Source organism: Pseudoalteromonas sp. S3431 (assembly GCF_000690035.1).
Lineage (GTDB): Bacteria > Pseudomonadota > Gammaproteobacteria > Enterobacterales > Alteromonadaceae > Pseudoalteromonas > Pseudoalteromonas fuliginea.
In genome coordinates this window covers 57672-158443 of record NZ_JJNY01000040.1, presented here as the reverse complement: position 1 = coordinate 158443, position 100772 = coordinate 57672, and the positions used below count along the sequence as shown (strand labels likewise).

81 protein-coding genes and 2 pseudogenes are annotated in these 100772 nt (G+C 39.2%); 53 read left to right on the top strand and 30 right to left on the bottom strand.

Annotation, left to right across the window (positions count from 1 at the left end):
* Positions 1-133: 133 nt before the first annotated feature.
* Genes lpoB through DO88_RS09470 form a run of 3 tightly spaced genes read right to left on the bottom strand, consistent with a single transcriptional unit; the run spans position 134 to position 2564 of the window.
* Positions 134-754 (bottom strand): penicillin-binding protein activator LpoB, encoded by a 621-nt coding sequence (lpoB, locus tag DO88_RS09460; RefSeq protein ID WP_033039366.1) that lies wholly within the window; start codon positions 752-754, stop codon positions 134-136.
* Between the two features lie 11 nt (positions 755-765).
* On the bottom strand, positions 766-1191 hold the full coding sequence (locus tag DO88_RS09465; RefSeq protein WP_007375406.1) for a YcfL family protein: 426 nt from the start codon (positions 1189-1191) through the stop codon (positions 766-768).
* A gap of 8 nt (positions 1192-1199) precedes the next feature.
* Complete coding sequence (locus DO88_RS09470) at positions 1200-2564, bottom strand: COG3014 family protein (protein WP_033039363.1); 1365 nt, start codon at positions 2562-2564, stop codon at positions 1200-1202.
* 225 nt (positions 2565-2789) lie between these two features.
* Here DO88_RS09470 and bufA2 point away from each other — a divergent pair, with 225 nt between their 5' ends.
* The 4 genes from bufA2 to DO88_RS09490 all read left to right on the top strand — a co-directional run bounded on the left by bufA2 (position 2790) and on the right by DO88_RS09490 (position 5933).
* Positions 2790-3248, top strand: a complete 459-nt coding sequence (gene bufA2, locus DO88_RS09475; RefSeq protein WP_007375404.1) for a BufA2 family periplasmic bufferin-type metallophore — start codon at positions 2790-2792, stop codon at positions 3246-3248.
* 175 nt (positions 3249-3423) lie between these two features.
* Complete coding sequence (bufB, locus tag DO88_RS09480) at positions 3424-4254, top strand: MNIO family bufferin maturase (protein ID WP_033039361.1); 831 nt, start codon at positions 3424-3426, stop codon at positions 4252-4254.
* The gene (locus DO88_RS09485; RefSeq protein ID WP_033039359.1) at positions 4251-5024 is read left to right on the top strand and encodes an HvfC/BufC N-terminal domain-containing protein; all 774 of its coding nucleotides are present in this window, start codon (positions 4251-4253) and stop codon (positions 5022-5024) included. Before bufB ends, DO88_RS09485 begins: the two co-directional genes overlap by 4 nt.
* Positions 5025-5063: 39 nt before the next feature.
* Positions 5064-5933: a DMT family transporter gene (locus DO88_RS09490; RefSeq protein WP_033039358.1), complete on the top strand. Its 870-nt coding sequence runs from the start codon at positions 5064-5066 to the stop codon at positions 5931-5933.
* Positions 5934-5939: 6 nt separating this feature from the next.
* On the opposite strand, the gene DO88_RS09495 is transcribed toward DO88_RS09490, so the two are convergent.
* The 7 genes from DO88_RS09495 to DO88_RS09525 form a co-directional block, all read right to left on the bottom strand.
* Positions 5940-6638: a M15 family metallopeptidase gene (locus DO88_RS09495; RefSeq protein ID WP_033039356.1), complete on the bottom strand. Its 699-nt coding sequence runs from the start codon at positions 6636-6638 to the stop codon at positions 5940-5942.
* Entirely contained in the window at positions 6638-7768 is a 1131-nt protein-coding gene (gene dapE / locus DO88_RS09500) for a succinyl-diaminopimelate desuccinylase (RefSeq protein WP_033039353.1), read from the bottom strand. The genes DO88_RS09495 and dapE overlap by 1 nt, the downstream gene beginning before the upstream one ends.
* Positions 7768-8112 carry an ArsC family reductase gene (locus DO88_RS09505; RefSeq protein WP_008134091.1) on the bottom strand — a complete coding sequence of 115 codons (345 nt, stop codon included), beginning with the start codon at positions 8110-8112 and terminating at the stop codon, positions 7768-7770. Before DO88_RS09505 ends, dapE begins: the two co-directional genes overlap by 1 nt.
* A gap of 4 nt (positions 8113-8116) precedes the next feature.
* A complete protein-coding gene (locus DO88_RS09510; RefSeq protein ID WP_033039351.1) occupies positions 8117-8614 on the bottom strand; it encodes a PTS glucose transporter subunit IIA in 498 nt (165 codons plus the stop codon).
* A gap of 3 nt (positions 8615-8617) precedes the next feature.
* Complete coding sequence (locus DO88_RS09515; protein ID WP_007375396.1) at positions 8618-9004, bottom strand: ACT domain-containing protein; 387 nt, start codon at positions 9002-9004, stop codon at positions 8618-8620.
* Between the two features lie 233 nt (positions 9005-9237).
* Positions 9238-11391 (bottom strand): phosphate acetyltransferase, encoded by a 2154-nt coding sequence (gene pta, locus DO88_RS09520; protein WP_007375395.1) that lies wholly within the window; start codon positions 11389-11391, stop codon positions 9238-9240.
* A 1-nt stretch (position 11392) separates the two neighbouring features.
* Positions 11393-12607, bottom strand: coding sequence for an acetate kinase (locus DO88_RS09525; RefSeq protein WP_033039348.1), 1215 nt, complete (start codon positions 12605-12607; stop codon positions 11393-11395).
* 285 nt (positions 12608-12892) lie between these two features.
* Between DO88_RS09525 and yfbV the strand changes: the two genes are divergently transcribed.
* Positions 12893-13339 (top strand): terminus macrodomain insulation protein YfbV, encoded by a 447-nt coding sequence (gene yfbV, locus DO88_RS09530; protein ID WP_033039346.1) that lies wholly within the window; start codon positions 12893-12895, stop codon positions 13337-13339.
* A 38-nt stretch (positions 13340-13377) separates the two neighbouring features.
* Here the strand turns inward: yfbV and DO88_RS09535 are convergent, their stop codons facing one another.
* The 3 genes from DO88_RS09535 to xthA are packed head-to-tail and all read right to left on the bottom strand — an operon-like array spanning position 13378 to position 15634.
* A complete protein-coding gene (locus tag DO88_RS09535; RefSeq protein ID WP_007375392.1) occupies positions 13378-14178 on the bottom strand; it encodes a putative RNA methyltransferase in 801 nt (266 codons plus the stop codon).
* Complete coding sequence (locus tag DO88_RS09540; protein WP_033039345.1) at positions 14175-14822, bottom strand: energy-coupling factor ABC transporter permease; 648 nt, start codon at positions 14820-14822, stop codon at positions 14175-14177. Before DO88_RS09540 ends, DO88_RS09535 begins: the two co-directional genes overlap by 4 nt.
* A gap of 5 nt (positions 14823-14827) precedes the next feature.
* Complete coding sequence (gene xthA, locus DO88_RS09545; RefSeq protein ID WP_033039343.1) at positions 14828-15634, bottom strand: exodeoxyribonuclease III; 807 nt, start codon at positions 15632-15634, stop codon at positions 14828-14830.
* A gap of 240 nt (positions 15635-15874) precedes the next feature.
* Between xthA and DO88_RS09550 the strand changes: the two genes are divergently transcribed.
* The 4 genes from DO88_RS09550 (at position 15875) to rluB (ending at position 18659) form a co-directional block, all read left to right on the top strand.
* Positions 15875-16306, top strand: a complete 432-nt coding sequence (locus DO88_RS09550) for a hypothetical protein (protein ID WP_007375389.1) — start codon at positions 15875-15877, stop codon at positions 16304-16306.
* Positions 16307-16529: 223 nt separating this feature from the next.
* Positions 16530-17051 carry an EF-hand domain-containing protein gene (locus DO88_RS09555; protein ID WP_007375388.1) on the top strand — a complete coding sequence of 174 codons (522 nt, stop codon included), beginning with the start codon at positions 16530-16532 and terminating at the stop codon, positions 17049-17051.
* A gap of 151 nt (positions 17052-17202) precedes the next feature.
* Entirely contained in the window at positions 17203-17793 is a 591-nt protein-coding gene (scpB, locus tag DO88_RS09560; protein ID WP_007375387.1) for an SMC-Scp complex subunit ScpB, read from the top strand.
* On the top strand, positions 17790-18659 hold the full coding sequence (gene rluB, locus DO88_RS09565; RefSeq protein ID WP_002959716.1) for a 23S rRNA pseudouridine(2605) synthase RluB: 870 nt from the start codon (positions 17790-17792) through the stop codon (positions 18657-18659). Before scpB ends, rluB begins: the two co-directional genes overlap by 4 nt.
* Positions 18660-18745: 86 nt before the next feature.
* Here rluB and DO88_RS09570 read toward each other — a convergent pair whose 3' ends face one another.
* Positions 18746-19492 carry a YciK family oxidoreductase gene (locus DO88_RS09570; protein ID WP_007375386.1) on the bottom strand — a complete coding sequence of 249 codons (747 nt, stop codon included), beginning with the start codon at positions 19490-19492 and terminating at the stop codon, positions 18746-18748.
* A gap of 206 nt (positions 19493-19698) precedes the next feature.
* Here DO88_RS09570 and DO88_RS09575 point away from each other — a divergent pair, with 206 nt between their 5' ends.
* Entirely contained in the window at positions 19699-22128 is a 2430-nt protein-coding gene (locus tag DO88_RS09575) for a VolA/Pla-1 family phospholipase (protein ID WP_033039339.1), read from the top strand.
* 100 nt (positions 22129-22228) lie between these two features.
* Positions 22229-23245 (top strand): protease SohB, encoded by a 1017-nt coding sequence (gene sohB, locus DO88_RS09580; RefSeq protein WP_033039337.1) that lies wholly within the window; start codon positions 22229-22231, stop codon positions 23243-23245.
* Positions 23246-23341: 96 nt separating this feature from the next.
* On the opposite strand, the gene DO88_RS09585 is transcribed toward sohB, so the two are convergent.
* Positions 23342-24676: a dicarboxylate/amino acid:cation symporter gene (locus DO88_RS09585; protein WP_033029520.1), complete on the bottom strand. Its 1335-nt coding sequence runs from the start codon at positions 24674-24676 to the stop codon at positions 23342-23344.
* A gap of 192 nt (positions 24677-24868) precedes the next feature.
* On the opposite strand from DO88_RS09585, the gene DO88_RS09590 reads away from it, so the two are divergent.
* Both DO88_RS09590 and topA read left to right on the top strand, forming a co-directional pair.
* A complete protein-coding gene (locus DO88_RS09590; protein WP_033039333.1) occupies positions 24869-28150 on the top strand; it encodes an Ig domain-containing protein in 3282 nt (1093 codons plus the stop codon).
* Between the two features lie 252 nt (positions 28151-28402).
* Positions 28403-31111 (top strand): type I DNA topoisomerase, encoded by a 2709-nt coding sequence (gene topA / locus DO88_RS09595; RefSeq protein WP_033039332.1) that lies wholly within the window; start codon positions 28403-28405, stop codon positions 31109-31111.
* 297 nt (positions 31112-31408) lie between these two features.
* On the opposite strand, the gene DO88_RS09600 is transcribed toward topA, so the two are convergent.
* Positions 31409-31651: a hypothetical protein gene (locus tag DO88_RS09600; RefSeq protein WP_007375379.1), complete on the bottom strand. Its 243-nt coding sequence runs from the start codon at positions 31649-31651 to the stop codon at positions 31409-31411.
* Between the two features lie 241 nt (positions 31652-31892).
* Here DO88_RS09600 and DO88_RS09605 point away from each other — a divergent pair, with 241 nt between their 5' ends.
* On the top strand, positions 31893-32438 hold the full coding sequence (locus DO88_RS09605) for a TIGR00645 family protein (protein WP_007375378.1): 546 nt from the start codon (positions 31893-31895) through the stop codon (positions 32436-32438).
* A 92-nt stretch (positions 32439-32530) separates the two neighbouring features.
* Here the strand turns inward: DO88_RS09605 and DO88_RS09610 are convergent, their stop codons facing one another.
* On the bottom strand, positions 32531-34153 hold the full coding sequence (locus DO88_RS09610; protein ID WP_033039330.1) for an alpha-glucosidase family protein: 1623 nt from the start codon (positions 34151-34153) through the stop codon (positions 32531-32533).
* 660 nt (positions 34154-34813) lie between these two features.
* Here DO88_RS09610 and DO88_RS09615 point away from each other — a divergent pair.
* The 12 genes from DO88_RS09615 (at position 34814) to DO88_RS09670 (ending at position 56518) form a co-directional block, all read left to right on the top strand.
* Positions 34814-37630: a TonB-dependent receptor gene (locus tag DO88_RS09615; RefSeq protein ID WP_033039328.1), complete on the top strand. Its 2817-nt coding sequence runs from the start codon at positions 34814-34816 to the stop codon at positions 37628-37630.
* A gap of 109 nt (positions 37631-37739) precedes the next feature.
* A complete protein-coding gene (locus tag DO88_RS09620; protein ID WP_033039326.1) occupies positions 37740-39233 on the top strand; it encodes a tryptophan halogenase family protein in 1494 nt (497 codons plus the stop codon).
* On the top strand, positions 39233-41089 hold the full coding sequence (locus DO88_RS09625) for a glycoside hydrolase family 13 protein (RefSeq protein ID WP_033039323.1): 1857 nt from the start codon (positions 39233-39235) through the stop codon (positions 41087-41089). The genes DO88_RS09620 and DO88_RS09625 overlap by 1 nt, the downstream gene beginning before the upstream one ends.
* Before the next feature lie 88 nt (positions 41090-41177).
* Positions 41178-43037: an alpha-amylase family glycosyl hydrolase gene (locus tag DO88_RS09630; protein WP_033039320.1), complete on the top strand. Its 1860-nt coding sequence runs from the start codon at positions 41178-41180 to the stop codon at positions 43035-43037.
* Positions 43030-44529 carry an MFS transporter gene (locus DO88_RS09635; protein ID WP_033039319.1) on the top strand — a complete coding sequence of 500 codons (1500 nt, stop codon included), beginning with the start codon at positions 43030-43032 and terminating at the stop codon, positions 44527-44529. Before DO88_RS09630 ends, DO88_RS09635 begins: the two co-directional genes overlap by 8 nt.
* A 10-nt stretch (positions 44530-44539) precedes the next feature.
* The gene (locus tag DO88_RS09640; RefSeq protein WP_033039316.1) at positions 44540-46948 is read left to right on the top strand and encodes a glycoside hydrolase family 15 protein; all 2409 of its coding nucleotides are present in this window, start codon (positions 44540-44542) and stop codon (positions 46946-46948) included.
* 674 nt (positions 46949-47622) lie between these two features.
* Positions 47623-50307 carry a TonB-dependent receptor gene (locus DO88_RS09645; RefSeq protein ID WP_033039313.1) on the top strand — a complete coding sequence of 895 codons (2685 nt, stop codon included), beginning with the start codon at positions 47623-47625 and terminating at the stop codon, positions 50305-50307.
* A gap of 104 nt (positions 50308-50411) precedes the next feature.
* A complete protein-coding gene (locus DO88_RS09650; protein WP_033039310.1) occupies positions 50412-51185 on the top strand; it encodes a family 16 glycosylhydrolase in 774 nt (257 codons plus the stop codon).
* 381 nt (positions 51186-51566) lie between these two features.
* Positions 51567-54119: a glycoside hydrolase family 3 protein gene (locus DO88_RS09655; protein ID WP_033039309.1), complete on the top strand. Its 2553-nt coding sequence runs from the start codon at positions 51567-51569 to the stop codon at positions 54117-54119.
* Positions 54120-54164: 45 nt separating this feature from the next.
* Positions 54165-55247 (top strand): sensor histidine kinase, encoded by a 1083-nt coding sequence (locus DO88_RS09660; protein ID WP_033039307.1) that lies wholly within the window; start codon positions 54165-54167, stop codon positions 55245-55247.
* A complete protein-coding gene (locus DO88_RS09665) occupies positions 55222-56049 on the top strand; it encodes a LytR/AlgR family response regulator transcription factor (RefSeq protein ID WP_033039304.1) in 828 nt (275 codons plus the stop codon). Before DO88_RS09660 ends, DO88_RS09665 begins: the two co-directional genes overlap by 26 nt.
* A gap of 235 nt (positions 56050-56284) precedes the next feature.
* Positions 56285-56518 carry a DUF6429 family protein gene (locus DO88_RS09670; protein ID WP_008134061.1) on the top strand — a complete coding sequence of 78 codons (234 nt, stop codon included), beginning with the start codon at positions 56285-56287 and terminating at the stop codon, positions 56516-56518.
* A gap of 14 nt (positions 56519-56532) precedes the next feature.
* Here DO88_RS09670 and DO88_RS09675 read toward each other — a convergent pair whose 3' ends face one another.
* Positions 56533-57549, bottom strand: a complete 1017-nt coding sequence (locus tag DO88_RS09675) for a LacI family DNA-binding transcriptional regulator (protein WP_007375364.1) — start codon at positions 57547-57549, stop codon at positions 56533-56535.
* 292 nt (positions 57550-57841) lie between these two features.
* On the opposite strand from DO88_RS09675, the gene glk reads away from it, so the two are divergent.
* From glk to DO88_RS09705, 6 genes are all read left to right on the top strand, one after another.
* The gene (gene glk / locus DO88_RS09680; protein ID WP_007375363.1) at positions 57842-58834 is read left to right on the top strand and encodes a glucokinase; all 993 of its coding nucleotides are present in this window, start codon (positions 57842-57844) and stop codon (positions 58832-58834) included.
* A 35-nt stretch (positions 58835-58869) separates the two neighbouring features.
* Positions 58870-59886, top strand: a complete 1017-nt coding sequence (locus DO88_RS09685) for a LacI family DNA-binding transcriptional regulator (protein ID WP_007375362.1) — start codon at positions 58870-58872, stop codon at positions 59884-59886.
* A 332-nt stretch (positions 59887-60218) separates the two neighbouring features.
* On the top strand, positions 60219-62069 hold the full coding sequence (edd, locus tag DO88_RS09690) for a phosphogluconate dehydratase (protein WP_033039301.1): 1851 nt from the start codon (positions 60219-60221) through the stop codon (positions 62067-62069).
* 33 nt (positions 62070-62102) lie between these two features.
* Positions 62103-62723, top strand: a complete 621-nt coding sequence (gene eda, locus DO88_RS09695; RefSeq protein WP_007375360.1) for a bifunctional 4-hydroxy-2-oxoglutarate aldolase/2-dehydro-3-deoxy-phosphogluconate aldolase — start codon at positions 62103-62105, stop codon at positions 62721-62723.
* 9 nt (positions 62724-62732) lie between these two features.
* Positions 62733-63737: a type I glyceraldehyde-3-phosphate dehydrogenase gene (gene gap / locus DO88_RS09700; RefSeq protein ID WP_033039300.1), complete on the top strand. Its 1005-nt coding sequence runs from the start codon at positions 62733-62735 to the stop codon at positions 63735-63737.
* Positions 63738-63942: 205 nt separating this feature from the next.
* Positions 63943-65067 carry a sterol desaturase family protein gene (locus tag DO88_RS09705; RefSeq protein WP_033039298.1) on the top strand — a complete coding sequence of 375 codons (1125 nt, stop codon included), beginning with the start codon at positions 63943-63945 and terminating at the stop codon, positions 65065-65067.
* Positions 65068-65146: 79 nt separating this feature from the next.
* Here the strand turns inward: DO88_RS09705 and DO88_RS09710 are convergent, their stop codons facing one another.
* The 4 genes and pseudogenes from DO88_RS09710 to DO88_RS09720 form a co-directional block, all read right to left on the bottom strand.
* Positions 65147-66469, bottom strand: coding sequence for a protein kinase (locus tag DO88_RS09710; protein ID WP_084166025.1), 1323 nt, complete (start codon positions 66467-66469; stop codon positions 65147-65149).
* 41 nt (positions 66470-66510) lie between these two features.
* Complete coding sequence (locus DO88_RS09715; protein WP_002959761.1) at positions 66511-67224, bottom strand: YebC/PmpR family DNA-binding transcriptional regulator; 714 nt, start codon at positions 67222-67224, stop codon at positions 66511-66513.
* 258 nt (positions 67225-67482) lie between these two features.
* Positions 67483-69561, bottom strand: a pseudogene (locus tag DO88_RS0118315) (M13 family metallopeptidase).
* A gap of 240 nt (positions 69562-69801) precedes the next feature.
* Entirely contained in the window at positions 69802-71580 is a 1779-nt protein-coding gene (locus DO88_RS09720; protein WP_050482442.1) for an ABCB family ABC transporter ATP-binding protein/permease, read from the bottom strand.
* Between the two features lie 101 nt (positions 71581-71681).
* Here DO88_RS09720 and DO88_RS09725 point away from each other — a divergent pair, with 101 nt between their 5' ends.
* The 6 genes from DO88_RS09725 (at position 71682) to DO88_RS09750 (ending at position 76471) form a co-directional block, all read left to right on the top strand.
* Positions 71682-72143: a hypothetical protein gene (locus tag DO88_RS09725; RefSeq protein WP_033039295.1), complete on the top strand. Its 462-nt coding sequence runs from the start codon at positions 71682-71684 to the stop codon at positions 72141-72143.
* Positions 72144-72250: 107 nt separating this feature from the next.
* The gene (secD, locus tag DO88_RS09730) at positions 72251-74089 is read left to right on the top strand and encodes a protein translocase subunit SecD (RefSeq protein WP_033039293.1); all 1839 of its coding nucleotides are present in this window, start codon (positions 72251-72253) and stop codon (positions 74087-74089) included.
* On the top strand, positions 74082-75026 hold the full coding sequence (secF, locus tag DO88_RS09735; RefSeq protein WP_033039290.1) for a protein translocase subunit SecF: 945 nt from the start codon (positions 74082-74084) through the stop codon (positions 75024-75026). Before secD ends, secF begins: the two co-directional genes overlap by 8 nt.
* Before the next feature lie 185 nt (positions 75027-75211).
* Positions 75212-75688 (top strand): GreA/GreB family elongation factor, encoded by a 477-nt coding sequence (locus DO88_RS09740; protein ID WP_033029439.1) that lies wholly within the window; start codon positions 75212-75214, stop codon positions 75686-75688.
* Positions 75689-75926: 238 nt separating this feature from the next.
* Entirely contained in the window at positions 75927-76184 is a 258-nt protein-coding gene (locus DO88_RS09745; protein ID WP_033015021.1) for a type II toxin-antitoxin system Phd/YefM family antitoxin, read from the top strand.
* Positions 76172-76471 carry a type II toxin-antitoxin system RelE/ParE family toxin gene (locus tag DO88_RS09750; protein WP_007375349.1) on the top strand — a complete coding sequence of 100 codons (300 nt, stop codon included), beginning with the start codon at positions 76172-76174 and terminating at the stop codon, positions 76469-76471. The genes DO88_RS09745 and DO88_RS09750 overlap by 13 nt, the downstream gene beginning before the upstream one ends.
* A 39-nt stretch (positions 76472-76510) precedes the next feature.
* Here the strand turns inward: DO88_RS09750 and DO88_RS19105 are convergent.
* Positions 76511-76654: pseudogene (locus DO88_RS19105) on the bottom strand (IS110 family transposase); the annotation flags it as partial.
* Positions 76655-76980: 326 nt separating this feature from the next.
* Here DO88_RS19105 and DO88_RS09755 point away from each other — a divergent pair.
* The 3 genes from DO88_RS09755 to DO88_RS09765 all read left to right on the top strand — a co-directional run bounded on the left by DO88_RS09755 (position 76981) and on the right by DO88_RS09765 (position 79998).
* Positions 76981-77448: a hypothetical protein gene (locus tag DO88_RS09755; RefSeq protein WP_007375347.1), complete on the top strand. Its 468-nt coding sequence runs from the start codon at positions 76981-76983 to the stop codon at positions 77446-77448.
* 505 nt (positions 77449-77953) lie between these two features.
* Positions 77954-78844, top strand: a complete 891-nt coding sequence (locus DO88_RS09760; protein ID WP_033039287.1) for a GyrI-like domain-containing protein — start codon at positions 77954-77956, stop codon at positions 78842-78844.
* 116 nt (positions 78845-78960) lie between these two features.
* Positions 78961-79998, top strand: coding sequence for an alpha/beta hydrolase family protein (locus DO88_RS09765; protein WP_232224802.1), 1038 nt, complete (start codon positions 78961-78963; stop codon positions 79996-79998).
* A gap of 618 nt (positions 79999-80616) precedes the next feature.
* On the opposite strand, the gene DO88_RS09770 is transcribed toward DO88_RS09765, so the two are convergent.
* Entirely contained in the window at positions 80617-80955 is a 339-nt protein-coding gene (locus DO88_RS09770; protein WP_033039284.1) for a zinc ribbon domain-containing protein YjdM, read from the bottom strand.
* Positions 80956-81249: 294 nt separating this feature from the next.
* Between DO88_RS09770 and DO88_RS09775 the strand changes: the two genes are divergently transcribed.
* From DO88_RS09775 to DO88_RS09785, 3 genes are read left to right on the top strand one after another with little or no spacing between them, the layout of a single operon-like run.
* The gene (locus DO88_RS09775; RefSeq protein ID WP_033039283.1) at positions 81250-82644 is read left to right on the top strand and encodes a RimK family protein; all 1395 of its coding nucleotides are present in this window, start codon (positions 81250-81252) and stop codon (positions 82642-82644) included.
* Positions 82645-82648: 4 nt separating this feature from the next.
* Positions 82649-83761: a GNAT family N-acetyltransferase/peptidase C39 family protein gene (locus DO88_RS09780; RefSeq protein ID WP_033039377.1), complete on the top strand. Its 1113-nt coding sequence runs from the start codon at positions 82649-82651 to the stop codon at positions 83759-83761.
* Positions 83762-83769: 8 nt separating this feature from the next.
* Complete coding sequence (locus DO88_RS09785) at positions 83770-84282, top strand: MgtC/SapB family protein (RefSeq protein ID WP_002960746.1); 513 nt, start codon at positions 83770-83772, stop codon at positions 84280-84282.
* Positions 84283-84315: 33 nt separating this feature from the next.
* On the opposite strand, the gene DO88_RS09790 is transcribed toward DO88_RS09785, so the two are convergent.
* The gene (locus DO88_RS09790; protein WP_033039282.1) at positions 84316-85326 is read right to left on the bottom strand and encodes a GlxA family transcriptional regulator; all 1011 of its coding nucleotides are present in this window, start codon (positions 85324-85326) and stop codon (positions 84316-84318) included.
* 126 nt (positions 85327-85452) lie between these two features.
* Between DO88_RS09790 and DO88_RS09795 the strand changes: the two genes are divergently transcribed.
* Positions 85453-87360: a beta-ketoacyl synthase gene (locus DO88_RS09795; protein ID WP_033039280.1), complete on the top strand. Its 1908-nt coding sequence runs from the start codon at positions 85453-85455 to the stop codon at positions 87358-87360.
* Positions 87361-87699: 339 nt separating this feature from the next.
* Positions 87700-87993 carry a thermonuclease family protein gene (locus tag DO88_RS09800; protein WP_232224801.1) on the top strand — a complete coding sequence of 98 codons (294 nt, stop codon included), beginning with the start codon at positions 87700-87702 and terminating at the stop codon, positions 87991-87993.
* 61 nt (positions 87994-88054) lie between these two features.
* Here DO88_RS09800 and DO88_RS09805 read toward each other — a convergent pair whose 3' ends face one another.
* Positions 88055-89299 carry a YecA family protein gene (locus DO88_RS09805; protein ID WP_008134026.1) on the bottom strand — a complete coding sequence of 415 codons (1245 nt, stop codon included), beginning with the start codon at positions 89297-89299 and terminating at the stop codon, positions 88055-88057.
* Positions 89300-89617: 318 nt separating this feature from the next.
* On the opposite strand from DO88_RS09805, the gene DO88_RS09810 reads away from it, so the two are divergent.
* Positions 89618-90541 (top strand): hypothetical protein, encoded by a 924-nt coding sequence (locus tag DO88_RS09810; protein ID WP_008134025.1) that lies wholly within the window; start codon positions 89618-89620, stop codon positions 90539-90541.
* A 600-nt stretch (positions 90542-91141) separates the two neighbouring features.
* Here DO88_RS09810 and DO88_RS09815 read toward each other — a convergent pair.
* On the bottom strand, positions 91142-92179 hold the full coding sequence (locus DO88_RS09815) for an IS110 family transposase (RefSeq protein ID WP_007379114.1): 1038 nt from the start codon (positions 92177-92179) through the stop codon (positions 91142-91144).
* Between the two features lie 256 nt (positions 92180-92435).
* Positions 92436-92852 carry an MgtC/SapB family protein gene (locus DO88_RS09820; RefSeq protein ID WP_024590122.1) on the bottom strand — a complete coding sequence of 139 codons (417 nt, stop codon included), beginning with the start codon at positions 92850-92852 and terminating at the stop codon, positions 92436-92438.
* 512 nt (positions 92853-93364) lie between these two features.
* Between DO88_RS09820 and DO88_RS09830 the strand changes: the two genes are divergently transcribed.
* Positions 93365-93739, top strand: coding sequence for a hypothetical protein (locus DO88_RS09830; RefSeq protein ID WP_008134020.1), 375 nt, complete (start codon positions 93365-93367; stop codon positions 93737-93739).
* On the opposite strand, the gene fghA is transcribed toward DO88_RS09830, so the two are convergent.
* Both fghA and DO88_RS09840 read right to left on the bottom strand, forming a co-directional pair.
* The gene (fghA, locus tag DO88_RS09835) at positions 93693-94535 is read right to left on the bottom strand and encodes an S-formylglutathione hydrolase (protein ID WP_008134017.1); all 843 of its coding nucleotides are present in this window, start codon (positions 94533-94535) and stop codon (positions 93693-93695) included. The two genes, DO88_RS09830 and fghA, sit on opposite strands and share 47 nt — an antisense overlap.
* Positions 94536-94607: 72 nt before the next feature.
* Positions 94608-95729 (bottom strand): S-(hydroxymethyl)glutathione dehydrogenase/class III alcohol dehydrogenase, encoded by a 1122-nt coding sequence (locus DO88_RS09840; protein WP_008134015.1) that lies wholly within the window; start codon positions 95727-95729, stop codon positions 94608-94610.
* A gap of 134 nt (positions 95730-95863) precedes the next feature.
* On the opposite strand from DO88_RS09840, the gene DO88_RS09845 reads away from it, so the two are divergent.
* From DO88_RS09845 to DO88_RS09865, 5 genes are all read left to right on the top strand, one after another.
* On the top strand, positions 95864-96736 hold the full coding sequence (locus DO88_RS09845; protein ID WP_198022407.1) for a LysR family transcriptional regulator: 873 nt from the start codon (positions 95864-95866) through the stop codon (positions 96734-96736).
* 147 nt (positions 96737-96883) lie between these two features.
* Complete coding sequence (locus DO88_RS09850) at positions 96884-98101, top strand: lipoprotein-releasing ABC transporter permease subunit (protein ID WP_033039374.1); 1218 nt, start codon at positions 96884-96886, stop codon at positions 98099-98101.
* Positions 98094-98792, top strand: a complete 699-nt coding sequence (lolD, locus tag DO88_RS09855; RefSeq protein WP_033039277.1) for a lipoprotein-releasing ABC transporter ATP-binding protein LolD — start codon at positions 98094-98096, stop codon at positions 98790-98792. Before DO88_RS09850 ends, lolD begins: the two co-directional genes overlap by 8 nt.
* Positions 98782-100026 carry a lipoprotein-releasing ABC transporter permease subunit gene (locus tag DO88_RS09860; protein ID WP_033039275.1) on the top strand — a complete coding sequence of 415 codons (1245 nt, stop codon included), beginning with the start codon at positions 98782-98784 and terminating at the stop codon, positions 100024-100026. Before lolD ends, DO88_RS09860 begins: the two co-directional genes overlap by 11 nt.
* Positions 100027-100143: 117 nt before the next feature.
* The gene (locus DO88_RS09865; protein WP_033039274.1) at positions 100144-100617 is read left to right on the top strand and encodes a DUF1456 family protein; all 474 of its coding nucleotides are present in this window, start codon (positions 100144-100146) and stop codon (positions 100615-100617) included.
* Positions 100618-100772: the final 155 nt, after the last annotated feature.

The window sequence follows — 100772 nt, the reverse complement described above, 5'->3', positions numbered from 1 at the left end:
CTGCATGGATGCAGGAGGTAGAGCAATGCAGGGAGCAATTGCCGAGAACAACTAGATACAAAAATTTTTGCCTAGTACTAGCGTAATTTTCTTAACGTTAAATAGACCCCATATATAAGCCGATTGGTATTAGCTACCAGCCAAAGGTTGATTTTTCTTTCGTTTTACGAATTTCAGTTTCGTCTGCCCATTCAACTAGGCCGCTTTCCATATCCAATAAACGCATCGTAAATTTATAGTATACGTCTGATTTATCGGCATTTGATTTAACTATGCTCGATAAATTTCCGTATAACATATATTGCGCGCCAATTTGTTTACCAAATGCAACGGCTGTTGCAGGGTTAACAAGGGCATCTTCGTTCTGAAACGTTAATTGCTCACGTACTGACTCAACACGAGTCATATCTACAAAACGGAACTTACCGCTGCGTAGCATTTGTGTTGAGATTGAATCGGTGATTGATTCAGTATCAATGTGTTCACTGGTTTTGTTTTTAATACGCTCAACAAATACTACAGGGCGTTTATTAGCGGTCATTGTGCCAACAACGGGTGAGCTGAGTAATGAATCGGTCATTTGGCTCGCTACTTTTTGTAAGTCAGTAGAGCCAAAATTAATATCGGTTGTTTCTACGGCTTGTGCGTCGCCATAACTTACTACGGCTTTATTAGCACAGCCACTCAATACTAAAGCGCTCAAGCCAATTAAAGCGTAAGTTGATGCTGTTTTAAATTTGTTACTGATGATCATGGTTGTTTCCTTTAATCTTTAAATTCTTGTGATTCGGTAGACACTTCTCTAACTGCTAAAGAAAAGGTAACCGCATCAGAGCTCGGTGCTAAGCCCGGTAATTGTGTTTTTGCAAAACCAAATAAGGTGAGTGCTTGCCAAGGTGAATGGTTGCCTTTAATTACAAAGCCGTCTTTATCAAACCAATTAAACTGATACTGTAAATATTGTGATTTTTTATACTGGCTCGAAAGTGTCACTACTACATCGGTTAACTGGTTTGTTTGACGGGTCTTTATGTCAGTTATAGTCAGCTTTTTACTTAAAGCTGGGTTATCAACACGTAATTGCTCATTAAACTGGCTTTTATTTTGTTCAACAGAAATACCGGATGTAATCGGTTTACTTGAACATGCACTTAGCATTAGTACTGCTAATAATGGCGCTATGTATTTCATGATGGCTCCTAAAGTTGAACTACGTGGTAATTAAAGTAGTTATTGATAGAGGTTAAGTAAATTAACGTTAACCCTTGCTTACTAATGGTGAAATTTATAGGCGCTTGTGTGCCTATATGCAGAGAATGCTCACCTGTATTTAGGTTTTGCCTTGCAACACTTATTTGATTTGGAAGCGTAAGCCAACTGCGTGTATCAGCTTGCTCAGATGCCAAATTATAAATATTGGCAATTATGTTACCTACATCACCGGCGCTGCGAGCAAACTCTGCACGCACTTTTTCTTTTGCCACTAACCTAAGTACTTGACGGGCTACTTTTGCAGGTATTTGATCTTCTAATGTTTTGGCTGCAAGTGCTTCAATGTGTACCAGTGGACTAAGCGTTAAGCTTTGTGCATCAATGTTTATGGCGTTAAGACGGCGCACATAGGCGTTATCTTTATATACCGGCATTGCTAGACTATAAAAGCGTGCATCGCCACGTGATGAATAAATTGGTAAGCGCAGTTTAAATTCATCTTGTTTTGGCACTAAGCCTTGTTCAAATAAAACAATCACTTCGCCTTGTGATGAAGAAATAGTTGGCGCATCACTAAAACGTTTTTTGAATTCACTTAAGTCTTGCGCAAACCCTTGTTTTTTAGCAAGGCGTATTACGTCCTGTTGTAAATAAATATTGTTAGGTTGTATAGCGAGTGCTTTTTTATAATCAATATAAGCATCGTCGTATTGTTTAGCACTTTGGTAAAGCAAAGCAGATAAGTAAAACGTGTAGGCATTTTGAAAGCCATTTTTTACATCCCTGGTTACATTGTTCATACTCGGGTAGTGCTGTTGCGCTTCTTTTATTGTTGAGTCTACTTCAGTTTGATTTTCTGCAAGTGCATCAACTTGTACTTTATTAGCTCTACGAATTTCTACTAAAGCGCCTTCAATATCATTTTTGTATACATAGTTAAGTGCTTTATAGCTATGAAGCATGCTCATTTCGTAAGCAGGTGGAACATAGGTAATGGCTGAGTCGTTAGTAAATAACGCATTACTTTGTTCAAGCCCTGCACTTACCTGTATTTTGGCGGCTTCACGTTTTTTTTGCATTTGCGTATACACATTCTCGAATTTGCTTTGTGCATCATTTGCTGTATTCGCTAAGTCGTTTAAACGAGCTTGCTCGAGTTGGTTGAGTAAGTAGCTGCTGTGCAGGGTGCTATTATTAGCAATAAGGGATTGCGCTTCTTCGATATTATTTTTCTCGATCGCATTTCTTATTGGTGTCATTTGCGTGGCATAGTCATTAAATAGGTCACTAAAACCTATTGTGCTACACCCACTTAAAATAAAACAAAAGCTTAAAGTTATACTTAGGCGCACTGCGCACTCCTCTTAATTTACCTACATACATTAACATATTATTTTTAGCTAAATGTGTGAAATATTGTAAAAAATCGTAGAGTAAAATTGCCTGCTAATCCAGAAATATAAGATCACACTGGTGAACAAAACGTGAACTCTATTAATTTTTTATCAACTACACTGAAATAGTAATTTAGCTTTTACGGTCTAGCTATTTGTTATATCACTCAGAGGAAATAAAAAATGAAAAAGTTCACAGGTGCAGCAATGGCTGTAATGGTTGCAGGTTTAGTTGGTTGTAATGCAACAGAGGCAGAAACATCACCATCAAGTTCTGTTGCAAATAATGGCGCAACAACTGATTTAGTTCATTGTTACGATGCAAATGTGTGTGGCGGTCATAACGATTGTAAAACAGCTGAAAATGCATGTGCTGGTCAAGCATCATGTAAAGGGACTGGTTTTGTAGCTATGCCTGCAAAAGCGTGTGCTGACGTTGGCGGTAAAGTAAAAGATAAATGGGTTGGCAGTGTAGCTAAAGCTGATTTAGTACATTGTAATGATGTAAATGTGTGTGGCGGTCATAACGATTGTAAAACAGCTAATAACGCGTGTGCTGGACATGCATCGTGTAAAGGGACTGGTTTTGTATCAATGCCAGCAAAAGCATGTGGTGACATTGGTGGTTCTGTAGGTAGCTAATACCAATTTTATTAAAAATATGATCTTTTTATCGCATTAAATAGCACACTTATTGCGTTATTTTCTTAGCGCTATAATAGATCACTAATTTAATGCAATTGGTATAAAAATTTATCGAACGCATAAAATAAGCCTGAACGATGTATTTTATTATTCAGGCTTATTAAGGAAGTTTATGACAAATCGTTTTTTAGGTTTTGGTTTAGGACTAAGAGCCCCTCATTTTGAGCAAATTATTGCAGAGAAACCAGCTGTAGATTGGTTTGAAATTATTTCAGAAAACTATTTTGTAGCCGGTGGAAAACCTTGGCATTATTTAAATAAAATCAGATCTGATTACCCCATTGTGATGCATGGTGTATCAATGTCGATTGGTAGTACAGACGCAATCAACAAAGACTACTTAAATCAGTTAAAAAACACCATTGCAAGAGTAGAGCCGCAGTGGGTGTCTGATCATTTATGCTTCACTCAAGTTGGCGGCATAAATAGCCACGATTTACTGCCAATGCCTTACACCAATGTGGCGCTTGAACATTTAGCTAATAAAATATCGCAAGTTCAGGATTACCTAGGCCGAGAGATGATTTTTGAAAATGTGTCGAGTTATTTAACATACAACGCTTCACAAATGAGTGAGTGGGAATTTTTAGCGCAATTACATAAGCAAACTGGCTGTAAGTTTTTAATGGATGTAAACAATGTTTATGTAAGTGCACGTAATCACGACTTTAACGCAATGGATTATTTATCGGCTATTCCGAGTACTGCTATTGCGCAAATTCACTTAGCAGGACATCAAGACTTTGGTACGCATATTATAGATACTCATGATGAAGATGTCCCAGATGCGGTATGGGACTTATATGCTCAGTATGCAAAAACATTAGGTCCTGTAAGTACTATGATTGAACGCGATGATAATATTGGCTCCCTTGATGATTTAATAACTGAGCTTGAGCATGCTAAAACGCTAGTGAAACCGTTTTGGGATATTAGAGCATGAGCGATTTAGCGAAGCTGCAACAACAGTTTATGGATTTACTGCAAGGTGAAAGTTCGGATATTAGCGAGCAAATTGCGCAGCAAGGGCAGTTAAATACACAACAGCGACTCTCTATTTATCAAAACGCTTATAAAATTCGTTTAAGAGCTGTTGTAGAACAAGATCACGAACAGTTGGGCATTTACTTAGGTGATGATTTATTTGAGATGATGGTTGATGGTTATTTAGCTTTATATCCTTCAACTCATACGTCACTACGAATTTTTGCAGAGAAATTACCTGATTACTTAGCCACCAATACTCCTTTTAACGATTACCCCATACTTGCAGATATAGCCAAATTTGAACGACTATTGCTAAGCGCGTTTGATGCAAGCGATAAAACATTACTCAATGTATCAGAGCTTGAAAGTATTGAACCACAGCAATGGCCAAATTTACTATTAAAATTACATCCAAGTGTACAGTTAGTCGCGTTTCATACGTTGGCGGTTGAAAGTTGGCAGGCAATAAAAGAAAAGCAAACACCGCCAGAACCAATAGCCTCAGAACCTCGCTTTTGGGTTATTGCACGTGATATTGACAGGCGTACACAATATTTAAGCGTTGATGCACAAGAGCATCGCTTACTGAATCTATTAAAACAAAACACACCCTTTGCACAGTTATGCCAATCCTGTTTAAATGAGCTCCCTGGTGAACAAATCGCTGGGTTTTTAATTACTAAAATTAATCAGTGGCTTGAACGTGGTTGGTTAATTAACGAGTAAGTTTAAACAACAATGTTTTTTTGTTGCAAAGGAATTTTTTTGAAAGCCACCATATACACAATCATTGCTTTAATTGCGTTTGCCGCAAATTCTCTTTTTTGCAGAATGGCTTTAGCCGAAGGCTATATAGATGCTTGGAACTTTACAGTTATTCGCTTACTAAGCGGGGCTGCATGTTTGGGCATTATAATGGCTATTTATACCCATAATTTAAAACGTAAAGGTACATTTAACCCCGCTATTATAAGTGACAGAGGAAGCTGGCGAAGCAGTATTAGCCTGCTAGTTTATGCACTTTGTTTTTCGATTGCTTACGTAGAGCTTGATACAGGCACTGGCGCACTTATTTTGTTTTCCGCTGTGCAACTTACTATGATTGGCTGGGGTATATATCAAAAAGAGCAGTTGAGTGTGCTTCAGTGGTGCTCGTTTATAGTGGCGCTAGGTGGCTTTGTATATTTAATGCTGCCATCTGCTGCAGTGCCTTCACTGTTTGGCGCATCACTTATGGCACTCAGCGGTATAGGATGGGGTATTTACAGTATTCGCGGTAAAGTGTGTGTATCGCCACTGCGTACTACTGGGTTTAACTTTATAAGAAGCTTAGTTGCTATCCCTGTTTTATTACTCGTAGGTATGAGTTATTTAAAAAATATCAGTATTGAAGGGGTGTTACTTGCGTGTGCCTCGGGTGCGATAGCATCTGGGATTGGTTACAGTGTTTGGTATGTGGCTATGCCACTGCTTAAAAGTACCCAAGCTGCTGTTGTGCAGTTGTGTGTGCCGGTACTTGCAGCCATTGCCGGGGTTTTGTTTTTATCTGAGCAGGTAACAATGGAGTTTGTAGTCGCAAGCTCCTTAATATTAGGGGCCGTGCTGGTGTTTATTTTAAATAAAAAGAAGGCTTAATATAACCTAACCTTCTTTTAGGTGTGGGCTTACGTTTGTTACAAAGCGTGTATAAATAGCAGGTAAGTTATCAAGTATTGCCTGCTTGCCCTGTAGTTCACTGTTTTTTATACATTCAAAAAGTACTTGCTCGCTAAGTTTATTCACTAATAATTGTGATTGCTTAATATGGCTTATATGCCAAAGCTCAGGTGCGACGCCACCTAAATCATGCTGGTAAGGGCGATAAAAGCCAAATTTAACTAAGTTAGTATCAAGCCAATTACTTAAAGGCGCAAAAGGCCCACCTTGCAAGTATTCATCAGGTGTTAGCTGTAGCTTATAATCATCACTCACCGCAGCTTTATCAAACACATCTAAGTCAGTCCCTAAATGGTGCCTGCTTGCGCCAGGTAGTGCAGAGTAGAGCATTATTGCTATGCATTTATCTACATCATTTAATTTAGTTAAATCTACAACCTTTTGCTGTTTATTATAAACAGGTCGAATACCTAAAAACTTATTATTCCAAATAATTGACTGGCGTTCAAAGTCGCGAAAACTTGAGGCAATAGTAAGATCAAATCCCGCTTTTTGAGCTGCACTTTGCAGCGCTAAAAAGTCGCTAATAATAGCGCTGTGCAAGCGATGATTTTGTATGTCAGTTAAATGTGTATCACTTTGCCCTGTGATACACATTATCGATGTTGGTTTAGTTACATCCATTATGCTAAAAGTTGCTCTAATATTTGCTCGTAAATGTTGGTAAGGGCTATTAAATCATCGGTACTTACGCATTCATCTACTTTATGAATAGTAGCGTTACGTGGCCCTAGTTCAATTACTTTAGCACCTGTTTGCGCAATAAAACGCCCGTCAGATGTGCCACCTGTGGTTTCTAGGTTTGTGGTTAAACCGGTTACCGATTTAATAGCATTGACTGTGGCATTAACAAGGGGGCCGTGCTCGGTAATAAAAGGCAAACCATTTACTATCCAACTTAATTCATAATTTAAGTTATGCTTTTGTAGAATGTCATTTACACGTTGTTGTAATTGCTCATGCGTTACTTGCGTACTAAATCTAAAGTTAAACTGTATTTCTAGTTCACCCGGGATCACATTACCAGCACCTGTGCCGCCATTAATATTTGAAATTTGAAAGCTGGTAGCAGGGAAGTATTCATTTCCGTTATCCCACACCGTTTGGCTAAGCTCAGTAAGTGCAGGGGTTGCTAGATGAATTGGGTTTTGTGCTAAATGTGGGTAGGCTACATGCCCTTGTACGCCCTTAACGGTTAAAAAAGCGGTGAGTGAGCCTCTTCGACCATTTTTAACAACATCACCTAGTACATCTCGTGATGAAGGTTCGCCAACTAGGCACATATCGATTTTTTCACCGCGTGCTTCTAGCGTATCAATTACACGAGTCGTCCCGTTTACAAATGGACCTTCTTCGTCAGAAGTAATTAAAAATGAAATTGAACCTTTATGATCTGGGTGCTTAGTAACAAAACGCTCGGTTGCTACAAGCATCGCAGCTAATGAGCCTTTCATATCGGCAGCGCCACGGCCATGTAAGAGACCGTCTTTTATTAATCCTGAAAACGGCGGATGTTGCCAATTTTTTTCAGGGCCTGTTGGCACCACATCGGTGTGACCTGCAAAACAAAAGTGCGGTGATTGTGTGCCTTTTCGAGCCCAAGTGTTAAGTGTGTCGGTAAAAAATAATGACTCTATATTAAAACCAACCGCAGCAAGGCGATCGTTCATCATTTGTTGGCAGCCAGCATCTTCGGGGGTTACTGACTCTCGTTGGATTAGCGCTTGAGCGAGTGCAATTACGTCAACAGTCATTATTTAAAAATCTCATCGTATTGAACTGCTTTAAAACCTAAATGGTAGCTGCCATTGTTTACGAGTACCGGACGTTTGATCATTGCAGGTTGTTCAACTAACAGTGAAATAGCACTCTCTTTAGTTAAGCTTTGTTTTTGCTCATCAGTTAATGCACGATAAGTAGTACCACGTTTATTAACAAGCTGTTCCCAATCAAGCTTATCAGCAAAGTCACTCACCATTTGCTCATTCACGCCATCTTTACGGTAGTCGTGAAAAGTAAATTCGACATTGTTATCGGTTAAATATTTTTTAGCTTTTTTAATCGTGTCACAATTGCTAATGCCGTATAAGGTAATCATAGATTTAATTCTTCTTAATAATAGTTAATAGAGTGTCTTCACCCGCTTGTACCAGTGAGTGAGAGTAATGAAATGTACCAAGGTTGTGGCCATTTAGTAAAATTAGGCTAGCAAGCATAGGAGTATCAAGCTCTCGTAAATCAAAATAAGCAAGGCGTTGGCCTTTGATTATTTTGCTACCATTGAGCTGTGCTATATGAGTGTGTGTAATTGGTTGCGATGTTGAAATGGTTAAGTTGATTAACACTTTCAACCCATTTTTTGCTTGTAATATAAACTCCGTGCCTGCATTTTTTACCTGTAATAAAGTGCCATCAAACGGCGCTAAAATTTTATGGTTAGTTAGTTGCACTATAATACCTGGCCCAAGTGTGCCAAAGCTAAACAAAGGTTCTGGATGTTCATTTAGCTCCAGTACTTTGCCTGAAAAAGGGCTGGTAATATTAATGGCGTTACGAGGTATTTTTTTTTGCGCAATATATTCTACTTTTTGTGCTTTCATAATTTATTCAGCCACCACATTGTAGCCATCTTTTTTTAGTGCCGTAATAGCTTGAAGTGCAGTTTGCTTTTTTACAAGTATGTAATCGGTGTCGTAGGTTGAAATTGAAAATATAGATATTTTAGCACGTGCTAATACGCCCGAAATATTGGCCATTATCCCGGTTAGCGAAAAACCAAGTGGGCCAACAACTTCAAGTGCTTGCCAATTTGGCTCTGTGTCTAGGCTGTTTATTTCAAAGCTACTAGGGCATACAATTGAAAGTTCGTCGTGGGTTTTAGAAATAAAAAACAACGGGAGTTTTAACAGCGCCGCAGGTATGTCGGCATCTATATCTAAGCTATGTATAGATAAAACGGTGCTGTGTAATTGTAATGTTTGTTTTGACATTAAAAACCTGCGAAACAGCAATATCGGTAGGTTTATAGTATAGATTATTAGCTTTAAATTAAAGGTGTAACAGTAACTAACCTGATAGTAAGTGAGTTAATTCCCGAAGGTAGAAAAACTTACCCACAATTTCTGTGGATAAGTATGGGGGTTGCAGGGTATAAATAGCCTAACTAGTTAATTATTAAATAAATAATAGCTAGGCTATAAAAAGCACATGTGAGTGTTGATGTTTAATTAAGTGCTTCAGCTTGTGCTGCTTGAATGGCCGTTAGTGCAATGGTATACACAATATCATCAACTAATGCACCACGACTTAAGTCGTTAACAGGTTTGCGCATACCTTGTAGCATTGGACCAATACTTATTAAATCAGCGCTACGTTGTACTGCTTTATAGGTAGTATTGCCTGTATTTAAATCAGGGAATATAAATACAGTCGCTTTACCTGCAACAGGGCTATTAGGTGCTTTTTTAAGTGCCACGTTTTCCATAATGGCTGCGTCGTATTGAAGTGGCCCATCAATGATTAAATCAGGACGCTTTTGCTGCGCTATTTTTGTGGCTTCGCGTACTTTTTCTACATCAGCGCCCGTGCCAGACGTACCCGTACTGTAACTGATCATAGCTACACGCGGCTCTATACCAAATGCAGCAGCAGAGTCGGCAGATTGAATAGCTATATCTGCAAGTTGTTCAGCATTAGGGTCTGGGTTAATCGCACAGTCACCATAAACTAACACTTGGTCAGGCAGCAGCATAAAAAACACGGATGATACTAACGATGATCCTGGCGCTGTTTTAATTAACTGCAGTGGTGGGCGAATTGTATTGGCAGTGGTGTTTACTGCACCCGACACTAAGCCATCTACCTTACCTTGCTCAAGCATCATTGTGCCAAGTACCACGTTATCTTGCAGTTGCTCTTGCGCGACTACGGCAGTTAGGCCTTTGCTTTTACGAATTTCGACCATAGGCGCAATATAATCATTAATGATGCTTTTAGGCTCAATAATACTTACGTGTTCGTTAAGCTCAATCCCTTGTTGCTCTGCAATGCGCATTATTTCTTCGCGATCGCCAAGCAATATAGTTTTAGCAATGCCGCGTTGGCCACAAATAGCAGCCGCTTTAATAGTACGAGGTTCATTGCCTTCTGGTAGCACAACTGTTTTTCCGGCTTTACGGGCTTTGTCTGTTAACAAGTAACGAAATGCTGGAGGCGATAATTTACGTGTTTTACCTACGCTTTTGGCTAACGTGTCTAACCAGTCAGAATCAATATGTTCAGCGTTATGATCTTTTACTTTTTCAATTCGTTGGTCGTCGTCGTTTGGTACTTCCATATTAAAGTTATGCAGTAATAACGAGGTGCGCCATGTATCGCCATCAGTAGCGAGTATAGGCAAGCCAGTTTGCATAGCTTGCTCACACAAGGCCATGATACGTGGCTCTGGCTCAAAGCCACCGGTGAGTAATATAGCGCCAAGTTTAGTGCCGTTCATAGCTGATAAACACGCAGCCACAAGTATGTCTGAGCGATCGCCTGGTGTTACCAATAAGGCTCCTGGGGTAAAGTAATTTAAAATATTTGACACTGTACGCGCACAAAAAGTAATACGACGCAGGCGACGATGCAGCATATCGCCTTCGTTAATTATCGTTGCTTTTAAATACGCGCTTAAATCTTTTACGCGAGGTGCGACGAGGTCAAAATCCCAAGGGATTGCACCAAGTAGCATAAACGGGTTTTTTCTAAAAATAGGTAACGACGCTAAACGATTTAATTCGTTTTCAAGTTCTTCTGGTTTGTAGGTGTCAACTAAATCGGCGCGAGCGCGGCCCTCTTCATCAAGTGGCGCATTTACTTTATTAAAAATACAGCCAAGTACGCGAGGGTGATCAATTCCACCATAGTTACCCGCTGCGATTTCAAGGCGGTCTTCTATTTGTGTAATGCTGTAATTACCGGGGGTGAGTACAAATACAATGTCGGCGCCAAGTGTTTGTGCAATTTCACGATTTACACGTCCAGCGTAAGGTTGACGACGAGTAGGGACCATACCTTCTATAATGGCTACTTCATCGTCGTTTATTTTGCTCTCAAAACGCTCAACAATTTCCTCTAGTAGGTCGTCACCTTTGCCATCGCCAATCATTTGCTCTGCGTAATCGAGTGCAAAAGGTGTAGGTGGGTTAATCGGTGAGCCTTGGGTAACTATTTGCGTTGATTTTTCAGGGCCCGTTTCACCCGAGCGGGGCTGCGCAATTGGTTTAAAAAAGTTAACCTTAACTGTTTTTTGTTCAAGAGCACGCACTAAACCAACAGAGACAGAGGTTAGACCAACACCTGTAGAGACAGGAATTAACATAATACGACGCGCCATATTAAAGCTCCTTTGCTATGTTTGCAGCATCAAGTGCAATAACCCACTCTTCATTTGTGGGCATGACAACGGCTTTACTACGTGCCAGTGAAGAGCTAATAATGCCTTCTTGGCCAAAACGAGCATTAAGATTAGCTTGTTTATCGCAATCAAGTCCTAAAAAGGCAAGCTGTGAGATTACTTTTTCACGAATAATATCAGAGTTTTCGCCAATACCGCCGGTAAAAATAATCGCATCAAGGCGTTGTAGTGGTACCATATAAGCGGCAATTTGTTTTGAAAGACGGTAGCAAAACATATCAAGCGCGAGTATTGCTTTTTTATTACCGGCAACAGCCGCTTCTTCGATTGTGCGGCAATCATTAGAAAGCTCGCTGATACCTAATAAACCACTTTTTTGATTGAGCAAGTTATCTATTTGCTGTGCAGTGTAATCGAGCTGCGTGGTTAAAAAGTTAAACAGGCCTGGATCTATATCGCCACTACGGGTGCCCATCATTAGGCCCTCTAGTGGTGTTAGGCCCATACTGGTATCTACACTATTACCATTTTTAATAGCACACACTGAACAACCATTACCTAAGTGGGCACTGATAAAGTTACTTTGCTCAATAGGTTGATTAAGTAGTTTTGCTGTTTGGCCTGCAACATAAAAGTGGCTTGTGCCATGAAACCCATAACGTCTAACGCCAAATTCTGTATATAGCTTATATGGCAGTGCATAAAGGTAAGCTACTTCATTCATCGTTTGGTGGAACGCAGTATCAAATACGGCTATTTGTGGTAAGCCTTCGAACGATGCCTGTGCAGATGCAATGCCTAACAAATTAGCATGTCCGTGAAGTGGCGCAAGTGTTGCTGCCTGTGTAATACCCGCAATGACCTTCTCGTCAATCAAAACCGATTGCGTAAAATGCTCGCCGCCGTGCACAACACGATGACCCACAGCAATAAGTTGCTCATCTAAGCTATGATCTTTTATTAGGCTTACTAACGTATCTATTGCCTCTGCATGGGCTTGACCTGCTACTAAGTTAATGACAGTTTTAGCGCCGTTGAATTTATATTTTATAGAAGGAGTTGTTGCACCTAAGCGCTCTGCTAGACCAGATATAATTTCGTGGCCCGTGTTTGCATCAATAATGGCAAATTTTAAGCTGGAGCTACCACAATTTAGTACTAAAACGTGTTGTGACTTAGGGGAGGTTGTTGGCATAAATTCATTTCCATAAACAAAATTTAGTAAGTGAACGTGAAACATTAATCGTTACACTCAGAGTGATAAATAAGGCTAAAACATTTAATTAAGCTAAACTAAAATGTAGCTGAATCAATGCGAAATATTTTACCCCAGTTATGGAATTTAGTTTAGTGTTTTGCACACTTTAACAGCAAATTTAAGCACTTTTACTGAGAAAGTAAAAGCCCTTAAAATTGTGTTACACTTTAGAAATAATCAATTTAGTATTGTGTTTTAATAGAGTCACTGTGAGGAGTCATGATGCAAAAAAGTGTGATGTCACAAGTACAAACAGGGCGGTTGTATGCAAAACAATGGCCAATGAGAAAAGAGTTAGCACCTCTATTCATCGAGTTTAAGGTTATTAAAGCTACTGATCTTGCGATCACAGTTATGCCTATTTTAGCCATGCTTACGTTATTTTTTCAGCTGAATTACCTCGGTTCAGACTTCTTACCGCAAGCTATTGCGAGTGCTTTGTTTTTTATCTCGTTACCGTTACAAGGGTTATTATGGCTAGGTAAGCGTGCGCAAACACCTTTAGAGCCAGCCATGCAAAAGTGGTATCACGAGCTTTATACAAAAATGGTTGCCAACGGTTATCAAGCGCAGTTAAGCGAAAAAAAGCCTCGTTATTTGGAGCTTGCGAGTCTACTTAAAGACATGTTTGATAAAATGGATAAAGCGTTTACGAAAGAGCAATTTTAGACGTCGTTAAACTTACGCCTAAATAACCCCAAATTTGATTATGCAGTTTTTGTAAACTGCGTAATGTAAAATGACAAGGTGACAGTATGCTCGCCTTTTTCCTTGAGTGCTTCCCAATGTTCTGGCCTGAACTTCCATGCAAATGGCGTCATCATTATTAAGTTTTTAATATCAGTAAAGCTAAGCGCGACATGCTCTGTTAAAAGAGCTTGCTCTGATTTTTGAAACCCTTTTGGCGAAGATATTTCAGTATGTTCGTTTACTTTTGAATATATATACGACTTTAACTCTTTTAAATGACAAGGACCTGGGCTTGCAACCACTAACGTTGCACTTTGATTTGCAAGGCGCTCAAGCTCTTGCTCAAACAAAGGTGCAAATACGCTAACAAGTACATCAGCAAATTGGCTTTCAAAAGGCGCTTGGCTAATTGATGCCACACTAAAGTTGCAATTAGGGTAGCGCTTTGCTGCATATTTAACCGCAGATTTTGAAATGTCGACGCCGTACACAACTGCGTTTGTTTTACTTGCTATTGCTTGAGTATAAAACCCTTCACCGCATCCCAAATCAATAATAGTATTTGCACTTATATTACTGATTATGTCGCTAAGGTTTTGTTGCAAAAAGCCATAATAGCCACGCTCTAAAAATGCACGCCTAGCTTGTACCATTTCAAGCGAATCGCCTGGTTGTTTTGAGTTTTTTTGTTGCACAGGCAGTAAATTAACATAGCCCTCTTTAGCAACATCAAAGCTATGGTTGTTAGCACAACGAAGTGTTGAATCAGTTTTCAAAAGTGCGTGGTTACACAGTGGGCATTGATATTGTAGACTCATGAGTCTAGGTAGTCCTTATCGTAAAAAGTTTTTACCCAATGCGGGCGATAGGTGATCATAACTGTTATAGCCATACCGTTGAGCATTGCTTCAGGAAACCAAATTATGGCACTTAAATAAACGTAGTTATCTGCGAGTTCTTGCCAATTGTATTGCCCTATAGCTAAGTAAAATAAAGCACCTAGGCTTATTTTTATACAGGCTATAACCCCTGCAGTTATGAACGCACAAACAAATATATAAACAAAAAAATGACGAGGTAAATACTGGTAACTAATTATAAAGCCAAGGTAGCTTAGTAAAATAGGAATAAACGCACCAATAAGCAGTTGAACTGGTAACAGTTCAAGTTCAATTTGACCAAATGCAGTCAGTAGGGCTGTGGCAAGTAGGCTACTTAAAATAGTCAATCGCCAACCTAAAATTAATGTTGCAGCTGTAACGCCTAATATGTGTAAATCGAGGCCAGTTAAAATTCCTGCATTTATTCGCCAAAGCACTGCAAACACTAACGCACACGCAAGCACGCCAGTTTGACGGGCTGGCGTATTAAGCAATGTTTTATATGTTTTTTTATTAAAGCTTAGTAGGGCAATAATAATTACAAGGGCCCAAAGTAGCCCTTGTATTGTTATGCTGAGCATAGTAATTACTTAAATGTTGACCATATAGGGGCATGATCTGAGGGTTTTTCAATACCGCGCAGTTCGTAATCAATACCAGTATCTATACAGCGTGCTGCAAGCTCATTAGTTGCAAGTACTACATCTATTCGAAGTCCTCGGTTATCTACAAACCCCTTAGAGCGATAGTCAAACCATGAGTATTGATCGTCTGTTTCTGGGTTTTGTTCTCTAAAGGTGTCTTTAAAGCCCCAATTAAGTAATGTTGCAAGCCATTCACGCTCTACCGGTTGGAAAGAACATTTACCCGTTTTTAACCAACGTTTAGCATTTACTTCACCAATACCAATATCTAAATCGGTAGGTGATATGTTGATATCGCCCATAACAATTATATCTTGATCGGGTGTATGGTTTGTTTCAAGGTGAGTCATCAAGTCAATATAGAACTGGCGTTTATAAGGGAATTTAGTTTCGTGATTGATATTATCGCCTTGCGGGAAATAACCATTCATTACGGTTAAATCACGACCGTTTTCTTGCTCTACAGTAACGCTTATCATGCGTTTTTGCGACTCATCAGTGTCGGTAGCAAATCCTTTTAAGACCGATTTAGGCTCTTTCTTGCATAACATAGCCACACCATAATGTGCCTTTTGACCATGGTAATAAACGTGGTATCCCATTTTTTGCACATCTTCTAGTGGGAACGCCTCATCATGAACCTTAATCTCTTGCAGTCCAATTACGTCTGGTTGATGTTTATCGATAATTGCTTGTAATTGATGAAGACGAGCACGCAGACCATTGATATTGAAAGAAATCACTTTCATTGAATTTACCTTAAAATTGGTTCTATTTAATGCACCAAATTGTATCAGTATTTACGCGTACATAACATGACTGAAATGGAGAAAATCGCTGCATAATTGTTGACCAAATGGTGCTTAAAGTTTAAACATTGTTAATGCTATATTAATTTGTTAAACAAATAAAAAATTCAATTGATATCTAAAAAACAGGTTATATAATGCGCGAAATCACTCAATAAGCTCGTTCAAATAGGATCTCACATGAAAACACAACTAATTTTAGCTGCAGCACTTTTAGCATCAACTACGGTCTCGGCACAAAGTAATTCGTATTTTAGTAAAGATAATAAAATAGAATCTAAATTGTGTGTATTAAGTGCCAATGAAGGCTTTTCTGCCGCTCGTAAAGAAGCAGCCCAGCATGGTGTGTTTTTATCACGCTTTTCACAAAGTATTTTGTGTAATGGCGAAGATATTCGTGATATTGCTAAAAAAGGAACAACTGCTGAAGTGATTAAAACTAAAGTTGAGGTGTTTGCTAAAGACACTCAACAAGAAACACAACTGTGTATGACTGCTTTAAAACAAGGTCTAGCGCCAGTTCGTCAAAAAATCGGTAATTTAAACTCTCTAAAGTGTAATGGTCAAAAAGTAACTGATTTTGTAAAACGTTATCAAAATGCGGCTATTTAATAACACAAAGATTTGAAAAGCATGCCCAGTATATTTACATATACTGGGCTTTTTTTTGCAAAAATTACAAAGCACTTTGCAAAGTTTTCAGATATAACTTATTGAAATTGTTTGTTAAATGCTCTATTTGTTTGTAACTATTTGATTTTAATTAGTTAACTAACATTGGCATCCGAATTGTATTAGCTAAAGTGACATTTATTTAATTACAAGGACACGTCTTATGAAAAAGTTAACATTAGCAACAACAATTTTAGCATCTTTGAGCCTCGCGGCTTGTTCTTCAAATCAAGGCCTTGAGAAAATAGACAGTGATTTTGCAAGCCTGGACAACGACAGCGATGGCTACATTTCAAAAGTCGAAGCGGATGATGATAGCATCTGGGAGCATTTTTCGAATATTGATACCAATATGGATAATGAAATTAGCCGTAAAGAATTTAACGCCTACATGCAGCTTAATGCAGGTAAAGTGGCGACTGATAGTGACGTAAGTGAATCAGCGTTTAAAGCTGAAATAGCTAAGTTTGATAAAATTGAGAGTAGTTTTTCAAGTTTAGATAATGATAGCAACGGTTATATTTCGATTGCTGAAGGCAACGATGATGATATTTCAAATCATTTTGGTTATATGGATGAAAACCAAGATAAGCGCATCAGCAGAAGTGAGTTTAAGGGTTACATTAAAAAATACGGTAATGCTGTAGCCGAAGATGACGCACTAGAAGCAATTAAACGCAGCTAATATTTGTTGTTTTAAAGAGTAAATTAGAAGCCAGTGATAATCACTGGCTTTTTTGTGTTTAAAATCTAGTTATTTAGTAGATATATTTTCCTAGTTTGGTGTTGTTCTGTCATAATAGATGGCTGTGTATTTTTATTTGTTAAGAGTGTGTATGGCGGGTCGGCGAATTAGTGATGAACAACTAGTTGAGATCATTGAAGCAGCTATTTTTGTTGCAGATAAGCCTGTTAGTAAGCGCCACCTTAAAGACGTAGTATTAATAGATTTAGCTATTTCTATGGCGCGAATAAACGACGCAATAGATACTATACAAGAACATTTTCAAACTCGTGGTATTCGTCTAGTCGAAGTTGGCAGTGGTTATCGCTTTCAGGCATGTAGTAGTTTAAGCCCTTGGTTAAATAATTTGTGGCAAGAACGTGCGCCTAAGTATTCACGTGCTTTACTGGAAACATTATCGCTTATTGCATACAGGCAGCCCATTACACGTGGCGAAATTGAGCAAGTAAGGGGAGTTACTACGGGTTCGAATATTATAAAAACCTTACTCGAAAGAGAGTGGGTTAAAGTGGTAGGGCATAAAGAGGTTCCGGGTAAACCGGCTTTATATGCAACTACTAAACAATTTTTAGATTATTTTTCGTTAACAGGTTTAGATAATTTACCAGCACTGCCAACAGAGCAGCAAAGTAAAATTAACCAGTTATTAAGTGATCCTTCTGTGAGAGAACCATCCGAATGAGTATACAAGGTGAAAAGTTACAAAAAGTCCTAGCCCGTGCAGGCGTAGGCTCGCGCCGTGAAATGGAAAAATACATTGATGCAAACCGCGTTAGTGTAAACGGTAAAGTGGCAAAGTTAGGCGACCGTGTTGAGGAAACAGACTTAATTCGTGTTGACGGACACACTGTGAAAATTGAAGAAAAAGCAGATAGAATTTGTCGTGTAATTATGTATAACAAACCAGAAGGTGAGCTAAGTACACGTAAAGATCCAGAAGGGCGTCGTACTGTATTTGACCGACTTCCTCGTATTGATGGCGATCGTTGGATTGCAGTAGGCCGCTTAGACGTTAATACATCAGGTTTGATGCTGTTTACTAATGATGGTGAGTTAGCAAACCGTTTAATGCACCCAAGTTATGAAGTAGAACGTGAATACTCTGCACGTGTATTTGGTGAAGTAACCAACGAAACGGTTAAAAACCTACTACGTGGTGTTGAGCTTGAAGATGGCCCAGCCAAATTCACGACTGTAACCCCAATGGGTGGCGAAGGTGTTAACCGATGGTTTAACGTAACGTTAAATGAAGGGCGTAACCGCGAAGTCCGCCGTTTATGGCAATCTCAAGATGCGGAAGTATCTCGTCTTATTCGTATTCGTTACGGTAAATTGGAGCTAGATAAGCGCGTACCGCAAGGTGGTTGGATGGAGTATGATCTAGAAACGGTAAACTATTTACGCAAAACCGTTAAATTAGGTCGGGAGACGCAGACTAAGCTTTCTGTTATGCCAGAAAAGCGCAAAGATAAACGCGCTAAAATCAACCAAATCCGTAAAGCAGTTAAAAAACACAATCAACGTGTTAAGCCGACTAAACGTAAATAATCAATTAGTTATTTATTTAACACAAAAAAAGCCGCTCATTGCGGCTTTTTTAATGTGCTTTTAAATAACACAGGACTTAGGCTGGGTTATTTTTTTACCTGAGCATCTAACGATTCGCCATTCACTTCACTAGAATCGTCACTCATTAGATATAAATAGGTAGGCATTAAATCCTCTGGTGTAGCAAGCGCGTCTCTATCTTCACCTGGATATGCAGCCGCTCGCATTGAAGTGCGCGTAGCACCTGGGTTAATACAGTTTACACGAATGTTTGTTTTACCTACTTCACATGCCCATGTTTGCATCATGCCTTCTACTGCAAATTTCGAAATGGCATAAGGTCCCCAAAATTCACGGCCTTTGCGACCAACACCTGATGATGTGAATACGATTGATGCATTATCAGATTTACGAAGAACCGGAAACAAGGCTTTAGTGATCATCGCTTGTGCAGTCACGTTTACTTTCATTATGTTTTCGAACGTAGATGAGCAAAAATGCTCAAGTGGGCCAAGCGAGCCTAAAATACCGGCATTATTAAGAAGCCCATCTAGGCGGCCAAACTGATATTCAATCGTTGCGGCAAGGTCGCGGTAGTTTTGCTTCGTTGCGCCTTTTAAATCCATAGGCACAATTGCAGGTTTAGGATAACCTGCATTAACAATTTCATCGTAAACACATTCAAGTTTATTAGTTGTTTTACCTAATAAAATAACCGTAGCACCATACTTTGCATATGTAATGGCTGCTACTCGACCAATGCCATCGCCGGCGCCTGTTATTAAAATAACTTTATCTTTGAGTGCGTTTTCAGCTGCTTGATAAGTGTGCATAAAAGTACCAAATTGTATGATTTTTTTAATTTTAACATAGCAAAACGTGAAGTAATCGAATTTATTGCAAAATTAGGTGGCGAAAATAGAAACTTTACGTTAAGTTTAACTGGTCTAATGTCTCATTAATAACCTGATTACATTGTTTTAACTTAATACACTGATTAAACACACTATAAAAATAAAATATGTGCGGAGCCAACAATATGAAAAAAATGCTACTTTCACTCTCGGTTACAGCTGCTTTAGCAGGTTGTGGCGGTGGAGAAACGTTAAAAGATGTTAAAAACGACACAGCCCCAGTTATTCCAACGGCAACAGTAAGTTTTGACCCTGCTAATGGAGTTATATCTGTTCCAAACGATTTGTTAATGAGTGGTACCCAAGACGGTACATTAAACATTCCTGGTGAATTAGATGATGATAACGTGTCTATTCCACGCACAGCTTATGCCAACCCACAATTGGCTCTAGGCGCACTTGATGGTTGGTCTTCGCAGGTTCCTTATAAAATTGATTTAACATTCCCACCGAGTGTAAGTTTAGATGAAGCATCTGCTGGGGCTCCTGGTACGGTTAGAATTTTTGAAGTAATAATGGGTGCAAGCTTAACGGATGAAGAATGTTCGGTAGTAGCTGCAGGTACTGCTTGTAAATTAGTGGGCGAACTTACCTTTGGTGTTGACTTTGTTACTCAAGCTTCAGGTAATGCTGTTGCAATTGTTCCTCTAAAACCATTTAAAGCTGGTAGTTCATACATTAATGTATTAACAACAGGGCTTAAAGACTCATTGGGCCGCTCTATTGAGCCATCTTCAACTTATGGGTTAGTTAAACAAGAGGCGCCATTAATTACAGCAGCCCAACTTGGTTTGCAGGGCGCAGTTAATAGCTACGAAAATGTAGTTGTTAGTTCTGGAAATATTACGAAAGACGACATTATTTTCTCAGGTGCGATGACTATTCAATCAGCAGGGCCTGTGCTGGGTACTATCAAGCAGTTGTTAGCAGTGAGCTTGCAACAGCCAAGTATGGCAACACCTGCTGTGCAAGTACCAGAACAACCAATGGTAAATGTACAACAAGTATTTGCTTCACAAGGTGTTGAAGTATCGCCTGCTTTTTCTGGTGTTCAATACCAAAAGGGTAGCATTATGCTTCCTATGTACCTAGGGACTCCAACAGGCACTGAGATAAGTGATTTAAACGATACATATTGGCAAGGTATGTGTGATAGCGCAGTAGCAATACTTGGTTATAAAGCTGTTGCCGGTGATGCTTTTCCTGCAGAACCTATTAGTGAGAATGACGGGTTATGTTTTGCATTGAGTAGTGGACAGCTTCGAGATTTAGGTTTAGACAGCACGCGTCATTTAACTAAATATAATACCATTCCAAAAGTACAAAGCATGGCGAATGTGCCAGTACAACTAACAAAACCTATTTTACCAATTATTAACGGTGTTCGTGCGCAACTACAATTACCGGCTATTGAAATGCCAGAAAATGGCTGGCCTGTTGTAATTATGCAACATGGTATTACTACGCAAAAAGAAAGTATGCTAGCGTTAACTGCCCAACTTTCTATTCAAGGTTTTGCAACTGTAGCAATTGACCACCCAAGACATGGTGAACGCGGTATCGATGTTGATGGTGATGGAAGTGATGACTTTAATGCAACAACAGGTTCGGTACTTAGTTATATGGACTTGAGTTCATTACTTGTTGCGCGAGATAGCCTACGTCAATCAGCGGCTGATTTATTAGGCTTACGCTTGGGTTTAAACTTTATTAACGATACGACTATCAATAGTAAAGATGTTACCTACATCGGGCATTCGTTAGGGTCTATTGTAGCCCCGGCATTTATTGCTCAAGCTAATAGCCCAATGGCGCCTACTGTTGACCCACTGTTTAATGTAAATACAGTAGCACTTGCAAGTGGCGGCGGTGGCATAGCAAGCTTCTTACTTGAATCTGCTGCGTTTGGTCCATTTATTCAAGGTTCAGTACTTTCACAAGCTGGTACAACCGAAGCTGATGAACTTAATGTCTACCTACAAGGCGCTGCGCTTTCTAACTGTGGCTCATTAGTACCAGACATGGAAGCTTACTTGACATGTGGTTACAATGAATATGTTGCATCACTTACTACTGCGGGTGAAACGACTAAACTTACTAACATTCAAGGTGTATTTACACAGTTTGCATTTGCGGCACAAACAGCACTTGATAGTGGCGATCCAACTAACTACGCTGCCACGGTGAAAGCATTAGGTACTCCTGTTTATACTAATGTTGTTGTGGGTGATGGTGTTGATAACAAGCCCGACCAAGTGATACCGCCAATGGCAGCTAATAATCCTATTTCTGGCACAATTCCATTAGCTAACTTGATGGGTCTTGAAACAGTAAGTACTTCGCAAGCATTAAGTGAAACACCTTCGAGCTATTTAGTTAAATTTACTAAAGGGCATCATGGTTCTATATTAACGCCAGCTCAAGATGCTGCAAAGGCTTCAACTGTTGAAGGCAGTGCTGCTGCTAATGCAGAAATGCAGCTGCAAGTAGCTACTTATTTAGCTGCACGTGGACGTATGTTATTAGTTTCCAACCCTGAGGTTGTGACTGATTAATAACCAGTAAAATAATTAACCTTTAAAAGCCACTGAAAAGTGGCTTTTTTTTGTTTTAAAGCATGTTAAATTAGCTGAAATTTATAAATGGAGAAACCAGTTGGAATTTTTATACGAGTACGGTTTGTTTTTTGCTAAAACAGTTACTTTTGTTATCGCTATCGCAGTTATTCTAATGTTAATAGTTGGCGCTGCAGTTAAGCCAAAAGCCAAAAAAGGTGAAATACAAATAGATGATATATCAGAGCAATTAGTAGAACTTAAAGAAAGTTTTTTGCAAAATACGCTCGGTAAAAAAGAGCTAAAGGCGCATCAAAAGGAGTTAAAAACGCAAAGTAAAAAAGCAGATAAAGACGAAGCTAAACCTCGTTTATATGTAATTGACTTTGTGGGCAGTATGGATGCACACGAGGTGGAAAGCTTACGAGAAGAAATAACAGCCATTATCTCTATTGCTGAGCCTAGTAAAGACAAGGTCCTTATTCGTTTAGAAAGTGGTGGCGGGGTTGTACATGGGTACGGACTTGCTGCTTCGCAACTACAGCGTATTAAAAATGCTGGCATACCCTTGAGTGTCTCAATTGATAAAGTGGCTGCCAGTGGAGGGTACATGATGGCATGTGTTGCCGATGAAATACTCGCCGCACCATTTGCAATTGTTGGCTCTATTGGGGTAATTGCTCAAATTCCTAACTTTAATAAAATATTGAAGAAAAATGATGTCGAATTTGAACAAATAACCGCTGGTGAGTTTAAGCGTACACTGACTTTATTTGGTGAGAATACGGATAAAGCTCGTGAAAAATTTCGCGAAGAAATTGAACAAACTCACGACTTATTTAAAACATTTGTGAGTACACAACGCCCAAGTTTAGATATAAATCTAGTTGCGACAGGCGAGCATTGGTTTGCAACTCAGGCTATTGAAAAAGGCTTGGTAGATGTTATAAAAACAAGTGATGATGCTTTATTAGAGCAGCAACATGAACGCCAAATCTATAAAATTAAATATAAAGTCAAAAAAGGACTGAGCGATAAGCTAGCGCTTGGCTTGAGTAGTGGCGTAAATAAAGTCGGGATAAACTTACTTTCTAAATTTAAGTCCCTAAATCCTTAGATTAGAATTTTTAACCTGAGAACAAGCTAATTATTTTTACTCGAAAAAAAACCTTGATGGATTGCATCAAGGTTTTTTTATAGCTGTATAAATGTCTTATGAGTCAATAGATTTATGATAATCTTCTAAGTCTTTAGCTGCGTTAGGGTCATTGAATACGCTTTCATCAAGTTCACCTTCAGACTTGGCAACAACACAGGTAACCATACAATCGCCGGTTACATTAACTGCTGTACGTGTCATATCAAGTAATCTATCTACGCCAATTATAATAGCAATCCCCTCTACAGGTAAGCCAACTTGGTTAAGTACCATTGCCAACATTATTAAGCCAACACCAGGAACACCAGCTGTGCCTACAGAGGCGAGCGTAGCTGTTAATATGACCATTAAATAGTCAGAAATCGTTAAATCAACACTAAATACTTGTGCAATAAATACGGTTGCGACGCCTTGCATAATCGCTGTACCATCCATATTAATGGTTGCACCTAGGGGTATAGTAAATGAGGCAACTGAGTTGCTTGCACCTAACTTTTTAGTCGCAGTTTCAAGTGTAATAGGCATGGTTGCGCTAGAACTTGATGTACTAAATGCAAATAAACAGGTGTGCTTCATTTTAGCTAAGAAAATACGCGGGTTTAAGCCTGTTAGTATTTTTAATAGTAATGTGTAATTTACAAGCGCATGTAATAGCAGGGCCAAAACAACAACGCCAAAATATTTAGCTAGGCTCACAATTAAATTGAGCTCTATTGTAGTGAACAGCTTTGCCATTAAAAAGAACACGCCATATGGTGCAATGTTCATTAATAAAGTAACTAATTTTAAAATAACTGTGTTTAAGTCTTCAAATACATCAGCAACGCGTTTGCCTGCTTTACCACTTAGTGCCATAGCAATACCAAATAGCAAAGCAAATACAATAACTTGTAGCATGTTGCCTTTAGCCATTGCTTCAAATGGATTTGTTGGGAACATGTCTATAATAACTCTAGCTAGAGTAGGTGCTTCTTTTGCATCGTAACTCGCTTGAGAAGGTAAGCCAATTCCTTCCCCAGGATTAAATAATAAGGCTAGGGAGATTGCTACTGTAATAGCTATAGCTGTAGTTAGTAAATATAAACTAATAGATTTGCCACCTAAGCGTCCCAGTTTTTTTGGATCGCTAAGGCTGCAGGTTCCACAGACAAGTGAAACAAAAACGAGCGGAACAACTAACATTTTTAAGCTAGCGATGAATATTTGCCCACCCACATGAAAAAGGCCATCGACAAAAAATGCTTTAATTGGCAAAGAGAATAACCCAAGTGGTATTAGATAATCATCTTCACCAGCTAAAATAGCCTGAAATATAAAGCCTACTATAACCCCTAACCCCATACCTATCATGATGCGAGTGGTTAAACTCATTGAACGGATTTTTGACATATACCCTAATCTACTTTTAATAAATTTTGTCATAGACTACCAGTCTATAAATATTTATACAGAAAAAGTTAGTATTTATTGAAAATTATTTTATACAAAAAAGTAATAAAAAACTGTGATTTTAAACTAGGTTATAGGTTAATATTAGGTAAATAACGTTTAGTTAATAATAACAACACTAGGGAGAGGTCAATGCCTTTAACGCGATTGCTCAGTATTATGTTACTTAGCTTTTTACTCATGGCTTGTGGCGGAGGTGGAACGCTTGAAAAAGATGGCACAGTGGGTGGTGATACTGATACCGACACAACTGTTTATACAGTAACCCTTCAAGGGTATTCTCAAACTAGTGACTCTGAATCAAATGCAGTAACTGCTGACGCGCCAATAGATTTACGTGTAACACTTAAACAAAATGATACCCCAGTTGCAGGTAGACGCATAACGTTCAGTTTAGCTGATGGTGTGGGTGAACTTAATCCAGAGTCGGCATTAACCCAAAGTGACGGTGTTGCCACTGTTGAACTTTCTGCGGGAACAATTACAGGCGCGGGAGAAGTTACTGCGACGTATACTATTGATGGCGCAACTTATACAGACGTCTTTGATTTTCAGACTCAAACTGAAGTTATACCTAAAGTAGAGCTGGCCGTTAATTTACAAACATTAAATGGAGGAGAGGCCAGAAATGTAAATTTTTTAACGCCCGCAATTGCACAAGCAATACTTCTATTAGACGGTGAACCAGCTGCTTTTCAGCTAATACAATTTAATCTATCAGGCTTTGGAACAATAAATCCGTCTAATGGAACAGCAATGACCAATAATGAAGGCATTGCTAAAATAGATATACTTGCTGGCACTGAAGCTGGTGCAGGAACTGTTTCAGCTACTTATATTACTGAAGATGGCAGTAATATAAACTCTAATGCTTATACTTACACTACAGCAGGCGACGCTCCTGTGCTGGGATTGTCGGAAGATTTTACGATTGATTTAAGCTTACTTTCGGCGACAACACTGGCACAAACGAGCCAGATTAGTGCAAGTGAAAGTGGTTTAATTAAGGCGCTTGTTCTAGATTCTGATAGTCAACCGGCGGTTGGAGAAGTTGTTACTTTTAACTCATCGCTTGGTAGTTTATTGCCCAGTTCAGGGACTGCACTGACTGACTCAAAGGGCATAGCTACGCTCAATTTGACATCAGGAACAATTGAAGGGGCTGGTATTGTTACCGCTCAGTTTGAAGCGGTTGAATCTACATTGGGCTTTTATACCAGTGGGGATGCGATTGATCCAAATCAAAGCAGTGCCGATATAGCATTTACAATATTCCAAAACTGCCCACCTGACTTCAAAACGACGAAGGATGTGAGTTTATGTGAAGAGACTGCCGGTATTTCTGGTGATTCAATTGGCATCCTTTATATTAAAGTTAATAAAAAGGATTCAACCATACCACTAACTCAAACTCTCGTTACGGCAACAACAACGATTGGCTCTATTTCACCTACAACGGGCACCGCAATCACCGATGTAAATGGTATTGCAATACTTGATATTATCCCCGGCAGAGATGTAGGGGCTGGAGAAATAACTGTTTCAGTATTGGGGAGCAGCATTACCAAAGCATTTCAGATAGCTGCTGTAGATATTGATATTACTATAACAAGCTCTTTAGCTGATGATGAATTTCTAGCCGCAGGTGCTACAGCACTAATTTCTATTGAAATTACTAAAGATGGTGAAGCCTATACAACCCCATTAAATGTAGAATTTTCATCAGGCTGTGTTGCAAGTGGTTTAGCTGTGATGGATGAAGCTGTTACCAGCATTGGTGGTTTCGCTCGTTCAACTTACCGACCTTTAACGTGTGTTGGCGGCGATATTATTACTGCAACAGTTGTTACTGGTGGTGATACTGTATCAGGTACGGCAACGATTAATGTATCTCCAGCTGATATTGGCTTCATCCAATTTATTGAAGTAACACAACCTGTCATTTCATTAAAAGGTACAGGTGGAGCTAACAGAAGTGAAATTTCAGAAGTTAGATTTAAACTAATTGATTCTAACGGTAATGCACTAGCTTCTAGAACTGTCGACTTTACATTATCCACTTCAGTAGGTGGAATTACGCTTAGTACCGCTTCGGCTATCACCAATAGTGCTGGTGAGATACAGACTACAGTTCAGTCTGGTGCAGTTGCGACGCCTGTGCGTGTTATTGCTTCAAGTAAAGATGATGTTGGTGGCGAAACTGTGGTTGTAACAGCGCCTTCGGATATTTTAGTTATAAGCACAGGGATTGCTGATCAAAATAGCTTTTCACTATCTCGCTCAGAGTTTAATACGCATGGTTTAAATGTTGATGGGACTTTAGTATCTGTTAATGCGCGCTTAGCCGATCATTTTAATAACCCGGTACCAGATGGCACTGCTGTAAGTTTTATTACTGAAGGTGGTGTTATCGAACCAAGCTGTACGACTACGAATGGCGTTTGTAGTGTTACTTGGACTAGTAGTAATCCACGCCCGTTTACCGATTCAATGTACGAAAATACAATTGCTCAAAAATGTGATGGTGGATTACCGTGTCCATTAGGTATTTTAAATAATGATCTAACATTAGATTTACCATTAGGGGGGCGTGCAACCGTTCATGCATATGCTATTGGTGAAGAGACTTTTTCAGACTTAAATGGTAATGGTTACTTTGATAGCGAAGACTTCTTTGATGATTTATTTGATATTCCAGAAGCTTTTATTGATAACAATGAAGATGGCACTTTTGGCGGTAAAGACTGTAACGATGGAACGGATCCTTGTTCACGTGATAACTCAACAGGCGATGAGTTTGAAGAGTTTGTAGATTTTGATGGTAATGGTTCTTGGACTACAGAGAACGGTTTATACAATGGTTTACTATGCCGTCAAGAAGACGAAACTGCTGGTATATGCAGCAGCCAAATGGTTAACGTATTTCAAAACCAAGAAATTGTAATGTCTGGTGATGCTGCTTTCTTTAGGTTAATAACTTATGCCAATGATTGTGCTGCTATTACAGGCGTAACAGCGACTGAGGTGCGTGTAAATAGTGACCCTACAGGGCCTTTAGTGCGTAGTTCAACAGGCCAGCTAATGTGTGGAGTTGATTCAATAGACTTAACAGAAGCGACAGGAACTAATAGTGTTGGATTAACCGTGTTCATAGCTGATGCCTATAATAACCCTTTACCCGTTGGGAGTGAGGTAAGTATCGCCTCTGAAAATGGTATTCTAACGGGCACTAACAGTTATATCTTTCCTAATACAACAAGTTTTGTGCCTGTAGGTATTTCCTTTGGTATAACAAGAGAGCCAGCCGATGGAAGAAATGATATAACTGATGGTTTTTTAACAATTAGTGTTGAAGCTACATCGGGTCTTATTTCGTCAACTTCAATTGCAGTTACTGACGACGCTAAGCTATAATTTTATGATGTTTTAAAAAAATGCCAACCTTTAGGTTGGCATTTTTGTTTGTGTTCTATATATTCCACAACAATTATTCTAAAAACACCTGTTTGTTTAAATTAGCAACAGAAATTGTTCGTTTATTCAGTAAATACTGAAAAGTTTGTATTAAAAGCTTGTAACAACTAGTGTTTGTAGATATACCTATAAATATTCGCGCCGCTTAGAGCGGTAAACACATTTTTAATATTTGGTTAGAAATAGGCAACTATGGGCAAATCGCTAGTAATTGTAGAGTCACCTGCTAAGGCTAAAACAATTAATAAATATTTAGGTAATGATTTCATCGTAAAGTCTAGTATTGGACATGTACGAGATTTACCTACTTCGGGTTCGAGCAAAGCTAAAGTGCCGGCAACTAAAACGCCAGCAGAAGTTCGTAAATTGCCACCTGAAGAAAAAGCAGCGTATAAAAAACAACGAGATTATACCAACTTAGTCGCACGTATGGGAATTGACCCTGAACAAGGCTGGGAACCGCATTACGAAATATTGCCGGGTAAAGAAAAAGTTGTCCAAGAATTACAAAAACTGGCAGAAAATGCAGATCAAATATATCTCGCAACGGATTTGGATAGAGAAGGGGAAGCGATTGCTTGGCACCTTCAAGAAATCATTGGTGGAGAGCCTGAAAAGTATAAACGCGTAGTTTTTAACGAAATTACTAAAAATGCGATTCAACAAGCGTTCGAAACGCCGGGTGAGTTAAATACCGATATGGTTTTTGCTCAGCAAACGCGACGCTTCTTAGATCGCGTTGTTGGCTTTATGGTGTCGCCATTACTGTGGGCAAAAGTCGCTCGCGGACTTTCTGCAGGTCGAGTTCAGTCAGTTGCAGTGCGTTTATTAGTTGAACGTGAACGTGAAATTAAGGCATTTATACCAGAAGAGTTTTGGGATATTCATGCTGATGTTAAAAACACAGAGTCAGAGTTACGTTTAGAAGTAACCAAACAAGACGACAAGCCATTTAAGCCAGTAAATGAAGCTCAGGCTAGCGCAGCAGTTAAAAGCCTTGAGAATGCCGAATATAAAGTTGTTAATGTTGAAGAAAAACCAAGTAAGAGTCGTCCAAGTGCGCCTTTAATTACTTCAACAATGCAACAAGCGGCGAGTACACGTTTAGGTTATGGCGTTAAAAAAACCATGATGCTTGCTCAGCGTTTGTATGAAGGTGGTTACATTACGTATATGCGTACCGATTCAACTAATCTGTCAAAAGATGCAGTTGCTATGTGTCGTGAATATGTAACCGAGCAATTTGGTGAAAAATATTTACCAAAAGATCTAATTAACTACAGTTCTAAAGGCAATGCACAAGAAGCGCATGAGGCTATTCGTCCATCAAGTGTAACAGTGCTTTCTGGTCACATTGAAGGCGTTGACGCTGATGCTAAAAAATTATACGAGCTTATTTGGCGTCAATTTGTTGCGTGTCAAATGGTGCCTGCAGAATATGATCTAACTACTTTGACTGTTGCAGCAAACGATTTTCAGCTCAAAGCAAAGGGTCGCGTATTACGCTTTGATGGTTGGACTAAAGTACAACCTGCAATTCGCAAAAAGAATGAAGAAGATCAATCATTACCACCGGTTACATTAGGTGAAACACTGACTCTTGTTGAACTTGATCCTAAGCAACATTTTACCAAGCCGCCTGCGCGTTTTAGTGAAGCGAGTTTGGTTAAGGAGCTTGAAAAACGAGGTATCGGTCGTCCTTCTACGTACGCATCTATTATTTCAACGATTCAAGACCGTGGTTATGTACGTGTTGAAAATCGCCGTTTCTTCGCTGAAAAAATGGGTGAAATTGTTACCGATCGTTTAGTTGAAAACTTTACAGATTTAATGAATTTTGACTTTACCGCTAAAATGGAAGGTCGGCTAGATGATATCGCGGAAGGCGAGCGCGTTTGGACTGAAGTACTTGATAAATTCTATGCTGATTTTTCAACGCAACTAACTGTCGCCAAAGATGAGCCAGAACAAGGTGGTATGCGTCTTAACGAGATGGTTGAAACAGATATTGAATGCCCTACGTGTAGCAGAAAAATGGGTATACGCACGGCCTCAACCGGTGTTTTCTTAGGGTGTACTGGTTATAGCCTTCCACCAAAAGAGCGTTGTACTACAACGATGAACTTGGTATCGGGTGATGAAGCTGTAGCTGCAGATGTTGAAGATGTAGAAACTGAAAAGTTAATGCAAATGAAGCGTTGTCCAATTTGTGAAACAGCAATGGACTCATACCTAATTGACGAAACTCGTAAATTGCACGTGTGTGGTAATAACCCCGCATGTAAAGGCCACGTAGTTGAGGAAGGTACCTTTAAAATTAAAGGCTATGATGGACCAATTATCGAATGTGATAAATGTGGTTCGGACATGGAGCTTAAATCGGGTCGCTTTGGTAAGTACTTTGGCTGTAATAACGAGGAATGTAAAAATACTCGTAAGCTACTTAAAAATGGCGAAGCAGCGCCGCCAAAAGAAGACCCTGTTCACATTACTGAATTAGAATGTGAAAAATCAGATGCGTATTTTGTTTTACGTGATGGCGCTGCGGGTATATTTTTAGCCGCAAATACTTTTCCTAAGTCACGTGAAACACGTGCACCTAAGGTAGAAGAGTTAAAACGCTTTAGAGACCGCATTTCGCCTAAGTTTTATTATTTAGCAGATGCACCAGCTAAAGATCCTGATGGTAATCTTGCTGTTGTACGCTATAGCCGTAAAAATAAATCTCAGTATGTTATGACTGAAGTTGACGGTAAAGCTACCGGCTGGACTGCTCATTATGAAGCGGGTAAATGGACAGAAGAAGCGAAGAAAAAAGCAGCACCTAAAAAGAAACCAGCGGCTAAAAAAGCCCCTGCTAAAGCAAAGGCTAAGCCAAAAGCAAAAAAAGAGGCTGAATAAGTAAGTAAATAATCGCTTATTCATCGCTTTTAAAAGCTATAAAAAAAACCGGAACGCACAGCTTGTGTCGATTCCGGTTTTTTTTATCTATTTATATGTACTTCGCAATGGCTTTGTTAGCCGCACATATAATACCAACCTGCATAAATATTTGAACAATTTATCGAATTAAATCACTCTACACGTTGTTAAAAATTTTTATTTATAACAAATAGATACAAAATTTTTGCCTAGTTCTAGCGCGATTTTATTATCGTTAAATAGACCACATATACAAGCAGATTGGTATGAATATTATTAAATTTTTACAGAAGATATTTTCTTGTATCCTTCTGATTCAAGTTCATCATTTACACACTTTAATACGTATGCATTTAGATCTTCATTACTTACGTCGTCATCTTTAGCCCAGTTAACACACATTTCTGTGTATTCTTTTATTGTTTCGGCTGAGGCGTTTGTCGCATCGTCTGCTACTGCGTAAGTTGCAGATACTGCAAATAAAGGTGCTACGATTAATGCTAGCAATGCTTTGTTCATTCGTTTATTCCTAAAAAAATGGTGTGACGACTGAATTACGCTATTTAAGTTGAAGCGTAAAACAATAGTGCCCAGTACAGAACAATTCTGTTGGTATGCTGATTTTTAAACGAAATTGAGATAAAAGATAACGAAATATTTTTATCGTGAAGATGAGTAATTCATCTATCGGTATTTTCACATCATTGTGTTGTTGTGAGTTATAAGCTAAGGTCGCTTTTTTAAATTAAAAAACCAAAAAATGTCATCACATACACCTCAAAAAAAGCCACGCCAAGCGAATAAATTAGAGCATGCGTTAGAATCTTTTATCTTTAAAGGACGTTGGCTTCTGGCCCCATTTTTTGTTGGTTTACTCTTTGCAGTTGTATTGTTACTAATAAAATTTTTTAAACAGCTTTATTTAATGGGTATTGCGACGTTTTCAGCAACTAATCAAGAATTACTTGTTGGCATTTTAACCTTAGTCGATACCGCACTATTAGCAGGGCTATTACTAATCATTACATTCAGCGGTTACGAAAACTTTGTTTCAAAGCTTGATATTGATAATCATGAAGACAGACCATCTTGGATGGGGAAAGTCGGTTTTTCAGGGCTAAAAATGAAACTAATAAGCGCAATCGTGGCTATTTCAGCTGTTGAATTATTAAAAGTATTTATTAACTCAGGTGCATACCCAAACGATGAATTACTGTGGAAGGTGATTATTCATGTTACGTTTGTTATGTCTGGTGTTCTATTTGCGCTAACTGATTACTTAAACAGTAAAACCCAAAGTCATTAGAAAAATTAAATGTACAAAAAAGCCCAAGTAATTTACTTGGGCTTTTTATGTTTAGAGCTTAGCTGTAACATTAAGTGTAATTATTGATGTCATTAACACTCTGCATAAAAGCAAGCGTAAGGCTCAAGCGTTAGTGTATCTTGGCTTAATTTTGCGCTGTGGTGGCTAAGCTCAGTGTATTCTTTAACGATTGATGTTGGCATATCAATACTTGCTTGTTGAAAGCTTAGATTAAACATGCAAAGCATTCTTTGCGTTCCAAGGGTTCTATAAAAAGCAAGCACAGGCTCAGGCGTTTCAATAAACTCAATATCACCCTCAAGCAAAACTGTTTGCTTTTTTCGCCAGGTCATAAATTCACGGTAGGCATTTAAAATTGAGTTGTTATCATTTGTTTGCATCGCAACGGATTGTTTTTTGTGTGCATCATCTACTGGAAGCCAAGGCTTGGCTTCACTAAACCCAGCGTGCTGCGATCCAGTTTGCTCCCAAGGCATTGGCGTTCTACAGCCATCACGCCCTTTAAAGTTAGGCCAAAACGTTATGCCATACGGGTCTTGTAAGTCTTCAAAGGCAACACTTGCTTCACCTAACCCTAATTCTTCACCTTGGTACATACACACGCTGCCGCGAAGAGAAGCAAGTAGGGCGGTTAACATTTTACATTGCTGAGAATTGATTTTGCCGTTTTCGCTCCAGCGGCTTGCTACGCGCTCTACGTCATGATTGCTAAATGCCCAGCATGGCCAGCCCTCAAGCATATGTTGTTCTAGGGTTTGAACCGTAGTTCTAATATATTCACTTGAGTAATCATTTGTTAAAAGCTCAAAACTATAACCCATATGCAGTTTGTCGCCGCCTTGAGTATATTCTGCCATAGTTGCTAACGAATCTTCTGACGATATTTCCCCAAGTGATACAGTACCTGGGTATTTATTAAGTAATGCACGAATATCTTGCATAAACTCAATGTTTTCTGGCTGAGTATTGTTGTAATAATGGTACTGAAACGCATACGGATTATCTTCACTAAAACCACGGCCTTGACGCTTATTTTTTGGTTTAGCTGGATTATCGCGTAGTCGTGCATCGTGATAACAAAAATTAATAGCATCGAGTCTAAAACCATCAACGCCTTTTTTAAGCCAAAACTCTACATTATCAAGCACTGCTTTTCTTACATCTGGATTATGAAAGTTAAGATCCGGTTGTTCGGTTAAAAAATTATGCAAGTAGTATTGCCCGCGACGAGGTTCCCACTGCCAAGCCCCACCACCAAAAATAGAAAGCCAGTTATTTGGCGCTGTACCATCTTCTTTTGCATCGGCCCAAACATACCAGTCGGCTTTATCGTTTATTAAATTATCGCGGCTATCTAAAAACCACTGATGTTGATCAGAGGTGTGACTTAATACCTGATCAATAATTATTTTAATATCACGATCATGGGCTTGGCTTATTAGCTCATCAAAATCGTTTAAATCACCAAAAAGCGGGTCAATGTCGCGGTAGTCACTAATATCGTAGCCAAAGTCTTTCATTGGCGATTTGAAAAAAGGTGAAATCCAAATAGCATCAACGCCTAAGCTTTTAATGTAATCAATACGATTAATAATTCCTTTTAAATCACCAATACCATCGTTGTTGCTATCTTGAAAGCTACGCGGATAAACCTGATAAATAACCGCACCTTTATACCACTGCTTTTGGGTCATGCTTTTCTCCGTCATTCCACACAGTATTTAGACTATTCTTATTTGTGATTAAGATTAATCACGTTATTTGAAAAAGCATACGTGAAGCCTTGAACACTGTAAAAAGCCTGCATACGTATGCACTAAAATTAATACAATTAAATTATCAAAAATAAGTACTTAGGCATCATTAAAAATGTTCGATTTGTGTGTTTTTTTGTTTACCAATTATATAATTTAGCTATTTTCTTACTCGAACTAAACCTAATAGCTTGTCCTATAAGGGAAATATATTTTATGTTTCACCTTTAATGGTCTGACCAATTCAACACTTGGTTGATGCTTGATAGTTCTTATTTTTCATAGCGGTACTAATTAGTTTCACTTTGTTTACATCAAGGTCAATGAGCTATTAACTGTTAATAGAGTAAATTTAACGAGCAATGTATTCCAATTGATTTTATTTGTTTTTATATGTAATTAAATCAATTGGTTAGTCTTTATTTTTTCAAGTTTATGTTAATGTTAAATCCTTCTGTAACGGTTGAATACGTATGCATAAAGTTGTTAATAAAATAAAGCTGGCGTTAATATTCATCCTGACAACAAAATTAGCTCGCCTGTTTGACTATCACTCAAACAATGAATGCGGGTATCACAATATGGGTAACGGGAAACATTATGTCTATGTTCAAACCAAGTATATTAACTTTGGCATTAACAGCTGCAGGCTTATCAAGCTTTGCAACACTAGCTGCTCAAGAAAATACAATAAAAAAAGATGACGTAGAGGTTATCGAGGTTAAAGGCTTTCGTGGCAGCTTAATTGAATCTATAAACACTAAACGCTTTTCTACACAGGTTGTAGAATCTATTTCTGCAGAAGATATAGGTAAATTACCTGATTCGTCTATTGCTGAGTCTATTGCACGTTTACCAGGTTTAACTGCACAACGTTTAGATGGCCGAGCAAGTCGTGTGAGTGTTCGTGGTTTCAGTGAAGATGAAAGTGCGACCACTTTTAATGGCCGTGAGCAAGTGTCTATTGGTGACAACCGAGGCGTAGAGTTTGATCTTTACCCATCTGAAATAATGAGCGGTGTTACTGTTTATAAAACACCTAATGCCAGTATTGAAGCCGAAGGTATTGCTGGTGTCATTGACATGCAAACGGTTAAGCCTTTAAGTAAAGGTGAACGTGTTGTTATGTTTAATGGTCAGCTTGAAAAAACAAGCTTTGACAAGTTAAACCCAGATGGCGATAACCAAGGTTTCCGCGGTACTTTTTCGTATATTGACCAATTTGCAGATGACACTATTGGTGTGGCATTCGCGTATAACAAAATGAGTTCTCCAAACCAAGAAAAGCGTTGGAATTCGTGGGGTTATCCTGATTACAGTGTTTCTGAAAATAAGCTTAAAGACGATACAACGGTTGGTCCATATAGCTCAATACTAGGTGGCGCTAAACCTTATGTGCGTTCATCTACATTAGATCGTGACTCAGCAATGCTTGTTATAGAAGCATCTCCGAATGATCGCTTGAATATGACATTCGATGCATTATATGTTGATTTTTCTGACGAAAGAATTTTACGCGGTATTGAAATTCCATTTGCATGGGGTCAAAGCAAAATAGAACCAAACAGTGTTACTGTAGACGAAGAATCTGGTTTTATTACTAGCGCTAAGCTGCAACAAGGACAACGTGTTGTTGTTCGAAATGATTATGAAGAACGTAATGCTGAACTAAAGCAATTCGGTTTTAATACAAAATACGATATTAATGATGCATGGTCTGTAGAGTTTGATGCAAGTGTATCTGAAGTAGAACGTCAGCTTTGGAGTATAGAAAGCTACTCAGGAACTGGTCGCGGAGACAGTAATGGTGTTGCTGATAACTTAGGTTATACCTTTAATGGTGGCAACACGGGCGCGCAATTTACCCATGAACTTGATTACAGTGACTATAACTTAATTCAACTAGGTGGACCGTTATCTTGGGGCGCAAGCTCTGCTTTAAATGATAAATACGGCCTAAATGATACGCCTTACCAAAATACAGCACAAGATGGCTTCATCAACGCACCAGAAATTAATGATGAGCTTCAAACATTAAAGTTAGCTGCTAGCAAAGTGCTTGAAAATGACTACATAAGCGCTATTAAATTTGGTATTTCGTACCGTGACCGTGAAAAAACTAAAAAGTCAGAAGGTTATTTTATGACTTTGAAAGATTTTTCACTTGATAACCCAGGAATGGTCTCAGTACCTGAAAAATACCGTTTAGGCACTGCAAGTTTAGACTTTATTGGTATGGGGAATATGATTGCTTATGACACTAATGGTCTGGTTAATGACGGTTACTACAATCTCCTACAAGAGAGCTTAACAGATCAAAAACATAAAACGCAGTCTTGGACAGTACAAGAACAAGTTACAGCTTTATTTTTGCAAGCAGATATTAATACTGAACTAGGTTCAATTCCTGTTTCAGGTAACGTTGGTGTGCGTTATGTTAAAACGGAACAATCATCACAAGGTTCTGCTGCGACGACCGAAAACGGTTTAGTTGTTGTATCTCCAACAGACATTAGCCATGATTACTCGCATGTATTACCTAGCTTAAACTTATCATTTGCAATAGATGAAGAACAAACGGTTCGTTTTGGTGCAGCTAAAACTATTTCACGTGCTCGTTTAGATGAAATGAACGCTTCTGTAAATGCAACATATAGCCCAACTCAAGACTCTAACGGTAATAACTGGAGTGTATCTGGTGGTAATCCGCAGCTTGAGCCTAAAGAAGCCACTGGTTTTGATTTAAGCTATGAAAACTATTTTCATGAAGAAGGTTATTTTGCAGCAGCGTATTTCTATAAAGATATTTCTACTTGGATTTTTGACGGTAAGTACGCAATAGATATGACTGGTGTCGCTAATCCATCAACAGGTGAAATACCAGAAAATAGCCAAGGTTCTGGCTCAGGCAAAGTAAATGGTGGCGGAGGTGACCTTTGGGGTTACGAGCTATCTCTTTCTTTACCATTGAGTATATTTAGTTCATCACTGGAAGGCTTTGGCTTAATTGCCAGCCATACTGGTGTAGAGCAAGATATTGAAGATCAAAATGGGAATGAATATGAACTGCCAGGTTTATCAGAGAAGATCGATAGCTTAACTTTTTATTACGAAAGAAATGGCTTTCAAGCGCGTACAAGTATGCGTAAACGCTCTGACTTTAAAGGTAATGTTAACGGCTTAGGACTTGCGGCTACGCAAGTAGATATTAAAGGCGAAACAATTTGGGATATTCAAACTGGATATGATTTTGTTGAATCTGGCTTACAAGGTCTGGAAGGGTTATCTGTTACATTCCAAATTCAAAACTTAACGGAAGAACCATTTACTTCGCTTTCGGGTGATAACAATTTACAAGTACGTGACTACCAAGATTACGGTCGCACTTACTTGTTAGGCTTTAGCTACAAGCTATAATAAAAATTGTGTGTAGAAGCCCTTGTGATTTATTTTACAAGGGCTTTTTTATAGCTACTTTACCTAACTTTTTAATCATACTTTGATTTAATAAAACGTGGATAATAAGATGAAATCAATAAAACACGTCGTGATCGCAGGCGGTGGTACCGCAGGTTGGATAACTGCAGCACTGCTTAATAAAGTGTTAGGTAAAGTAATTAATATCACATTGATAGAGTCATCATCTATTAGCACCGTGGGAGTTGGAGAAGCAACCATACCACCTATTATCCAACTTAATAACGCATTAGGCATTAACGAAAAAGAGTTTATAAACGAAACCAACGCAACAATTAAACTCGGTATTGAATTCGAAAACTGGAAAAACCCCTCTCACAGCTACATGCATGCTTTTGGCTCATTTGGAAAAGACTTTCCTTTTTGCGATTTTTACAATTTTTGGGTAAAGGGAAATATTACAGGCTCTGAAGATAGCCTATGGGATTTTTCGTTAAATTATCAAGCTGCTAAACAGCATCAATTTGCACCATTAAATACCATCCCTAATACGCAATTGCCTGGCCTAAGTTACGCTTATCATTTTGATGCAACACTCTACGCTGAATATTTAAAAAAGCTGGCAATATCGCGCGGTGTAAAACACATTGATGCCAAAATTAGTGAGGTTACACAATGTTTAGCAACGGGTAATGTAGAAACACTCATACTCGATGATAATAAGCAAATCAACGGTGATTTATTTATAGATTGCACAGGGTTGCGTGCGTTGCTTATTGAGAAAACACTCAATACCGGATTTGTAGATTGGTCTCATTATTTACCATGCGATAGTGCCATCGCAGTACAAACAAAATCAAACGATGAATTAAAACCTTATACGCAATCAATTGCGCACAGTGCCGGTTGGCAGTGGAAAATTCCGTTACAAAGCCGAATAGGCAATGGCTTGGTTTATTGTAGTCGTTATTTATCGGATGAAGACGCAAAGGCGCTGTTGCTTAATAACTTACCCGCAGATCCAATAACAGAACCTAGATTTATTAAATTCAAAACAGGTAGATGTGTAAAACAATGGCATAAAAATGTAGTCGCGGTTGGTTTATCAAGTGGCTTTTTAGAGCCATTGGAATCTACAAGCATTCACCTAATTCAAAGCGCAGTTACACGGCTGATTAAATTATTTCCACACCATGGTATCAGCGATGCGTTAGCAAGCGAGTTTAATAAACAAAGCGTGACAGAAATAGAGCACATGCGCGATTTTATTATTTTGCATTACAAACTTACAGAGCGGGGCGACTCTGCATTTTGGCGTCAGTGTAAGCAAATGGAAATTCCCGACTCATTGGCTCATAAACTCAGTTTATTTAAACACACAGGCAAGGTAGTCCGTGAAAACGACGAGTTATTTGCTGAAGTTGCTTGGCAGCAAGTGTTTATAGGCCAGGGCCTTATCCCCGATGATTACAACAGTATTGTAGATTCACTCAGTAGTGAACAACTTAACGATTTATTTTCTACATTAAAAACGCTTATTACTTCAACGGTAGAGCAGTTACCCACTCATAAAGATTTTTTAAAAGAAATCAAAAAGGCCTAATGATGCGATTTTTAAACACACTTTTACTTGTAAGTGCATGTACCTTACCAACCATTAGCTATGCACTTGACGTTGAACCGGCCAATTGGTGGGTAGGTATGAATAAAAGCACTATAACCATCATGGTGCATGAAAAAAACATTTCTAACGAGCAAATTAAATTAGCTAAATACAATGGCGTTAAGTTAAATAAAATAACGCGTACAGATAACCCTAATTATGTATTTTTAAATATAACCATTTCCGATGCCGCTAAAGCGGGAACGCTTGAATTTAATAGCAGCGAAACGAACCAAAGTTTTGAATTTCCGCTACTTGCACGTGATAAAAACAGTGCAAAGCGCCAAGGGTTTACATCAGCCGATACTCTTTATCTAATTAACCCCGATCGTTTTGCTAATGGTGATGAGCAAAACGATACTGTCCCTAGCATGCTAGAAGCCGCTGATCCTACTACAAAGGGCGGGCGACACGGTGGTGATATACAAGGTGTTATTAATGCATTGCCATATTTAAAAGATTTAGGTGTAACGCAGTTATGGTTAACGCCGGTGCTTGAAAACAACATGCCCGATTACTCTTATCACGGTTATGCTATTACTGATTTTTATAAAGTAGACCCACGCATGGGTTCTAATTCACTTTATAAATCGCTCTCAGTAAAGGCCAAAGAGCAGGGTATAGGCTTGGTAATGGATATGGTGCTTAATCACTTTGGTGCTGAGCATACATGGATGAAGGATAAACCGAGCAAAGATTGGATCAACTTTAATGGCGAATTTGAAAATGGTAAAAATGCGACAAGCCATGCCCGCCAAACAATTCAAGACCCACACGCAAGCGATTACGATAAACGCCAGTTTAACGATGGCTGGTTTGTAGCCAGCATGCCGGATTTAAACCAGCGCCAACCACTTTTAAGCGAATATTTAATTCAAAATGCGATTTGGTGGATTGAATACGCAGATTTAAGTGGTATTCGCGTTGATACTTACTCTTACTCAGATAAAGCATTTTTGAGCGATTGGACAAAAGCAATTACGCAAGAGTATCCGGATTTTAATATTGTAGGAGAAGAGTGGACCTCTAACCCTGCTATTGCCTCTTACTGGCAACGTGGTAAGCATAACCAAGATGGCTATACATCAAGCCTACCAAGCGTTATGGACTTTTCGTTGCAAGAGGCGGTAATTCAAGCGCTAAATGAAAATGAAAGTTGGAACACCGGTTGGGTTAAAGTATATGAATCGTTAGCTAATGATTTTTTATACCCTGATACCAATAACATTATGGTATTTGCAGATAATCACGATATGAGCCGCGTTTACACTGAACTTGGCCAAGACGAAGCCAAAACTAAAATGGCAATGACCTTGTTTTTAACCACACGAGGTATAGCCCAAATGTACTACGGTACGGAAGTGCTATTAGATAACACCCCAAGTAAAGACCATGGTGATATTAGAATAGACTTCCCAGGTGGATTTAAAGGCCAAACTCGTAACGCCTTTACGGGCGAGGGGCTAACAAAACAGCAAAAAGAGATGCATAAAACAATTAGTACCTTGCTTAATTTTAGAAAAAGCAGTCCAGCACTTGATAAAGGAAAACTTGTGCACTTTACGCCTCAACAAGGCGTGTATAGTTATGCGCGTATTAGCGACGAGCAAACTGTGTTGGTATTTATGAATAAAAACACAAAAGAGCTAACTAAGAATATTGAGTATATGCAGGAAGTAATACCAAAAAATACCAAAGCACTTAACTTATTCACCCACAAAACACAGGTGTTGGGTAATACAGTTGCTTTACCGGCAATGAGTGCAACGGTATTAATTATAAATACCTCTCAATAGTTTATCTGAATACGTATGCAGCAACTGTATGGTTGCTGCAGTAATCTTTAGTATAAAGTAATAACAATACTGACAAAAAAGACACACAATGAAAAAATCAGTTTATGTACCCGCAGTACTTTGTAGTGCACTTATTGCTACAGGGTGTTCAGAAAACACCAAACCTGAACAACAACAAACACCCGCACACATGCAAAATGAGCTTACCAAGCCGGTTGTATATCAAGTATTTACCCGTTTGTTTGGTAATACTGAAACTGCCAATGTGCCATGGGGCACTAAAGAGCAAAATGGTGTAGGTAAATTTGCCGACTTTAACGATGCAGCCCTAAAAGGCATTAAAGAGCTAGGTACAACGCACGTTTGGTATACCGGTGTGTTACACCATGCCTTAGTAGGCGATTATAGCGATTATGGGATTTCTCAAGACGATCCTGATGTTGTAAAAGGACGAGCAGGTTCGCCATATGCAATAAAAGATTATTATGATGTAAATCCTGATTTAGCAATTAACGTGACGAATCGTATGGGAGAGTTTAGCCAGCTCATTGAGCGTACGCACAGCCATGGCATGAAAGTCATTATTGATATAGTGCCTAACCATGTTGCGCGAAATTATCAATCATTAGGAAAGCCTAAAGGGGTTGAAGATTTTGGCGCGCAAGACGACACCAGTAAAACGTACGATAAAAACAACAATTTTTACTATGTGCCTGGGCAGTCATTTCAAGTGCCTACCTCTACAACCTATAAAGTGCTAGGCGGGAATGCTCATCCTCTTGTTGATGGTTTTTTTGATGAAACACCCGCCAAATGGACAGGTAATGGTGCTCGATCTCCAAAACCAGATATGAACGATTGGTACGAAACAGTAAAAGTGAATTACGGTGTAAAGCCTGATGGCAGCTACGACTTTGTAGAGTTACCAAATGAATACAAAAATAAAGATTACCGTGCTCACTACGCGTTTTGGCAAGATAAAGAGCTCCCTAACAGCTGGTACAAATTTAGAGACATTGCGCTTTTTTGGTTAGATAAAGGTGTTGATGGCTTTAGGTACGACATGGCCGAAATGGTGCCGGTTGAATTTTGGAGCTTTTTAAACTCATCAATAAAAATGCAAAAACCTGATGCATTTTTACTTGCCGAAGTTTACAACCCAAAAATGTACCGTGCTTATATCCATCAAGGTAAAATGGACTATTTATACGATAAGGTCGGTTTTTACGATACCTTAAAAGCAATTATGCAAAGCAAGCAACCTGCAAACGCTATTTTTGATGCGCAGCAACAGGTTGTGGATATTGAACAGCACATGCTGCACTTTTTAGAAAATCACGATGAACAGCGTATCGCAAGCCCAGACTTTGCAGGCAAAGCCGTGTGGGGTAAACCAGCCATGGTGGTTTCAAACCTGATTAGCCGTGCACCAACCTTATTATATTTTGGCCAAGATGTGGGAGAAGATGGTTTAGAAAACGCAGGCTTTGGCTTACCAACCCGCACCAGTATTTTTGATTACATTGGCGTACCAGCGCACCAAGCATGGATGAATAATGGCAAGTTTGACGGTGCTAATTTAACACAAGAGCAAGTAGCACTTCGTGATTACTACAAAGCGGTTATGTCACTAAATAGTTTACCTGCTGTGGTAGGCGGTGAAATGACTGAGCTTAGCGTTACAGGAAGTGAGCGAGTTGTAGGCTTTACCCGCAAACTTGGCCAACAAACGCTGTACGTATTAAGTAACTTTAGTGAACAACCTCAAACAATCACGGTTAATTTATCAAAAGCGCAATTAGCGGTACTTAGCGAGCACACTCAATTACATGACTTACTTGAGCAGCACAACACCGAGATCACATCAGGGTCTCAAGGCGCAAGCTTCACACTCACACTTGATGCATTTAGCAGCGCAGTATTAACAAATAAGGCTAATAATGAATAATCAAAATAATAATACCGATAAGCCAAACTTAAGTTTTTGGCAAATATGCAACATGTGTTTTGGCTTTTTAGGCATACAGTTTGGTTTTGCCCTGCAAAACGGCAATGTGAGCCGAATATTTCAAACATTAGGCGCACAAGTGGATGATATTCCCATTTTATGGGTTGCAGCACCGCTTACAGGCTTAATCGTACAGCCTATTATTGGTTACTGGAGCGATAAAACGTGGGGGCGCTTTGGTCGTCGTCGCCCGTTCTTTTTTATAGGCGCAGTATTAACAACGCTTTCACTATTTATTATGCCGCATTCACCAACGCTTTGGATTGCCGCTGGTATGTTATGGATCATGGATGCGTCAATTAACGTAACCATGGAACCGTTTAGAGCACTTGTTGGTGATAATTTACCAGAAAAACAACGCGCTACAGGTTACGGGTTACAAAGCTTTTTTATTGGAATAGGTGCAGTTTTGGCATCAGCACTGCCATGGATGATGACAAATTGGTTTGATGTGAGTAACACGGCAGCTATTGGTGAAATACCAGACTCAGTTAAGTACTCATTTTACTGGGGTGGCGTTGTTTTACTAGCTGCTGTGTTGTGGACTGTTGCAAAAACAAAAGAATACACACCTGAGCAATTAGCTAAATTTGAGGCACAAAAAGGGCCAGTTGTAACGGCTGAAATTGCTGATATTAACTACAATAAAGGCGGCATTATATTTGTTGTATTAGGCCTTGCAACACTTGCCCTAGTGATGGGCTTAGCGCTTGAAAAAGAACTTTATTTATTAGCGGGTGGCTTACTTGCCTTTGGCATTGTGCAGTGGATAGCTGGTTTATTAAAAGCTAAAAATCACACTCAAGGGGGCTTTTATCAAGTAGTGCAAGATGTATTTACAATGCCAACTGCGATGAAGCAATTAGCTTGGGTGCAATTTTTTAGTTGGTTTACCTTATTTGCGATGTGGATTTATACCACGTCGGCAGTAACAAGCTTTCATTATGGGAGTAGCGATACAACATCAAAAGCGTTTAATGATGGCGCTGATTGGGTCGGTATTTTATTTGCGGCTTACAATGGATTCGCTGCTATTGCCGCAATGTGCATTCCATTCTTAGTTAAAAAAATGGGCTTAAAAGGCGCGCATTGTTTTAACTTATTACTAGGCGCATTAGGCCTTGCCAGCTTTATGTTTATAACAGACCCCAAAATGCTGCTTATTCCTATGATTGGTGTTGGTTTTGCGTGGGCTTCAATATTGTCACTGCCTTATGCAATGCTAAGTAACTCATTACCGAGTAATAAAATGGGTGTTTATATGGGAATATTTAACTTCTTTATTGTTATTCCACAGCTACTTGCAGCCAGTATTTTAGGGCTTATTTTGAGTCATGTGTTTTCTAATCAGCCCATTTACGCTTTGTTAATTGGTGCTGCGTCATTTGTATTAGCAGCCATTGCTGTTATGCGCGTTAAAAATTCTAATTAAGAGTAAAAAAATGAAAAACTATAACCTAATTACTATTTCATTATTAGCACTTGGATTAACTGCATGCGGTGCTCAAAATACGAATCAGTCACAAACAGTACAAACATCTAAAACAACTGCGCCTGGTGCTCCGGGCAGCGACCCGTTTTGGTCATACGCAGGTAAAACAGGGATTGGCACATCGTACGAGCAATACCAAAATGGTCATTACACAAGTGATGCACCAACAGGTGTAGTATCAAAAGTCTGGTTTTCAATTGCTAAAGGCATGATCACCGAAACTATGTTTGGCCTTATTCATCAAGCACAAATAAAAGATATGCAATTTGTGGTAACAGGAAAAGACTTTACTGTTAGCGAAGCAGACGATCTTGATGTCACTATTGATTATCTATACAAAGACGAGCAAGGCCGTCCGTTATCACTTGCTTATAAAATAGTAAGTAAAGATAAACAAGGCAGATTCACTCTTGAAAAACACGTTTTTACCGATCCTGATGGGCAAAGTTTATTTGTTCGTAGCGTGTTTAATACCGACCTTAAAGACGTTAAAGCCTATGTTGTGGTAAATCCATATATTGATAATAACGGCCTTGATGATTTTGCAAAAACTACCGAGCAAGGTTTAGTTGCTTGGCAAGGTGACAACTACTTAACATTGCAAGCAAATACTGAATTTGGCGCAAAAACGGTTGGCTTTACGGGTGTAAGCGATGGTTTGGATGAGCTTAAAAAGTCACAATCATTAAATACCAGCTATAGCAATACTGGTGAGCAGTCAGGTAATGTCAGTTTACTTGCTGAGCTTGGCAATATTGAAAGTAATACCACGTTTGATTTAGTACTGAGCTTTGCACATAACGAGCAACAAAGTGCAGAGCAGGGCGCCCAAACATTAGCAAAAGGTTATCAAAGTGTACTTGATAACTACAATGGTAAAGGTGCGGCATTTGGTTGGCAAGATTACCTACAAAGCCTTACACCTATTAATAAAATGACGGGGCAAACGGCCGATAACGGTAAGTTACTTTATACCAGCGCAATGGTATTAAAAGCACAAGAAGACAAAACGCACGCAGGTGCGCTTATTGCGTCGTTGTCTAATCCGTGGGGCGAAACCGTATCGGCTAAAATAGGCTCAACTGGTTATAAAGCCGTGTGGGTACGAGATTTCTACCAAGTAGCTATGGCATTTATGGCACTGGGTGATACAGCTACAGCAAAAATAGCATTCGAATACCTTGAAAAAGTTCAAGTTAATAGCAAAACGCCAGGTAACAATGGCGATACAGGCTGGTTTTTACAAAAAACACATGTCGATGGCGAACTAGAATGGGTGGGTGTACAGCTTGATCAAACTGCGATGCCAATTATGCTTGCGTGGAAATTACACCAAGCAAATGTACTTAGTGATGCCGAGCTTAAAGACTGGTACGCACGTATGTTAAAACCAGCGGCGGATTTTTTAGTCGAGGGCGGCCTTGCTAAAATTTTGTGGAACGACACGCAAATTACACCACCGGCAACACAACAAGAGCGCTGGGAAGAGCAAAGCGGTTATTCGCCTTCAACTACAGCCGCAATAGTAGCAGGCCTTGTTACAGCCAGTGATATAGCAGCGCTTAGTGGCGATGATAAAAACGCACAGCGCTACCTAGCTACGGCTAAAAAATACAGCAACGATATTGAATCGCAAATGTTTACCACTAAAGGTAACTTAAAAGGCGAAAATAGTGATGGTGAATACTTTATTCGTATAGGCCAAGATACCGATGCAAACTCAGACACTAAAATTAACGCTAATAATGGCCGTGAAGGTTTTAACAAAAAGCAAATTTTAGATGGCGGCTTCTTAGAACTAGTACGCTATGGCGTACGTGGTGCTAACGACGAAAGCATTGTTAAAACATTGCCTGAGTACGATGACGAAACGCTTGAAGATAACCTACAAGTTAAATACAGCTTTAGCTTTGACGACGGCAGCGGCACATTTGCAGGCTACCGTCGCTACGGTAATGATGGCTACGGCGAAGATGAAGTAACCGGTACTAATTACGCAGAGGGTGGCAGTAATACACCAGGCCAACGTGGTCGTGTATGGCCGTTTTTCACCGGTGAGCGTGGTCACTATGAAATAGCTGCAGCTAATGCGAACAACGCTCTGGATGATGCTAAACAAGCGCAAATTAAAAACAGCTATGTTAAAGGCTTAGAGCAATTTGCCAATGAAGGCATGATGTTACCAGAGCAAGTATGGGACGGCGTTGGTGTAAACAAAGCAGGTTATACACTGGGCGAAGGGACTAATTCAGCAACACCTCTAGCTTGGACACACGCAGAATACATTAAGCTGGTACGCTCACTCAGTGATAAACAAGTATGGGATCACTACCCAGTTGTTAAAAAAGCACTAAAATAGTAATTTTTCATATTTTTAAATTTAAAAGCCATGGTTTATAACCATGGCTTTTTAGTATCTGTGACCTAAGAGTTGTTAAGCTGACCTCCTTGCTTTTAGTTCATCAAATCTGATTATCCATAAAGCGTATGTTCACCTCAATCGGAACACTTTTATTGTGGCTGGTTGATCTTTCAGGATTTAAATGTGTTTTATCTAAATGCGGCTTAACCGAGGCGTAAGGAGTGTAACCTAATGGAGCTGGTAACGGCTCCTGCGCTAATATAATGACTTACATCGCCTATGGTGAATAACCTCGACCCATAAGCGCCAATTTGCCTAAAATCAGACATACTGCTGTAAATTTAACCTCGAAAGGTAAATAGGCTCTAGTTAATTTATATCTATTTAACCTGAATTCTGGTTAAGAGATTTATGAACATATTGAACCACAATGATAGTTAAACTTATTTATTTCAAGCAGTTATTATCCAAAGTTCAGGTTATTTAATAATGATAAATATGACAACTTAATTTTTATTTACGTGTAATTTACTCGGGTTGTATTGCCAGTGCTTCGCTTTACCGTATTAGGGTAGTCAATGGGTGTAACTAATTTGTAACCTGTTAACAGGTAGTAAATAAAGCTGTTTTACATGCCTCTGACAACCCACACAAATTGAAAGGTGATACCCGTGCAAAAAATAAACACAATAACTTTGGCAATCGCACTTGCTTGTTCGTTGCCTAGTATTGCTCAAGAGTCTTTAGCAGATCAAAGCAATAGTAACGAGGTTAAAAAAAATGACACTGCATTAGAAGTTATATCGGTAACGGCGACTAAGCGTAAAACAAGGTTAATGGAAACACCCGTCGCAATTACAGCGTTAACATCGGCACAATTAAAACAAAGTGGTGTTAATAATATAAGGGATATAGCAAATCTTGTACCTGGGCTTGATATATCAACGGCAACAGATCAATCAGCACCAGTTATATCTATGCGAGGCGTGCGCTCTACCAATATTACTGAACTTGGCGACCCTGCTGTTGGCGTGCATTTAGATGGAATTTATTCACCAAGAATGCAAGGTGCTTTAGCATTAATGTACGATGTTGAGCGTATTGAAGCACTACGTGGACCACAAGGTACGCTGTTTGGCAGAAATTCGACCGTTGGTAGCATTAATGTTATTTCTGCAAAACCTGATTTTACTGATGATTATGGTAGTGTAACGTTAGAAGCGGGCAAATATAATACACGCAGTGCGGAAGGTTTTTATAACTTTTCAGTTAGCGACGATTTTGCGGTCCGTATTGCAGCTAAAGGGTTAAAACGTGATTCTTATTTGGAAGGTTATTACGATCCTAACCAATACGATACTCGCAGATTAAGTGATGCAGTACTAAATACAGACGTTATTTCACAAGATTCATATCAAAACATTGGCAGTACACTTACTCAACGAGAGAATTGGTGGATAGATGCAGCTGGTACCAACCCAGAGTCGCAGCAAGTTCGCGCGTTAACAGAAGCTGACAAATCAGATTTTTATAATAGTGCTAATGAGTATTCATTTAGAGTAAGTACGTTATGGTCGCCTTTAGATGGTAATTTCACCAACCATACCGTATTTCAAAAATATGTTAACGACAGTGGTAATAATGTTGATTTGGTAAACTGCGATAAATTACGAGGTCGCCCAACAGAGTACGGTGGCGATTGTTCAAACTTTTTACCTTCAGATAATACATATCAAGCGGTTGTGAATGTACCCGGTGAACTTAAATTAGATATAACGTATTTACGTAATACCCTTAATTATGCATTAACAGACGATCTTGATTTAGTGTGGTTAGTGGGCTTTGAAGACATGGAGCGCTCTTCAAAGCAAGATAGCGAAGCGGGTTTAGATGTTTGGGATGGTGCAACTTATTTTTTAGACGGTACTGGCGCTAAATCTTATTCTACAGAGCTACAACTACAATCATCGGATATGTCTGACCTTACTTGGATTGCGGGCGTTAACTATTTTCACGAAAAAACCACAACGCTCGGGTATTACGATAATCCAATGGACGATAAAGTATTTTGGGATCAACCTGATAGATCAACCGATGCATTCGCATTTTTTGCACAAGCTACGTATAAAATAAACCCCAAACTGCACGCCACACTGGGATATCGCTTTAGTGATGAAACAAAAGAAGATAAAGGCGGGCGCTCTTATCGTTGCTCAAATGCAGATGGCTGCGCGCCGGGTTGGTTTAATCGTACTGATTTAAATAACTTGCCAGCAGATTACTTTGAAGATCCTACTATTTACGCATCATTTTTTGAAAATGACAACAAAGGCAGTTGGACGCACCATGACTTTAGAGTGGGTTTAGATTACGACTTGAGCCCCGATACAATGCTTTATACTTATTTAGCAAGCGGCTTTAAAGCCGGTGGTATTGGCGATGTGTTTGAAGTAGTAAACGATAGAACCTCTGAAGTAAATCGATTCGAAACGCAATTTGATCCAGAAGAAGTATTAACATGGGAAATAGGCGCTAAATCGAGCTTTTTTGATAACTCGTTAAATCTACAAGCTGCATTTTTCTACACAGATTACACAGACATGCAGTATGCATCTGTTGGTTCTATTGGTAACGTTGAGCGTCTTTCTGCTGTCGAGGATAATGATGGTAGGCCTATTTTGGATGTCTCTGGAAACCCTGTATTAGATTACATAAATCAGCCTGTTATAGCGTATTACACACAAAATGTACCTGGTTCTACTATTAAAGGAATTGAGCTCGAATTTGATTGGAAGCCATACCCAAATGGTCGAATTACGGGATATGTAACCTGGACAGAGGCTCAAGTAACAGACGACTGGTTTACAAAGTGGGATTACGATGCTGAGTATTTATTTGATATTTCTTATGAGGACTCACTCAATCCTGAAAATCCTTTGTTACAAACTAATTTAAAAGGCAATGACTTGGCGATGACGCCTAAATTTACCGCTAATTTAAGTTACACGCATAGTTTTGATTTTGGTGAATACGGGTTTATACACAGCTGGTTTAATGTAAGTTGGAAAGATAAATCATATTCAACAGTTTGGAACGTTGATAAACACCTCGATGATATGGAGTTTGCCATCTCTGATGAAGCCACGCGTTATATAGATGACTCCCGTGATAGCTTTGCAATGTTTAATGCCTCTTTAAAATATGAACCGCAAAGCCAAAAATGGTTTGCAGAAGCGTTCATTAGTAACGCCAGTGACGAAACTGTTCAGCATTGGAACAGTACCTCTAAAGGCTTTGCTAAAGGCAGTTTTGGTATGCCTAGGTACTATGGTGCAAAAGTAGGGTTTAACTTTTAACCTATAGTGTTAAATATAGTATTAAAACGTACGTCCTGTGCTTTAAGCGGTTGTGTAATTACAGTATTTGACGTGCATTTAAATCTTAATAGAGATCATTAAATATGTATAAAAAAATAGTCGTATTCATTTTACTAAGTGCGTTGTTAGTACCTGATGTACTAGCTAATAGTTTTAAAGATAATTTTACATGGGGTTTTGATTCATCAATATGGACACCCAGATCAGGCGATAATGGCAGCCCATTTGGCTGTACATTTGAACCAGGTCTAATCTCACCAAGCTCACATGGCATAACACTGGTAGTTGATAACAACAAATGTGCTGAGCTACAAAGTACAAATACGATAACCTATGGCAAAGTACAAGGAGCATTAAAAACAGGGAATACCCCAGGGACTGTATCATCTATTTTTACCTATACCTCATGGTTTGATGAGCCAGGACGGGCTTGGCAAGAAATTGATATTGAATTTTTACCTTCACTTGGCAATGTTGTTCATACCAATATTATTTATCAGCCAAATGGCGGGGTATATCAAAGTTGGGAAGAAGATATTGATTTAGCACAGTTTGGAGTAAACATTCAAAATGAGTTAGTAGAAATAGGATTTGAGTGGAGTGTAAATCAAATACGCTGGTTTATTTATAATAGCCAAGGTATAGAGCAAACAATTCGCGTTATGTATAAAGACAATGGTGATGGCAATTTAACAAATAACGAAATTCCTGCTTATGCATGGCCGGTTGATAACACCAAGTTGATGATTAATCACTGGCATGGTGATAACTCAGAGCAAGCTTATTATTTTCCAGGTCAGTATTATCAAAGCTCTGCTTGGGCATACTATGACTTCATTCAGTACACGGCTAACTAATTAAGCTCACTTTGTCGTTCTACAGTACTTTGTTTAATTGATCACTACATTAAACGTTGTGTGGTTCGTTATTTTATTACGGCTAATTAACCTGAACTCTGGATAATAAACCTATCTTGAGCAGCTATTTTCAGCGCTAACTGCGTTAAATTTACTTGCAGTAGGCCAGCTATTGACGTGTAAATTCGCCTTGTTTCACTGAAAATCGCTGGTTAGAGAGAATAAATTTAAATATCACCATGATTCAATATGTTAGCAAATCTCTTAACCAGGGTTCAGGTTAATTACATAAAATCGCAAGGAAGCGTTTTTCGTAATAATGTTAGCACGAATGGCTAACAGCATTAAAAATCAAGTTATAAAAACTCTAAGGATCCCTAAATGCTTACTATTAATCGTCGTTTTTGGCGAAATACTTTTCCTGCTTTGTTAAGCGTATGTACTTTAAGCGTTAGCGTAATGGCTACAGAATCAGTAGATTGGCCAATGGTTAATACGCAATTAAAGCCTAATCTATCGGTTGAGCACCAAATTGATGAGCTTATGGCGACAATGAGTATTGAGCAAAAAGTAGCGCAATTAATTCAACCAGAAATAAGCTATCTCAGCGTTGAAAAAATGCGAAAGTATGGCTTTGGCTCATATTTAAATGGAGGTAATTCAGCACCATACGGCAATAAAACCGCAGATTCAAAAACGTGGTTACGCTTTGCTGATGAAATGTATTTAGCCTCAATTGATAGCTCGCAAGACCAAAGTACAATACCCACCATTTGGGGCACAGATGCTATGCATGGCCATAGTAATGTATATGGTGCAACGTTATTTCCTCACAATATTGGTTTAGGTGCAGCTAACGATGCAGAATTAATAAAAAAAATTGGCAAAGCAACAGCAAAAGAAGTTTCAGTAACCGGTATTGAATGGAGTTTTGCACCCACAGTTGCTGTAGTAAGAGATGATAGGTGGGGACGTACTTACGAAAGTTATTCAGAAGACCCTGATATAGTTAAACGTTACGCAAGTGCTATGGTGTCAGGTTTACAAGGTGATATAAACGACGATTTTTTAAATGGTTATCATCGTATTGCTACGGCAAAACACTTTGTGGGTGATGGCGGCACCGAAAACGGTATAGATAGAGGAAATACTGTGATTGATGAAAAAACACTGAGAGACATTCACGCGGCGGGTTATTTTTCGGCGATTGAATCAGGTGTGCAATCAGTCATGGCCTCGTTTAATAGTTGGAATTCAAGACGAGTTCACGGCAGTAAATATTTATTAACGACTGTACTGAAGAAAAAAATGGGGTTTGATGGATTTGTTGTAAGTGATTGGAATGCGCATAAATTTGTAAAAGGATGCGATCTTGAACAATGTGCCGGTGCATTTAATGCCGGTGTCGATGTAATGATGGTGCCAGAACACTATGAGGCATTTTATCACAATACAGTTAAGCAAGTTAAGCAAGGCGATATAAAGCTTGAGCGAATAAATGACGCGGTTAGGCGTTTTCTTCGCGCAAAAGTGCGTTGGGGATTATTTATCAAGGATAAGCCATCGAGTCGTGCAGAATCTAAAAATACAGACTGGTTAAATGCCCCAGAGCATAAAGCTTTGGCACGTGAGGCGGTTAGAAAGTCTTTAGTATTATTGAAAAACAATACACTAAAAAATAATCAAAATGTGTTACCAATATCTCCGCGTAGCAAAATATTAGTGACAGGTAATGGCGCACATAATATTGCCAAACAAGCGGGTGGTTGGAGCGTATCATGGCAAGGAACGGATAATACCAATGCAGATTTTCCAAATGCAGTGTCTATTTTTGATGGTTTAAAAGAACAAGTACTTGCCGCTGGTGGTGAAATTGAATTATCGCAAAATGCACAATTTAAGCAAAAACCCGATATAGCAATAGTCGTGTTTGGCGAAGAGCCTTACGCCGAGTGGTTTGGCGACATACAAGGGCTTGAATATCAGCAAGATAATAAAAAAGATCTCGTTTTATTAAAATCGCTGCAAGCACAAAACATTCCGGTAGTGAGTGTATTTATAAGCGGTCGTCCGCTTTGGGTAAATAAAGAGATAAATGCGTCGGATGCGTTTGTAGCCGCATGGTTACCGGGCTCACAAGGGCAAGGTGTTGCTGACGTTTTACTTTTAGATAAAAACGATGCTGTTAAATACGACTTTACAGGTAAATTAAGTTTTTCGTGGCCAAAATTTGACGACCAATTTATTCTCAATAAAGGCGATAAAAACTACGATCCTTTATTTGCTTATGGTTATGGACTTAGTTATAAAGAACCTAAAAGTGTAAAAAAACTATCAGAAAAAACCAGTCCAAAAGCTAATGAAAGTGACAGCCAAGGCACCTCATTTTTTGTTAGAAACTTAGCACCTAACGTTCGCTGGGCGTTATCAGACCAAACTCAAACCAACATGATGACTAAAAGCTCATCAGCCATGAGCGCCGACGGCAAAAGTATTTCTATGCAATCGGTTAACTTAGCGTATCAAGAAGATGGCAGACAGTTTGTTTGGAATAATACACAAGAGATTGCCATAGTGAGTTTACGTTTTGAACAAGCAACGACAGAGTTTAAAGACGTTGATAAACAGTTCATACAATTTGATATACGCGTTGATGATGTGCAATCGGATGTTGTTGAGCTTCGCGCAATGTGTGGGGAACAAGTATGTTTGACTAAAATAAGTCTAATGACTCAACTTACCCAGTTAAAAAATAAAGGCTGGCAAACTGTCGCTATAAAGTTGGGATGTAGTGCAGCTCAAACAAAGATGAACGAAGTCACTGAAATACTTAGTATTAATGCTCAGCATCCACTCAATTTAGCAATTGCGAATGTTGCGTTAGTGAAAGCGACACAGAGTAATAGCCTTATTATAGGCTGTAATGATTTATAAACTTTAATCGGGTTTAATACCTGTTTTCATTTTATTAGGATAGATGTGAAATTAGAATCTCGGCGTTATTTATTTTGGGCTTTTCAGTTGAGTGGTTGGGGGATTTATGCGCTTTTAACTGAAATAATGATAAAGCTACCTAGTAACGAGCCTTGGCAAATTCATATTCCGCATTTGGTACTCGACACCTTATGCGGGCTTTTCATAACGCTTGGTTTAAGGAAGTGTTATTTGTTCGCAAGAACAAAATCGGCAAACATAAGTATTCCACTGCATGTTTCAGCGCTGTTGATTGCAAGTATAGTGTGGACCGCTTTTAAATGGGCTGCTTTGCAGTGGTTTTATGGCCATTGGTGGTCAGCGATGAGTTGGTTTGACTTTGGCACCTGGAGTACGGCGTCACTTACTATGTTAGCAACATGGACGGGGGCTTATTTTGGTATTACATCTTACCTTGATAACCAAGCGCAAAAACAAAAAGCTGCTGTTGCTCTTAACTTAGCAAACGAAGCACAGCTTAAAATGCTGCGTTATCAGTTAAATCCTCATTTTATGTTTAATAGCATTAACGCAATTTGTACGTTAATACTAAAAAAAGATAATATGCATGCAGTTGATATGCTTGAAAAACTATGCGATTTATTACGGTATAGTTTGTACACCGATCCGCTTGCTAAAATAACAGTGCACGAAGAAGTACAAATATTAAATACCTATCTTGATATAGAGCAATGCCGTTTTGGTAATAAGCTGAATGTAAACATTATTACCGAGTCTCACTGCGATGACTTTTTAATTCCTTCTATGCTTATTCAGCCTTTAGTTGAAAACGCTTTAAAGCATGGAATGGATCAAGCTCAAAACATAACAATAACGCTAAGAATAGAGCAAAAGAATAATACGTTGTCTATTTCTGTTTTAGATACAGGCAAAGGTTTTAACACAAATACTAATTCTCAAAGAGGAATAGGCTTAAAAAATTGTGAACAACGATTAAGCTTAATTTATCCTCAAAATAATAAATTTAAAACAGGTAACAACGAACTGGGCGGAGCGTGGGTTAATATGGCAATTCCACTTGAGCGTACACAGGAGAATATGCATGCAGCTAAAAACACTGATAGTTGATGATGAGTACAGTGCTATAGAAGGGTTGATGATAAGGCTTGAAAGCTTTCCTCAAATAGATGTTATTGGCCATGCTAATAGTGTAGATGACGCCGTAAGTATTATAAATAAAACCCAACCAAACCTTATTTTTTTAGATATAGAAATGCCTGAAAAATCAGGCTTTGAGTTAGTTAAATACTTTATTGGGAATTATTGCCCTGCTGTTATTTTTGTTACAGCTTTTCATCAGCATGCAGTGCAAGCTTTTGAAGTTAAGGCGGTAGATTATTTGCTCAAGCCGGTTAAATTGCAGCGCTTAGGTGAAGCTATTGAGCGCGCAAGTGAACGTTTAAGCAGTGTGGTTAACAAGCAGCAATTACTTGAAATGCGCGAAAGTTATTTAAACGCGCAGCAACCAAAACTCACCAACTCAACAAAAATTGAAACGTTAGTTGAGGCTAATAACTTAATTATACAAGATGGTCGAAACCCTATACAACTTGTACCTTACAACGATATTTTATGTATAGATGCAGCAGGTGATTATATGTGTGTACATACTCAACAAGAAACATTTGTGATGCGCGCTCGAATGAAAAGTCTCGAAAAAGATACACTCCCAGCCGATTTTGTACGCATACATAAATCAGCTATCGTAAATCTGAAGCATGTAAAGCGTTTAGAACCTCTGCGAAATAGTGAGTACAACGCTATTTTAAAAAATGACAAATCTATGAAAGTAAGCCGTACTTACAGCAAAGAACTAAAAAGTCGATTACTTAAAAACTCTGGTTACTTATTATCACAGAGTTTGAATTAGAAATAATGGTTTCAGTGGCAATTATATTGCTCAATTATTTTATCTTCTTCATTCTCTGGTTCAAGAATGAAGCTAAACCAGTAGCAGATAGACGAAGTGATGAAAAAGCAGAACTGCACGTCCTGGTTATAAAAATAAAAGGGTTTAATGAATAAAGCCTCGCTACAAAGGTTTTATTGGATAGGTAAATAATTTAAAACTTGAATTCAAGAGTTCTAATGATTGGGAGTTAGTAATGAATATTGATGAAAATAAAATAGATGAAGCTGCATTAGCGTTGATGTATCTCACATTACATGAGCACAATCGAGCTTGGAAGCAAGTTGATTGGGAAGTAACCAACCGGTTGTTTGAAAAAGGTTTAATCTGTAACCCTATTGGTAAAGCTAAATCTATCGTATTAACGGTTGATGGGCTTAAACAATGTGAAATGTTATTTAATAAGTTATTTGTAAAAAATGAGCCCTAAAGTTTACAATTAAATTAACTTGAGCCTCTGGCAATTAACAGCGGCGGTAATAAAGTGCTTTGCACTTCTTCCCCGCGTATGAGTTTTAATAAATTTTCAACTAGCATTTGTCCTGCAACCGTCGTATTTTGCTCTATGGTCGTAAGTGGTGGGTTTACATAGCTCGCAATAGCAATGTTATCAAAACCGACAACAGCTACGTCTTTAGGTACCTTGATATTTGCTTCTTTAAGCGCTCGTATTGCGCCAATGGCGATTAAATCGCTTGCAGCGAATAAGGCGTTAAACTTTATATTATTAGCAATAAGGGAGCGGGTGGCGTGATATCCAGATTCTTCTGTAGATATAGCGTTGGCCATCTTTCTTTCGTTTATTGTTACCTTATTAGCAAGTAGCTCATCTTTGAAGCCTTGAAAGCGTGCAAAAAATTCTGGACTATGATCTGAAGCATCACCTATAAACGCACAATCGCTACGATTATGTGCAATAAAATGGGCTGCAGCTTGCTTACCTCCACCATAGTTATCACAGCATACGGTTAGATCAGGGCGGTTATCAACCGTTGCTCCCCAACATACAAATTTAGTATTTTGTTCAAGTAGGCTTTTAAACTTTGGTTGAAAGTCGATGTAATCACCATAACCTAATAAAATGATGCCATCAGCTCTGTGGCTATCTTCGTAGTCAGCTTGCCAATCAGCACTAGCAGATTGAAATGAAACTAATAAGTCATAGCCTTCTTTAGCGCACGCGCGAGTTATGCTACCTAGCATAGCCAAAAAAAATGGATTAATTTGTGAGTCATCTGAGGTTGGGTCTTCAAATAATAACAACGCGAGTGTACTACTTTGTTGCGTGCGAAGATTACTGGCATTTTTATCTACTTTGTAGTTAAGTTGTTTGGCTACATCATGAACACGTTTGCGTGTTTCTTCATTAACCAGAGGGCTATTACGTAAAGCACGAGAAACGGTTGATTGAGACACTCCAGCATAGTGGGCAATGTCGAATGAAGTAGCTTTACCTTTCATTGTTACAACTTAATTAAAGTAATAAATAATTGTGCCATTCTCGTTTATTAATGGATTTTTTCAAGCTTTTTATGGTTAAAGGGATTTATTTATTGATTTGACCATGACACCGGTGTCATAATGTGGGCGTTTTATCATTTTGTTGTCAAAACGTATTGGCTGTCTATATTCTTATAGGCAGCATTTTTACTGTGATAGCTGCTTTAGGGTGATAGCCTAAAGTAAATAAATACCAATGGTTTACCGTTGTAGAATAATAAGCATTAATCGCTTAAACAAAAGAGATAACACCATGAGCTTACACGCTTCTACCAAATTTGATCCTATCCTAGTTGCTGATGTCGGCGGCACCAATGCTCGTTTTGCTCTAATTACAGCTTTTGACGAGGCAAAAAACCAATTTATTATAGAGCATAACAACACATTTCCTAGTGCTGATTTTGGTTCGCTTGAAAATGCATTAGAGCGTTACTTATCAACCATCTCACATATTAAACCTAAACGCGCATGTTTAGCAGTTGCAGGCCCTATAAAAGCAGGGCAAGTGCATTTAACTAATTTAGGCTGGCATTTTAGTGTTAACGAATTTAAACAACATTTTAATTTAGAAAAATTAGATGTTATTAACGATTTTGCTGCTTTTGCGTATGCGTCGCCTTATTTAGATCCTCTGCAAAATGTGACTGTGAAATCAGGACAAGCTGATGAAAATGCAAATATTGGTGTAATGGGCCCCGGTACTGGCTTTGGTGCTGCGTGTTTGGTAAGAACAGCTCACTCTACGTCAGTATTAAGTTCTGAAGGTGGCCATATATCGCTTGCGGCGGTTAACGAATTAGATACCGCACTAATTACAGAACTCAGAAAAGAGCATCAGCATGTATCTGTAGAAACCGTATTTTCTGGTCCAGGCATTACACATTTATACAAAGCAATGGCTGCAGTTAAAGGTGTTACTGCAAAAAATCTTGATGCGGCGCAAATTAGTAGCTTAGCTAATAGTGGTGAGTGTGAAGTGTGCGATGCAACTCTCAATCAATTTTGTGATTGGATAGGCAGCGTGGCAGGTGATTTAGCATTGGCTTATGGCGCATTAGGTGGTTTGTTTATTGGTGGTGGTATTTTGCCTCGCATGCAATCTCGTTTACTTGAAAGTCGTTTTGTTGAACGTTTTTCGCAAAAGGGTATTATGTCGCAATATACAGGGCAAATTCCCGTAACGCTTGTAACGCAAGATAACATCCCGTTAATTGGTGCCGCAGCATGTTTGCACAACAGTAAATAAGGTCGTTTCCTTGTTTGCATTTGGAAAATAGAGTGATGAAAAAAGTAACAATCAACAGCGTAGCAAGCCATGCTGGTGTTTCTAAAAAAACGGTATCACGCGTTTTAAATAACGAACCTAATGTTAGTGTGGCTACGCGTGAAAAGGTGCTTGCAGTATTCAAAGAGCTTGATTATACCCCAAATCCAATAGCACGTGGGCTTGCTCAAAATCGCAGTTTTATCATTGGTTGCCTCTACGATAACCCAAGTAAAAGTTACATTACGCGAGTGCAAACAGGTGCGCTAGCTGCTTGCCAAGAGAATAATTACAACCTTTTAATTCACCCTTGTGAATTTAGAGGTGAAGCTCTTATCAACAATATTGAGCAATTATTACAAACATCACGGTTAGATGGAATTGTTCTGACGCCACCATTTGGTGATTTTGCTGAGTTGGTTAATTTTTTAAAATCAAAAAAAATTCCTTATGCCAGAGTGGCATCAGCAATATTAGAAGATGATTCAATCTCTGTGCGCAGTAATGATGAGCAAGGTGCATTTGAAGTAACAGAACATTTGATAAGCCTTGGTCATAAGTCAATTGCTTTTATCAAGGGGCATCCAGATCATAGTGCTACGCAACAACGATTTAAAGGTTATAGACGTTCGCTTGCCAGCCATGGTATAGAATTTAACGAACGCCTAGTAGAGGAGGGTAACTTTAGTTATCACTCTGGTGTGGATAGCGCGCGTAGTATTTTAGATTTGTCACCAAGGCCAACAGCTGTATTTGCTTCAAACGATTACATGGCTGCAGCAGTACTTAAATTAGCAACTCAGCGTCAATTAAGAGTGCCTGATGATATTTCAATAGCAGGGTTTGATAATGCACCGATTGCACGCCATATTTGGCCAGGATTAACAACAATTGCACAACCTGTTGAGGAAATGACTAAGCAGGCTGTTACTCAACTTATTTCTCATATAGCACAGCCTCAAGATGAGCCATTTCAGGTAATTCTTGAATCTCGTTTGATCACACGTGAATCAACAGCTCAAGTTAAAAAATAGTCTAAATTTTTTCACAGTAGCCCGAATATGAGTGACGCATATTTGGGCTTTTTTATTTTTATAAACTTGCTAAAAAGCCGCTTATACCTAAAAATTATAATGTTCATTAATCGGTCATGTTAAAAAGTTAGTTTATTTTTATTACTCAGGGTTGACACCGGTGTCATGGTCATGCGTTAATACAGTGACACCGGTGTCAGGGTTGTTGTGAGAGGCTCCCTGGTAGCGTACCTTTGAACGGGTAAATCAAAGATGCTCAGTACAGTTATTTACGTGGAGTCTGTAATTGCTACTGAGCCTTTATCCTCTAACTAATAGAGATGAGTTAAATTATGTTGCACCCTCGTATTCAAGAAGTTACCCAGCGCGTTATCGAACGCAGTAAAAATACCCGTCAAGCCTATTTAGATCGTATTTCGCACGCAAAAAAACAAACAAGAGTTCGTGCTGGATTAGGTTGCGGTAATATTGCGCATGTTATGGCTGCATGTAGCAGTGATGACAAAGCCCGCTTAAAGGCTGATGAGCAGCCAAATCTTGCTATTATTAACTCATATAATGATATGTTATCGGCTCATGTGCCATACAAAGACTACCCAGATTTAATTAAAGACATTGCAACAAAATACGATGCTACAGCTCAAGTTGCTGGTGGCGTTCCTGCAATGTGTGATGGTGTTACGCAAGGGCGTGACGGCATGGAGCTTTCGTTATTTTCTCGTGACGTAATCGCTATGTCTACAGCAATATCGCTTTCGCACGATGTGTTTGATGGCGTTTTTTGTTTAGGCGTTTGTGACAAAATTGTTCCTGGTTTATTAATTGGTGCATTGTCGTTTGGTCATTTACCTGTGTTCTTTTTACCAGCAGGTCCAATGCAATCAGGTATTCCTAACAAAGAAAAAGCACGTATTCGCCAAAAGTTTGCACAAGGTTTAGTGAGTCGCGAAGACTTACTCGAAGCTGAAAGTGCGTCTTATCACAGCGCAGGTACGTGTACGTTCTACGGTACTGCAAACTCAAACCAAATGTTAATGGAAATAATGGGCTTACACCTTCCAGGTAGTTCATTTATTAATCCTTACACTGAGCTTCGCGATGGCCTTACTGGTAATGCTGTAGAAACCATGCTTAAGCAGCTTACCGATGATAAAGAAAGTCCGTGTTTAGCCGATGTGATCAGTGAAAAAACGATTATAAACGGTTTAGTGGGCCTGCTTTCTACAGGTGGCTCTACTAACCATGCAATCCATATTGTTGCGATAGCAAAAGCTGCCGGCATTCAGGTTACGTGGAAAGATATGTCTGATTTATCAGAAGTTGTACCACTGCTTACACGTATTTATCCTAACGGCTCAGCTGATGTAAACCACTTCCAAGCAGCTGGCGGTATGGGTTTCTTAATGCGAGAGCTAGCAAGCGCTGGTTACTTACACACAGACGTTAAAACAATGCTAGGCGATGGTTTAGCACCTTACATGACAGAGCCTCGTTTAGATAAAGACGATAGCTTGATCATGAGTAACTCAACCGGCCCAACTAAAGTTAAATGGGTAGATTGCCCAGCAAACTCACACGATGAAGAAGTACTTCGCCCAGTGAGCAACCCATTTAGTAAGCAAGGTGGTCTGCAACTTCTAACGGGTAACTTAGGTAAAGCTGTTATCAAAGTGTCAGCGGTTGCTGAAGAACATCAGATTGTTACTGCTCCTGCGAAAGTATTTAGCTCACAAAGTGCTCTGCAAGATGCATACACGCGTGGCGAATTAAACCAAGACTTTATTGCTGTGCTAAAAGAGCAAGGCCCTAAAGCGAAAGGCATGCCAGAGCTACATAAGCTAACGCCAGTAATGGCAACGCTTCAAGATGAAGGCTTTAAAGTCGCCATTGTTACTGACGGCCGTATGTCGGGTGCATCTGGTAAAGTACCTGCAGCTATTCACTTAGCGCCAGAGGCTGTTGAGGGCGGTATTATAGCTAAAATTCGAGAAGGTGACTTAGTGACGCTTGATGCGCCAAACGGAATTTTGAAAGTACATGTTAGCGATGAAGAACTTGCAAAACGTGAACTAGAACTTAGCCAACCAAGTGCAACATTTGGTACGGGTCGTGAATTATTTACAGGGTTTAGAAATATCGTAAGCAGTGCCGATTTAGGGGCGAGTGCTTTTGGACTTGAATAAAAATTAGCCATACTGGGTAATGAGGAACAAGTAATGAGTATTGAAAAAATCTTAGCATCGGCACCAGTGGTGCCAGTGGTTGTAATCGAAAAATTAGAAGATGCTGCACCACTTGCTAGAGCGTTATATAACGGCGGTTTAAAAGCCTTAGAAATTACACTACGTACACCAATTGCCGCAGAAGCTGTAAAGCTAATGAAAGCGGAAGTACCAGAAGCATATGTTGGCACTGGAACAGTTGTAGATAAAGCAAGCTTTGATCTTTCAGTGGCTGCGGGTGCTGATTTTATGGTGAGCCCAGGTGTTAGCGATGAGCTGATTGCTTTAGCAAAAGAGTCAGATATACCATTTTTACCAGGCGCTGCAACGGCGAGTGAAGTTATGCAGCTTGCGTCGCATGGTTTTAAGTTTTTAAAATTCTTCCCTGCAGAAGCCGCGGGCGGAACAGCAATGCTTAAATCAATCGGTGGCCCATTACCACATATTACTTTTTGCCCAACTGGCGGCATTAGCCTAGCAACTGCACCTAATTATTTAGCGCTTAACAACGTTATTTGTGTTGGTGGTACTTGGATGCTAGATAAACAACTAATTGAAAATAAAGACTGGCAAGCAATTGAAGCGCTTGCTCGCCAAGCAAGTGAACTTAAATAGGAGTCTAAAATGATTAATGTAGCAATTAACGGTTATGGCCGTATCGGTCGCAATGTATTACGTGCACTTTACGAGTCAGCTCAAAACAACGAAATTAAAATTGTCGCAATTAACGATTTAGCACCAGCTAACGTAAATGCACATTTAACGCAGTATGACTCAGTTCATGGTATTTTCTCTAAAAAAGTAACACTTGAAAACAACACTATGCTAATTGGTGATGACGTAATTACGTTAACGCAAGAGCGTGATCCTGCAAACTTACCGTGGAAAGAGCTGAACGTAGATATCGTTTTAGAATGTACTGGTTTTTTCACTAAACGTGATGACGCTGCTAAGCACATTACTGCAGGCGCTAAAAAAGTAATCGTATCTGCTCCAGGTACTGGTTTAGATGCAACAGTAGTACATGGTGTAAACAGCGACGTAATTAATGCTGATAGTAATATCATTTCTAACGCTTCTTGTACTACTAACTGTTTAGCGCCAATTGCAAAAGCAATTAACGACACAGTAGGTATTGAACAAGGTAGCATGACGACTATTCACGCTTACACCAACGATCAAAACTTATCTGACGTTTACCACCCAGATTTATACCGTGCGCGTAGTGCAACTCAATCTATGATCCCAACTAAAACAGGTGCTGCGGCAGCTGTTGGTTTAGTATTGCCAGAACTTGCTGGTAAATTAGACGGTATGTCGGTACGTGTACCTACAATCAATGTTTCTTTAGTTGATTTTACGTTTATTACTAAGCGTGATACGACTGCAGAAGAAATCAATGCAATCATGAAAGAAGCATCAACGGGTTCAATGAAGAGTATTTTAGAATATAACGAGCTTCCGCTTGTTTCTATCGACTTTAACCATAACCCAGCGTCGTCTATCTTTGATGCAACGCAAACTAAAGCCAATGGCAAACTAGTTAAAGTAATGGCTTGGTACGACAACGAGTGGGGTTTCTCAAACCGCATGTTAGACCAAGTTAAAGCATTAGGTCAGTACTTATAATTGACCTTGTAAAAGTTTAGCTTTATCCAACCAAGCCACGCATTGCGTGGCTTTTTTGCGTTTGGTTTATCTGTATATTTGCAATTCAAAATTAGGAGGGAACTATTTGTATTTTTTATACCCTAAATTTTGTTAATATGTGGGTGTGTAAATCAATGGAATTTCGTTGTATTTAATCAACTCAACGACGCAAGGAATAATAAAAATGATCAGAGCTTTATCGCGAAAAGTATTTCGCACAAATCATCTTCAGATAGGTGAGGGCAACATAAGTGGCTACATAGCCTGCTTTTTAGCAATACTGAGTTGCTTAGGCGTATTAGCGTTTCACTTCCCTGAATACTTAACCACACCAGAGCTGAGAAAAAGCTACAGCGTCGACTTTTTACGTCAGCTTATGTTTGCATCATTATTGGTCTCGGGCAGTTTAGGATTACTTAACTTTGCACGTAATACCAATAAGCGTTTAGGGGCTACAGCGTGGTTTTTTATTTTACTCGCTATCATGTTTGGCGGACCAAACGTTGAAGTAAACGAATTTGCTACCGACACACCTTATATAGGGCTTGATTGGTTTATTTTAGATTTACTCGGCTCAACACTTATATTTATTGTGATTGAAAAGTTATTACCTCATCGTAAAGATCAAAAAATATTACGTAGCGAATGGCGAGGCGATTTAAACCACTTTTTTGTAAATCATTTAATTATTGGTTTTGTATTACTCGTTACTAACCACTTTGTGCATTATGGCTTTGGCTGGGCTGTATCATCTACAGTACAAGGTTATATAGAGCAAACACCCTTTATAGTGCAGTTGTTTTTAATAATACTTGTGGCAGATTTAATGCAGTATTGGGTGCATCGTGCCTATCACGAAGTCCCTTTATTATGGCGCTTTCATGGCGTACATCACAGTGCTAAAGAAATGGATTGGTTAGCGGGCTCTCGCCAGCATATTCTTGAAATACTCGTAACGCGCAGCTTAGTGCTCACGCCTATATTTGTGCTTGGTTTTTCACAGCAAATAATTAGTTTGTACGTAATAATTGTGGGTTTGCAGGCTGTGTTTAACCATGCAAATGTACGTGTGAAATTTGGTTGGCTAAAATATTTTATGGTTACACCGCAGTTTCACCATTGGCATCATGCGTCAGATAAAGCCGCGATTGACCGAAATTACGCTGCACATTTTTCGTTTTTAGATTATGTGTTTGGTACTGCTGTTAAAGGCCAAAAAGAGTGGCCACAAGCCTATGGTGTAGTCGGGGATTACATGCCCGTAGGTATGCTTAAACAACAGATTTACCCGTTTAAGCGCACTAAATAAGTTCGGAAAATCCGAATAAACATAAATTAAAAGCGAGCAAGGTGTTACATTTTGCTCGCTTATATTATTAATATTAAACTTATTTTAGCTCAGCTAATAACTCAGTAAATGTAGGTCTTTGATTTAATGTAGGTTGCATGGCACATTTTGTCATATCGGACATTTTAACAAAGAGCTCACTTTGTCTATCATCGCCAGTTACCGTGCCTAATAAGTCTTCAATTAAACACCCTAATGCACGTACTTCAATTAACTCGATTTGCTTTTGTTGATAATCACTTAACATGGCTAAGTTTGTGGCTGCACCAAAATCACCAAATAATACATCAGCATCTTTGTTTATCATGGTGTTATGCGCATACACGTCGCCATGGCTTACTTTACAAATATGCAAGTGATGCAGCGTACTTATCATTTGCTGTGCAATTTTTAAAATAGCGTGAGTTGAGTAATGGCAATCATCGTTAAAGGTATCACGCGTACAGGTTTCAAGGCTTGGAGGCAGGCCTAAATTAGCAAAGCTTTTATCTATTAGCTCCATTACTAAACCTAGCTGATCACTTTGCTCAATGTAGGCAAGTACTTTAATTAAATTAGCGTGATCGCCTGCTTGTAAGCAGCAATTTACTTCATCAAGCGGGTAGCCGTCGCTGGTAATTGCGCCTTTAAATAATTTAATAGCTACAGCGCTATCAGCTGCTTGCGCTAAATGAATAACGCCCGATGCACCTTGGCCAATAACATGACTAAGTGTGTAATCGTTAAGAGGCTTATTTTCTAAGCAGCTTTTTGTAAGGCACTGAGCTTTATTAAAATCGTTACCGGCAAACGCAAGCCAAGCAAGTTTAGGCAATTCAAACAGCCAGTCGTCTACGTGTGTTAAGTTATTAGCTGAGAGCCTAACGAGCTCAAGGTTTTTACACTGCGCCATGCTAATTGGCAGTTGCTTAAGTTGATTGCCTGCAAGCGCAAGCTTTTTAAGCTGGGTATAATTACCAAAATCTTCAGGCAATTCGCTTAACGTATTATCGGTGAGTATTAGCCACTCAATATTTTTTGGCAGGCTGTTTAAAGCAAATTCAGGAATTTGGTTACCTTTAAACGCGACCATAATTAAAGCAGGGCATTTAGCGAGCACTTTAGGAATATGCTTAAACTGATTAAACGATAAAAATACACGCTTCAGGTGTGTTAAACAGGCAAATTCATCAGGTAGTGTTGATAAGTTATTATTTGATAAATCGAGAACTTCAAGCGTGTCAGCTAAACTAAAGATTTCTTCAGGAAATGTCGTTAGCTCTTCTACCAATTGCAGGCGAGTAGCACCAACAAGTTTGCCACTTTTAAGCTCTTTAAGGGAGTTCATATTAATACCATGTTCTAAAAATGAAAAAGCCAACATAGCTGTTGGCTTAAAGTCGTTCTAACTTACTAAATTGCTCTTTAGAATTGCGCGTTATGGTAAACGTTTTGTACGTCGTCGCAATCTTCTAACATTGCTAAAAAGCGTTCCATAACTTCAACGTCTTCGCCTTCAATCGGCGTTTCAATTTGTGGCACAAAGCTAATTAGGTCTTCGTCAAATTCAGTCACGCCCATTTCTTCAAGCGCTGTACGTGTATTGTTGTACTCTGTGTGAGGAGCAAAAACAGTAACTTTACCGTCATCTACTTCTACGTCAGTTACATCAACATCAGCCATCATAAGAGCTTCAAGTACTGCTTCGTCGTCATCACCGTCAAATACAAAAATAGCAAGGTGATCAAATAAATGTGAAACAGAGTTTTGAGCGCCAATTTTAGCATTTGCTTTGGTAAAACAAACACGTACATCAGCAAAGGTACGCTTGTTGTTGTCTGTTAAACAGTCAACAATAATCATACAGTTACCAGGGCCGTAACCTTCGTAACGTGTTGCTGCGTAGTCTTCACCGCCGCCGCCTTTTGCTTTGTCTATTGCGCGGTCAATAACGTGTGCTGGTACTTGGTCTTTTTTAGCGCGTTCAATTAAACGACGCAATGATAAGTTACCATCTGGATCTACACCGCCGTTTTTTGCACAAATATAAATTTCTTTGCCGTACTTAGAATAAACTTTAGTTTTAGCACCCGCAGTCTTAGCCATTGAATCTTTTTTGTTTTGGTAAGCTCTTCCCATCTGCGTTTCGCCTTAATATATGTAAATAATAGAATAAAATTATAATGCGTATTCTAAAGGTAAATGCATTCAAGGGCTAGTAAGTATTAAAACAGATTAAATCGGTAACGTTTAAAAGCCATGTAAACTGTATTTTATTAATGGGATCATCGAGGGTTCTAGACGTTGGAATTATATCTATTATGTGTAAATTTAATTCAATAAAAAAGCAACCTGTATAACAGGTTGCCTTACTAAGTAATAAAAAGTAAGTGTTACTTACCAAATACGTACACGCTCATCTTCAGGAAGGTATAACGCATCGCCTGGTTTTACATCAAACGCTTTGTACCATGCATCGTGGTTACGCGGCGCTTGTGCTCTAAAGCGACCTGGGGCATGTGTGCCACCACGCAGTTGGTTAAGCATGCTTTGCTCAGTACGTTTTTCTTTCCATACTTGTGCCCACGCAAGAAAGAAACGTTGATCGCCAGTCACGCCGTCTATTACAGGCGCTTCTTTACCATTTAAACTGAGCTTGTACGCGTGATAGGCCATTGATAAACCACCCACATCACCAATGTTTTCGCCAAGGCTATTTCGACCATTAACAAAGTTACCTTCGATTGGCTCGTATTTACTGTACTGCGCAGCTAGTTGATCGGCTTTTTTGTCAAATGCAGCACGATCAGCATCAGTCCACCAGTTACGTTGCACACCGTTTTCGTCTGATTTTGAACCTTGATCGTCAAACCCATGACCCATTTCGTGACCAATTACAGCGCCAATACCGCCATAGTTTACAGCCGGATCGGCATTTGGATCGAAAAACGGCGGTTGTAATATCGCAGCCGGAAATACAATTTCATTAAACGAGCTATTGTAGTAAGCGTTTACGCGTTGTGGCGTCATGCCCCAGCGGTTACGGTCTGTTTTTTGTAGCTCTTTTTCAACACTTTCTGCGTGGAAAAATTCACGCATGTTTTTCACATTACCGATTAAATCGTTTTTAGTAATGCTTAAACCATCATAAGACTGCCAAACATCGGGATAACCAATTTTTGGTACAAATGCAGCCAGTTTAGCGCGCGCATTTACTTTAGTTTCATCGCCCATCCACTCTAGGTTATCAATACGTTCACCAAGAGCTGTACGTAGGTTTTCAACCAGCTCAGACATTTGTTGTTTAGATGACTCAGGGAAGTAACGTGCTACGTATATTTTACCAATAGCAAAACCAAGCGAACTTGTGCCTGACATTTCACTTATTGCACGTTTCCAACGAGGGCGAGGCTCTTGTTGTCCGTTTAGTTCTTTGCCAAAAAAAGCAAAGTTAGTATTAAATACGTCTTCTGATAGTAAACCTGCGTTACCGCTAAGAGCGTGATACGTTAGGTAGTCTTTCCATACTGCAATATCTTCTTGATTCATTAGCTCAATCATCGCTTTTATAGGCTCAGGCTGAGAGACATTTAACTGAGGTACTTTATAACCTGTTTGTGCAAAATATAAATCCCAGTTAAAACCAGGATAAGCAGTGCTTAAATCGGCGCGTTCAATTTGGTTTAGCGTTAAATCGCGATTACGGCGCTTTTCACGAGGCCAATGACCTTGTGCAATTTTGGTTTCAAGATCAACAATTGCTTGAGCACGCTCTGCGGTATTTTTTACTCCTGCAAACTCAAGCATGTCAGCAATGTGAGCAACATAAGCTGTACGGGTTTTAACAAAGCGCTCAGCGTCTTCAAGGTAGTAAGAACGATCTGGTAAGCCTAAACCACCAGCACCTAGTGACATTTCATATTTATTAGGGTCTAGGCGATTAAACCACATGCCGCCGCCAAAAGGGGCTTTATTACCGGTTAACCAAGACTTACCAAACATCTCAGCTAAATCGTCGGTCGACGATATATCATTAATTTCACTTAATAATGGCTTGATTGGCGCCACACCTAGTTTATTAAGTGTTTCGGTATCCATGTAGGCGTTGTAAAAATCAGCAACGAGTTTTTCTTATGCGTTTAAGTCTTTGCGTGCTGCAATTTCTTCAATAATAGCTTTAACATCGCCTTCGCTGCGCTCAGCTAATCCAGAAAATGCACCGTAGCGGGTTTTATCTGCAGGCATTTCGTAGTTGTCATACCACGTGCCGCTGGCATACATAAAAAAGTCATCGCCTGGTTTAACGGCTTCGTTACGGGCTGTTAAATCAACACCAAAACTACCCAACTCTGCTTTTTCTGTTACTGCTGCTGTCGCTACTTTAGGTTGTTGTTCGTTTGCTTTTGTTGTTTGCGGATCTGAACAACCGGTAATAAATGTGGCAGTTAATGCTGCGGCAATTAAACTCTTTTTCATTACTTACTCCTGAGTATCACTGATTGAATTAAAGCAGTAGTGAATCATTTTTATTGTTACGAATATTTAACTTATCGATTGTTATTGATATTAATCAGACAAACAAACCTTTTGAGGTGAATCACCACTGTGCTCGATAAAACTAATATAGAAGAAAAGAGAAAGGCTAATAGGCGCTATAAACGCTTTATTTAGCTCGAATACCGGCAAGCATAAGAGCTGAAAGGGGTTACGCACTATTTATTTTTTATGCTGAAGCTCCCACATACGGGCATATTCTCCGGCGAGAGTAAGTAACTCATCGTGCTTACCTTGCTCAATAATTTGTCCGGCTTTGAGCACAATAATGGTGTCTGCATCGGTAATAGTAGAAAGGCGATGAGCAATAACAACGCTCGTATGGTTACTGGCAACTTCACGCATTGCCGCGAGTATTGCTTGCTCAGAATGAGAGTCGAGTGCAGATGTTGCTTCATCAAAAATTAAAATAGGGGACTTTTTCAAAATGGCGCGCGCAATGGCAATACGCTGTTTTTCGCCGCCGGATACTTTTAAACCGCGCTCGCCAACCAGTGTTTTATCGCCTTTATCAAGTGTTGCTATAAAGTCTTTTAAATGCGCCATAGCAATGGCGTCGTCAATTTCAGCATCGCTTGCTGATGGTCTACCGTAAGCGATATTTTCACGAATCGTGGTGTTAAACAGCACGGTGTCTTGCGGGACTATTGCAATGGCTTTTCGTAAACTATTAAGTGTTACTGAGTTTATTGCTTGATTATCAATGCTAATTTCACCGGTGCTTACATCATAAAAACGATAAAGCAGTCGCGCCAATGAGCTTTTACCTGCACCACTGGCACCAACAATGGCTACTTTGCTGCCAGCTTTAACACTAAAACTAAGGTTATTAAGAATAGGGCGATGCGCATCGTAACTAAAACTTACATTATTAAATGTTATTTCACCTCGGCTAATATTGAGCTCTTTTGCATTAAGTGCATCGGTTATTTGTGGTTTTTTGTTAAGTAGTCCAAGCATGTTTTCAAGGTCGGTTAGTGCGCGCCTTATTTCGCGGTACACAAAACCTAAAAAGTTAAGCGGTAAAAATAGCTGAATCATATACGCGTTGATCATCACAAGTTCACCAATAGATAGAGTTCCTGCAACTACTTCGGTTGAGCCCAACCACATTAACGCGGTAATAGCACAGGCAATAATAAGTGCTTGGCCTGAGTTGAGGGCGAGCAACGACATTCTATTTTTTAAACGGGCTTTTTCCCAGTTTGCTAAAAAGGTGTCGTACGTTTTAGCTTCAAACTGTTCATTATTGAAATATTTTACAGTTTCATAGTTAAGTAGGCTGTCTATAGCGCGGGTATTACTTTGGCTGTCGGCAGCGTTTGCTTCGCGAATAAAGCGGTTTCTCCACTGAGTAACCACCACAGTAAAGGTAATATAAATAGCGACTGCCAATAATGTAATAAGCGCAAACCAAACAGAAAACAACGTGCCAAAAATAATCGCAACGGTCAGTATTTCAAATAAAGTAGGCACAATGTTAAACATTAGAAAACGCATTAAAAAGCTTAACCCGCTTGTACCGCGTTCTATATCGCGGCTAATGCCACCGGTTTGCCTATCTAAATGAAAAGCCAGCTCAAGTGAGTGCAAATGCTTAAATACTTTTAAACCAATATCACGCATGGCGTGCTCGGTTACGCGCGAAAATACAGCATCTCTTACCTCACCTAAAAATACGCTAGCAAAACGCAGCCCACCGTACATCAATAGCAATAAAGCAGGAATAACTAACAGTGGGTTAATCGACTTATCTACAGAGTCTATTATTTCTTTAAGCGCCCAAGGCATTAAAAGAGTGGCACCTTTTGCGCCTATAAGCGCCATAAGTGCAATAAAAACACGGCCTTTAAATTTTGTAAGGTAGGGCCAGAGTGTTTTTACACTTTGGCGTAAATTCATGGCGTCGGGGCGTTTTTCTGTGCTTTGTCTGGGGCGCATTAGTGATCTCTGTTAAAACTAAATACTTAATTAATAAGCATTGTATTTTAAATGCTTGCCCTTATATACTACGCATCCCTTATTTTAGTTTTAAAACGTGAATGTTTAAATTTAGAGTGTTTTTAACTGCCTTTTTGCTACTTGCTGCACTTTTTAGTGTGCAGAGTAATGCTATGGGCGCCTCACAAAATTTAAATATAAATATTAGCACGCAGGTTTCGCCTACTGATATTGGCGATTTAACTAAAATACAGCCCATTACTAAGTCTGTAGATACTACGCAGCATAAAAAAACGCATCAAACCGATTTTGACGCGCACCAACCAAGGTTAACTGCCAATAATTCATCATTGTTTTTGCACACTGTGCAAAGTGAGGCTGAATACGATGTGGTTTTTGAATTTTTTGCTCAAAATCTTGTTAGGCATATATTTTTACGACCGAGAGCCGTTAACCGCATACAACCTTGGTATACGCTTGTGACTAATAGTAAAAAGTCGCGCTTAAGTGGCTGGAAAGACGTTAACTTACTCTACACTGCCGTAACTACCTACCACGCTTAATTTTCCTTATTTAATTTTATTAGGTTTTAACTTTAAAGTTTTAGCCTGCAGATTAATTGTGCTTTTAAAAAGTACGTTGCTAGCTTTGCTGGCAATAAGGATTAAACATGTTAAGTTTTAAAAAAGATAAAAAGCCGTCTACGGCTAAGTTTAAATTAAGCTATATAGCCATGCTAATAGTATTGGTTTTATTAGCTATCAGCGCATTACCAAATTTATACCCAAATAAATCGTGGTTGCACGTAAGTAGCACGCAGCACAGCGAAATGCAATCTTTACCGAGCACTAAAACGCTAGTTACTTTTTTAAATAACCAAGGGCTTGAGGTTGAGCAGGGTTTAGATAAGCAATCAACTATTAATGTACTTTTAAACGAGCCCACTAAAAGCGCTCAGGCACAAGCGGCTATAAAAGCGCAATACCCAAACACGCAAGTTAAAATTGTTGAGCATGCAACCAGCCCTACATGGTTACAAGATTTTGGTTTATCACCAATTAAGCTGGGCCTTGATTTAAATGGCGGTGTGCTATTTGTACTAGACGTAGATTTAGATAAAGCCGTTGATGAGCAATTAGTCAGTGCGTATCAACAAGCTAAATCAATCATTATTAAACAAAAAGCACATGGCGTAAAAGCGCAGCAAACTCAGCACGGGTTTGAAATAAACGCATTGCCTAATGCAACCAACAAGTTAACCCCTGTTATTGAAGAGCTAAAAAGCCGATTTGCTAATTTAGCCGTTGTAACAAGCAATAACGGCAGCGTTAAAACTGCCAAATTTAGTTATTCAGAGCAAGGGCGCAGCAGCTTTGATAAAGAAGTAATGGGCCAAACACTTACAACCCTTCGTTCACGTATTGAAGAGTTAGGTATTACTGAAGCGGTAACACAGCAACAAGGCAAACATCGCATTCGTATAGAGCTACCAGGCGTGCAAGATCCAACCGAAGCAAAACGTATTATTGGTGCAACCGCATCGCTTGGATTTTATCAATTAAAAGAAATTGGCGGGCAAACATTTAATATGCAATCGGGCGGAACGATAAAGCTCGATCCTGTGCCAATTTTTACAGGGGACCATATTAATAATGCAAACATAGGCCGCGACGATTGGGGTAAACCACTTGTACAACTGAGCCTAGACGGCCAAGGCGGGGATGCAATGTCGGCGTTTTCAAAAGCCAATATTGGTAAGCCAATGGCGACGGTTTACTCTGAGTATTCTCAAAACGCTAAAGGCGAAGTAGTTAAAAAAAGCGAAGTTATTAATGTTGCCAATATTGCTCAGCATTTAAGTTCGCGTTTTAGTATCACCAATATGAAAAGCCAACAAGCGGCAGCCGATCTGGCATTGTTACTACGTGCAGGCTCGCTTACCGCCCCCGTTACAATTGTGCACGAACAAACAATAGGGCCAAGCCTCGGCCAAGAAAACATTAGTAATGGCTTAGCCGCGCTTATGTTAGGCATGGGTATTACCCTTGCATTTATGGCGCTTTGGTATCGCCGTTTAGGCCTTATTGCAAACGTAGCACTTATATTAAACTTAACGTCCCTTGTGGGCTTAATGTCATTATTACCAGGGGTTGTATTAACGCTTCCGGGTATTGCAGGCCTAGTATTAACCATAGGTATGGCGGTAGACACTAACGTAATAATTTTTGAACGTATTAAAGAAGAACGTCGCCAAGGCCGTGCACCATATCAAGCTATTCAAGAGGGGTATAAACAAGCCGCAAATACAATATTTGATGCCAATATAACCACCATGATCACCGCACTTATTTTATACGGCATAGGCTATGGGCCCGTTAAAGGTTTTGCCATTACACTCGCACTGGGGCTTTTAACGTCTGTATTTACAGGTGTGTACGTATCAAAAATATTAAGCCAAACGTTGTATTTAAAAATGGGTAAAAAAGCAGGAGTAAAAGTACATGCTTAATTATTTTTTGAAAGGTGAAAAGGGCACACGTTTACGTTTTATGGGCATGCTTTTAAGCGCCATCTTAGTGCTGCTATCGGTATTTACGCTTACGCACAAAGGTTTAAATTTTGGCCTAGATTTTACCGGCGGTTATTTAACTGAGTTTACAACTAGCCAAAGCGTTGAGCTAAAAGAGCTTCAATCGTTTATTGCTAAAAATCACAACGGTGAGTTTGAGCTAACCGCGCAAGGGAATAGTCATTTTCAATTAAGAGAAGCGCCAAGTGCATCAACTACATCAACAGCAGCTAATAGCCTTGATTGGCAAAGCGCCGTTACACAAAACGATGATATAAACGCACAGGTGTTATCGTCAGCTTATATTGGCTCACAAGTGGGCGATGAGTTATTTGATCAAGGTTGTTTAGCCATGTTTGCTGCAATGATTGCAGTAATGATTTACCTTGCAGTGCGTTTTGAATGGCGCTTAGCCGTTGGCTCTGTGGTTGCGCTAGTGCACGATTTAATACTCGTACTTGGGTTGTTTTCACTATTACAAATTGAGTTTAACCTAACCGTGCTGGCAAGTTTACTGGCTATTATTGGTTACTCACTTAACGACTCAATAATAGTAGGGGATAGAGTGCGCGAGCTTTTACGTGTTCAATCAAACAATATACTTAGCCCAGCAACTATTATTAATAATGCGATTAAAAGCACACTAACGCGTACCTTAATAACGTCGGGTACTACACTTGCAACGGTTGCGAGCGTTTGGTTGCTTGCAGGCGCACCACTGCAAGGCTTTGCTATTGCATTATTTACTGGCATTGTAGTGGGTACGTTCTCGTCTATTTGTATAGCGGCAACCTTGCCGGAACTATTGGGCTTAAGCGCTAAAAACTACGAAGTTAAAGTAGATGCCCACACGCAAACATTATTAGATATGCCATAAGGTTTTTAATAAAACACAAGCAAAGAGCTGCACCAACCAATCAACGGCTCTTTGCTTGTTTAATGCTTATTTAAACCCCGCTAGTATTCCCACCAAACTTGCGGGGTTTAAAACAATGGTTTTAAGCCTAGCAAAAATGTTAAACTAACTGCCTTATTTTTACTGCCAGTATTGTATTAATCCCCATGAATAAAACCCACGTTATCGAACATCTTCGCTTTGCGCTAGAAGCGCAGCTTACAACAGCAAAAGTAGCAGCAAAAACTGCGCACGACACCGCCACACATGAAGAAAACATAGCCGAAAACAAATACGATACCCTCGGGCTCGAAGCCGCTTATTTAGCACAAGGCCAAGCCCAGCGCGTAAACGATTGCTATAAAAGTATAGAATTGTTTGAGCCTGCCTTTAACGAAAAACCAACCGACAAAATAGCTATCGGTTCGCTGGTGTGTTTAGAAGATGACAAAGCTGCTCAAAAATGGTTTTATTTAGGCCCCGCAGCTGGTGGGTTAACAGTAAATGTTAAACAACACGCAATTGCTGTTGTAACACCCGGCGCACCAATGGGTAAGCAGTTACTAAATAAACAGATTGATGATGAAATTACGTTAACAATTGCAGGTAAAGCCCACGAATACGTGGTGGTAGAGATTTTATAAAGCTTTTTTAAGTGAAGCGCCATCCGACCTACGTCAATGCTTTAATACCTGACGTGGTGTGTATTTCAATTTGTACAAAGGCATATAATGAAAAGTACCTAATAGTTTAAAAATGAGCAGGGTTGACGTTAGGTGCTCCCTTTTTAATTGATTTTAGTGGTTTTACAGCCTCGTTAGTTGTATTTCCCAAGTTGGCTACTCGGTGCTACTATAGTGATACATCTGTTTGGGGATTATTATGAGAGTAGAACTAGTAACAACATTGAAGCGTCAAGCAACGAAGATATTATCTGAACTTCATTCCTCTAAAGAACCTGTGTTGATAACTGAACATGGGCAACCATCTGCATACTTAGTAGATGTTGATGATTATGAATTTATGCAAAAGCGTATGCAAATTCTTGAGTCTCTTGCAAAAGGAGAGCAGGCGATAAGTCGTGGTGAAACCATCTCGAATGTTGAAGCTAAAGATAAAATGAATAAATGGCTGAAATAATTTGGACTAATCCAGCTTTGGATGATCTTAACGATATTGCTGAATATATCGCATTAAGCAATTTGCAGTCAGCGAAAAAATTGGTTTCCAAAATATTTGAAAAAGTTGAACGTCTCGAACTCTTTCCTGAATCAGGTAAAAAACCAATTGAGTTAGCTAACCTAAATTATCTTGAACTGGTCGTGAATCCTTGTCGTATATTTTACAAAAAAGATAACGATAAAGTATATATTTTGCACGTAATGAGACAAGAACGAGACTTACGAAAATTTTTGTTGCTAACGTAATATACAGCTAACAACACGCCCTGAGGTGGACAGCAAGCGCTAAAGCTCACTTTCCACCGCAAATTTTAACAGCGGTGAACCCTTACTTTTCAATGCAGTTAAGTAAGTTGATTCATCGTAGGGCGTATGTGTTTTCCAGCGCCTAAATAGGATTTGTATCCACTTAAATGCCATTGATCTGATGATATATTATGGAGCTTTTCTTTTCCTTCTTGCGGCCAATTATAGTGACCAAGTAACGAAACGTTGCCCAAATGAATAACGTACAAATAATCCTGCCCGATCAACAAATGCCTGCCTAAAAATTTTGAGGTAAGCCATTTTAGCCTAAATAAAAGCCACTTAAATACCTTCTAAAATGCCAATTATAACAACAGTAAACACTTTTCATATCCTGCGTAAAAGTACAGTAATAGATTGAACAAAAATAGGAACTCAGATATGGATTGTTGATTAAAAAATAAGAAAACGAGTTAATTTACAGGCTTGTTATGCATAAAGGAGTATTCATGTCTGATTTTCTACCATTAGCTGGTGTATGTGTTGGAGCGTTGTTGGCTGGTTTATTTACCCTTATTTCTAATCGCCACAACTTTGACCGAGAGTTTCAAAAAGAAAATCTAAGGCTAAAACAAGCGCACCTGGAAGAAGGAATAAAGTATTTTAGTGCAGGTGGTTTGTTAATTAGTGCAATTGATGGTGTCAGCAAAGATATAGAAGCTAATGGCCATGCATATAGTGATGCGAAAGTGTTTTTGACTAATCACGATGGTAAATTTACTGACAGCCAAGAGAGCTTGGAATATTGTACTACCCTTAAAGTACTTTGGGATTATCATAATTATTTATCTGTTATCCGCACTGAAGTTTTTCGTTCTGGTGAGCATAATATTCCTCTTCAGTCTGATATGAAGAATTATCTTGAGTACCTAGGTCACAAAAGAACTGAGTTTTTTAGTGCATTGCTTTATAACTAATATTATTTATACAGGACCTTGAATCTGGCGAATGATTTTGTTTGTTCAATTAAAGTGTCTGTCTAGTTTCTGTCTCGATCACGACGCGGCACGGTGGGGTATTTACTCCCATCCTAATTATTACGAAAAAATCAACAAAAACAGTCTGGAGAGTGCATTTTATAAATAATGAATCACGCAAAAAGCTGATCTACACCTACAAAATGGCAAACGACTTGACTGTATAGGGCCTGCTTTCCTTTAGATAAAGTACGAAACTAATTAGGATAACACCTATAAATATCACCTTAAATAAGTACTTTAACACCACCTAAAACCCATATTAAAACAACACCCAATCCTCTTTTAATATTTCACGGCGTATCTGATTGAACGAAAAGGGGAACTCGTCTATGGTTGAGACATTAATAAAAATAAATTTAAGTGAGTTAATCAACTGGCTCGTTTGCATACAGTTAAGTGATATGACTGTTAGAATTTACACTGTGGAAGTTGGGTCAATACCGTGGTAGATACTTCAAACAACAAAAACGCAAAAATCATTAGCCAAGTCGGACAGTATATTTATGATCATAGCGATCAGGCTATTAGCTTGGATAGTTTGGCAAATTATACTGGCTTCTCTAAGTATCACTTTAATCGCATATTTTTTGCGGCGACGGGTTACCAGTTGGGTGAGTTTATTCAGCGGCATAAACTCGAAAAAGCCTTATATTTAATTAAACAGGGAAACCACAATATTATCGATGTTGCTCTTAGCGTCGGCTATGATTCTCCTTCATCTTTTTCAAGGGTGTTTAAAAAGAACTTCTCTGTTACGCCAAGCGATATAATTCAAGGGAATTTACCGAACAATGGCCGTGCTGGTAGCCTAAAGCCTAGGAAACTAAAAACTGATCAAAAATTATTACCCGTCTGGAAAACATTACCTGAGCGAAAAGTATTCGGTTTTTATGGTAAAGGTTTTAATGAGCAATCTTTCTCAACAGTGGCTGGAGAACTATTTGGGCGTTTAGGTACTATGGCTGAGCTTTTAAGTTATACAGAGTTACAGCCTATAGGTGTTTCTGTTGATAATCCGTGGGCAGGCGAGCAGACAGAAAGCCGTTTTTTTGCAGGCTTTGTTGAGGGACTCTCTACCCACCATGCGAAATTAGAAACTTTTAAGTGGCAGGCAGGCCGATGGGTCTGTTTTACACATACAGGGCCACACGATTGCATGTGGCAAACTATTTCGCAGATTTATGCCCAATGGGTACTACCTAATAGCATCAAGCTTAAAGATCAACAAATTGTGCAGCTATATCTGAATAACCCAATGGAAACTAAGCCTGAAGAACTTAAAACGGAGCTGTATTTTGCAGTAGAAAACTCTGCTGAAAAAAAGAAAAGTTAACATTAGGCTAAAAATGGCGTTTCTTAAAAAAACCGCACTTTCTGCACAGCTCAGTTTTAATAATGAACGTATATTTTAGGTATAGAATGTACAATTAAAAATAAATAGAGAGAACTATGAACCTAAATATAACTAGACTTTGTTGTGCCGGCATTATGTTATTTATTCTTTTTTTCAGTGCTCAAGCCCTTTCTGGCAGTGCTACGGAGCTTAAAGCAACAGAAGTGGATTTTTTTAACCACAAAGTTAATCGACCCGTTAAAATCAAGTTTTGGTATCAAGGTGGTGTAGAGCTTTGCGAAGCAAAGGTCTGCTTATCACCCAAGCAAAAAAATCAGCGGGTTGCGATTATTTCTCACGGAGCATTTGGCTCTCCCCGTGAAATGAACTGGCTGGGCTATGCATTGGCATCACAAGGCTGGGTTGTTGCTGGAGTTGCACATTTTGGTGAGTCATGGGTTTATGGAGCTCAAAACATTGATCCGAGTTCGGCTATGCGCTTCTGGCAGCGATCTGAAGATGTAAGTTTTGCAATTGATAGTTTATCTGAAAGCGGGCTATTTAATACCTCGCTTAAAACGGACAATGTAATAATGTTTGGTCATTCTTCGGGCGGCTTTACCTCTTTAGCAATGGCGGGAGCTATTTTAGAGGAAGGTAAGTCGCAAGCTTATTGCTCGTTAGAGAAGGCAAAAGATGATAGAGGCTGTGACTATGGACAGCAAAATAAGCGTAAGACAATGAATAAAGATATGTTAAAAAAGATTGGTTTGCTACAAGAAAAAATGCAAGACGAGCGAGTTGCAGCTGTTATTGCCTTAGATCCGGCCTTAGGGCATGCCGTTAGCGAACAGAGCCTAGCTAACATAAATGTTCCTACCCTAATTTTAGGCTCCATAGAGAATGACTTTCTACCGTACAGCACACATTCCAAATATTATGCGGAGCATATTCAAGGTGCGAATTTAGTCGGTATTGAACAAAACGCAGGTCATTTTGTATACATTGATAAATGTGACTCAGAGCGTAAAGTAAAAGGCGTATATTTGTGCAAGGATCGAGACGGTGTCGATCGCAAAAAAATACACAAAGAAATACTCGGGCATATATTTAGCTTTATTTATAGAAATGGTTTAGCTAAAACAGATACCTAGTATCCAAGTTGTGTGAAGGTGATACGAAAAATTCACCTTCTTGTTTAGCGAAGTAAATATCTTCTAAAAGTGTCTTAATATGTGAAGTTACGGCAAAATGAAAAATAACTTTTAGAATATATGTATAACAGCACGCTCTAAGTTTACAGTAATAACTAAAGCTCACTTTAACCTGATGATTAGTCAGATCCGCTAAGAATATCCCCTCATTACGGTGAGGGGATTGAATGCTAAAACATACTTAAGCGATGGTTCACTTTATTAACTGTGTGAGGGGCTTTTAGATATTCACCAACTAATAGCCGTTACACAAAATCGATTACAGGCTCTAATAGCAAACTTTAATAACAGACTTCAAGCCTTGGGTAAGTTTTTTATTATTATTTTTCATCTAACACCTGTGTTTAACTATCCTAACCTGAACTCTGGTTAAGAGATTTACTAACGTATTGAATAATGGTGATATTTAAATTTATTTTCTTCAGGCAGAGATTTTCAGTGAAAACAAGGCGAATTTACGCGTCAATAGCTAGCTTATTGCAAGTAAATTCAACGTAGTTAGCGCTGAAAATAGCTGCTTGAGATAGATTTATTATCCAGAGTTCAGGTTATCCTATTTTAGTTCGCCTTTTTCACAAACTTAGCAGTTACCATCATTTCGCCAATGCCTTCTACTTTACAATCAAGTTCGTGATCTTTTTTATCAAGCACACGTCTAACAACCGCTTTGGTGCCAATTTTAATTACTTGCGAGCTGCCTTTAATTTTTAAATCTTTGGCTACTGTCACTTTGTCGCCATCACTTAGTACAGTGCCGTTGGCATCTTTAACTAAAATAGCGTCTTCATCGTTTATATTATTTGGATTCCACTCATGGGCGCACTCGGGGCAAATAAGCAGTTGTTGGTCTTCGTAAACATATTCACATTGGCATTTTGGGCAATCAGGCAGCGACATTTTTAAACTCTTATAAGGTGTTGTTTTGCGTATTTTAATCTGCGTTATTAGTTAATCAATATTTTTCATCTTCACGCTAAAAATATCTCGTTTGTGCGTTTTTAAAAAAGGGCATATAAAGCACATGTCGCTTAAGCAATTTAAGCGCTAACTCGTACAGTAGGTACCTGTTAAAGCACCCATCATATTAAGTGATTCGCGCAATGCCCACTTAGTACGATGGGTGTTTCTATTTATAATGCTTAGTATTTTACTAAGCATGCTTTTTATATTTTGACTTAACTAGGAAAAGTCGTGTTTAAAACCTTAATTGTGGTTGATAACAACGAGCAAACGCTTGCTCAATCGTTCGAAAATGTAATTACGTTTAATACTTATTTACGTGATTACCCAAAACAAAACGAACCCAAAACACGCATTATTAATCTGTGCGACTCAAGCCAATACTTGAGTAAAGGTTACTATTGCTCATTACTTGCAGAGGCGCGCAAGCACCAAGTTTTACCCAGTGTAAAAACCATAAATGCACTTCGAAGTGGTCAAGCTCCTATGTTAAATGTGGGTCAAATAGATGGCACAATTTACTTTGGTAATGCCCAAAACGATTTACAATCAAAAGCGGCAAAGTCGGTATTTAAGCAATATCCTGCGCCTATTTTATTTGTTGATGAACAGGGGTTACTACAACAAGGGTCTTTGTCGTCTTTAAATGAGCAGCAGTACAGCGACTTTGTAGCCAAGCTAGATAACTTTACTAAAACGCAGTGGCGAATTGGTGCGGTGCAACGTCGTTTTAGATGGGACATGGCAATACTTGTTGATCATAATGAAAAAGTACCACCGAGTGATAAAGACGCCATCGCACGCTTTATTAAAGCAGCGGCTAAACACGGTATTTATGCACAAGCATTAAGCTTTGACGAAATTGATAATATTGCCCAGTTTGATGCGTTATTTATTCGCCAAACTACAGCGATTGACCACCCAACGTATCGCCTTGCAAGCAAAGCGCAAAACCTTGGTTTGGTGGTTATTGACGATGCTGAGTCTATTTTACGTTGTTGTAATAAAGTGTATTTACACGATGCGTTTAATTATCAAAAAGTGCCAAGTTTAAAAACGGTTGTAGTGGCTGATCAAGCAAGTGAAACGCTTGCGCAATTAGAAGAAGCGTTTACGTATCCGCTTGTTTTAAAAATGCCTGAAGGGTCGTTCTCAAAAGGTGTGTTTAAAGTGTCAAACCGTGATGAGCTAGCCGCTAAGCTTACAGAGCTGTTTGAGTTTAGCGCATTAGTGCTTGCACAAGAGTACATGTATACCGAATACGATTGGCGAGTGGGTGTGTTAAATGGTCGTGCAATTTATGCATGCCGCTATTTAATGGCGCGTAACCATTGGCAAATTTATAACCACGACGCTAAACGGTTTTTCTCTGGTGGCTTTGAAACATTACCAACCTTTGAGTTACCAAAAGCGGTGTTAGATGCAGCATTAAAAGCCTGTAAAACAGTGGGTAGGGGTTTATATGGCGTAGATGTTAAAGAGCATCAAGGCAAAGCATATGTACTTGAAGTAAACGACAACCCAAGTATTGATCACAAGGTAGAAGACGGCTATTTAGGCGATGAGCTATACATGATCATTATGGATGAGTTTAAACAACGCTTAGAAGCACGAGGCCGTGGGTAATAACATGAGCAACCTTGTTATTCGAAAGGCGCTTAGCAGTGATTTAAATGCACTGATTGACGTTGAAAATGCTTGCTTTAATAACGATAAATTAAGTCCGCGTAGTCTAAAACGCTGGCTTAGTGCAAAACACGGTATTTTACTCGTTGCCCAAAATGGCGAGCAAGTATGTGGATATGGATTAGTGTGGTGCCATAAAGGGACTCGTTTAGCGCGTTTATATTCGCTTGCTGTAAAACCCACAATGCAAGGTAAGGGGATTGCAAAAGCACTACTTACTAGCCTTGAAAAAGAAACGTGTGAGCGGGCTCGTATTTACCTTCGCTTAGAGGTGGCTGTAAATAACGAAGGTGCGATAGGGCTTTATAAAAGCTTGGGTTACAGAGTGTTTGGTCAATACAGCGATTATTACGATGACCACAGTGACGCACTACGAATGCAAAAAAACATTCGACAAACAAGTGAGTTAAAAGTGGCGCGTTTAACGCCGTGGTATCAGCAAACTACCGAATTTACGTGCGGACCTGCTGCGCTATTAATGGCAATGGGGGCACTTGAGCCAACAACTGAGCTTAGCCAATCACATGAGCTGGCACTTTGGCGTGAAGGTACCACCATTTTTATGACATCGGGTCATGGTGGTTGCCATCCATTTGGTTTGGCACTTGCCGCTCATAAGCGTGGTTTTAAAAGCGAGGTAATGGTTAATACCACAGAGCCTTTGTTTTTAGATGGCGTACGCAACGAAAACAAAAAAGTGGTACTTGCCACAGTGCATCAGCAATTTGTAGATGGTATTGCACAGGCAAATATACCGCTTACGTATAAAGATGTAGAGCTTGAACATATTGAGCAGTGGTTAAGTAAAGGTTTTAGTGTGCTGTTATTAATTAGTACATACAGTTTTGATGGTAAAAAATCGCCACACTGGGTGTGTGTTACGCACCTTGATGAGCACTGCGTGTATGTTCACGACCCATTTTGTGAGCCCGGTAACGATAAACAGCTCGCAATAGATTGCCAATATGTACCTATTGCACGAAGTGATTTTAGTAAAATGTCAGCGTTTGGTAGCCAACGTTTAAGAACGGCGGTGGCTATAGCTAATAAAATATAAGGTTAACAGTGACTTTTTTAGATTTAATTGATGTAGCCCCGTATTCGTGGGCAGCTATTGGTACTGCGGCTTTTTGCGGTGCTATTATTGGTATAGAGCGCCAGTTGCGCGGCAAACCTGTAGGCATTCGTACATCAGCCCTAATAACGCTGGGCACGTATTTGTTTTTATCCACTGCGTTTAATTTACAAGGGGATGTAATAGATCATTCTCGTGTAGTGGGGCAAATAATTACAGGTATTGGCTTTTTAGGGGCAGGCGTTATGCTCGCAAAAGATGGTGCGGTAGTTGGCGTAACCTCTGCTGCAACCATCTGGGTGCTTGCATCAATAGGCGTTATGATAGCGACCGAAAACTTAGGCGCAGCTATTAAACTCTCTGTTCTGGTGGTGGGTATTTTATACGGTGTAGACGTACTCGAAGCTAAATTTAAAAGCTTAAGTAAAGGCGTACACACTAAAGTAAAAAACTATCAAAAACGTTACTATCGAAAAGAGTTTAACGAATCAGAACGCCACTAAAAGTGGCGTTTTTTAGTGCTATTGAAATAGTTACTAGCCAAACAACTTTCTCCTAACTACTTTTCTGTAGCCACTGGGTGTTTGGCTTAATACTTTTTTAAACACGCGTGTTAAATGCCCTTGGTCATTATATCCAACTTCTAAAGCCACTTCTTGAATTGATAAATTTGATGATGCTAATAACTCTTTTGCGCCTTCTACACGTAGTTGTTGCCAATACTCAATTGGGCTTTGGTTAGTAGCGGCTCTAAAACGGCGGGTAAAAGTACGATAGCTTAAGCTAAATTGGGCAGCAACTTCTTGCAAGTTTAGCTCGGTGGCTAAATTAGTTTTTAGCCAAAATTGAATTTGCGCAATTAGCTCATCGGGGTGGCGGTCAACTGCACCTTCTAAGTAGCGTTGATCTTCATAGGGTTTGCGTATTTCGTGCGAAAAATTACGCTCTACATGCTGCGCGGCGGCTTTTGTGTAGTACTGGCTAATAATATGCACGATCACATCTGCAAGGGCATTAAGGCTGGCCACCGTATACATTCGCTCTGACTGGGTTATAAAAAAGTCGGGCTTTAGGTGCACCTGCGGGTAGTCATGGCTAAATTGTTTGGCGTAATGCCAATGGGTGGTAGCAGGGTGGCCATCAAGTAAGCCTGCCTCAGCTAGTAAGCAGTTGCCAGTGCCTACACCAATTATATGGCTGCCTGCGCTAAAGCTCTCGCTTAGCCAATCAACTACCTCTTGATTTGTACGTACCACAGGGCGCGGATTTCGCCAAATACCAGGCACTATAATTAAATCGCTGTAGGGCGCGTTAGTTGTTATGCAATCAGGATTTACAGCTAGGCCTGCGCGGGTGGGTATAGATTCAGCACTTTTAGCCACTAAATTTATAGCAAGTGGCCTAAAGCTTTGCTTATCAAGATGCCCTTTAGCAAAGGCCTCGCCGGCTCTTAGCATTTCTATAGGCAGCGTTAAACTAGTCACTAACAAATGCGGATATACCGCTATAGCAATGTTTAGTGGTGGATTAGTGCGTTTATCAGTCATATAAATGCTCCGACCAGTATCTTTTGGCCTTTTGTGCTGAATATTTGGCTATTAAAGCACAATGTGTGGTGCATAATCCATTTAAACTGCTTCTTCTCCTTATAACACGTTTCTAAAAGGTAAATTATGACAGCATTACCCGTTATAGTAGGCATGGGTGGCATTAACGCCGCTGGCCGTACTTCTTTTCATCAAGGTTATCGCCGTATCGTGTTAGATAGTTTAAATGCTCAAGATCGCAGTGAAACATTTTTAGGCCTCGCCACACTGATGAATCTAGTAAGCGTTGTAAACGGCCAATTACAAGATACACAAGGTAATAATGTTGAGCAAAGCGACATAGAAGCACGCTTTGGTGAGCAAATTATTGCTGGTACACTTATTCGTAAAATTGAAAAAGAACACTTTGATGCCGATGCCACACCATGGCAGCAAAAAATGACACTGAGCGCATCAAGCGATAACGCAATTGTGTTTGAAACGCGTGCTCGCGACTTACCTGCACCTGTTCCAGCTAGCTGGCAAGTTGAAGAGCTTGAAGGCAAAAAAGTTAAAGTAACTATTGCAGCCGACTTAGACGTAAAGCACGACTCAACACGCGATAACCCAATTAAATCTGCTGGGCAATTTCCGACTGGGTTTGATCCATCAGTTATGTATAACAGCCGCTATCAGCCTCGTGGTTTGCAAGCCACTATTTTTGCAGCTACTGATGCTATTAAATCAACAGGGCTTGATTGGCAGCATATTATGAATAGCGTAGAGCCAGATAAAATTGGTACCTATTCAGCATCGGTAATTGGCCAAATGGACGACAAAGGTCTAGGCGGTTTAGTAAAGGCGCGCCAACAAGGCGACCGTGTTAGCACTAAGCAGTTAGCACTGGGCTTAAATACAATGTCGACCGATTTTATAAACGCCTATGTTACGGGCAATGTAGGTACTACGTTTTCGACCTCGGGCGCATGTGCAACGTTTTTATATAATTTACGTGCAGCGGTTAATGACATACAAGCAGGGCGTACACGCGTTGCGGTTGTCGCAAGTGTTGAGTGTGCTATTACACCAGAAGTTGTAGAAGGCTTTGGTAACATGAGCGCACTTGCAAACGTTGAAGGTTTGCGCCGTTTAGATAACTTATCAAATGATGAAGAACCCGATTACCGTAATAGCAGCCGCCCATTTGGCGATAACTGTGGCTTTACATTAGGTGAAGGCGCGCAAGTTGCTATTTTAATGGATGATGCTTTAGCCCTTGAGTTGGGCGCTGATATTATGGGCAGCGTACCGGATGTGTTTGTAAATGCAGATGGCGTTAAAAAGTCGATTACATCACCTGGACCTGGTAACTATATTACAATGGCAAAATCAGCCGCACTTGCTAGCAGCTTATTAGGTAAAGAAGCACTGCAAGAACGTAGCTTTATTTTAGCTCATGGTTCTAGTACACCGCAAAACCGTGTAACAGAGTCTTTGATTTATCATAAAGTAGCGCAAACGTTTGCTATTGATAACTGGAAAGTAACAGCGCCAAAAGCGTATGTTGGCCATACTATTGCACCTGCAAGTGGTGACCAGTTAGCGATTGCGTTAGGCATATTTAGTCATAATATTATGCCGGGTATTACCACAATTGATAAAGTGGCTGATGATGTTTATAGCGACCATCTTGATATTCGTAATAGCCATTACGAGTGCGCTGATATGGATATTGCTTTTATAAATTCAAAAGGCTTTGGCGGAAACAATGCAACAGCGACTGTACTTTCACCAAAAGTAACAATGCAAATGCTTGCTAAGCGCCATGGCGATGATGTTATGACTAGTTACACACAGAAAAATAGTGTGGTTAGCGCTTCGCAGAAAACGTATCAAACGCAAGCAGATTTAGGCCAGTACGAGCTTATTTATCGCTTTGGCGACGGACTTATTGACGACAACGACATTGTAATAGACGAGCAAAGTATTCAGTTACCAGGCTTTGAAAAAGCAATTACGTTTAGCACAACAAACTCCTATCAAGATATGTTTTAAGCACACATACTTGTTAGCAAGGCGCTTTTAAAGCGCCTTTTTTAATGTCTATTAAGTTAATGCACTCATAAAAAATATTCAACAGCTTGTATTTAATGGGATGTACGATAGTGATATTTTGTTAAATATTAGAATTGGTACAGAACCACAAACAGACCTATTTATCCGCTCTAAATCGTTCTAAAATTCACAGCGAAACTATTTATTGTATTCATACTTCAGGCGTTCAATGCTCACGCCGAGCTTATCAAAAACAAAAGCAAAAACTACGGAACGTTGATAATTGAAAAAGTTACTTCAATCTATAATGGTGACACCTTTCGCGCTAATATCGCGGGTTTGCATTCTCTGATAGGGGAGAGGATTAGTATTCGCGTAGCGGGTGTCGACACACCTGAAATGCGCGGTAAGTGTAAACAAGAGAAAGATCTTGCTCGCAAAGCTAAGCAAGTAACAGTTGAAGCGCTACGCTCAGCAAAGGCTATTGAGCTTAGGAACACGAAACGTGGTAAGTATTTTAGAATAGTGGCTGACGTATTCGTGGACAACAAAAACTTGACTGACATTCTAATCAGCTCGGGCTTAGGTGTTTCCTATGGCGGTGGCACTAAAGCGAAGGACTGGTGTCTTTGAGGTTTGGTTCGTGTGGGGCGGCTAAGAGCGATAACTGGACACTGAAGCCTTAATTTATTTGTCACTTACCATGGCACCTTGAGAAAGCTTTTCTGCTCCCGCAGTAGCATGAATCAGTACTTGATAACTTCGTATACATATTTCTTTTTTGCTTCAATTCGTTGGCCTCAGATTCTGATATTTTACCGTTTATGAAAGAAGATAAATCATCATCCAAAAATAATTTAGGATTCCATTTATTGGAGATTAAATTTAAAAAGAACGAGTCAGTTGCCGAAGCAATAATCCCAGCAACTGGATTTATAAGACCGATAACATTTGGATATACAAACGATATTGCCTTCGAAGTAATAGTCGATTTACAAGGTTTTAGTAGTTCTTTTGTAACTTCCACTTGATCATATTCTTTATCTTCAATCCAGCTTCTGAAGGTTTTTGCTGAATATTTCTCACGTATTTTTAAAATATCATCAAATGCAATTACTCCATCAGTGAATAACTTATATAAATTTGGAACTCCTTTCATTTTTAGTATCGTTTCAAAGCAATCGGTAGTCTCGCTTTTTACGTTTGAAATAAAGAGTTTAGAGTTAGCATAATCTTTGGAGAAGGAATCTTGAGAAATAGCGCTTACCTCTAACCGCTGTTGAAGCGCATAACCAGTTAATATATCGCAAATTCTTAAAGAAGTGAGTGCTTTTTTAGCAGTGAAGCCCTTAGAAGATATACCGAATTGGTTACAAAAATTATAATCGGATAAGTCCCTATTTACTTCTTCAATTATTGAATTCGGTAATTTATCAATATTAGCAACATCAGCGTCAACCTTTAATTCATTACTTTTGTTCAATAAAACCTGATTTCGTTCTGTAAGATACCTTGCTCTAGCTTGTATGCCTTTATCCTTGTGTTTAATCGATACGTACCCATTAAGTAAATCTTCAAGGGGAGCCAGCCGCATACAATAGCTTAACTTATATTCACCTTCTATTAAGCTATAGGTATAATCATGAAAGTCATAAACAACCCTAATAATACCGCGTTCTAAAAGTTTTAGTGTGTTGTCAAAGCCTAAAAGTTGAAAGCAAGAAAGGTAATCAGGGTGACGAAGGTAAATCGTATCGTGAAGCAAAATACTAGTAAAAAGTTTACTAAACGCTGATTGAATTCCCTTTAATACTTCAAGTTTAGTGACGTGAAAACCAATAAATGTGCTAGGGCTATTATCCCAATGCTTGGATTTATCGTCGTACTTTTTCATGAAGCCAAATTGTTTTGGGAAATTATTTATAATTATTGAAGACATCGTCGTATTTCATCTAACTTTTGATAGATACTAATCTATTATATTTTTCTCGAATAAGCTAATGCACGCTCACGGTACTGAGCCGTACTTTGGCAAAGAGCGAGAAGCGGTCATTGAGATTGGTGCTACGGGAAAACATTCCTTTTTTGCATGCTGAAAAAGCCTTCCCTAAGAACAATATTTATAGCTGGCAATAACTTACACTATTTGCTATTAATAGACCCTCATAGAACAAGGACAGTTTTGCGGAATAAGCGAAAGCACTCTCCGATAAAGTTGTGATCCTCAATTACATCGAAGCCTATACTTGGAATTTATATGGAAAGTAAAAAACATAGTATTTTATATGCCTTTTTTTCAAATTGTTGGAGATATGGTAAAAATAGTAAAGACGAATTGGATAAATTATCAATTGAAGTTATACCTGAAGCTTTTTCGGAAGAAATGCAAAACAAAATATTCTGTCCTATTTGTGCAACTCCTTTAAGTCGAACTCCTGCTCTTAAAAATATTAGCACTAATAATATTTCAGCCCATTTCAAGCATGGAAGTCATGAAAAATATCCAGAGAGTAAAGTTTGTGGTTGGCGTGTTAATGCTCCTGTTGGAATGAAATATAAGAATGAAGAAGAAGTGGGTAAAGCTATAGAAGCTAAAGATCTAGTTGTAGTTAGCAGTTGGCAGTCTGAGCCTCCTTCAAACTCTAGTGATTTAGTGCCAAACGGTGAGTTTTCAAAAACTGCAATTGAAAACAAAAATGGCCCCGAAACATTGATTGCAATTGCTAGGCACACAGGTCGAGAATATAAAGCACCTTCAAATGTTTCAACGGTGATGGCTTTATGTAAAGACTTTCCCCAAAATCTAAAAAGAGGGTTTTATTTTCCTAATTCGCAATATGTGATGTTGTTATCGGACCAGCTTTACTCAACATTAAAGGTTCAAAAGGAGCTACCTAAAAAAGAAACATTATTTTTTGGAAAAATAACTTCCTTTAACCGTCTGAGCCATAGAAATGTATTAAAAATAAAATCAGGCGATTATGAGTTTAAAATTTATTCGGAGCCAAGTTATGATGAAAGGAAATCCATTGATAACACTTCTATAGGTCGTTACATATTATTTTCGGCAACTCTTTATTGGGAGGCAGATAAGAGTGTAGTAGCTTGTAAGGTTTTAAAGTGGGGGGCTTACAGCTTGCTTCCGACAAAGTATGAGCAATTCTTAACCCAATTAAAGTAATCTAGTAATAGTTTTTAAGTTGGGCAAATTACAGTTTGCTGTCTTCTTCCTTCAAACATTATAGCCAACTATAGTTTACCGCTTATGTAAGCGTTAGCCATTATGAATTTAATATTTAATATAATAAAGAGGAAGATATGTCAGCAAGCGAATGGGGTCACCCATTAGAAAATTTCGGTCAAGCAGGCAGCTGTGTTTTCTTGATCTTTTTATTCAAAAACCAAGTGATCTTATTATTTAGACTCAATTTAAATATGACTACGCAACTAGTAATGACGTCGATTGGTGTGAATATGCACCAGTCACCCATATGAATTTAGGCAGTTTAATTAAGCATTATTGATGATTAATTAAGGCCCTTGGCTTTCGCCTCAGTCATCGTTTAGTACCAATGTCAGTCCAGTTTCTGGCTGTGTTTACACACTGCGCTGTAACAAGTCTGTGGTTTATGCTTACACATAACCAACCCTTTGTGGCTCAAACATTGGGCATATCCAGTATTTAAAATATGAGCGGTTAACGTGCAGGCTCAATCAAATCTAATGGTTTTACCAACCCCATTACGAGCTCAACACGTTAACCTAATTTGTTTTATAGACGCTAAGCAAACGCCTTGTGTTCATCGAATGGTACATTGTCTTTAAGCACGTGATAACACGCTCTTGCGAGCTTATGTGCAACCGTTTTAATCGCAACTACCTTGTTTGTTTTAGCCAGTTTTCGTTGATAATATTTTTTAACTGTTGGGTTATAACGAATTGCAAAATTAGCGGCCTCAGTAAAAGCCCACGCTAAATAACGATTACCATTCTTCTGATTCGTAGCGCCTTTTTTCTTTCCATTGCTGTACCTTGCCCCTTTAACACAGCGACAATACGATGAGAAGTTTCCTGGGCTATCAAAACGTCTAATCGTGCCAGTTTCTAACATAATAGTCAGTGCTAAAGTATTTCCAATTCCATCAATACTTGTTAGGTTTATAAACTCAGGGGAGAGTGATGTTTGTTTTAAAATAGCGCCCTCTATTGCATTGATTTGCTGTTGAGCACAGCGTATTAATGAGAGGTTAGAAATGACTGACAGTGCAGTATTCATTGAGCTAAAATCTGCGTGTACCTGCTCAGTATCAACGCCTTTCCTTATAGCTGCCATTTGCTTTATTTTGTTGCTACTGAGCTTATAACCAAGATGACGCATGTAACAACTTTGCACCGATAATAAGTTTTTAGTGGACTGTTGAACAATGTCCATTCGTTTACGCATTAAGTCGCGAACAGCCCTGAGTTCACGGGGGTAAATATAGCCTTCAGGCAGAATATTTAGACGTAGCATTTCAGCTAGCCAACGTGCATCACTATGGTCGTCAGCATGTTTTAAACCTGAATATTGTTGAATTGCAGCAGGGTTCGCTAAGTGTAGTTTAAATTCTGCATCCATTAATGCATCAACTAACCAATACCAATTAAATGTTGATTCGACAACAAGCCCTGTTAACTTGTCTTTATAAGGGGCTAAAAAAGATAAAATGACAGACATGTCATTATTTAAACGCTTGCAGCTAAGCGTTTCACCTTGTTCATTAATGATAGCAATAACACTATTATTTGAATGCAAGTCAATTCCACCATATAGTTTCATACTAAGTTCCTCGAGGTACTGTTTATGTTTTGGTCAACACAACTGTATCGAAAAACTCGAGGAGCTTTCTATATGATTATCAAATCTTGACTTCACACATTAAGAATCTTCAATTTTATTGACCACTACAAATGACAGCTCATGGCACACTGCCGCCATTCCTTATAGCCCTGTTCATTAGGAATATCGTTATTTAATATTAAGCTTAATTACCGTACAGGTTTATTCGCTAATCTGAACGTTAACTATATTGAATTTACTTAAACTTTTTTACATACCTAAGCGTTATAAAATTAATAATGGCAAGCAAAATGGCTATTTCGTAACGGCTGTAGGCTACAGCTATACCAATTAAGCCCATATTCCAAATACTTGCAGCGGTTGCTGTGCCGGAGGTTGATTTGTTATTTTTCAAAATTGCGCCACCGCCAATAAAACCAATGCCTGTAATGATGCCCTGTAACATTTTAGATTGAGCTTCTGCGCCATCTAAAACCGACATAGCGATTAATGCATACCCACACGATGCAACAGCAACAAGAGGAAAGGTACGAAGGCCTGCGCCATCATTACTTCGCTCTCTGTCGTAAGCCATGGGTAGTGCAAGTAGGTATGCAATACCTAAGTGTATTAAGTTATCGATGATTTCATTCCACTGTAAATCAATTTCCATTATTGAGCCTGCGCTGGTTAACTTTATTAATAATAAGCAAACAGCAAGCCATGGCATAAATGAATATTAATCAATGAGTTATTGTTAATTCCTGTATTTAACAAGAATTATTGAGGAAACTTTTACATGCCTTTATTACTATTTTACGCAATAGTTAATTTGATCTGAGTTTTAAAGCCCCGTATTCTTTTATCATACTAAAAGACACCTATGTGAACCTTTTGCCTTTAAATAAAACATTAATCACAACAACTAAACTTGAAAAAACAGCGTTACTATTTTGCGCTGGGTTATCTGTTTTTGCTTTTTTATTCCCTGAATTTCTCACAGAACACTTACAACCTACCATTAATAAAATTTTAGGTTATTTAGGATCACCATTTTTTATATTGCAGCTGGTGGGTGTTACAAGAAAGTTTATAAATGATTTTAGGTAGTAATACTTACATTTTTTTACAGAGTTACAATAAAAAACGTATACAATTTAGGTAATATTTTGTTTAGGATGAATGATGAAAACAATTATTGTACTTTTGTTTTTTTATTGCCTTTCTGGCTGTACAGTTGCGGGCGCTATTATTGATGGGCAAGCACAATCTCAGGCGCGTAATGATAAAAATAGTATTAGCCCGGCGCAGTCAACACCTTATAAAAACCCACTAGAGCCAGTACCTACAGATAAAAACGGATTTAACTTTACTGATATGGGATTAAAGATAGATTCGGCTCTTGTTAGCCTAGTTAAAGGGGAAAGCACTACTACGCAAGTATGTAGGCAGGTCACTAAAAGTCTAAAAGAGTGTGTAGAGGTAGAAAAGTCATCTCTACACACTAATGAGTCTAAGCAGTTAAAAACTGATGATGAAATAATAAGTGTTGGTCAATAAAGCTGCTTATAAAAAAGTAGCTATGGTCGTAGCCTGCTTGCATTTCAAGTGTAAGCGGGTAGCCTTTTTTATTTGCAATAGCGACTAAGTTTTCTGGCTTAAGTTGCTCTTGTAAAAAACCATCGGCATCACCTTGACTCACTAACATGGGTAAGTAATGAGCTTGCTCTGCGTTTTTCATCAACTCGCAGCTGTCGTATTGCTTCCAAAGCGCTTTATCATTTCCTAAATAACCAGTAAATGCTTTTACACCCCAAGGGCATTCAATCGGATTTACAATAGGGCTAAAAGCCGAGGCACTTACAAACGCAGTCGGGTTTTTAAGTGCAACCATTAATGCACCGTGCCCGCCCATAGAGTGACCGCTAATTGCTTTTGTGCTTGTTATCGGAAAATGTTGTTCAATCAATGCTGGTAACTCACTAACAACATAATCGTACATATTAAAATGGGTGTTGTAAGGAGCTTGCGTGGCATTTACGTAAAAGCCTGCGCCTTGTGCAAAGTCGTAGCTGTCTTCATTGGGTACGTTCTCGCCACGCGGGCTGGTGTCAGGCGCTACAATAGCAATACCCAGCTCGGCGGCTTTTTTAAATGCACCGGCTTTTTGCATAAAATTTTCGTCGGTACAGGTTAATCCCGATAACCAATAAAGTACCGGTACTTTATTTGCTTCACTTGCGCCAGGTGGTAAAAATACGGCAAAGCGCATAGTGCAATGTGTACTTTGCGAGCTGTGAGTATATTGCTTATGCCAACCGCCAGACACTTTTACACTTGAGATATTTTCTAACATACTTAATCCTTAAAAGCCGTAAACTTAAAAGTATTACGGCTTATTAATAAGCTATTTTACGAATGCAGTTTATTAGTAATGAATGACTGTACGAATACTTTTGCCTTCATGCATTAAATCAAACGCTTCGTTAATATCTTCAAGGCTCATTGTGTGAGTAATAAAGTCGCTAAGAGCAAATTCACCTGCCATGTAACGCTCAACAATTTCAGGAAGTTGTGAACGGCCTTTAACGCCACCAAATGCACTACCACGCCATACACGCCCAGTTACCAGCTGAAACGGACGGGTTGATATTTCTTGGCCTGCACCTGCCACACCAATAATGACCGACTCACCCCAACCTTTGTGACAACACTCAAGCGCTGAGCGCATAACGTCAACATTACCAATACATTCAAACGAGTAGTCAACGCCGCCGTCTGTCATTTCAACAATAACTTCTTGAATTGGCTTGTCGAAATCTTTTGGGTTAATTAAATCAGTTGCACCTAGTTTTGTAGCTAAATCGAATTTAGTGGTGTTTATATCAACACCAATAATACGACCAGCACCAGCCATTTTTGCGCCAATAATCGCAGACAAACCAATACCGCCTAAGCCAAATATAGCAACAGTGTCGCCAGGCTTTACTTTAGCTGTGTTGGTAACTGCGCCCATGCCTGTTGTTACACCACAGCCTAGTAAGCAAATCTCTTCTAGTGATGCTTCTTTATTTACTTTAGCGAGTGAAATTTCTGGTAATACAGTGTACTCAGAGAACGTTGATGTACCCATGTAGTGATAAATTGGTTGGCCGTCTTTAAAAAAGCGTGTTGTGCCGTCTGGCATTAGGCCTTTACCTTGTGTTTCGCGCACGGCTGAGCACAGGTTAGTTTTACCTGAGGTACACATTTTACATACGCCACATTCTGCAGTGTATAAAGGAATAACATGATCCCCCACTTCAACACTCGTTACGCCTTCGCCAACAGCATAGACAACACCAGCGCCTTCGTGACCTAAAATAGCAGGAAATATGCCTTCTGGATCTTGGCCTGATAATGTAAATGCATCGGTGTGACACACACCTGTAGCGGTAATTTTTACCATTACTTCGCCTTGTTTAGGCATCATTACATCAACTTCTTCAACGCTAAGTGGTTGATTAGGACCCCAAGCAATGGCGGCTTTTGATTTAATAAATTCAGACATGTGTTTTATTTCCTTTAACTGGCTATTAAAAAATAATTGTAGACCCAATTTGCTTGGGTGATGTGCTTATTGTATTTGTTTCTCAAATAATGATAATCTCAATTTTATTAAAACACTTTTACAGTATGGTAATAATGGCGCGTTGGGATGGAATTGATGAGTTTATAGCGGTTGGTGAAGAGGGCAGCTTTACTGCGGCTGCAAAAATGCTTGGGCTTTCGGTTGCGCATATTAGCCGTCATGTTACGGCGCTTGAGCAACGTTTAAATACCCAGCTTTTAACTCGTACTACTCGTAAAGTGGTTTTAACTAAAGAAGGTGAAGTGTACTTACATCAAATAAAGCACTTACAACACGCTATGGACGAGGCAACTCAAGGTCTTGCCACGCACCAAACTACACCAAAGGGTAAAATTAAGCTCACAGCACCAGTTATGTACGGAGAGAGCTTTATTATGCCTATAGTGCATAATTTTATGAAGGATCATCCCGAGGTAGAAGTTGTTGCCACACTAAGTAACGAACAAGAAAATTTGTTAGAGGGCGGATTTGATTTAGCCATAAGGTTAGGACATTTAAAAGATTCGAGCTTAAAAGCGCGTAGGTTAAGTGCGCGGCGCTTTATAATGTGCGCGGCACCACAGTATTTAACGCGATTTGGTGAGCCGCATACTTTAGGCGAGCTAAACAGCCATGAATGCTTAATTGGGAATAGTAGCTACTGGCGCGTAAACGAAAATGGGCGCGATAAACACATTAAAATAGCGGGGCGGCTACAGTGTAATAGTGGTTGGGCGCTGGTGGATGGCGCAAAAAAGGGGCTTGGTATTGTACAGCTCCCAGACTACTACATTGAAAACGAAATTAACTCAGGGCAATTGGTGCCTATTTTAACACCCTATCAACCACAGCAAGAAGGGGTATGGGGCGTATATCCACCAAGGCAGTTTGTGGCCACTAATGTACGGGTATTGCTCGATTATTTAGTTAAAGGGCTGAAAGCTTAACCGCGAATTAATGGTTAAGCATGTATTGCTGTAAATATAGCCAAGTATCAGATTTTTAAATTATTTCTTACATTTTACGCCATACCCAAAGGCACTTTTTTCGTGCTACTATTGCTCAATACTTTTACGATAAGTGTTAAAAATAATATGTTTCAACCGGTTAGCTTATTTATAGGGCTTAGATATAGTCGCTCATCTAAAGGAAATGCGTTTATATCGTTTATTTCGTTTTTTTCTATTGCCGGTATCGCTATTGGTTTAATGGCATTATTTACGGTAAGTAGTGTAATGAACGGGTTTGAAAATAGCCTGAAAACCAATATGCTTGGACTTATTCCGCATGTTGAAGTTAGCGCAGGTAAACACACTGCCACCCAAATGGGCACCCTTAAAACCGACCTCGAACAATCTCCTTATGTTGATCATGTAAGCTTATATCGCCACGGCGAAGCTATTTTGCAAACAAATAAAGACTTGCACGGCGTTTTACTACAAGGCCTTTATAACGACAGCGGTTCTTTGTATAAAATTACCGATAAAATAGTGCAAGGCGATTGGAAAACTGTATTAAACAAAAATTACAACATTGCTATAAGCCGTTATTTGAGTCGTAAATTAGGCGTTAGCGTGGGTGATAAGCTTCGCGTTATTATGCCTAATGCTTCAACATATACACCTCTTGGGCGAGTACCCAGCCAGCGTTTATTTAAAGTTGCCGCAATATACGAAACCGGATCTGAGATAGATATGGCACTTGCGTTTACGAGTGGCGCTTCACTACAGCGGGTGTTAAAGCTGGATAAAAACACCGCCCCAAATTTAAGTGTTTCATTGCACGAACCTTTCGAACTAGATGAATTTATTGAAGCAAGCCAACGTATTTTAAAAGATCACAATTACAGTGATTGGCGCAGTACCCAAGGTACTCTATTTGCAGCCGTTGCTATGGAAAAACGCATTATGTCTATGTTGCTTGCCCTCATTGTATTGGTCGCTGTGTTTAATATTGTATCAGCACTGACCATGATGGTAAGCGAAAAACAAGGTGAAGTGGCCATACTACAAACGTTAGGTTTAACACCTTCGCAAGTGCAAAAAGTGTTTATGGTGCAAGGCTTATATAACGGCGTAATTGGTACCGCAATAGGCGCATTTTTAGGTGTAATATTTAGTTTATATATAAATGAGCTACTTGCATTAGTGGGCTTAAACTTATTGGCGGGTATAGAGCTTCCGGTAAAATTTGATATTTTGAGTTTAGTAATAATAGCGTTTGCCAGTATTGCTATGAGCTTTTTAGCTACCTTATATCCTGCGCGTAAAGCCGCAAAAGTAAAACCAGCAGAGGTATTACGTTATGAATGATTTAGTAATTAGTTGTGAAAATTTAAGTAAGGTTTATCAAGATGGCAGCAACCAAGTTGAAGTATTAAAAGGTGTTGATTTAGCGCTGCAGCAAGGTGAAATGCTCGCTATTGTAGGGAGTTCTGGCTCTGGTAAAAGTACGCTTTTACACATACTTGGCACATTAGATACCGCAAGCTCAGGTAGCGCTAAAATTAAAAACCAAGAAGTTGCAAAACTTTCGCGAACAGAGCAAGCCGCATTTAGAAACCAAAATTTGGGCTTTATCTATCAATTTCATCACTTATTAATGGAGTTTAGCGCAGTCGAAAACGTGGCTATGCCATTACTAATTAAAGGCTTGAGTGCAAAAGAAGCCAAAGCTCAAGCGCTCGATATGCTCGAAAAAGTAGGCCTTGCACATCGCAGCTTGCATAAACCGTCTGCGCTTTCTGGTGGAGAGCGACAACGTGTGGCTATTGCCCGCGCACTGGTTACTAAACCTGCGCTTGTGCTTGCTGATGAACCAACAGGTAATTTAGATAAACAAAATGCGATTAAAATTTACGATTTAATTAATGAGCTTAACCAAAGCTTAAACACCAGTTTTGTGGTAGTTACACACGATTTAGAACTTGCCGATAAGCTAGGCAAAATAGCTTATTTAGACGATGGAAAACTAGCTATTAAAGAGTCGCAGCATGTTGCTTAGTGCATTTTTAAGTAAACGTTTTAGAGCCTATTCAGGCCACAAAGATGAAAAAAACGGCTTTGTTAGTTTTATCGCTAAAGCGTCGACTATTGGTATTTTATTAGGTGTCGCGGTTTTAATTGTGGCGCTGTCGGTAATTAATGGTTTTGAGCAGCAACTAGTACATAGATTGCTAAGTGTTGTGCCGCAGGTTGAATATGTAGCACCAAGTAGACCCATCGCGAATTGGTCGCAAAAGGTTGAGGATTTACAAACACAACCTCACGTAACAGGGGCAGCGCCATTTATTGCAGTGAACGGAATGGCGCAATATAAAAGCCAGCTAAAAGCGATAGAAATTCGGGGTGTTGAGCCATCGCTCGAGAGTAATGTATCGGCGGTAAACCAGTTTACCAGTGGTAAATTGGTCAGCCAGCTAGGCCTTGACGATGTAATTTTAGGTAAGCAAATAGTAAAACAGTTAGATGCCAAAGTCGGCGATAACATTACATTGCTTATTCCGCAAATTAGTCAAAAAGGTCAATCATTATTAGCGCCTAAACGCGTAACACTTAACCTTGCAGGTTTTATAGAAATGGGCGGACCGATTGATAGTACCGCTGCATTTATACATCTTAACAAAGCACAGCAAACATTGGGTTACGATGAAACTCAAGTAACAGGGCTGCGGTTAAGTGTTGATGATGTGTTTTCGGCGCACCAAATAGCGCTAAAAGTGGGCCAAACTATTGACGACTACGTGTATGTTTCTAGTTGGTTTAGAACCCAAGGCAGCCTTTATCAAGATATTCAAATGGTGCGTACCATTGTTTATATTGTGGTGTTTTTAATTATAGCGGTAGCCAGTTTTAATATTGTATCGTCCTTAGTGATGGAAGTACGCGAAAAACAAGGCAATATCGCGATTTTAAAAACCATGGGCGCGAAAGACAGTACTATTTTAGCCACCTTTGTAATGCAAGGCTTAATGCAAGCTTTTGTAGGCGTGGCACTAGGAACACTAATTGGCGTGGTATTAGCGCTTAATATAAGTGAGCTTTTTACGTGGATAAGCCAATTATTTGGAGCTAATCCACTTGAGGGCGTTTATTTTATAGAGTTTTTACCAAGTAAATTAGTACTTGAAGACATTGGTATTACAGTGATTGTTACGTTTGTGCTTGCGATACTTGCTACTATTTATCCTGCATGGCAAGCAACGCGCGTAGATCCTGCCAAGGTGCTTGGTAACTAGGTATAAGAAGCTCAGATAAAAATTAATAGGGTGGTATTGGTAAACCTGTTAAACTAGGTGCTTATTTAAAATTAAGCAATAACTGCTTGGTTGCTATACCTCACTTTGGGATTTACTTTGACTAATAACGATATTTTACGCCGCATTCGCTACACTTTTAACTTAACTGATACTGCTATGGTCAATGTTTTTGCATCAGCAGAACATACGGTCACCAAAGAGCAAGTAATTACATGGTTAACTAAAGAAGGTGAAGAGGCTTTTACCCCAATAAGTGATACTGAGTTTGCTAGCTTTTTAAATGGGTTTATTAATACCCAACGTGGCAAACGCGAAGGTGAGCAACCAGAGCCAGAGAAAAAGTTAAACAACAATATTATCTTTATGAAGCTACGTATTGCTTTAAATATGAAAGCAGAAGATGTTATAGCAACACTTGAACTTGTTGATTTTGACTTAAGTAAACATGAGTTAAGCGCATTTTCTCGTAAAGTAGATAACAAACATTACCGTGTTTGTAACGATCAAATATTACGCTTGTTTTTAACCGGTGTACAAAAGCAGCACCGTCCAGAAGAGTCTGCTGAGTAATTGATTTTAGCTAATTAGTTTTTAACTAATTAGTTTTTAACTAATTAGCTTTTAGTTAATGGGCTTGTGTATGCGCAATGCTACATAAAGCCTATTATCAATGGTAAACCCCAACACTTAATAATTAAATACATTTATAACAACACCAAGTTACT

Bases quoted from the DNA above. Each gene is read 5' to 3' on its own strand.
- DO88_RS09665 (WP_033039304.1), top strand. From the start codon at position 55,222: ATGCAGCTAAAAACACTGATAGTTGATGATGAGTACAGTGCTATAGAA.
- DO88_RS09505 (WP_008134091.1), bottom strand. From the start codon at position 8,112: ATGATTACCTTATACGGCATTAGCAATTGTGACACGATTAAAAAAGCT.
- lolD (WP_033039277.1), top strand. From the start codon at position 98,094: ATGAATGATTTAGTAATTAGTTGTGAAAATTTAAGTAAGGTTTATCAA.
- lpoB (WP_033039366.1), bottom strand. From the start codon at position 754: ATGATCATCAGTAACAAATTTAAAACAGCATCAACTTACGCTTTAATT.
- DO88_RS09515 (WP_007375396.1), bottom strand. From the start codon at position 9,004: ATGTCAAAACAAACATTACAATTACACAGCACCGTTTTATCTATACAT.
- DO88_RS09630 (WP_033039320.1), top strand. From the start codon at position 41,178: ATGAAAAAATCAGTTTATGTACCCGCAGTACTTTGTAGTGCACTTATT.
- DO88_RS09840 (WP_008134015.1), bottom strand. From the start codon at position 95,729: ATGTCTGAATTTATTAAATCAAAAGCCGCCATTGCTTGGGGTCCTAAT.
- glk (WP_007375363.1), top strand. From the start codon at position 57,842: ATGAGCTTACACGCTTCTACCAAATTTGATCCTATCCTAGTTGCTGAT.
- DO88_RS09650 (WP_033039310.1), top strand. From the start codon at position 50,412: ATGTATAAAAAAATAGTCGTATTCATTTTACTAAGTGCGTTGTTAGTA.
- DO88_RS09795 (WP_033039280.1), top strand. From the start codon at position 85,453: ATGACAGCATTACCCGTTATAGTAGGCATGGGTGGCATTAACGCCGCT.
- DO88_RS09805 (WP_008134026.1), bottom strand. From the start codon at position 89,299: ATGTCTTCAATAATTATAAATAATTTCCCAAAACAATTTGGCTTCATG.
- DO88_RS09765 (WP_232224802.1), top strand. From the start codon at position 78,961: ATGAACCTAAATATAACTAGACTTTGTTGTGCCGGCATTATGTTATTT.
- DO88_RS09655 (WP_033039309.1), top strand. From the start codon at position 51,567: ATGCTTACTATTAATCGTCGTTTTTGGCGAAATACTTTTCCTGCTTTG.
- DO88_RS09670 (WP_008134061.1), top strand. From the start codon at position 56,285: ATGAATATTGATGAAAATAAAATAGATGAAGCTGCATTAGCGTTGATG.
- DO88_RS09585 (WP_033029520.1), bottom strand. From the start codon at position 24,676: ATGTCAAAAATCCGTTCAATGAGTTTAACCACTCGCATCATGATAGGT.
- secD (WP_033039293.1), top strand. From the start codon at position 72,251: ATGTTAAGTTTTAAAAAAGATAAAAAGCCGTCTACGGCTAAGTTTAAA.
- DO88_RS09830 (WP_008134020.1), top strand. From the start codon at position 93,365: ATGAAAACAATTATTGTACTTTTGTTTTTTTATTGCCTTTCTGGCTGT.
- DO88_RS09810 (WP_008134025.1), top strand. From the start codon at position 89,618: ATGGAAAGTAAAAAACATAGTATTTTATATGCCTTTTTTTCAAATTGT.
- topA (WP_033039332.1), top strand. From the start codon at position 28,403: ATGGGCAAATCGCTAGTAATTGTAGAGTCACCTGCTAAGGCTAAAACA.
- DO88_RS09860 (WP_033039275.1), top strand. From the start codon at position 98,782: ATGTTGCTTAGTGCATTTTTAAGTAAACGTTTTAGAGCCTATTCAGGC.
- DO88_RS09820 (WP_024590122.1), bottom strand. From the start codon at position 92,852: ATGGAAATTGATTTACAGTGGAATGAAATCATCGATAACTTAATACAC.
- DO88_RS09625 (WP_033039323.1), top strand. From the start codon at position 39,233: ATGATGCGATTTTTAAACACACTTTTACTTGTAAGTGCATGTACCTTA.
- DO88_RS09770 (WP_033039284.1), bottom strand. From the start codon at position 80,955: ATGTCGCTGCCTGATTGCCCAAAATGCCAATGTGAATATGTTTACGAA.
- DO88_RS09640 (WP_033039316.1), top strand. From the start codon at position 44,540: ATGAAAAACTATAACCTAATTACTATTTCATTATTAGCACTTGGATTA.
- fghA (WP_008134017.1), bottom strand. From the start codon at position 94,535: ATGTTAGAAAATATCTCAAGTGTAAAAGTGTCTGGCGGTTGGCATAAG.
- pta (WP_007375395.1), bottom strand. From the start codon at position 11,391: ATGGCGCGTCGTATTATGTTAATTCCTGTCTCTACAGGTGTTGGTCTA.
- DO88_RS09590 (WP_033039333.1), top strand. From the start codon at position 24,869: ATGCCTTTAACGCGATTGCTCAGTATTATGTTACTTAGCTTTTTACTC.
- rluB (WP_002959716.1), top strand. From the start codon at position 17,790: ATGAGTATACAAGGTGAAAAGTTACAAAAAGTCCTAGCCCGTGCAGGC.
- DO88_RS09600 (WP_007375379.1), bottom strand. From the start codon at position 31,651: ATGAACAAAGCATTGCTAGCATTAATCGTAGCACCTTTATTTGCAGTA.
- DO88_RS09750 (WP_007375349.1), top strand. From the start codon at position 76,172: ATGGCTGAAATAATTTGGACTAATCCAGCTTTGGATGATCTTAACGAT.
- yfbV (WP_033039346.1), top strand. From the start codon at position 12,893: ATGCAAAAAAGTGTGATGTCACAAGTACAAACAGGGCGGTTGTATGCA.
- gap (WP_033039300.1), top strand. From the start codon at position 62,733: ATGATTAATGTAGCAATTAACGGTTATGGCCGTATCGGTCGCAATGTA.
- DO88_RS09635 (WP_033039319.1), top strand. From the start codon at position 43,030: ATGAATAATCAAAATAATAATACCGATAAGCCAAACTTAAGTTTTTGG.
- DO88_RS09510 (WP_033039351.1), bottom strand. From the start codon at position 8,614: ATGAAAGCACAAAAAGTAGAATATATTGCGCAAAAAAAAATACCTCGT.
- edd (WP_033039301.1), top strand. From the start codon at position 60,219: ATGTTGCACCCTCGTATTCAAGAAGTTACCCAGCGCGTTATCGAACGC.
- DO88_RS09540 (WP_033039345.1), bottom strand. From the start codon at position 14,822: ATGCTCAGCATAACAATACAAGGGCTACTTTGGGCCCTTGTAATTATT.
- DO88_RS09780 (WP_033039377.1), top strand. From the start codon at position 82,649: ATGAGCAACCTTGTTATTCGAAAGGCGCTTAGCAGTGATTTAAATGCA.
- DO88_RS09550 (WP_007375389.1), top strand. From the start codon at position 15,875: ATGAAAACACAACTAATTTTAGCTGCAGCACTTTTAGCATCAACTACG.
- eda (WP_007375360.1), top strand. From the start codon at position 62,103: ATGAGTATTGAAAAAATCTTAGCATCGGCACCAGTGGTGCCAGTGGTT.
- DO88_RS09675 (WP_007375364.1), bottom strand. From the start codon at position 57,549: ATGAAAGGTAAAGCTACTTCATTCGACATTGCCCACTATGCTGGAGTG.
- xthA (WP_033039343.1), bottom strand. From the start codon at position 15,634: ATGAAAGTGATTTCTTTCAATATCAATGGTCTGCGTGCTCGTCTTCAT.
- DO88_RS09535 (WP_007375392.1), bottom strand. From the start codon at position 14,178: ATGAGTCTACAATATCAATGCCCACTGTGTAACCACGCACTTTTGAAA.
- DO88_RS09610 (WP_033039330.1), bottom strand. From the start codon at position 34,153: ATGACCCAAAAGCAGTGGTATAAAGGTGCGGTTATTTATCAGGTTTAT.
- DO88_RS09555 (WP_007375388.1), top strand. From the start codon at position 16,530: ATGAAAAAGTTAACATTAGCAACAACAATTTTAGCATCTTTGAGCCTC.
- DO88_RS09725 (WP_033039295.1), top strand. From the start codon at position 71,682: ATGTTTAAATTTAGAGTGTTTTTAACTGCCTTTTTGCTACTTGCTGCA.
- DO88_RS09485 (WP_033039359.1), top strand. From the start codon at position 4,251: ATGAGCGATTTAGCGAAGCTGCAACAACAGTTTATGGATTTACTGCAA.
- DO88_RS09720 (WP_050482442.1), bottom strand. From the start codon at position 71,580: ATGCGCCCCAGACAAAGCACAGAAAAACGCCCCGACGCCATGAATTTA.
- dapE (WP_033039353.1), bottom strand. From the start codon at position 7,768: ATGACTGTTGACGTAATTGCACTCGCTCAAGCGCTAATCCAACGAGAG.
- DO88_RS09685 (WP_007375362.1), top strand. From the start codon at position 58,870: ATGAAAAAAGTAACAATCAACAGCGTAGCAAGCCATGCTGGTGTTTCT.
- DO88_RS09815 (WP_007379114.1), bottom strand. From the start codon at position 92,179: ATGAAACTATATGGTGGAATTGACTTGCATTCAAATAATAGTGTTATT.
- secF (WP_033039290.1), top strand. From the start codon at position 74,082: ATGCTTAATTATTTTTTGAAAGGTGAAAAGGGCACACGTTTACGTTTT.
- DO88_RS09790 (WP_033039282.1), bottom strand. From the start codon at position 85,326: ATGACTGATAAACGCACTAATCCACCACTAAACATTGCTATAGCGGTA.
- DO88_RS09845 (WP_198022407.1), top strand. From the start codon at position 95,864: ATGGCGCGTTGGGATGGAATTGATGAGTTTATAGCGGTTGGTGAAGAG.
- DO88_RS09575 (WP_033039339.1), top strand. From the start codon at position 19,699: ATGAAAAAAATGCTACTTTCACTCTCGGTTACAGCTGCTTTAGCAGGT.
- DO88_RS09740 (WP_033029439.1), top strand. From the start codon at position 75,212: ATGAATAAAACCCACGTTATCGAACATCTTCGCTTTGCGCTAGAAGCG.
- DO88_RS09620 (WP_033039326.1), top strand. From the start codon at position 37,740: ATGAAATCAATAAAACACGTCGTGATCGCAGGCGGTGGTACCGCAGGT.
- DO88_RS09465 (WP_007375406.1), bottom strand. From the start codon at position 1,191: ATGAAATACATAGCGCCATTATTAGCAGTACTAATGCTAAGTGCATGT.
- DO88_RS09745 (WP_033015021.1), top strand. From the start codon at position 75,927: ATGAGAGTAGAACTAGTAACAACATTGAAGCGTCAAGCAACGAAGATA.
- DO88_RS09525 (WP_033039348.1), bottom strand. From the start codon at position 12,607: ATGCCAACAACCTCCCCTAAGTCACAACACGTTTTAGTACTAAATTGT.
- DO88_RS09715 (WP_002959761.1), bottom strand. From the start codon at position 67,224: ATGGGAAGAGCTTACCAAAACAAAAAAGATTCAATGGCTAAGACTGCG.
- DO88_RS09495 (WP_033039356.1), bottom strand. From the start codon at position 6,638: ATGGATGTAACTAAACCAACATCGATAATGTGTATCACAGGGCAAAGT.
- DO88_RS09615 (WP_033039328.1), top strand. From the start codon at position 34,814: ATGTCTATGTTCAAACCAAGTATATTAACTTTGGCATTAACAGCTGCA.
- bufB (WP_033039361.1), top strand. From the start codon at position 3,424: ATGACAAATCGTTTTTTAGGTTTTGGTTTAGGACTAAGAGCCCCTCAT.
- DO88_RS09605 (WP_007375378.1), top strand. From the start codon at position 31,893: ATGTCATCACATACACCTCAAAAAAAGCCACGCCAAGCGAATAAATTA.
- scpB (WP_007375387.1), top strand. From the start codon at position 17,203: ATGGCGGGTCGGCGAATTAGTGATGAACAACTAGTTGAGATCATTGAA.
- bufA2 (WP_007375404.1), top strand. From the start codon at position 2,790: ATGAAAAAGTTCACAGGTGCAGCAATGGCTGTAATGGTTGCAGGTTTA.
- DO88_RS09570 (WP_007375386.1), bottom strand. From the start codon at position 19,492: ATGCACACTTATCAAGCAGCTGAAAACGCACTCAAAGATAAAGTTATT.
- DO88_RS09710 (WP_084166025.1), bottom strand. From the start codon at position 66,469: ATGTTGGCTTTTTCATTTTTAGAACATGGTATTAATATGAACTCCCTT.
- DO88_RS09755 (WP_007375347.1), top strand. From the start codon at position 76,981: ATGTCTGATTTTCTACCATTAGCTGGTGTATGTGTTGGAGCGTTGTTG.
- DO88_RS09850 (WP_033039374.1), top strand. From the start codon at position 96,884: ATGTTTCAACCGGTTAGCTTATTTATAGGGCTTAGATATAGTCGCTCA.
- DO88_RS09705 (WP_033039298.1), top strand. From the start codon at position 63,943: ATGATCAGAGCTTTATCGCGAAAAGTATTTCGCACAAATCATCTTCAG.